Source organism: Lysinibacillus sp. IITD104 (assembly GCF_036698265.2).
Lineage (GTDB): Bacteria > Bacillota > Bacilli > Bacillales_A > Planococcaceae > Lysinibacillus > Lysinibacillus boronitolerans.
Genome location: NZ_JBAHYH020000001.1, coordinates 1,324,658 through 1,440,000 on the forward strand (window position 1 = coordinate 1,324,658; position 115,343 = coordinate 1,440,000).

The 115,343-nt window shown below is 37.5% G+C and carries 110 protein-coding genes, 1 tRNA gene, 1 pseudogene, 1 riboswitch and 2 other annotated features (2 of these 115 running past the window's edge); of the genes and pseudogenes, 87 read left to right on the forward strand and 25 right to left on the reverse strand.

What is annotated here, in order from left to right; translation table 11 throughout:
* The 4 genes from infC to V1L66_RS06725 all read left to right on the forward strand — a co-directional run.
* Window positions 1-151, forward strand: partial view of a translation initiation factor IF-3 gene (gene infC / locus V1L66_RS06710; protein ID WP_016994853.1) — the final stretch only. The gene continues 353 nt to the left of window position 1, outside the view; the window shows 151 of its 504 coding nt (coding positions 354-504); its start codon lies off the left edge, out of view; its stop codon occupies window positions 149-151.
* 31 nt (window positions 152-182) lie between these two features.
* Window positions 183-383, forward strand: coding sequence for a 50S ribosomal protein L35 (gene rpmI, locus V1L66_RS06715; RefSeq protein WP_004226312.1), 201 nt, complete (start codon window positions 183-185; stop codon window positions 381-383).
* A gap of 57 nt (window positions 384-440) precedes the next feature.
* On the forward strand, window positions 441-800 hold the full coding sequence (gene rplT / locus V1L66_RS06720; RefSeq protein WP_004226314.1) for a 50S ribosomal protein L20: 360 nt from the start codon (window positions 441-443) through the stop codon (window positions 798-800).
* Between the two features lie 145 nt (window positions 801-945).
* Window positions 946-1,209, forward strand: coding sequence for a DUF1294 domain-containing protein (locus tag V1L66_RS06725; RefSeq protein WP_016994854.1), 264 nt, complete (start codon window positions 946-948; stop codon window positions 1,207-1,209).
* A 24-nt stretch (window positions 1,210-1,233) separates the two neighbouring features.
* Here the strand turns inward: V1L66_RS06725 and V1L66_RS06730 are convergent, their stop codons facing one another.
* Window positions 1,234-1,629: a hypothetical protein gene (locus V1L66_RS06730; protein WP_016994855.1), complete on the reverse strand. Its 396-nt coding sequence runs from the start codon at window positions 1,627-1,629 to the stop codon at window positions 1,234-1,236.
* 105 nt (window positions 1,630-1,734) lie between these two features.
* On the opposite strand from V1L66_RS06730, the gene V1L66_RS06735 reads away from it, so the two are divergent.
* The 11 genes from V1L66_RS06735 to V1L66_RS06785 all read left to right on the forward strand — a co-directional run bounded on the left by V1L66_RS06735 (window position 1,735) and on the right by V1L66_RS06785 (window position 11,490).
* Window positions 1,735-2,220: a dUTP diphosphatase gene (locus V1L66_RS06735; protein WP_054549960.1), complete on the forward strand. Its 486-nt coding sequence runs from the start codon at window positions 1,735-1,737 to the stop codon at window positions 2,218-2,220.
* 94 nt (window positions 2,221-2,314) lie between these two features.
* Window positions 2,315-3,403 (forward strand): M42 family metallopeptidase, encoded by a 1,089-nt coding sequence (locus V1L66_RS06740; protein ID WP_016994857.1) that lies wholly within the window; start codon window positions 2,315-2,317, stop codon window positions 3,401-3,403.
* Between the two features lie 278 nt (window positions 3,404-3,681).
* Complete coding sequence (gene argF, locus V1L66_RS06745) at window positions 3,682-4,647, forward strand: ornithine carbamoyltransferase (protein WP_333005086.1); 966 nt, start codon at window positions 3,682-3,684, stop codon at window positions 4,645-4,647.
* 298 nt (window positions 4,648-4,945) lie between these two features.
* Entirely contained in the window at window positions 4,946-5,842 is an 897-nt protein-coding gene (locus V1L66_RS06750) for a LysR family transcriptional regulator (RefSeq protein WP_333005087.1), read from the forward strand.
* A gap of 143 nt (window positions 5,843-5,985) precedes the next feature.
* Entirely contained in the window at window positions 5,986-7,314 is a 1,329-nt protein-coding gene (locus tag V1L66_RS06755) for an LLM class flavin-dependent oxidoreductase (RefSeq protein ID WP_312123712.1), read from the forward strand.
* Window positions 7,315-7,359: 45 nt separating this feature from the next.
* Window positions 7,360-8,373, forward strand: coding sequence for an LLM class flavin-dependent oxidoreductase (locus tag V1L66_RS06760; RefSeq protein WP_333005088.1), 1,014 nt, complete (start codon window positions 7,360-7,362; stop codon window positions 8,371-8,373).
* A 12-nt stretch (window positions 8,374-8,385) separates the two neighbouring features.
* Complete coding sequence (locus V1L66_RS06765) at window positions 8,386-8,664, forward strand: glutaredoxin family protein (protein WP_004226351.1); 279 nt, start codon at window positions 8,386-8,388, stop codon at window positions 8,662-8,664.
* An 18-nt stretch (window positions 8,665-8,682) separates the two neighbouring features.
* Complete coding sequence (locus tag V1L66_RS06770; protein WP_333005090.1) at window positions 8,683-9,507, forward strand: transporter substrate-binding domain-containing protein; 825 nt, start codon at window positions 8,683-8,685, stop codon at window positions 9,505-9,507.
* Window positions 9,508-9,531: 24 nt separating this feature from the next.
* Window positions 9,532-10,236 (forward strand): amino acid ABC transporter permease, encoded by a 705-nt coding sequence (locus V1L66_RS06775; RefSeq protein WP_258859378.1) that lies wholly within the window; start codon window positions 9,532-9,534, stop codon window positions 10,234-10,236.
* Between the two features lie 12 nt (window positions 10,237-10,248).
* On the forward strand, window positions 10,249-10,962 hold the full coding sequence (locus tag V1L66_RS06780; protein ID WP_333005091.1) for an amino acid ABC transporter permease: 714 nt from the start codon (window positions 10,249-10,251) through the stop codon (window positions 10,960-10,962).
* A gap of 15 nt (window positions 10,963-10,977) precedes the next feature.
* Window positions 10,978-11,490 carry a GNAT family N-acetyltransferase gene (locus V1L66_RS06785; protein ID WP_258859380.1) on the forward strand — a complete coding sequence of 171 codons (513 nt, stop codon included), beginning with the start codon at window positions 10,978-10,980 and terminating at the stop codon, window positions 11,488-11,490.
* Between the two features lie 46 nt (window positions 11,491-11,536).
* Here V1L66_RS06785 and V1L66_RS06790 read toward each other — a convergent pair whose 3' ends face one another.
* Both V1L66_RS06790 and sspI read right to left on the reverse strand, forming a co-directional pair.
* Complete coding sequence (locus tag V1L66_RS06790) at window positions 11,537-12,916, reverse strand: FAD-linked oxidase C-terminal domain-containing protein (protein WP_333005093.1); 1,380 nt, start codon at window positions 12,914-12,916, stop codon at window positions 11,537-11,539.
* A 78-nt stretch (window positions 12,917-12,994) separates the two neighbouring features.
* Window positions 12,995-13,204, reverse strand: a complete 210-nt coding sequence (sspI, locus tag V1L66_RS06795; RefSeq protein WP_004226361.1) for a small acid-soluble spore protein SspI — start codon at window positions 13,202-13,204, stop codon at window positions 12,995-12,997.
* Between the two features lie 237 nt (window positions 13,205-13,441).
* Between sspI and V1L66_RS06800 the strand changes: the two genes are divergently transcribed.
* Both V1L66_RS06800 and V1L66_RS06805 read left to right on the forward strand, forming a co-directional pair.
* Window positions 13,442-13,969 carry a sigma-70 family RNA polymerase sigma factor gene (locus V1L66_RS06800; protein ID WP_333005095.1) on the forward strand — a complete coding sequence of 176 codons (528 nt, stop codon included), beginning with the start codon at window positions 13,442-13,444 and terminating at the stop codon, window positions 13,967-13,969.
* 198 nt (window positions 13,970-14,167) lie between these two features.
* A complete protein-coding gene (locus tag V1L66_RS06805; protein ID WP_244905039.1) occupies window positions 14,168-16,312 on the forward strand; it encodes an EAL domain-containing protein in 2,145 nt (714 codons plus the stop codon).
* Between the two features lie 44 nt (window positions 16,313-16,356).
* Here V1L66_RS06805 and V1L66_RS06810 read toward each other — a convergent pair whose 3' ends face one another.
* The 3 genes from V1L66_RS06810 to V1L66_RS06820 form a co-directional block, all read right to left on the reverse strand.
* Window positions 16,357-16,548 (reverse strand): H-type small acid-soluble spore protein, encoded by a 192-nt coding sequence (locus V1L66_RS06810; protein ID WP_016994871.1) that lies wholly within the window; start codon window positions 16,546-16,548, stop codon window positions 16,357-16,359.
* Between the two features lie 12 nt (window positions 16,549-16,560).
* Entirely contained in the window at window positions 16,561-16,725 is a 165-nt protein-coding gene (locus V1L66_RS06815) for a YfhD family protein (protein WP_004226371.1), read from the reverse strand.
* A 130-nt stretch (window positions 16,726-16,855) separates the two neighbouring features.
* Entirely contained in the window at window positions 16,856-18,265 is a 1,410-nt protein-coding gene (locus V1L66_RS06820) for a LysM peptidoglycan-binding domain-containing protein (RefSeq protein ID WP_333005101.1), read from the reverse strand.
* A gap of 152 nt (window positions 18,266-18,417) precedes the next feature.
* Here V1L66_RS06820 and V1L66_RS06825 point away from each other — a divergent pair, with 152 nt between their 5' ends.
* From V1L66_RS06825 to V1L66_RS06835, 3 genes are all read left to right on the forward strand, one after another.
* Window positions 18,418-19,767 (forward strand): FAD-binding oxidoreductase, encoded by a 1,350-nt coding sequence (locus V1L66_RS06825; RefSeq protein ID WP_036078304.1) that lies wholly within the window; start codon window positions 18,418-18,420, stop codon window positions 19,765-19,767.
* A gap of 125 nt (window positions 19,768-19,892) precedes the next feature.
* Window positions 19,893-20,684 (forward strand): alpha/beta fold hydrolase, encoded by a 792-nt coding sequence (locus V1L66_RS06830; RefSeq protein WP_016994873.1) that lies wholly within the window; start codon window positions 19,893-19,895, stop codon window positions 20,682-20,684.
* A gap of 24 nt (window positions 20,685-20,708) precedes the next feature.
* Window positions 20,709-21,686 carry a diguanylate cyclase gene (locus V1L66_RS06835; protein WP_333005103.1) on the forward strand — a complete coding sequence of 326 codons (978 nt, stop codon included), beginning with the start codon at window positions 20,709-20,711 and terminating at the stop codon, window positions 21,684-21,686.
* Window positions 21,687-21,693: 7 nt separating this feature from the next.
* Here the strand turns inward: V1L66_RS06835 and V1L66_RS06840 are convergent, their stop codons facing one another.
* The gene (locus V1L66_RS06840; RefSeq protein WP_258859387.1) at window positions 21,694-22,089 is read right to left on the reverse strand and encodes a (deoxy)nucleoside triphosphate pyrophosphohydrolase; all 396 of its coding nucleotides are present in this window, start codon (window positions 22,087-22,089) and stop codon (window positions 21,694-21,696) included.
* A gap of 172 nt (window positions 22,090-22,261) precedes the next feature.
* On the opposite strand from V1L66_RS06840, the gene V1L66_RS06845 reads away from it, so the two are divergent.
* The 5 genes from V1L66_RS06845 to V1L66_RS06865 all read left to right on the forward strand — a co-directional run bounded on the left by V1L66_RS06845 (window position 22,262) and on the right by V1L66_RS06865 (window position 28,163).
* Complete coding sequence (locus V1L66_RS06845; protein WP_333005106.1) at window positions 22,262-23,026, forward strand: RNA methyltransferase; 765 nt, start codon at window positions 22,262-22,264, stop codon at window positions 23,024-23,026.
* Window positions 23,027-23,416: 390 nt separating this feature from the next.
* Entirely contained in the window at window positions 23,417-24,454 is a 1,038-nt protein-coding gene (gene pheS / locus V1L66_RS06850) for a phenylalanine--tRNA ligase subunit alpha (protein WP_004226385.1), read from the forward strand.
* A gap of 12 nt (window positions 24,455-24,466) precedes the next feature.
* Window positions 24,467-26,884, forward strand: coding sequence for a phenylalanine--tRNA ligase subunit beta (pheT, locus tag V1L66_RS06855; protein ID WP_333005108.1), 2,418 nt, complete (start codon window positions 24,467-24,469; stop codon window positions 26,882-26,884).
* A 341-nt stretch (window positions 26,885-27,225) separates the two neighbouring features.
* Window positions 27,226-27,525: a nuclease-related domain-containing protein gene (locus V1L66_RS06860; RefSeq protein WP_333005110.1), complete on the forward strand. Its 300-nt coding sequence runs from the start codon at window positions 27,226-27,228 to the stop codon at window positions 27,523-27,525.
* Between the two features lie 23 nt (window positions 27,526-27,548).
* Window positions 27,549-28,163, forward strand: coding sequence for a hypothetical protein (locus tag V1L66_RS06865; protein ID WP_333005112.1), 615 nt, complete (start codon window positions 27,549-27,551; stop codon window positions 28,161-28,163).
* A 330-nt stretch (window positions 28,164-28,493) separates the two neighbouring features.
* Here the strand turns inward: V1L66_RS06865 and rnhC are convergent, their stop codons facing one another.
* Window positions 28,494-29,417: a ribonuclease HIII gene (gene rnhC, locus V1L66_RS06870; protein WP_036078288.1), complete on the reverse strand. Its 924-nt coding sequence runs from the start codon at window positions 29,415-29,417 to the stop codon at window positions 28,494-28,496.
* 135 nt (window positions 29,418-29,552) lie between these two features.
* On the opposite strand from rnhC, the gene zapA reads away from it, so the two are divergent.
* The 14 genes from zapA (at window position 29,553) to V1L66_RS06940 (ending at window position 46,267) form a co-directional block, all read left to right on the forward strand.
* On the forward strand, window positions 29,553-29,813 hold the full coding sequence (zapA, locus tag V1L66_RS06875; protein WP_016991554.1) for a cell division protein ZapA: 261 nt from the start codon (window positions 29,553-29,555) through the stop codon (window positions 29,811-29,813).
* Window positions 29,814-29,818: 5 nt separating this feature from the next.
* A complete protein-coding gene (locus V1L66_RS06880; protein WP_016991553.1) occupies window positions 29,819-30,358 on the forward strand; it encodes a CvpA family protein in 540 nt (179 codons plus the stop codon).
* Window positions 30,359-30,416: 58 nt separating this feature from the next.
* Window positions 30,417-32,126 carry a DNA polymerase/3'-5' exonuclease PolX gene (polX, locus tag V1L66_RS06885; protein ID WP_333005115.1) on the forward strand — a complete coding sequence of 570 codons (1,710 nt, stop codon included), beginning with the start codon at window positions 30,417-30,419 and terminating at the stop codon, window positions 32,124-32,126.
* 18 nt (window positions 32,127-32,144) lie between these two features.
* Complete coding sequence (locus tag V1L66_RS06890) at window positions 32,145-34,511, forward strand: endonuclease MutS2 (RefSeq protein WP_036078285.1); 2,367 nt, start codon at window positions 32,145-32,147, stop codon at window positions 34,509-34,511.
* 22 nt (window positions 34,512-34,533) lie between these two features.
* Window positions 34,534-34,947: a DUF350 domain-containing protein gene (locus V1L66_RS06895; RefSeq protein WP_008179180.1), complete on the forward strand. Its 414-nt coding sequence runs from the start codon at window positions 34,534-34,536 to the stop codon at window positions 34,945-34,947.
* Between the two features lie 445 nt (window positions 34,948-35,392).
* Complete coding sequence (locus V1L66_RS06900; protein ID WP_333005120.1) at window positions 35,393-37,087, forward strand: AMP-binding protein; 1,695 nt, start codon at window positions 35,393-35,395, stop codon at window positions 37,085-37,087.
* A gap of 54 nt (window positions 37,088-37,141) precedes the next feature.
* Window positions 37,142-37,807, forward strand: a complete 666-nt coding sequence (locus V1L66_RS06905) for a TetR/AcrR family transcriptional regulator (RefSeq protein ID WP_374116308.1) — start codon at window positions 37,142-37,144, stop codon at window positions 37,805-37,807.
* A gap of 14 nt (window positions 37,808-37,821) precedes the next feature.
* Window positions 37,822-38,595, forward strand: coding sequence for an enoyl-CoA hydratase (locus V1L66_RS06910; RefSeq protein ID WP_016991550.1), 774 nt, complete (start codon window positions 37,822-37,824; stop codon window positions 38,593-38,595).
* A gap of 114 nt (window positions 38,596-38,709) precedes the next feature.
* Complete coding sequence (locus V1L66_RS06915) at window positions 38,710-39,483, forward strand: electron transfer flavoprotein subunit beta/FixA family protein (protein WP_333005121.1); 774 nt, start codon at window positions 38,710-38,712, stop codon at window positions 39,481-39,483.
* Window positions 39,484-39,530: 47 nt separating this feature from the next.
* On the forward strand, window positions 39,531-40,508 hold the full coding sequence (locus V1L66_RS06920) for an electron transfer flavoprotein subunit alpha/FixB family protein (protein ID WP_016991548.1): 978 nt from the start codon (window positions 39,531-39,533) through the stop codon (window positions 40,506-40,508).
* 138 nt (window positions 40,509-40,646) lie between these two features.
* Window positions 40,647-40,878 (forward strand) — a binding site (T-box leader).
* Between the two features lie 23 nt (window positions 40,879-40,901).
* Entirely contained in the window at window positions 40,902-42,287 is a 1,386-nt protein-coding gene (locus tag V1L66_RS06925) for an amino acid permease (RefSeq protein WP_409072245.1), read from the forward strand.
* A 121-nt stretch (window positions 42,288-42,408) separates the two neighbouring features.
* The gene (trxA, locus tag V1L66_RS06930; RefSeq protein WP_004226420.1) at window positions 42,409-42,720 is read left to right on the forward strand and encodes a thioredoxin; all 312 of its coding nucleotides are present in this window, start codon (window positions 42,409-42,411) and stop codon (window positions 42,718-42,720) included.
* Between the two features lie 122 nt (window positions 42,721-42,842).
* Window positions 42,843-44,633: an excinuclease ABC subunit UvrC gene (uvrC, locus tag V1L66_RS06935; RefSeq protein ID WP_016991547.1), complete on the forward strand. Its 1,791-nt coding sequence runs from the start codon at window positions 42,843-42,845 to the stop codon at window positions 44,631-44,633.
* A 107-nt stretch (window positions 44,634-44,740) separates the two neighbouring features.
* Window positions 44,741-44,918, forward strand: a riboswitch (Lysine riboswitch).
* A 122-nt stretch (window positions 44,919-45,040) separates the two neighbouring features.
* Window positions 45,041-46,267, forward strand: coding sequence for an aspartate kinase (locus tag V1L66_RS06940; RefSeq protein WP_333005128.1), 1,227 nt, complete (start codon window positions 45,041-45,043; stop codon window positions 46,265-46,267).
* Between the two features lie 98 nt (window positions 46,268-46,365).
* Here V1L66_RS06940 and V1L66_RS06945 read toward each other — a convergent pair whose 3' ends face one another.
* Window positions 46,366-46,800, reverse strand: coding sequence for a YslB family protein (locus V1L66_RS06945; RefSeq protein ID WP_016991545.1), 435 nt, complete (start codon window positions 46,798-46,800; stop codon window positions 46,366-46,368).
* Window positions 46,801-47,072: 272 nt separating this feature from the next.
* On the opposite strand from V1L66_RS06945, the gene V1L66_RS06950 reads away from it, so the two are divergent.
* The 13 genes from V1L66_RS06950 (at window position 47,073) to V1L66_RS07010 (ending at window position 57,299) form a co-directional block, all read left to right on the forward strand.
* The gene (locus V1L66_RS06950) at window positions 47,073-47,681 is read left to right on the forward strand and encodes a succinate dehydrogenase cytochrome b558 subunit (protein WP_004226428.1); all 609 of its coding nucleotides are present in this window, start codon (window positions 47,073-47,075) and stop codon (window positions 47,679-47,681) included.
* Window positions 47,682-47,747: 66 nt separating this feature from the next.
* A complete protein-coding gene (gene sdhA / locus V1L66_RS06955; protein WP_004226429.1) occupies window positions 47,748-49,502 on the forward strand; it encodes a succinate dehydrogenase flavoprotein subunit in 1,755 nt (584 codons plus the stop codon).
* 5 nt (window positions 49,503-49,507) lie between these two features.
* On the forward strand, window positions 49,508-50,287 hold the full coding sequence (sdhB, locus tag V1L66_RS06960; RefSeq protein WP_004226431.1) for a succinate dehydrogenase iron-sulfur subunit: 780 nt from the start codon (window positions 49,508-49,510) through the stop codon (window positions 50,285-50,287).
* 193 nt (window positions 50,288-50,480) lie between these two features.
* Window positions 50,481-50,945 carry a thioesterase family protein gene (locus V1L66_RS06965; RefSeq protein WP_333005134.1) on the forward strand — a complete coding sequence of 155 codons (465 nt, stop codon included), beginning with the start codon at window positions 50,481-50,483 and terminating at the stop codon, window positions 50,943-50,945.
* Between the two features lie 187 nt (window positions 50,946-51,132).
* Window positions 51,133-51,354: a LuxR C-terminal-related transcriptional regulator gene (locus V1L66_RS06970; RefSeq protein WP_004226437.1), complete on the forward strand. Its 222-nt coding sequence runs from the start codon at window positions 51,133-51,135 to the stop codon at window positions 51,352-51,354.
* 74 nt (window positions 51,355-51,428) lie between these two features.
* Window positions 51,429-51,881, forward strand: coding sequence for a MarR family winged helix-turn-helix transcriptional regulator (locus tag V1L66_RS06975; protein WP_016991542.1), 453 nt, complete (start codon window positions 51,429-51,431; stop codon window positions 51,879-51,881).
* A gap of 10 nt (window positions 51,882-51,891) precedes the next feature.
* Window positions 51,892-52,689, forward strand: a complete 798-nt coding sequence (racE, locus tag V1L66_RS06980) for a glutamate racemase (protein WP_036078269.1) — start codon at window positions 51,892-51,894, stop codon at window positions 52,687-52,689.
* 135 nt (window positions 52,690-52,824) lie between these two features.
* Complete coding sequence (gene rph / locus V1L66_RS06985; RefSeq protein ID WP_333005141.1) at window positions 52,825-53,574, forward strand: ribonuclease PH; 750 nt, start codon at window positions 52,825-52,827, stop codon at window positions 53,572-53,574.
* 1 nt (window position 53,575) lies between these two features.
* Window positions 53,576-54,169: an XTP/dITP diphosphatase gene (locus V1L66_RS06990; protein ID WP_016991540.1), complete on the forward strand. Its 594-nt coding sequence runs from the start codon at window positions 53,576-53,578 to the stop codon at window positions 54,167-54,169.
* A 12-nt stretch (window positions 54,170-54,181) separates the two neighbouring features.
* Window positions 54,182-54,685: a metallophosphoesterase gene (locus V1L66_RS06995; protein ID WP_016991539.1), complete on the forward strand. Its 504-nt coding sequence runs from the start codon at window positions 54,182-54,184 to the stop codon at window positions 54,683-54,685.
* Window positions 54,686-54,813: 128 nt separating this feature from the next.
* Window positions 54,814-56,271 (forward strand): YdiU family protein, encoded by a 1,458-nt coding sequence (locus V1L66_RS07000; RefSeq protein ID WP_103118616.1) that lies wholly within the window; start codon window positions 54,814-54,816, stop codon window positions 56,269-56,271.
* 108 nt (window positions 56,272-56,379) lie between these two features.
* On the forward strand, window positions 56,380-56,541 hold the full coding sequence (locus tag V1L66_RS07005) for a DUF2639 domain-containing protein (RefSeq protein WP_103118615.1): 162 nt from the start codon (window positions 56,380-56,382) through the stop codon (window positions 56,539-56,541).
* 59 nt (window positions 56,542-56,600) lie between these two features.
* Window positions 56,601-57,299, forward strand: coding sequence for a DUF2071 domain-containing protein (locus V1L66_RS07010; RefSeq protein ID WP_326140722.1), 699 nt, complete (start codon window positions 56,601-56,603; stop codon window positions 57,297-57,299).
* Here V1L66_RS07010 and V1L66_RS07015 read toward each other — a convergent pair.
* Window positions 57,296-57,946 (reverse strand): hypothetical protein, encoded by a 651-nt coding sequence (locus tag V1L66_RS07015; protein WP_048393689.1) that lies wholly within the window; start codon window positions 57,944-57,946, stop codon window positions 57,296-57,298. The two genes, V1L66_RS07010 and V1L66_RS07015, sit on opposite strands and share 4 nt — an antisense overlap.
* Before the next feature lie 93 nt (window positions 57,947-58,039).
* On the reverse strand, window positions 58,040-58,786 hold the full coding sequence (locus V1L66_RS07020; RefSeq protein WP_258859400.1) for an SDR family NAD(P)-dependent oxidoreductase: 747 nt from the start codon (window positions 58,784-58,786) through the stop codon (window positions 58,040-58,042).
* 221 nt (window positions 58,787-59,007) lie between these two features.
* Between V1L66_RS07020 and V1L66_RS07025 the strand changes: the two genes are divergently transcribed.
* A tRNA-Arg gene (locus V1L66_RS07025) sits at window positions 59,008-59,081 on the forward strand.
* 633 nt (window positions 59,082-59,714) lie between these two features.
* Here the strand turns inward: V1L66_RS07025 and V1L66_RS07030 are convergent.
* Entirely contained in the window at window positions 59,715-59,885 is a 171-nt protein-coding gene (locus V1L66_RS07030) for a hypothetical protein (RefSeq protein ID WP_333005153.1), read from the reverse strand.
* Between the two features lie 613 nt (window positions 59,886-60,498).
* On the opposite strand from V1L66_RS07030, the gene V1L66_RS07035 reads away from it, so the two are divergent.
* From V1L66_RS07035 to V1L66_RS07045, 3 genes are all read left to right on the forward strand, one after another.
* Window positions 60,499-61,017 carry a DinB family protein gene (locus tag V1L66_RS07035; RefSeq protein WP_333005154.1) on the forward strand — a complete coding sequence of 173 codons (519 nt, stop codon included), beginning with the start codon at window positions 60,499-60,501 and terminating at the stop codon, window positions 61,015-61,017.
* 373 nt (window positions 61,018-61,390) lie between these two features.
* Window positions 61,391-63,343: an LTA synthase family protein gene (locus V1L66_RS07040; protein ID WP_333005155.1), complete on the forward strand. Its 1,953-nt coding sequence runs from the start codon at window positions 61,391-61,393 to the stop codon at window positions 63,341-63,343.
* Between the two features lie 774 nt (window positions 63,344-64,117).
* On the forward strand, window positions 64,118-64,756 hold the full coding sequence (locus tag V1L66_RS07045) for an NAD(P)H-binding protein (RefSeq protein ID WP_257960595.1): 639 nt from the start codon (window positions 64,118-64,120) through the stop codon (window positions 64,754-64,756).
* Window positions 64,757-65,416: 660 nt separating this feature from the next.
* Here the strand turns inward: V1L66_RS07045 and V1L66_RS07050 are convergent.
* Window positions 65,417-65,614 (reverse strand): YjcZ family sporulation protein, encoded by a 198-nt coding sequence (locus tag V1L66_RS07050; RefSeq protein ID WP_048395072.1) that lies wholly within the window; start codon window positions 65,612-65,614, stop codon window positions 65,417-65,419.
* Window positions 65,615-66,001: 387 nt separating this feature from the next.
* Between V1L66_RS07050 and V1L66_RS07055 the strand changes: the two genes are divergently transcribed.
* Both V1L66_RS07055 and V1L66_RS07060 read left to right on the forward strand, forming a co-directional pair.
* Entirely contained in the window at window positions 66,002-66,532 is a 531-nt protein-coding gene (locus V1L66_RS07055; protein WP_048395075.1) for a sigma-70 family RNA polymerase sigma factor, read from the forward strand.
* Entirely contained in the window at window positions 66,533-67,528 is a 996-nt protein-coding gene (locus V1L66_RS07060) for a DUF4179 domain-containing protein (protein ID WP_333005157.1), read from the forward strand.
* Between the two features lie 82 nt (window positions 67,529-67,610).
* On the opposite strand, the gene V1L66_RS07065 is transcribed toward V1L66_RS07060, so the two are convergent.
* From V1L66_RS07065 to V1L66_RS07075, 3 genes are all read right to left on the reverse strand, one after another.
* Window positions 67,611-69,101, reverse strand: coding sequence for a serine hydrolase domain-containing protein (locus V1L66_RS07065; RefSeq protein WP_409072215.1), 1,491 nt, complete (start codon window positions 69,099-69,101; stop codon window positions 67,611-67,613).
* Between the two features lie 173 nt (window positions 69,102-69,274).
* Window positions 69,275-70,399: a hypothetical protein gene (locus V1L66_RS07070; protein WP_333004881.1), complete on the reverse strand. Its 1,125-nt coding sequence runs from the start codon at window positions 70,397-70,399 to the stop codon at window positions 69,275-69,277.
* Between the two features lie 381 nt (window positions 70,400-70,780).
* Complete coding sequence (locus V1L66_RS07075; RefSeq protein ID WP_333004880.1) at window positions 70,781-71,785, reverse strand: hypothetical protein; 1,005 nt, start codon at window positions 71,783-71,785, stop codon at window positions 70,781-70,783.
* Window positions 71,786-72,145: 360 nt separating this feature from the next.
* On the opposite strand from V1L66_RS07075, the pseudogene V1L66_RS07080 reads away from it, so the two are divergent.
* The 4 genes and pseudogenes from V1L66_RS07080 to V1L66_RS07095 all read left to right on the forward strand — a co-directional run bounded on the left by V1L66_RS07080 (window position 72,146) and on the right by V1L66_RS07095 (window position 76,484).
* Window positions 72,146-73,625 (forward strand): annotated as a pseudogene (locus V1L66_RS07080) (spore germination protein).
* A gap of 21 nt (window positions 73,626-73,646) precedes the next feature.
* The gene (locus V1L66_RS07085; protein WP_016991848.1) at window positions 73,647-74,744 is read left to right on the forward strand and encodes a spore germination protein; all 1,098 of its coding nucleotides are present in this window, start codon (window positions 73,647-73,649) and stop codon (window positions 74,742-74,744) included.
* The gene (locus V1L66_RS07090; RefSeq protein WP_333004879.1) at window positions 74,741-75,931 is read left to right on the forward strand and encodes a Ger(x)C family spore germination protein; all 1,191 of its coding nucleotides are present in this window, start codon (window positions 74,741-74,743) and stop codon (window positions 75,929-75,931) included. The genes V1L66_RS07085 and V1L66_RS07090 overlap by 4 nt, the downstream gene beginning before the upstream one ends.
* A gap of 91 nt (window positions 75,932-76,022) precedes the next feature.
* A complete protein-coding gene (locus V1L66_RS07095) occupies window positions 76,023-76,484 on the forward strand; it encodes an SAM-dependent methyltransferase (RefSeq protein ID WP_016991850.1) in 462 nt (153 codons plus the stop codon).
* A 67-nt stretch (window positions 76,485-76,551) separates the two neighbouring features.
* On the opposite strand, the gene V1L66_RS07100 is transcribed toward V1L66_RS07095, so the two are convergent.
* A complete protein-coding gene (locus tag V1L66_RS07100; protein WP_036075641.1) occupies window positions 76,552-77,247 on the reverse strand; it encodes a response regulator transcription factor in 696 nt (231 codons plus the stop codon).
* Window positions 77,248-77,373: 126 nt separating this feature from the next.
* On the opposite strand from V1L66_RS07100, the gene V1L66_RS07105 reads away from it, so the two are divergent.
* The 7 genes from V1L66_RS07105 (at window position 77,374) to V1L66_RS07135 (ending at window position 83,147) form a co-directional block, all read left to right on the forward strand.
* Window positions 77,374-78,999: an NAD(P)/FAD-dependent oxidoreductase gene (locus tag V1L66_RS07105; protein ID WP_333004877.1), complete on the forward strand. Its 1,626-nt coding sequence runs from the start codon at window positions 77,374-77,376 to the stop codon at window positions 78,997-78,999.
* A gap of 20 nt (window positions 79,000-79,019) precedes the next feature.
* Window positions 79,020-79,754 carry an SDR family oxidoreductase gene (locus V1L66_RS07110; RefSeq protein WP_333004891.1) on the forward strand — a complete coding sequence of 245 codons (735 nt, stop codon included), beginning with the start codon at window positions 79,020-79,022 and terminating at the stop codon, window positions 79,752-79,754.
* 73 nt (window positions 79,755-79,827) lie between these two features.
* Complete coding sequence (locus V1L66_RS07115) at window positions 79,828-80,688, forward strand: alpha/beta hydrolase (protein WP_409072216.1); 861 nt, start codon at window positions 79,828-79,830, stop codon at window positions 80,686-80,688.
* Between the two features lie 138 nt (window positions 80,689-80,826).
* Window positions 80,827-81,243 carry a YugN family protein gene (locus V1L66_RS07120; RefSeq protein ID WP_048395101.1) on the forward strand — a complete coding sequence of 139 codons (417 nt, stop codon included), beginning with the start codon at window positions 80,827-80,829 and terminating at the stop codon, window positions 81,241-81,243.
* A gap of 151 nt (window positions 81,244-81,394) precedes the next feature.
* Complete coding sequence (locus V1L66_RS07125) at window positions 81,395-81,556, forward strand: hypothetical protein (protein WP_167444838.1); 162 nt, start codon at window positions 81,395-81,397, stop codon at window positions 81,554-81,556.
* Window positions 81,557-81,600: 44 nt separating this feature from the next.
* Entirely contained in the window at window positions 81,601-82,677 is a 1,077-nt protein-coding gene (locus tag V1L66_RS07130; protein WP_333004873.1) for a PQQ-dependent sugar dehydrogenase, read from the forward strand.
* 50 nt (window positions 82,678-82,727) lie between these two features.
* Entirely contained in the window at window positions 82,728-83,147 is a 420-nt protein-coding gene (locus V1L66_RS07135) for a universal stress protein (protein ID WP_036075648.1), read from the forward strand.
* Window positions 83,148-83,207: 60 nt separating this feature from the next.
* Here the strand turns inward: V1L66_RS07135 and V1L66_RS07140 are convergent, their stop codons facing one another.
* The 7 genes from V1L66_RS07140 to V1L66_RS07170 form a co-directional block, all read right to left on the reverse strand.
* Window positions 83,208-84,065, reverse strand: a complete 858-nt coding sequence (locus tag V1L66_RS07140) for a DUF6612 family protein (protein ID WP_036075649.1) — start codon at window positions 84,063-84,065, stop codon at window positions 83,208-83,210.
* A 247-nt stretch (window positions 84,066-84,312) separates the two neighbouring features.
* Window positions 84,313-84,597 (reverse strand): cytochrome aa3 quinol oxidase subunit IV, encoded by a 285-nt coding sequence (gene qoxD / locus V1L66_RS07145; protein WP_004226585.1) that lies wholly within the window; start codon window positions 84,595-84,597, stop codon window positions 84,313-84,315.
* The gene (qoxC, locus tag V1L66_RS07150; RefSeq protein ID WP_016991860.1) at window positions 84,597-85,196 is read right to left on the reverse strand and encodes a cytochrome aa3 quinol oxidase subunit III; all 600 of its coding nucleotides are present in this window, start codon (window positions 85,194-85,196) and stop codon (window positions 84,597-84,599) included. Before qoxC ends, qoxD begins: the two co-directional genes overlap by 1 nt.
* Window position 85,197: 1 nt before the next feature.
* Window positions 85,198-87,141, reverse strand: coding sequence for a cytochrome aa3 quinol oxidase subunit I (qoxB, locus tag V1L66_RS07155; RefSeq protein ID WP_016991861.1), 1,944 nt, complete (start codon window positions 87,139-87,141; stop codon window positions 85,198-85,200).
* Window positions 87,142-87,202: 61 nt separating this feature from the next.
* Window positions 87,203-88,108: a cytochrome aa3 quinol oxidase subunit II gene (gene qoxA, locus V1L66_RS07160; RefSeq protein WP_048395109.1), complete on the reverse strand. Its 906-nt coding sequence runs from the start codon at window positions 88,106-88,108 to the stop codon at window positions 87,203-87,205.
* 827 nt (window positions 88,109-88,935) lie between these two features.
* Entirely contained in the window at window positions 88,936-89,778 is an 843-nt protein-coding gene (locus tag V1L66_RS07165; RefSeq protein WP_333004869.1) for a DUF2785 domain-containing protein, read from the reverse strand.
* Between the two features lie 231 nt (window positions 89,779-90,009).
* The gene (locus tag V1L66_RS07170) at window positions 90,010-90,474 is read right to left on the reverse strand and encodes a hypothetical protein (RefSeq protein ID WP_016991863.1); all 465 of its coding nucleotides are present in this window, start codon (window positions 90,472-90,474) and stop codon (window positions 90,010-90,012) included.
* Window positions 90,475-90,688: 214 nt separating this feature from the next.
* Here V1L66_RS07170 and V1L66_RS07175 point away from each other — a divergent pair, with 214 nt between their 5' ends.
* The 17 genes from V1L66_RS07175 (at window position 90,689) to V1L66_RS07255 (ending at window position 112,985) form a co-directional block, all read left to right on the forward strand.
* A complete protein-coding gene (locus tag V1L66_RS07175) occupies window positions 90,689-91,672 on the forward strand; it encodes a hypothetical protein (protein WP_036075654.1) in 984 nt (327 codons plus the stop codon).
* Window positions 91,673-91,790: 118 nt separating this feature from the next.
* Complete coding sequence (gene tig, locus V1L66_RS07180; protein ID WP_016991866.1) at window positions 91,791-93,080, forward strand: trigger factor; 1,290 nt, start codon at window positions 91,791-91,793, stop codon at window positions 93,078-93,080.
* Window positions 93,081-93,757: 677 nt separating this feature from the next.
* Window positions 93,758-95,029, forward strand: a complete 1,272-nt coding sequence (gene clpX / locus V1L66_RS07185; protein WP_036075657.1) for an ATP-dependent protease ATP-binding subunit ClpX — start codon at window positions 93,758-93,760, stop codon at window positions 95,027-95,029.
* A 230-nt stretch (window positions 95,030-95,259) separates the two neighbouring features.
* Complete coding sequence (gene lon, locus V1L66_RS07190; RefSeq protein WP_016991868.1) at window positions 95,260-97,584, forward strand: endopeptidase La; 2,325 nt, start codon at window positions 95,260-95,262, stop codon at window positions 97,582-97,584.
* A gap of 4 nt (window positions 97,585-97,588) precedes the next feature.
* A complete protein-coding gene (gene yihA, locus V1L66_RS07195) occupies window positions 97,589-98,170 on the forward strand; it encodes a ribosome biogenesis GTP-binding protein YihA/YsxC (protein ID WP_016991869.1) in 582 nt (193 codons plus the stop codon).
* Between the two features lie 131 nt (window positions 98,171-98,301).
* Window positions 98,302-98,475, forward strand: coding sequence for a YjfB family protein (locus V1L66_RS07200; RefSeq protein WP_016991870.1), 174 nt, complete (start codon window positions 98,302-98,304; stop codon window positions 98,473-98,475).
* Between the two features lie 144 nt (window positions 98,476-98,619).
* Window positions 98,620-100,281, forward strand: coding sequence for a hypothetical protein (locus V1L66_RS07205; RefSeq protein WP_333004866.1), 1,662 nt, complete (start codon window positions 98,620-98,622; stop codon window positions 100,279-100,281).
* 169 nt (window positions 100,282-100,450) lie between these two features.
* A complete protein-coding gene (locus V1L66_RS07210; RefSeq protein ID WP_258859788.1) occupies window positions 100,451-101,899 on the forward strand; it encodes an S-layer homology domain-containing protein in 1,449 nt (482 codons plus the stop codon).
* A gap of 18 nt (window positions 101,900-101,917) precedes the next feature.
* A complete protein-coding gene (locus V1L66_RS07215) occupies window positions 101,918-104,845 on the forward strand; it encodes a VWA domain-containing protein (protein ID WP_333004865.1) in 2,928 nt (975 codons plus the stop codon).
* Between the two features lie 196 nt (window positions 104,846-105,041).
* The gene (hemA, locus tag V1L66_RS07220; protein ID WP_036075782.1) at window positions 105,042-106,406 is read left to right on the forward strand and encodes a glutamyl-tRNA reductase; all 1,365 of its coding nucleotides are present in this window, start codon (window positions 105,042-105,044) and stop codon (window positions 106,404-106,406) included.
* A gap of 183 nt (window positions 106,407-106,589) precedes the next feature.
* Complete coding sequence (locus V1L66_RS07225; protein ID WP_016991874.1) at window positions 106,590-107,417, forward strand: inner membrane protein YpjD; 828 nt, start codon at window positions 106,590-106,592, stop codon at window positions 107,415-107,417.
* 18 nt (window positions 107,418-107,435) lie between these two features.
* Window positions 107,436-108,368, forward strand: coding sequence for a hydroxymethylbilane synthase (gene hemC / locus V1L66_RS07230; protein ID WP_016991875.1), 933 nt, complete (start codon window positions 107,436-107,438; stop codon window positions 108,366-108,368).
* Window positions 108,358-109,119 carry a uroporphyrinogen-III synthase gene (locus tag V1L66_RS07235; RefSeq protein ID WP_333004864.1) on the forward strand — a complete coding sequence of 254 codons (762 nt, stop codon included), beginning with the start codon at window positions 108,358-108,360 and terminating at the stop codon, window positions 109,117-109,119. Before hemC ends, V1L66_RS07235 begins: the two co-directional genes overlap by 11 nt.
* Window positions 109,116-110,096, forward strand: coding sequence for a porphobilinogen synthase (hemB, locus tag V1L66_RS07240; protein WP_016991877.1), 981 nt, complete (start codon window positions 109,116-109,118; stop codon window positions 110,094-110,096). Before V1L66_RS07235 ends, hemB begins: the two co-directional genes overlap by 4 nt.
* Window positions 110,097-111,389: a glutamate-1-semialdehyde 2,1-aminomutase gene (gene hemL / locus V1L66_RS07245; RefSeq protein ID WP_333004863.1), complete on the forward strand. Its 1,293-nt coding sequence runs from the start codon at window positions 110,097-110,099 to the stop codon at window positions 111,387-111,389.
* Between the two features lie 304 nt (window positions 111,390-111,693).
* A complete protein-coding gene (locus tag V1L66_RS07250; protein ID WP_333004862.1) occupies window positions 111,694-112,140 on the forward strand; it encodes an SRPBCC family protein in 447 nt (148 codons plus the stop codon).
* A gap of 170 nt (window positions 112,141-112,310) precedes the next feature.
* The gene (locus V1L66_RS07255) at window positions 112,311-112,985 is read left to right on the forward strand and encodes a valyl-tRNA synthetase (protein ID WP_409072217.1); all 675 of its coding nucleotides are present in this window, start codon (window positions 112,311-112,313) and stop codon (window positions 112,983-112,985) included.
* Here V1L66_RS07255 and V1L66_RS07260 read toward each other — a convergent pair.
* Window positions 112,962-113,156: a hypothetical protein gene (locus tag V1L66_RS07260; RefSeq protein WP_081977448.1), complete on the reverse strand. Its 195-nt coding sequence runs from the start codon at window positions 113,154-113,156 to the stop codon at window positions 112,962-112,964. The two genes, V1L66_RS07255 and V1L66_RS07260, sit on opposite strands and share 24 nt — an antisense overlap.
* Window positions 113,157-113,258: 102 nt before the next feature.
* Window positions 113,259-113,517, forward strand: a binding site (T-box leader).
* An 80-nt stretch (window positions 113,518-113,597) separates the two neighbouring features.
* On the opposite strand from V1L66_RS07260, the gene V1L66_RS07265 reads away from it, so the two are divergent.
* Window positions 113,598-115,343: the 5' portion of a valine--tRNA ligase gene (locus tag V1L66_RS07265; RefSeq protein ID WP_333004861.1), read on the forward strand. Its footprint extends 894 nt past the window's final position; the window shows 1,746 of its 2,640 coding nt (coding positions 1-1,746); the start codon lies at window positions 113,598-113,600; the stop codon falls past the right edge of the window.

Genomic DNA, 115,343 nt, shown 5'->3' on the forward strand with positions numbered 1-115,343 from the left:
CAAAGGTCGTGCGATCACACACAAAGAGATTGGTCAACGTGTGTTAGATCGTTTTGCTGAAGCTTGTGCTGAAGTATCAACGGTAGAACAAAAACCGAAGATGGAAGGCCGAAGCATGTTCTTAGTTCTTCAACCAAAGAACGAGAAATAATATTAGACGAACAGTTTAGGAGGAATTCGACATGCCAAAAATGAAAACTCACCGTGGAGCTGCGAAACGTTTCAAAAAAACGGGTTCAGGTAAATTAAAATACGACCGTGCTTATGGAAGCCACTTATTCGCAAACAAATCTACGAAACAAAAACGTCACCTACGTAAAGCGAACATCGTATCATCTGGTGACTTCAAACGCATCAAATCTTTACTTGTTTACATGAAATAATTGACTACAAAAAAATACTAACATTCATTTTTTAATGAAAAGCAGGAGGTAATTCATATGCCACGCGTAAAAGGCGGAACAGTGACGCGCAAACGTCGTAAAAAAGTATTGAAATTAGCTAAAGGTTACTATGGTTCAAAACATACATTATACAAAGTTGCTAACCAAGCAGTAATGAAATCAGGTCAATATGCATACCGTGACCGTCGTCAGAAAAAACGTGATTTCCGTAAATTATGGATCACTCGTATCAACGCAGCTGCTCGTATGAACGGTCTTTCTTACAGCCGTTTAATGCACGGTTTAAAAGTTGCAGGTATCGAAGTTAACCGTAAAATGTTAGCTGACCTTGCAGTAACTGATGCTGCAGCATTCACTCAATTAGCAGACGCTGCTAAAAAAGCAGTAGCTAAATAATAGCTGACAACATCAACTATTATTTCTGCACCAAAAGCATAGCGACAGGTGTAAAATATCACAAGTGCAATAAAAGACTGATGGGTTTTTCCATCAGTCTTTTTTGTGTTAGATTAATAGTATCACGGTTTTAAAGGAGTAAGGAATGGGACAAGCATTATTAGCATATATGGGCATTGTATCAATTGTGTTGCTCATTTTAATGGGGATGGATAAATCGCGTGCAAAGAATCATGAGTGGCGTATAGCAGAGCGTACATTATTTACACTAGCCATAGCAGGAGGGGCAGCTGGTGGTGTATTGGGTATGTATTTATTCCGCCACAAAACACGTCATAATCGTTTTGCATTTGGTTTTCCCCTACTAGCAGCTATACAAATTTTTATCATTGTACAGTTGTGGACATAAATGAGAATAATTAAAAACACATCCTCATGATGAGGATGTGTTTCGCATAAGCTGTTCAATAGGCTGCTTCCAATTGATTTTAGCGCTTGGATAGTTCAATAATATTTCTTGCTGTAAATATTCAAAGTCGCTTTTGCTGAAGCCTTGTAATGTTGCAGCATCGCGCGCGCCGACGAAAATGGTTACAACCTCAAATGCATCCTCTGTTGTGCCTAGGTATTTTTCCCCTTCAAAAAGAGCACCCTTATAGGAAATAAAGAAATTTTTTCGGACATTTTTAACGTCATCATAGAAATAATACTGGCCTTTTTCATAGGCTTCATCAAGTTTGCGTTTAGGATCGGTTATATAACGAATCGCTTTGTAAAATACATAGATAATAAGCGCTATTACAGCAAGTCGAATTAGTAACGGCAACATGTTTAAATTTCCCCCTTGAAGAAAGGTTATTCTTTCCTATACGATTAGAAGGGTCAAATAGTTTCACTTTTTATAAAATATTTTTTTGAAATTTAGGAGAAGAAAATGAATTTACAACAATTGTTTACTATGCAAAAAGAGCTGGATGATTTTATCGAGCAAACACAAAATATTCAGCAAGATGTGTTTCAGGAAAAGGGCTTAGCCTTACTAGTGGAGCTAGCTGAGCTTGCTAATGAAACGCGTTGCTTTAAATTTTGGAGCACAAAGGGACCATCAGCACGTGAGGTCATTCTAGAAGAATATGTGGATTCGATTCATTTTATCTTATCTCTTGGCTTATTAAAGGGCTATACATCGATTGAAATGTGGCCTTTCGTAGAAGAAAACAAAGATTTAACGGCTACTTTTTTAGAAACACAAAGTGTTATTTTAGCATTTATTCATCAACCTACAGAGGAGCGTTATTTAGCTATTTGGCAATACTATGGATTACTAGCGTATAATCTCGGTTTTACATTTGAGGATGTGGTTGGTGCTTATCTTGAAAAAAATCAAGAAAATTATCATCGGCAGCGATCAGGTTATTAAATTAAGAAATACACCAATTTTCAGACGATTAAGCTAGGAATATTTCGGTAAACGAAGTATAATAAAATAGATACAAGAAGTAGGAGGAAAAAGGATGACACAACTAGATCCAACATTACAAATGTTTAAAGATTTGACAGATGCGAATGGTATCGCAGGTAATGAACGTGCACCGCGTGAGGTCATGAAAAAATACATTGCACCATATGCAGACACAGTAGAAACAGATAACTTAGGTAGTGTCATTGCTAAAAAAGTTGGCGATGAAAACGGTCCTAAAATTGTCGTAGCAGGACATTTAGATGAAGTAGGCTTCATGGTTACACAAATTGATGACAAAGGCTTTATCAAATTCCAAACAGTAGGTGGCTGGTGGAGCCAAGTTATGCTTGCACAGCGAGTAACGATTACTACACGTAAGGGCGATGAAGTGATTGGGGTTATTGGTTCAAAGCCACCTCATATTTTACCTGCTGATGTACGTAATAAGGTAGTAGACATTAAAGATATGTTTATCGATATTGGTGCAGCTTCTAAAGATGAAGTACTTGAGTGGGGCGTACGTCCTGGCGATATGGTAACACCGTACTTTGAATTTAATGTAATGAAAAATGATAAGTATCTATTAGCTAAAGCTTGGGATAACCGTATCGGCTGTGCAATCGCGATTGATGTTATGAAAGCGTTACAAAATGAAAAGCACCCTAATATTCTTTATTCTGTAGGGAATGTACAAGAAGAAGTTGGACTTCGTGGTGCAAAAACGGCTACACATAAAATTCAACCAGATATTGGATTTGCAGTGGACGTAGGTGTAGCAGGAGATACTCCTGGAGTTACCGCAAAAGAATCAACAAGTAAGATGGGTGCAGGCCCTCAAATCGTTGTGTATGATGCATCGATGGTTTCACACCGTGGCTTACGTGAATTCGTACTAGATGTAGCAGATGAGCACAATATTCCATATCAATTTGAAGCGATGGCTGGCGGTGGTACAGATGCTGGCTCCATCCACGTAACAGCAAATGGCGTACCAGCACTATCTATCGGTATTGCAACACGCTACATCCATTCACATGCAGGTATCCTACATCGTGATGATTATGATAATGCTGTTAAATTAATGGTAGAAGTCATTAAAAAATTAGACCGTGATGCGGTCAATAAAATTACTTTTGATTAAGTAGAAGAAATGGACTTGCCCTCTAACAAATTTGTTAGGGGGCTTTTCGTTGTTTTCAGTATTAAAATTTCTTCCTCTAATACTAATGGTGACAATACTATCCCTAAATAGCGGGTATTCTAAAATGGTCATTTATGCATAAATATTCGTTTAGACGAATTTTTGTCACATTTTATAACAAACGAATAATAATTAAGATTAATTATAAAAATTCAGTTGATTTTATATTTATGCATGTTATACTAATTTCAACAGCAACGATATAAGGAGCGAAGGCTATGAAATTACTCGAAGAAGTACAGTTAAAGTTAGTGTCTAGTTTAAAAGGAAAAGATCTACTAACTTTGCTAGACTATACAAGTCAAGAGGTTCAAGATCTTATAGAATTGGCAACACAGCTTAAAATGATTACAAAAGATGGGAAATGTCCAAGATTACTAGAAGGTAAAACGCTTGGTATGATTTTTGAGAAACATTCAACTCGTACACGTATTTCATTTGAAGTTGGTATGAATCAATTAGGTGGAAAAGGTATGTTTATGCATGCTCGCGATTTACAAATTGGTCGTGGTGAATCGATTTATGATACAGCCCATGTATTATCGGGCTATTTAGATGGTATTATGATTCGTGCAAACTCTCATGAGATGGTGAAGGAGCTTGCAGAGCATGCAGTAATTCCTGTCATCAATGGATTAACGGATATTTATCATCCTTGCCAGGCATTAGCTGATTTAGAGACGATTGCAGAAAATAAAGGCATGTTAAAAGGGCTTAAAATTGCCTATGTAGGAGATGGCAACAATGTAGCACACTCACTCGTAGTAGCTTCAGCACACGTTGGCATGAATGTAGCCGTTGCGACTCCTGTAGGTTATGAATGTGATGGGGAAGTCATCGCAAAAGCACAGGCGATTGCAGCAGCAAATGGCAGTACGATTATGATCACAAATGATCCTGTTGAAGCCGTATTAAATGCAGATGTTGTCTATGCAGACGTTTGGACATCTATGGGTCAAGAGGAAGAGGCAGCAAAACGCTTACAAGACTTTGCTGGCTATCAAATTAATGATGAGCTAGTAGCCTATGCAAAACCAAATTATATGTTCTTGCATTGCTTACCAGCACATCGTGAGGAAGAGGTTGCGACTTCTGTTATTGACGGACCTAATTCTTACATCTTTGAGCAAGCCGAAAATAGATTGCATGCACAAAAGGCAGTATTAGCATCGATTTTAGCTTAAATTTAGACATATGCTTTCTCGAGTTGAGAAGTACGATAGATAGAGTTTACATGGACAACAGAGGGTGTTCATGTGAATAACATACAAGTGGTAGGCAGACAGAGGGATGTTCACCACGTGCGATGTTTGTTGTCAAGATGGATGGCTACATCGCTACATAGCAAAGTAACCTGGGAGACGCTGGGTTGCTTTTTTTCTTTGTCAAAAAATATAAAACATAGTTTTCTTATAAGTTATAGAGAATATAAGAAATTATTTATATAATAGGTTAAATAAGTAATGAAGGGGTGAACTCCTCGTGAATATAGACCATATCGAGGCATTTTTATATGTTGTCCATTACAAAAGTATCCATAAAGCAGCCAATGCATTATTTCTTTCACAGCCAACTGTAACTGCACGTATTAAGTCATTAGAACGAGAACTAGGTGTTGAGTTATTTTACCGAGATAGAAGAAGTGTGAGCGTATCAGAGAAAGGGAAAGATTTTTTACCATTTGCTACACAAATTGTGCAAACATTTCAGCAAGGAAAGAAGCAATTAGAAGAAACGCAGGAGACTGATGAGGTATGTATTGGTGCAAACGGTGTAACAGCTCAGTATTTCTTAGCCTATGCATTGCCTAAATGGAAAGAGCAATTCCCTTATTTGCGTTTTCAATTATTTACAGGTTCCACAGCAAACATTTTAGAAAAGCTACAAAGCCACCAAATTCATCTAGGCTTTATTCAATATGTACATGGGGATGACATTGAGAACGAGCTTTTATTGAACAATACAGTGAAACTTGTTAAACATCGTGATCACCCTTTACAACTACATGAACTCATTCAAGCAAAAGAATTAGCTCAACAGAAAATGGTGTTTTTTGAATGTGGAGCGTTTGATTGGAATTATGTGCATAAAATGTTCGAGGTAGAGGGAGTAGCAGCCAATATTGAAGTACGAACAGATCATTTAGAAGTTGCCAAAGAATTTATCCGGACAAAAGACTATCTAAGCTTTTTACCACATCTTTGTGTCAAAAAGGAACTGGAAAGCGGTGAATTTGTGGAGATAGACGTCAAGCATTTGCTGGATATGAATCAACATATATTTTTAACCTATAAAGAGAAAGAGACGTTGCCATCAGCCTTTTGGCAGACAATTTGTGAAACAGCTAAGCAATTTGAAGGCATGGAAGACACGTATTGATAAAAAATTTTATCACCACATAAAATTTTTTCTATTACTGTACCTATTGCATATCGTCTTAAGGAACGGTAAGATCATTCTCAATCCAACAAAACATACTTAACCACTATGTTTAGTAAAGTAAAAATTGAGGAGGAATTGACATGGCTAGACAGGATAAAATTCGATTTGGAGCAATTATTCATGGGGTAGGAGGAAATATTTCTGGTTGGCGTCATCCAAAGGTGGCGAGCAATCAAAGTGTAAGTTTGCCTTTCTATATTCAACAGGCTCAGAAAGCAGAGCAGGGGAAATTTGATGTAGCATTTATTGCGGATGGTTTATTTATTAACGAAAAATCCATTCCTCATTTTTTAAATCGATTTGAACCGATTACAATCTTATCGGCTTTAGCAGTAGCGACGAAAAACATTGGGTTAGTTGGAACAGTGTCAACCTCCTATAGCGAACCATTTACAGTAGCAAGACAATTCGCTTCATTAGATCATATTAGTGCTGGCCGTGCTGGATGGAATGTTGTAACGACACCATTAGAAAGTACTGCTTTGAACTATAACAAAACAATTGACGAACATCCTAGCCATGCAGAGCGCTATCAAATTGCGGAAGAATACTTAGAGGTTGTCAAAGGCTTATGGGACTCGTGGGATGATGATGCGTTTATTGCAGATGTCAACAAAGATCAATTTTTTGATCCAGAAAAATTACACACATTACATCATAAAGGGCGATATTTTTCAGTCCAAGGACCACTCAATATTGGTCGAACAAAGCAAGGTCAGCCCGTTATTTTCCAGGCTGGGTCGTCTGATGCAGGCATTCGATTAGCTGCAAAAGATGCAGATGCCATTTTCACACATGGGGCATCTATTGAAGAGGCACGGAAATTTTACTCAAGAGTAAAAAAAGAGGTGGCAGCATTTGGACGAAATCCCGAAGAAGTAAAGATTTTTCCAGGTATATCACCAATTATTGGCGATACAGTGGAGGAAGCAGAGGCGAAATATCAAGAAATTGTTGAGTTAGTTTCCATAGACCGTGCTCTTGCTTATCTTGGGCGTTACTTTGACCATCATGATTTTACACAATACGATGTGGATGCACCGTTCCCTGAGCTAGGAGATATTGGAGCCAATAGCTTTAGAAGCACAACCGATTATATTAAACGATATGCTAAGCAAGAGGGTCTGACATTACGTCAAGTCGCTTTACGTGAGGCGACACCAAAAACAGCTTTTTTTGGGACAGCTGAGCAAGTAGCAGATCTTGTACAAGAATGGTTTGAAAAGGAAGCGGCAGATGGCTTTATTATTGGTGTGACAGTTCCTGGTGCTCTCGAAGATTTTGTTGATAAAGTAGTGCCAATTTTGCAAGCAAGGGAGCTTTATCGTAAAGACTATGAGGCGGATACTTTACGCGGGAATTTAGGTTTACCATTCAAGGAAAGTCGCTATGTTAAACAATCTGTCTAAAAACCTAGTAAATTTATTTGAATAAAAGAAATTAGGAGGGGTTGTATGAGTTATACATTAGGCATATTAGATCAAAGCCCTATTATTGAAGGAGCAAGCAATGAACAAACATTACAAAAAACGGTGGCCTTAGCACAACGAGCTGAGCAGTTAGGCTATTCACGTTTTTGGGTATCGGAGCATCATGATACAAAGTCATTAGCAGGCTCTTCTCCAGAAGTATTAGTTTCTTATTTACTTGCCAAAACCAAATCCATTCAAATTGGATCAGGAGGGGTTATGCTACAGCATTATAGCCCCTATAAAGTTGCAGAAAATTTCCACGTACTAGCCTCATTGGAGCCAGGACGTGTAGATTTGGGCATCGGTAAAGCCCCTGGCGGCTTACCACTTTCAACAAAGGCTCTACAATACGGCACACTCAATCAGGGGGAAGATTTTGAAGAGAGATTAACATTCTTACAGCAATTAATTGAGCAATCCATACCAAAAGAGCACGAATTATATGGCATACAAGCAACGCCGATTCCAAAGGCAAAGCCGACATTATTTTTGCTTGGCGCTAGCCCTGAAAGTGCTGCTCTTGCAGGAAAACTAGGCATTGCATTTGTCTTTGCTCGATTTATTAATAGTGATAATGATGTTTTGGCGCAAGCGGCTAGAATCTATCGCAGTCATCATCCAAACGGCACTTTTGCGATTTCCATTGCTGCACTTGCTGCTCCAAGTAAAGAGGAAGCGAAAGAACTAATAGGAGATCAAAAAATTACAAAGGTGCATTTAGCAAGTGGGAGAAGCCTGACGCTACAATCAGTAGAGCAAGCAGAGAAATTTGGTCAGGAATCTGGAGAGGAATATACAGTGGAACAGTATGAGGCTGATATTTTATACGGTACAGCAGAAGACATTAGAGCCAATTTAGATGATTACCATGTACGATTCCAAATTAATGAATTTATTTTGCATACGCCCATCTTGAAGGAATTTGAACGTCAACGTTCGTTTGAGCTTTTAAGTCCTGTCCATTTGCAGTTACAGCAAAAGGTGAAGGTAATCTAAGGAGGTCATGATATGACAAAAAGTTTAGATATAATCATTTGGTCGAAGCAAGGTTGTAGTTATTGCGAGGAAATAAAAGCATATCTACAAGAACGACATATTTCCTACAAAACAGTTGATGTCACGTCTAATGATAATTTTAGAGACATCCTTGATATAAAGTATGGTGTTCGACATGTACCCGTTGTAGAAATTGGTTCAAGTGAAACAGGTATCTATAGAGCCGTAACAGCAATTGGTTTAGAGCATCTACAGAAGGCACTTGCTGTGAATCTACCCTCATATGCATAACAGAAGGAGAGGAATTTTATGAAAAAAATATCATTTTATTTGCTACTTGTGCTAGCAGCACTATTAACAGCATGTGCAAACTCAGAAAAAACAGTTGGTGACGCAAGTGCTCAAAAAACAGCACAGAGCGGCAAGGATGTTCAAAAAATTATTGTTGGTACAGGAACACAGTTTCCAAACATCTGTTTTTTAGACGACAAGGGAAATTTAACTGGTTATGATGTGGAGCTTGTTCGTGCAATTGATGAGAAGCTACCCGAGTATAAGTTTGAATTTAAGACAATGGAATTCTCCAATTTATTACTAAGTTTAGAAACAAGAAAAATAGATTTTATTGCCCATCAAATGGAAGTTAATAGTGAGCGTGAAGAGAAGTTTTTATTTAATAAAGAGCCGTATAATGTTTTCCCATTAAAGGTGACAGTCAACGAGAAAAATAATGCAATTCAATCCATTGAGGATTTAAAAGGGAAAAATGTGAGTGTCTCGCCAACAAGTAACTCAGCTGTCTTTATTGAAAAATATAATAAAGAGCACAATTTAGGAGCAAATATCGTTTATTCTTCTGGCTCAGTTGATGTTAACAATCAACTTGCAACGGGACGAATTGATGCCATTATTACCACACCGTTTGCTGTAAGATACTATAACGAAAGCAATGAGGCACAGCAAAAGGTTGTAGGTGATGCATTATTAAATTCAAAGGTCTATTTTCTACTCAATAAAGATGAAGTGAAGTTACAGCAGCGCTTAGATGAAGCCATCGTTGAATTAAAGAATGAGGGGATAGTGAGTGAGCTTAGTAAAAAGTGGTTGGGTGATGATTATACAGTAGACTTCTAATGAACAGGAAAGGAAGATGGCAGTATGGAAAATAACTTTGATGTCGTGCTAATTGCGAAGGTCATTCCAACATTGCTTCAGTATTTACCCATAACTTTCGAGATTCTAGTATTCTCCATACTTTTTGGTATGATGCTTGGGATTGTGCTAGCCATACCAAAGCTACTTCACATACCGATATTGAAGCAAATTATTACAATCTATATATCCTTTATTCGTGGCACACCCATCTTAGTGCAGTTGTTCTTAGTATTTTACGGTATACCCGCATTGTTAAAGCTCATTCATATTGATGTGACACGAATGGATGCAATGTATTTTGTTATTATTACGTACACATTCAGCAATGCGGCAGCCTTTGCCGAAATATTTCGTGCAGCCATTTTAACCGTTGATCGAGGTCAAATGGAGGCGGCCTATTCAGTAGGCTTAAAAGGATCACAGGCTTTTATGCGAATTGTTTTTCCCCAGGCAATACGTGTTGCTTTTCCAAATATAGCGAATACAATGATTAGTTCATTAAAAGATACATCGTTAGCATTCTCCATCGGTGTAATGGATATGGTGGGGCGGGGAGAAACCTTGATTGCTTCTACAACACGAGCGTTTGAAATCTATGTAGCTTTGTCAATTGTTTACTATGTCATCGTGATTATCCTTGAAAAAGTATTTAAATTTAATGAACGCTATTTTAATCGCTATATGCCAAAGGAGCTTGCTTCACAATAGGGGGAATATGCCATGACCATTGATATCGCTTTTATAGTAGAAGCATTACGAGAAATTAGTAAAGTAATACCGTTAACCTTATTCATGACCATGACACCTATTTTATTAGGGATTGTTATTGGCATCATTGTAGCTTTCGTGCGCATTCAACAAATAAAAATAGTCTCATCTGTACTTAATTTTTATGTTTCCTTTTTTAGAGGAACACCTATCATTATGCATATCATGCTCGTTTATTTTGGCTTGCCAATTCTAGTCGATATTGTAGCTAATCTGCTTCAATTAAAGATACAATCAAACGCTATTCCTATTTTATTTTTTGTCATACTTGCCTTAACACTAAGTGCAGGGGCTTATGCCTCAGAAATTATTCGCTCAGGGATATTAGCTGTACCTAAAGGACAATTAGAAGCAGCTTATGCAATTGGTTTAACATTTCCACAAGCAATGCGACGTTATATTTTACCTCAAGCATTTGGGCAATCTATTCCCAACTTGACGAATGTCTTTATCGGTTTTTTACATGCCACATCATTAGCATTTTTCCTATCCATTAAAGAATTGACGGGTGTAGCAAATATTATTGCTTCCATGAACTTAAAGTTTTTAGAGTCATTTATTGCTGTTGGTATTATTTATTGGGGAATTTCAATCATAGTAGAATGGGTTTCACACCGTATTGAAAAAAGAGTAACAGCCTATAGTAAGGGCGGTTTTTCATCATAGAAAGGGGAAATTAGAATGACAGTAGCGGACATTGTGATTGAACATTTACAAGAGGAAGATTATGCAAGCTATCTTAAAGTTTTAGTTGAGAGCTATGCGCAATATGAAAAGGACTATAAGGACCCAGAGCACTGGCAATCATATTTAAGTGATATCCGTGCTTCGGTTGGTAATCCGAATGCAGAAACAATTCTGATTGCAAAACGCGGTGATGACATATTAGGTGGATTACAACTATTTACTGATGCAGGGAAAGCGTATGGCTTGCCAGAGCTCAATATTCAATCGACGATTGTGCGCTTATTAGGTGTGCATCCAAAAGGAAGAGGGCAAGGGGTTGCTAAGAAATTATTGCATGAAAGTTTTGCCTTTGCTAGAAAGAGACAGGATCAGGCACTTTATTTACATTCAGGTGATATGATGCAGGCTGCCATTAATCTTTACTTATCATTAGGTTTTGTGCGAGATGAGTCGAAGGAATTTTACAAGGGAGATATTTTAGTCAAGAGCTTCCGTTATGATTTATAATGATAAACCCGCTGATGCTCTAGTCAATCAGCGGGTTTAATGTTAATTATAGAGTGAAAATCTTTCCTGGATTCATAATGTTAAGTGGATCAAGTGCTGCTTTTATGCTTTTCATGACGACTAAAGAGCTACCGTGCTCAGTGGCTTGGTATTTCATTTTGCCAATGCCAACACCATGCTCGCCCGTACATGTGCCACCTCGAAGTAAGGCATATTGCACGATTTGTTCATTGAAGCGATCCGCTTTTGCCTGCTCCTCGGTGTCATTTGGATTTAACATTAAAAGTGCATGGAAGTTTCCATCGCCCACGTGGCCAACAAGCCCACCTGCGAGTCCAACATGATCAAGCTGTTCTCGTGCATATAAAATGGTTTCGGCAAGTACAGAGATTGGTACACAGACATCCGTTGACATGAGCTTCTTACCTGGATAAGCATGAATATATGCATAAGCTAAAGAATGTCGTGCTTCCCAAAGCTTATTACGAGCAGCATTATCTTGTTCGAATTCGACGGATAGACAGCTGTAGTCCTCAAAAATTTCTGTAGCAAATGCGATGTCCGCATGCATACCCGCTTCGTTTCCGTGGAATTCTAAAAACAATGTTGGTTTTTCGCTAAAGGATGTATCGTTATAGACATTAGCTTGCTTCATAGAGGATTCATCGACCAATTCCACTCGACCAATTGAAATACCAGCCTGTAATAAGGCTGTAACAGCACTAACAGCATCTCCAACTGTGTCAAAAACAGCTCGCCCCGCTGTCACAAATTCGGGTATACCATATACTTTTAACGTTAACTCCGTAAAGCAGCCAAGTGTTCCTTCTGAGCCGACAAATAGACCATTTAAATGATAACCAGAAGAGGATTTCGCGGCTAAATTACCTGTATGGATGACAGAGCCATCTGCAAGGACAACCTCTAAATCACGAACCTGATCACGCATAACACCGTAACGCACAGCAGTTGTACCACTAGCATTCGTCGCAGCCATCCCACCTAGTGTTGCATCTGCACCTGGATCTACTGTGAATTGTAGTCCGTGTTTTTTTAACTCCTTATTCAGTTGAGAGCGTGTGACGCCAGGCTGAACTTTTACAAGAAGATCGTCAGGGCGAACTTCTAAAATCGTATTCATTTCAGAGAAATCGATAGAAATACCATGTGCAATGGGTATCGAGTTTCCTTCTAGGCTGGAGCCAACACCGAATGGTACAACTGGTACACGTTGTGCATGTGCAATTTTTAAGATGGCACTGACATCAGCTGTGGAACGGGGAAAGACTACGATATCAGGTAAGCTCATCATATGATGAGATTCATCCTTTCCATGTAGCTGTCGTACCGTTTCGTTTGTTGACACTTGTTCTTCTAATAAAACCTGTTTGAGTTGATTGACAAGTAATTCTACTGCAACAGTCATTCCAATCCCTCCAAATTTTCTGATAAATAAAACTTTATCACGCATTTATTGGAAATGGAATGCACTGTTCATTAAAAATCAGTTAGCAAATACTTTTTCTAGTTTTTGAACAAATTCATCTTGTTCAGATGGACTGGATTGTTTCCACCATTTTTCAAAAAACACCCCAAGCCCTGGCAGTAAATGCTCTTCTCCACGATTAATAGCATCTTCCACAATATCTTTGAATTCTGCGGCAGATTGACCATGTACATTCGCTGTGATTGCGTCTCTTATTTGAAAATTCATCTATATCGCCTCCTTAGTAGTAATTTGTCCAACTATCATTTAAATATGTATGAAATACCAAAGAAAATAGATAATTTTTGCAATAACTTGCGGGAATTATGACTAAATATGACAAGCATTTTATTCATTATGCACGAGGAAATGATGAGAATGGGCATTAGCTCTCAAGCAACATGACGGACTAAGATTATGTTACCTAGGAATATTGAACTGTGCACAGTTGATAGGAAGAGTAGCATGTCCATTCAGAACAATCAAAAGCTTTCATTCACACAATCTTTTGAAGAAATTTTAGAGGCAGTGCAACCAATGATTACAGCCATTCTTACGCAGCTTCATATTTACAAGGATTTTGATTACTATCGTCATATTGCTTCCATTGCTGTATGGAGAGCATGGCTAAAAGCAGATTCAGCAAAAGGACAATTTTCTGCTTATCTATATTCTTCGATAAAAGGAGAGATTTTAAATGAGTTATCAAAAGTAAAAAACTATAGAGAACGAATGACTGTTGTGGATGATGAAACAATGAATTATATACTTAGTGAGCAGGAGGAAAGAGACAATCAAAAAAATTCTAACTCTCTTGAAATGATGTTAGCCGAGTTAAAGCAGATAGAAAGGAAAATATTACTGCTTTATTATGTAGAAGGTTACAGTGATCTAGAAATAGCCAATGCACTAGATCTATCTGTTGTTGCTATCAAAAAAAGAAGGGCCAGAATCATCCAAAGGCTGAAACATCAACTTTTCAGAGTGGAATAAAGAACTAAAAATATCAAAAGTATGCTAATATTGAAATAAAATGAATATTAGCATACTTCACATAGGTGCATACAAATTCCGATAAAAGTGTTATGATTTGTAAGAAGTCAAAGAAATATACAATTCAAATTTAAATAATCGAAATAGATAGATAAAATTTCCTAGTGAATGTTTATATAGTAGTATGGAGGGTTTGGAGTGGAGAGATGGTTTAATCAGATAGAGAAAAAAGAGATTTGGTACATGGTATTACCCTTATTACTTGTCATACCATTACTGAGCTTTAGCAATCAAATATACGGTGTTTTCCAAGGTGACATGTATCAAGATATAAAATTGGTGATACAAATATTAATCATTGTTTTTACAATGGCAATTGCGATCCAATCCTATTTAGTATTTTCACACTTATTATCCAATCAAACTTTATACATAGGAAACATGTTTTTCATTATTGCCTTATTAGAATTAGTTAGCTTGTTTTTTAGCCAATCTAGAGAATGGAACTTTATGAACGAGCCCCTACATATATTAATGCGTTTATACTTAGCCATTGGATTTATACTTATTATTTTAAATCCTAAAAAGCGATTAACCATGAATCATCGGATACTGACATATGGTTGTTCGATGCTTTTCGTTCTAGGAAGCGTTTTTCTGGCTTATAATTCAACCAAAATATTGCCTAAAAATTGGTTAGATACGATTGATACTATGGTACACCTAATTGCTATTATTCTTCAAATTTTAACCATTGCTATTGTTAGTACATATGTAAAAAAATTACCGAAGCGTTCCATGTGGTTAATCAGCGCAGCTATTTCCCTTATTGTGAGTGATGTCTTCTTTATCGTTAGTCATGATCAAAGTGCAATATGGGATTTCTCGGCATTAATCTATCAGTTTTTAGCATTCTATTTTTTCCTAAAAGCGATTTATTATACATCTGTGGAAAAACCATTTCAGCAACTGTTGAAAATTAAGAAGGATCTTGAACAATCACAACAGGAGCTTCGATTTCAAGCTTATCATGATGACATTACATTGTTGCCAAATGAACATTTATTACTAAAGACGTTAAAAGAAAATTTACATAATAATAAAGAGCAAAAGGCTATCATTGCCATAGAAATTGATCGCTTTGCGGCGATTCGTTCGTCCATTGGGATAAGTAACTCTAATAAAATGATGAAACTTGTAGCAGAGCGTATTCAAGCGATTGTACCACCTCATTATTTTGCAACTAAACTTCGTGAGGGACAATTTGTTATTTATATTGACCATGTAAAGACCATTGAAGAACTACTACAATTTTGCTTAAATCTCAAAAGTGCCATGACCGATCCTTTACAGGTTCAGTTATTTTCATTGAACGGCAATCTAAATATAGGTATAGCCCTCTACGAGGATCAATGGACAGGTGAAGAGCTATTAATGCATGCACAGTTAGCAATGCGAGAGGCTAGACAAATACCTCAAAGATTTCTTTTTTATAAACCGTATATGTCTAAAGGCATTGCAGATCGAATATTGTTAGAGCAAGACTTACATAATGCGTTAGCCAATAATGAATTTTATTTAGACTATCAACCACAGGTCAACTTAAAAACAGGCACCATTGAATCGGTCGAAGCTTTGGTACGCTGGCGTCATCCAACTCGGGGCTTTGTTCCACCTGATGTCTTTATTCCTATTGCTGAGGAATGTGGCCTTATTATCCCGCTAGGTAAATGGATTTTAGAAACCGCATGCACTCAAGCAAAAATATGGGAGAAACAAGGCTTACCTCCGATGAAAGTGGCAGTGAATTTATCACTTGGCCAGTTATTTCAGCAGGATTTAGTAGAAATGGTACAAGATATTTTACAACGTACCAAATTAGATCCGACATTTTTACAATTAGAAATTACAGAAAGCATGACGATGAACATTGATCAAATGACACAGCTATTACATGAGTTAAAGGCATTAGGCATTCAGATTGCTGTAGATGATTTTGGAACAGGCTATTCTTCTCTATCCTATTTAAAGGAATTTCCAATTGATTGTTTAAAAATTGACCGAACATTTGTAAGAAACGTGCCACATAATCCAAATGATGAAGCACTTGTTTCCATGATTATTTCGATGGCAAAACATTTACGGTTGAAGGTTGTGGCAGAGGGCATTGAAGAAGTGGATCAGTTATCATTTCTAATAGATGGTGGCTGTGATTATATTCAAGGCTATCTATTTAGTAAGCCAATCTCTCCACAGCAAATCACGGATACCTATAAAGATTTACACCATCATGTAGATGAAGTATTAACACAACTTCAATATATTGAGGATTATATTATATAAAAAAGAACCTGCTTATTCCTTTTGAGTAAGCAGGTTCTTGCTGTTTAATGAATGAGATATTCTTCTTTTAATTCGGATATAGCTACTTCAGATCGCTCTTCTAAAGAACGGCGTAGATGAACTGTCGCTGTTTTTTCATCATCGTGGAGCTGATCGATCCAGATGGAAACACCATTATAGCTCACTTCAAATTCTAAAGGTGAGGCGACAATTTCTTGTGCACGCTGAAAATCCAACTGAAGCCCCCCTTATTTTTTCTGCTTATTTTTATTTTGCGTGACTGTATTAATTAGCTCCATAAACTCTTGAGAAAATTCCTCACTCACCTTGTTTGGTGCAATCTTTTGGTTTTTTGGCGTTTGAGGTAACGAGCCTTTATTATTGCTTTGACCTTGTTTATTGTCTCTTCCCATGTGAGTTGCTCCTTTCCTGTTGATATAAATTAATATGGCTTTGAAATGAACTTTTTATCCCGCATCACAGATAGCACTTCACAAGGAAAAATTCGCATAGCTCTTTGTTTATTGCGAACAATAATGAGTATTAAGATTTTTTAACAGAAAAATTATCATTTAATAAAACCCAATTTTGAGGAAACGGGAATCCTAATGCCCAATAACTAATGCCACGTAAATTGTAATGTTTAGTCATGTCGAATTTGGCTTGTGCGCTTCTCGCATCTTCAAACCATACCTCATGCTGCCTTCCTTGCTCATCAACATATCGATAAAAGGGAGATTGTGCAGTTGGATCATATTGGATTGTTGCCCCGTACTTGATGGCCCTATTGAGTGCTTCCTGAGGGCTAAACGTTTCGGCTTCTTGGCCTTTGACATGAGGTAAGAGCCAATCACGCGCATACAGCTCAAAACCCAATAGGATTTTATCAGCTGGTATTTCAGTTAAAGCATACTCCACGACTCTGCGCATTTCATTAATGGGGGAAATAGCTTGTGGGGGGCCGAGACGATAGCCCCATTCATATGTCATTAATACAACAAAATCTGCTATTCTCCCATGTGCTTCGTAATCATGTGCCTCATATAATGTCCCTTTTTGTGAAGAACTTGTTTTAGGTGCGAGCGCTGTTGAAACCAAATAGCCCTTTGGATGAAGTGTATCCACAGCCAATTGAATAAAGGCATTGAAATTTTCGCGATCAGCAGGTAAAACATTTTCAAAATCAATATTTAATACTTGATAACCTTTATCTTGCATCACCTGTAACACATTATTCATGACCTTTTTACGTAACTCTGCATTGGACAAGACGACATGTGCTAAATTAGAGCCTTCTTCTGTAGAAGTAAAATTAGTGAGCGTTAACATAGGGATGATATGTTTAGCCTTTGCTGCCGCTATCATATTTTCATCATTAATGGGCTGTAATGTCCCATCTTCCTTCATTTTATAAGCAAAAGGGCTAAAATAAGTCAGTAGATGACCAATAGCATTAATGGAGTCTACAGCTTCTTCTGTAGGTTGGTAGGAATAAGCATTGACTTCAATCATTGGTAATTTTCTTGGGATCATCAATTGGGAACCGACATAAAGCATATCGGGATTGTTTATTTTATTTTCTACAGCAATGGCTTGAACGGTCGTACCATAGCGCTGTGCTATTTGCCATAAAGTTTCTCCGGGCTGCACGATATGAACAATGGGAGGAATAATTAATTTCGTTCCTGGTGTTAATTGATCGGGATTTGTTAGATGATTTTCTAATATGATAGATTGCAAGGGAACGCTAAATTTCTGTGCGATGGACCATAACGTATCTCCTTTTTGAACCGTATAAATTGTATAAGGAGAAGGGATAACCAGTGATTGTCCGATGGCTAATTGATCAGGAGTAGCTAATGCATTTAATTGACTAATAGATTGAACGGGTACAGCATAACGATTAGCGATTTGCCACAGTGTTTCGCCAGCACTTACCACGTGGATAAGCATAGAACACCTCCATCACGATCTTATTAGTGCATCATATGTTTCAAGTGTGAAAAAGAGTATTTTAGTATGTGTCCAGTAAAATAGTTGAAATGTCAAATTCTTTCTCAATGAGTTGCATAGGATAAGTATCATTGTGAGAAAGGGGCTTGATGTTGAAAAAGGCGAAGCTCACAGGAAGAATCGTCACGCCTGAAGATTTGGATTATGAACAAGCGAGAACGAATAATAATTTAAATAATCCCAAATATCCGAGTGTCATTGTGTTTTGTCAAGAAACGAAAGATGTGGTTAATGCCTTAAAATGGGCTAGAGAAAACAATGAACCTTTCAGAATTCGAAGCGGTCGTCATAGCTATGAAAATTTTTCTTTAGTAAATAAAGGACTTGTCATTGATGTAAGTGATATGAACGATATTTCGGTAAATCTCTCAGAAATGACGGCTAGGATTGATGCTGGAGCGAATATGGGAAATGTATACCGTACATTATGGGCGCATGGTGTTACCATTCCTGCTGGTACAGAAAGTAGTGTTGGAGTGGTCGGTTTGACACTTGGTGGGGGGATTGGAATGCTATCACGACCGTTTGGGTTAACTTGTGACAATCTTATAGAAATCGAAACGGTGGTTGCGAGTGAACATAAGGGTGCTCAGGTAATCAGAGCCAATAAGCAACAACATCATGATCTGTTTTGGGCAAGTCGTGGTGGAGGTGGGGGCAATTTTGGTATAGTCACTTCTTTGACATTCAAGCTTCATGCGATTAATGAGGTATCACTTTTCTCTATAACATGGGGATGGGATGATTTTGAAGTGGCCTTTGATGCATGGCAAAAATGGGCTCCCTATACAGATAAGCGTCTAACCTCACAGATTGAACTAAAAACAAAGGAAGTAGGTGAAATAGTCGCACAAGGTGAGTTCATAGGAACAGCAGCTGAATTAAAGAAATTGCTTCGCCCTCTTAGGAAAACAGGCATGCCAACAAGTATTTGGATAAAGGAAGTGCCATATATCAAGGCAGTAGAATTTTTTGATTTACCAAGTGGCAATCAGCCTGCTCTTCGAAAAAGATCTGGCTCATTTTTGGAGAGACCGTTTCCATATAAGGCGATTCAACGAATGAAAGAATTTTTAGCCCATGCACCTAATTTAAATACAACGATCTGGCAACAGTCTTTAAGAGGAGCGGTCGGTGAAATTGCTCCCCAGCATACTGCCTATTACTATCGCAATGCGATAATAGCCCAAGAATATAATACTTCCTGGAAAAACCCGAAAGAGGAAGAACAAAATATTAGGTGGGTAGAAAATTTACGTCGAGCATTATCACCTTATACGGCTGGTGATTATGTCAATTTTCCGGATCGATTTATTCAGGACTGGCATACAGCCTATTACGGACGTAATTTTAGAAGGCTTCGTGAAGTGAAAACAAAATATGATCCGTATAACGTATTTCAATTTCCGCAGAGTATCCCACCTATTAGAAAGTGGCTGTAGCTGGAGAAGGGGGCAGGTGAAGAGCCACTCCTGCTCCTTTTTGATTTTCACGTTTTAGCTTGATAAATACTGTTTAAGGGGTCACAATAAAACTATTACATATATTTCTAAAAGGATTGATTGGGATGGAAAATATTGTTGTTCGTAATAATGTAACAATACTCGGACAAGGAGATCAACCGCTTATTTTTGCACATGGATTTGGTTGTGATCAAAATATGTGGCGTTTCATTACGCCTGCTTTTATGGACAAATATCAGATTATATTATTCGATTATGTAGGCTCAGGTAACTCAGATATAAATGCCTATTCATCAGAAAAATATCAATCGTTACAGGGCTATGTACAAGATATATTGGACATTATTGAAACGCTATCATTACAAAATAGTATTTTTGTAGGGCATTCCATTAGTGCCATGATAGGACTGCTCGCATCTATCCAGCACCCTGACTATTTTAAGAAATTGATTATGATTGGTCCTTCTCCGTGTTATTTAAATGATGATGGTTATCGAGGGGGATTTGAGCGAAGTGATATAGCGGAGTTATTAGAAATGATGGAAATGAACTTTACAGGTTGGGCTAGCTATATGGCACCTATTGCTATGAGTAATCCTGAACAGCCAGCATTAACACAGGAACTGAAGCAAACCTTTATAGCAGCAGACCCTATCATTGCAAAAGAATTTGCTGAGGTTACTTTTTTATCTGATCATCGAAGTGAATTACCAAAGGTCTCAATTCCTTCGTTAATTATCCAATGCTCGGAAGATAGTATTGTGCCAATTGGTGTGGGAGACTATTTGCATCAGCATCTCAAAAATAGCACGTTACAATTACTGGAAGCAAAGGGTCATTACCCACATATTAGTCACCCAAATGAAACGATACAATGTATCGCCGATTTTTTGTAGGGAAAAATGAAAGGATTTTCAACAATGGAAAAACGACTCAACAATGCACCATGTGGATTTCTTTCCATCACACATGAAGGGCTTATTTCAGAAATCAATCAAACCCTTGTAGATTGGATCGGCTATGAGCAAGAGGAATTATTACATAGGCATCTAGAAATTCTTCTATCTACGCCCAATAAGATGATTTTTCATTCTTATTTTTATCCTATGATTAATCTAGAGGGGCGAGTAGAGGAATTATTCATTCATCTCAAACAGAAGGACGGAATGTCGCTTCCGTTTTTAATGAATGCTAAATTGTACAAAGAGGATATGGTAGAGCGCATTGATTGTATTTTAGTAAAGATGAAAAAGCGCATAGATTATGAACAGGAATTACGATCAGCCAAAAAACTACTTGAGGCTGCCTACCAAGAAAAGGATCATGCATTAGCTAATTTGGAGCAAATTCATGTAGAAATAGAACATCAGCAGGCGAAATTATTGGAAATGAATGCTGCTTTAGTAGAATTATCAATGACTGATAAACTGACTGGCTTGAAAAACAGGAGATTTTTTCAGGAACAACTCGAACATCATTTTAATCGTTTTCATGAGACTGCAGAGCCTTTTTCGTTATGTATTTTAGATATCGATCATTTCAAAAAGGTTAATGATACATATGGTCATCAAGTTGGAGACGATGTTCTCGTTCAATTGGCACAACTATTACAAAGCCAAGTACGTCTAGAAGATATCGTCGCTCGTTATGGTGGGGAGGAGTTTATTATCCTCTTACCAGAAACCGAAATACATGTGGCAAAAAAAATCGGCGAAAAAATTAGACACACCGTGGAGCAGGATGGTTGGCCAACAGGTCGTCTTACGATCAGTATGGGAATTGCCACTGTAACTTCAGAAGATACAGAGACGACATTGATAAAAAAAGCAGATGAAGCATTGTATGGATCGAAAGAGCATGGACGAAACAAAGTCACTCATTTTCATGAGATAAAGTGAATCGTTTTTACAATTCGTCTACTAATTTTTGGATAGAAGGAAGATCTGCTGGAGCAAATGGAAGGTTAAGCAATTGGTTGCGGGGAACCCATCTTGCTTCAGCATGTTCTAGTATTTGAGGTGTGCCGTTTATAATAGTAGCTTTGTATGTTTCTAAGTGAACGAAAAATTGTTCGTATTCATGGAGTGTTACGGCCACTTGCTTACCTACTTGAATCATACAGTTAAACTCCTCAAGGATTTCTCGATAAAGTGCCTGTTCTGGTGTTTCGCCCTGCTCTATTTTACCGCCAGGGAATTCCCAATAATTTGCTAATATCATTTGGGGATTTCTTAAAGCACAGAAAATTTCTTGTTGTTCATTTTCAATAATAGCCCCTACTACATGTATTGTTTTTTTCATTTAGATTCCTCACTTTGTGTCTTCATTAGATATGTATAATTATAGCATGTTTAAGTTGTACGCCACTTGCCACCACAGGAAAATAACAGTTTTCTTACTTAGCTATGAAATTTGCCATTTCGTAGGGTATAATAGTGGTCAATATATAGGAAAAAGGCGGTAAGAGGTAGCGATGAAGAGAATTGAATCTACGCAAAATGCGTTAGTGAAATATTGGAAAAAGTTAGCGACAACAAGAAAAGAGCGTGAACGTTCGGGTGAATTCCTAGTAGAGGGCTTTCATCTTGTTGAAGAAGCATTAAAAAATAAAAACCAAGTATTACAAATTATAGTGCGTGAAGGTATCGATTTGCCAATGTTATGGCCAATTGATGATGTAGCTATTGTAGAGGTATCGACTGCGGTAGCAAAGGAATTTGCAGAGACAGAAACCTCTCAAGGTGTTTTTGCTGTATGTAAACAGCCCATCTTAGAGGATAATGTGATGACCACTTGGCGAAAAGTGTTATTAATTGATGCTGTCCAAGATCCTGGAAACATCGGAACAATGATTCGTACAGCGGATGCAGCAGGTTTAGATGCTGTAATTTTAGGAAAAGGAAGTGCGGATATTTATAATCCTAAAACACTACGTGCTGCTCAAGGCTCACATTTCCATATTCCAGTAGTGCGTGGAGATTTAGCAGAATGGATTGATTTACTACAGGATCAAGGTGTACCAGTATTTGGTACTGCATTGGATGAGGAGGCGGTGCCGTATAGCGATATTCAGCATACAGGTGCATTTGCGATTATCATGGGGAATGAAGGAAGTGGCATTCAGCCTCAGTTATTAGCAATGACAGATCAAAATATGATCATTCCTCTTTTTGGACAGGCTGAATCATTAAATGTAGCAGTAGCAACAGGTATTGTTTTATATGGCTTTGCTAAGTAATTGACAGATCGTTATGGGATTGAGGCAGTTGTCTCTTGATTTGCCACAGTCCATTATTGTATAATTTATTCTAAAATGTATGTTTAAATAATAAATGCTTTGACCGAGAAGTAGTAAAGATTGTGAATGGACAACAGGGAGCGTCGGCCACAGATTGAGAGCCAGCGCCGTACCAATGCAGTTTTGAATTCAGCTCGCGAGCAGCTACCGGGACCAGTGTGATGCTGTAAAGGTAAGCCGGCTTTATCAAGTCGTTATGTTAATGAAGTGATTGTAAGGATTTGTCTTGCAATAACTAGGGTGGTACCGCGAAAATGTCCTCGTCCCTTTTTAGGGGCGAGTTTTTTTATGCCTAAAATGCAGGCATTTATTTTCTAAGGAGGTTTTAACATGGAAGAGCAATTAAAACAATTAGAGCAAGAAGCACTTGCTAAAATTGAAGCAGCTGCAAATTTAAAAGAATTGAATGAAGTACGTGTTGCGTACTTAGGAAAAAAAGGACCTATCACAGATTTACTAAAAGGGATGGGGAAATTATCAGCTGAAGAACGTCCGAAAATGGGTGCTTTAGTGAATAATGTTCGTGAAAACGTAACGGCGGTATTAGAAACAAAGATAACGGTTTTAGAAGAAGCGGCTATTGCTGAAAAATTAGCAAGTGAGTCGATTGATGTCACTTTACCAGGTCGTGAAATTAAAGTGGGGAACCGTCACCCTTTAACTCGTGTCATTGAAGAAATTGAAGATTTATTTATCGGAATGGGCTATGAAATTGCTGAAGGCCCAGAAGTTGAGAAGGATTACTATAATTTTGAAGCACTAAATTTACCAAAAGGACATCCAGCTCGTGATATGCAAGATTCGTTCTATATTTCCGAGGAAATATTATTACGTACGCATACTTCACCAGTGCAGGCTCGTACTATGGAAGCCAAAAAAGGCGAATCGATTCGCATAATTTGTCCTGGTAAAGTATTCCGTCGTGATAATGATGATGCAACACATTCACATCAGTTTATGCAAATTGAAGGTTTAGTCATTGGCGAAAACATTCGCATGAGTGACCTCAAAGGAACATTAGATACTTTAGCGAAAAAAATGTTTGGTGCAGACCGCGAAATTCGACTGCGTCCGAGCTTCTTCCCATTTACTGAGCCATCAGTAGAAATGGATATCTCTTGTTTCAAGTGTGGTGGAGCAGGCTGTAACGTATGTAAGGGCACAGGCTGGATTGAGATTCTAGGAGCAGGTATGGTGCATCCAAACGTATTAGAAATGGCTGGCTATGATCCAAAGAAAGTTTCTGGATTTGCATTTGGTATTGGTGCAGAACGTATTGCGATGTTGAAATATGGTGTTGACGATATTCGTCATTTCTATACAAGTGACACTCGCTTCTTATCACAATTCGAGCGAACAGAAGCGTAAGGGGGATAAAACATGTTAGTATCATTAGAATGGTTAAAAGATTATATCAATACACAGGACTTAGCACCTGAGCTATTAGCAGAAAAAATTACACGCTCTGGGATCGAAGTAGATGCAGTAATTGATCGTGCTAATGCTATGGATAAAGTTGTGGTTGGTTATGTAGTCTCTAAGGAGAAACATCCAGAGGCCGATAAGTTAAATATTTGCCAAGTTGACGTTGGCGAAGCAGAGCCTCAACAAATTATTTGTGGTGCACCAAATGTTGATGCTGGCCAAAAAGTCATTGTTGCTCGACCAGGTGCACATTTACCAGGTGGCATTAAAATTAAAAAAGCAAAACTTCGCGGCCATGAATCGAACGGAATGATTTGTTCCTTACAAGAGCTTGGAATCGAAGGAAAGCTTGTGCCTAAGGCATACTCAGAAGGTATTTTCGTCCTACCAGCAGATGCAGAAGTAGGCTCAGATGCACTGGCTATATTGGGCTTACGTGATACCGTATTGGAGTTAGGTTTAACACCAAACCGCTCAGATGCCCTTTCAATGCTTGGTGTAGCCTATGAAGTAGGTGCCATTCTTTCAGAGGAAATCCAATATCCAGAAATTGTATATCAAACTACTAGTGAAAAAGCACAGGATTACCTAAAGCTTCATGTAGAAGATTTACAAGCAAATCCTATGTATGTGGCAAAAGTAGTGAAAAACGTAAAAATCGGTGAATCACCAATGTGGCTTCAAAATCGTTTAATGGCTGCAGGAGTCCGTCCACACAATAATGTGGTGGATGTAACGAACTATGTATTAATGGAATATGGTCAACCTCTACATGCTTTTGACTATGATAGCCTAGCAACAGGTGAAATCGTTGTTCGTAAAGCAACAGAAGGTGAAAAAATTACAACATTAGATGACCAAGAACGTACATTAAAAGCTTCAGATTTAGTCATTACAAATGGCAAAGAGCCAGTAGCAATTGCTGGTGTAATGGGTGGTGCTAATTCAGAGGTAACAGATTCAACAACGACTGTTGTCATTGAGTCAGCCTATTTTGATGGTTTAACAGTGCGTCAAACGTCTCGTCATCTTGGCCTACGTTCAGATGCATCGGCTCGTTTCGAAAAAGGGGTAGACCCAAACCGTGTCTTACCAGCTGCTGAACGTGCTGCCGCTCTACTTGCCGAATTAGCAGGCGGTGAAGTATTAGAAGGTACATGTTTAGTAGATGAGTTAGATAAAACACCAGCGCGAGTAGTCGTTTCCCCAGATTTTATTAATGAGCGCTTAGGTATGAAGATTGCATTAGAAGATATGCTTTCTATTTTAGAGCGTTTAAAATTTGGTGTAGAGGCAGCAAATGGTTTATTAATCATCGATGCACCAACACGCCGTCAAGATATTAAAATTGAAGAGGATATCGTGGAGGAAATTGCACGTCTTTACGGTTATGATGAAATCCCAATGACATTACCAGAAGGTGCAACACAAGTAGGTAATTTATCACCTTACCAAGCAAATCGCCGTGTTGTTCGTCAATACATGGAAGGTGCTGGTTTGTATCAAGCAGTGACATATTCATTAACATCAGATGCATTGTCACAACGTTTTGCCTTAAAAGCAGAGCCAGTAACTCGTTTACTTATGCCAATGAGTGAGGAGCGTTCTACATTACGTCAAAGCCTTATTCCTCATTTAATCGAAGCAGCCGCATATAATGTTGCTCGTCAAGCTGAAGGCGTGGCTTTATATGAAATTGGTTCCGTATTCCTTGGTCAATCAGATGAGGGGCAACCATATGAGGAAGAGCATGTGGCAGCTGTACTAACTGGCAAATGGCTAGACCATGCTTGGCAAGGCGAGAAAAAAGCCGTAGATTTCTTTGTGCTAAAAGGTATCGTCGAAGGTGTCATTGGCAAACTTGGCTTAGAAAATCGCATGACATTTGTGAAATCACAAGTGGATGGCTTACATCCAGGACGTACGGCTAGCATTTTATTAGATGGCGAGCAAGTCGGCATTATCGGTGGACTTCACCCTGCTGAACAAAAAGCATGGGGTGTAAAAGATACGTATGTGATGGAAATGAATTTAGTGGCGCTATTAAATGCAACGGCACAAGAAGCACCACTTGCTTACACACCAGTACCTCGTTTCCCAGCTATGTCTCGTGATATCGCACTTATTATGGACCGTACTACAACAGCGGGCGAAGTAATGGAAGCTATCGATACAGCGGGTGTGAAATTATTAAAAGATATCCGCGTATTCGATGTTTACGAAGGGGAGAAAATGGAACCAGGTAAAAAATCGGTTGCCTTCTCTCTCACATACTTTGATCCAGAACGTACTTTAACGGACGAAGAAGTAGTGGCTGCACATAACAAAGTGTTAAAAGCCATTGCTACGATTGCAGGCACAGAAGTACGCTAATATATGAAAAAAGACTGTCTAATGAGGCAGTCTTTTTTTGTTTGAGAATGGTGAAGATGATGATCTAAAAGGTGAAGAATCTGCTCAAAAGAAAGTGTGGAGTGAGCCAAAAAGTTAGGAAAGTGCTCATATGGGGAACTACAAAAAGGAATAATACAGTCATAGAGATTAGACAATTCTACCAGAATCGAATCTACTAAAAATATAGACTGAAAGATATTCACAAAAATTATTAAAAAACTAAATTTAGTGCAGCAAAGTTGATCAAAAAATTAGTTTCGTAAATAGTCTAGGAATGGATAATTTTCCTTGCTATAGTCATTTGAAAAAGGAGTGATGAAATGTTTATTAAACCATATGAGGAAGCGAAAATGACATTAGGTTTGCGAGCTTTAGTGAGAAGACTCATACCAACTCATCCATCTCTTGATCAAATGAAGAGGGAGTTATTACAGGCGGAAGCAGGCGAATACGGTGAAAAATTTATTATGAAACAACTGGAGAAATTAACTTTTACGAAGAATTTCCAAATTTTACATAATATCACTTTTCAGCATCCATACTCATTACAGTTAGATGTTGTGGTGATAACACAATATGAAGTAATAATTATTGAAAGTAAGAATATTGAGGAGAAGTAGAATTAAAAAATCGACCACGTCAAATGATTCGGACTCTTGAAACAGGTGAACAGCGTGTATTTCATCATCCTGAAGTGCAGCTCGAGGAATATGTATATAATTTAAAGGGATTTTTCAAGCAACATCAAATTGAAGTACCTGTCAACGGTATCATTGTTTTTCCTTTTAATAATGCACGAATCAATTATGAAGATGGATTATTTCCAGTATTGATGGCAAGAGAGTTAACGAGCTTTTTGCAACAACGTCCAATGAAGACAAAAACTATAGATTGTCAATATATTAGTGCATTACTTGTGCAACACAACAAACCATATGAGAGGTTTCCTCTAAGTCGATACTATGGGATAGAGGTTGATGCGATTCAAACAGGCGTGATCTGTCCAAAATGCGAATTTGGACAGATGCATTGGCTTAAGATGAATTGGACCTGTTCCAGCTGTCATTATACGAGTAAAAAGGCACATTTATCTGCTCTGCAAGATTATGGGATGCTCATCAATAAAAAGATTACGAATGCACAAGCCCAGCATTTTTTACAGTTAAACAATCGCCATACAATAAAAAGAATGCTAATGGCTAGTTGTTATCGGGAATCGGAATTAAAAAGATCAAGAGATTATCAAATTTTTTTATGACCTTTATAAGAATACTAGAAGCGGTTTATCTAATTGGAGATCTGCTCCCAAAGGTGCCAGAAGCGCTCATCCCAAATAGGAAACCGCTCCAAAAGGTGCCAGAAGCGCTCATCCCAAATAGGAAACCGCTCCCAAAGGTGCCAGAAGCGCTCATCCCAAGTAGGAAAGCGCTCCAAAAGGTGTTAGAAGCGCTCATCCCAAATAGGAAAGCGCTCCAAAAGGTGCCAGAAGCGCTCCCCCAAATATAAAACCGCTTAAAAAGGTTCCTAAAGCGCGCTCACGCTCCTTAGGAACCCCAAAAAATCTTTTTTAAGCAACCAGTATTACGATTTACTTCATCTTGCGTGCTTTATCAGTGTTGGCGAAATGCCATTTTGTAATGGAGCGTAGAAATTCTTCTCCTTGATTACGCCAGATTCGGGCTGCTTGCACATCTACCTTGTTAGAGGCGCCCTTCATTAATGTAAGCCCTGCAATATCACTCAAACGGTCCATTTCCTTTAAAAAGGCAGCACGAGCTAAAATAGATGCTGTAGCCACAGCTACATGTAATTGTTCTGCTTTAGTAGAAAAGTAGACATTTTCTTGTACTAGTTCACGTTCACTTTTTAAATAATTATAATAGACACCACGTTCTGCAAACTGGTCAATTAAAATAAATTCAGGTTTTTCAGGTGCCATTTTAGACAGGGTGTTTTGTAGGGCCTTATTATGCATCATGGCTTTCATTTTACCTTGAGAATAGCCCTTCGCTTGTAAGTTGTTATATTTCTCGTTGCGTAAGACGAGAACACTATGAACACAGGCTGCACGTAAATCAGGCGCAATTTTTCGCATATAATCATCTGTTAGCATTTTTGAATCTTTTACGCCAAGCTCATTTATGAGTTCAATTTTGGAGGTAGGCACATATACTGCCGCTACTGTTATTGGACCGAAATAATCACCTGTGCCTGTTTCATCTGAGCCTAAGACAGACATTGTTGCGAAATTGTTAGGCAGTACATCCCCTTTTGCCCCGATAGAGGAGGGTGGAGTAGCAGCTTTTTCAATAGTTCCCCAGCGCGCCGCCTCGCGTTCAGCACCGCCCCCCTGGAACATTAATTTTCCTGATTTATACATAGTTATGGCTGTATCTGGTAGTTTTGCCGCAAAAATGACTCCTGGAGCCTTTCGTTCTATAAAGTGCGGTCCATAGTAAGCCATCACCTCTTTTTGAATATTTGTTGAAATGGAAAGCACAATATTTGCCATTTAATCGTTCCTTTCTGTCCTCATTGTTCACAATTTTATACCTTTCATGGTATGATAATAAATAGCTTTTTTGTGTGATGGTGCTCACAAGCCTCTAAAATCATGTGTGCATCGAATTTATAGGAGGGTGCGACTATGGAAAAACAAGAAAAGAATAAAATTTCTGTTGAAATATATGGTCATACATACAAAATGGTCGGCTCTGAATCCATTGGCCATATGCGACTTGTTGCTTCGATTGTTGATGACCGTATGCGCGAGATGAACGTACATAATCCCTCACTTGATAGCACAAAACTTGCTGTTCTGACAGCAGTAAATACAGTTCATGATTATTTACTATTAAAAGAACGAATGGAGCAATTAGAAGAAGAATTGAAAAAGTTAAAGGGTTGAAGAGAATGTTAGATTTAATCATATTAGTGGTACTGTTAGCTGGTATAGGCGTCGGTGCAAAACGAGGTTTTATTGTACAGATGATGCATATTGTCAGCTTTGTAGTAGCCCTAATTGTTGCGTATATTTATTATAAGCCATTAGCACAAAAATTTGTATTTTGGGTTCCATATCCAGGCGTCACTGACACAGGTAGCCTTGGCGTTGTCATTGATAGTCTAGATTTAGACCGTACCTTTTATCGGGTAATTGCCTTTGCTGTTATTTTCTTTGCAGTAAAAATAACGTTGCAAATCGTGGCATCGATATTTGATTTTATCGCTTATTTGCCTGTACTAAATACAGTGAATCGTTGGCTTGGGGCGTTACTTGGCATGATTGAAAACTATTTAATTATGTTTATTTTGCTATATGTGTGCGCCTTATTACCAATAGATGCCATACAAAATTTAATGTCGAAGTCATTGTTAAGTGGTCTGATGTTGGAGCATACACCGATTATTACAAAGATGTTCCAAAACTGGTGGTATATTTATATGCAATAGTAACTGTGCACTTCTCTCTGTCTTGAGGGAAGTGTTTTTACGATAGGAGGAATTACCAATGAATAAAAAAACAATTATTCGCACACTCGAAAAAATTGCTTTATATATGGAACTACAGGGAGAAAATCCATTCAAGGTATCAGCCTTTCGAAAGGCAGCGGCAGCACTAGAGGGGGACGAGCGTTCATTAAGCGAAATGGATGATGTAACAAAACTCAAAGGGATTGGCAAGGGTACTGCGGCTGTAATAGAGGACTTAATGGCAACAGGTGAATCGAGTTTGTTAAAGGAGCTAGAAGAGATTGTACCTAAAGGGTTACTGCCATTGCTAAAATTACCTGGTTTGGGAGGAAAAAAAATTGCGAAACTACACCAAGAGCTTGGTATTGACTCTGCCGAAAGCTTGAAGGCTGCTTGTGAGGCAGGGAAAGTACGTGAATTAGCTGGGTTTGCTGTAAAAACGGAGGAGAAGATTTTAAAGGAGCTAGCCAATTTAGCAAATCGTTCAGAACGACTACCAATTTGGCAGCTTGAGCCTGTGGTTTTACAAATTGAGGCGCTTCTAGGTAGTATGAAGGAAGTAGACCGGTTTTCAGTTGCTGGGAGTTTCCGTCGAGCGTTAGAAACTAGCAAAGATATTGATTTTATTGTTGTGACAGAAGCAGTTGAGGAAGTACGAGAAAAGTTGTTAAATAGCTTGGCCATTCAAGAAATAGTGGCGGCGGGGGATACAAAAATTTCGGTGATTTTAGACTTAGATGAACCAGTTAGCGTTGATTTTCGTTTAGTGAAGGACAATGAATATGCGACTGCGTTGCATCATTTCACAGGTTCAAAAGATCATAATGTTCGTATGCGGCAAATTGCCAAAGCCCGTGGTGAAAAAATAAGTGAATATGGTGTGGAACAAGAAGATGGTACTGTTTTAACGTTTCAAGATGAAGCGGCATTTTTTGCTCATTTTAATCTACCTTGGATTCCACCAAGCTTACGTACTGGAACAACAGAATTTGATAAAACAAATATAATTCAAAAATTAGTTCGACTAGAGGATATTAAAGCTGATTTGCATATGCATACGACTTGGTCGGATGGTGCATACTCTGTTGCAGAAATGGGCGAGGCGTTACTAGCACGGGGCTATCAATATAGCGTTATTACAGACCATTCGCAATTCCTAAAAGTAGCAAATGGATTAACGCCAGAGCGCTTAGAAAAGCAGCGTGGAGAAATTGAGGCGTTTAATGCGGCACATCCAGATTTTCATTTGTTTAAAGGGACGGAGATGGATATTTTACCAGACGGTTCCCTTGATTTCGAAGATCAGGTGTTAAAAGAGCTCGATTTTGTTATTGCTTCCATTCATTCTAGTTTTACACAATCACAAGATAAAATTATGGCACGTTTACTAACAGCAATGCAAAATCCCTATGTTCATATGATTGCCCATCCGACTGGTCGAATTATTGAAGACCGTGATGGTTATAATCCTGATATGAAACAGTTAATTGCCTGGGCCAAGGAATATGGTAAAATTTTAGAGTTAAATGCAAATCCGTATCGTCTCGATTTATGTGTAGAACATTTAGAAATGGCCTGCGCTGCAGGTGTGCCGGTAGCCATCAACACAGATGCTCATGATATTACGCATTTACGTTTTATGGATATTGGTGTTCGCTATGCAAATAGAGCATGGTTACCGAAAGATATGATTGTGAATACATGGACGCGTGAACAGTTTGAAGCGTTCATACGACGAAATAAATAGGCTGAGGAGGTGTTCTCAGTGATAGCAGATCGCGCATTGAAAACACTAGAATACGATAAAGTTAGGCAACAAGTGGCTTCCTATTGTACTTCCTCTATTGGTAAATCTGCCATTGAGGAGCTTGTGCCACAAACAGATTTTGATAAAGTAGTACAATTATTAGAGGAAATGGATGAAGGATTATCCATTTTGCGTGTGAAGGGTAATGTACCAATGGGAGGCATTTTCGATGTCCGTCCCTCTGCCAGACGTGCTCAAATAGGAGGCATGTTAGCAGCAGTAGAACTAATGGAAATTTCGAGCACGATTCGAGCAAGCCGAATTTTGCGCAATTTTATTGAAGATTTAGAAGCCGAAGAAGTGATTGCTATTCCTCATTTCATCTCCAAAAAGGAAGCAATGCCTGTCTTAACAGGGCTGCAACATGAAATCAATAACTGTATTGACGACAATGGAGCTGTCTTAGATTCTGCTAGTCAAACATTGCGCTCTATTCGCCAATCTTTGCGTGCTGAAGAAGGGAAAGTTCGCTCTAAGCTGGAAAGTCTAATTCGTGGAAGTAATGCAGCAAAAATGCTTTCGGATACACTTGTGACAATTCGTAATGATCGCTTTGTTATTCCTGTAAAGCAAGAATACCGTCACCATTATGGCGGGATTGTCCATGACCAATCTTCTTCTGGTCAAACCTTATTCATTGAGCCAGATTCTGTTGTCCAAGCAAACAATGAAATTCATCGTTTGAAAATGAAGGAGCAGGCAGAAATTGAACGTATTTTACTAGCATTAAGTGCAATGGTGCAAGAAGTAGCATCAGATTTATTTAACTTAGTGAAGGTATTAGGTGATATCGATGTCATTTTAGCAAAGGGTAAATATGGCCAAGCCAATAAATGTACAATGCCTAAAATGAATCAGAATGGCTATATCCGACTAATACGAGCGCGTCATCCACTGTTACCTATAGAATCAGCTATTCCCAATGATATTGAATTTGGTAAAGATATTACAGCTATTGTCATTACAGGTCCGAATACAGGTGGTAAAACGGTGACATTAAAAACGGTTGGCTTGTGTACATTAATGGCGCAAGCAGGATTACCAGTGCCAGCATTAGATGGCTCAGAACTTGCTGTATTTGAGCAATTATTTGCCGATATTGGTGATGAGCAATCAATTGAGCAGTCACTTTCTACGTTTTCGTCCCATATGGTCAATATTGTAGACATCCTACAAAAATTTGATCACGAATCACTTGTTCTTTTTGATGAGTTAGGGGCAGGTACTGATCCACAGGAAGGGGCAGCCTTAGCCATCTCAATCTTAGACGAAGTACATGGGCGCGGTGCTCGTGTAATGGCTACAACACACTATCCTGAGCTAAAAGCTTATGGCTATAATCGACCAGGTGTAGCCAATGCCAGTGTAGAATTTGATATTGAAACGTTGAGCCCGACCTACCGTCTACTTATCGGTGTGCCTGGGCGCTCAAATGCATTTGAAATTTCCAGTCGTCTCGGTTTACCTGAATCCATTATTGATCGTGCTAAAGGCTTTACTGGAACCGATCGACATGAGGTTGAATCGATGATTGCCTCATTGGAAGAAACACGTCGCCAATCCGAAGATGATGCAGAGCGTTCGCATGCATTACTATTAGAATCAGAGACATTGCGTAAAGAGCTTCAAGATAAATTGCAAGCCTATGAGGAGCGCAAAGAGGCGCTTGATAAGAAGGCGAAGGAAAAGGCGCGTAAAATTGTTGATGAAGCGAAACGTGAAGCAGAAGCGATTATTGCGGAGCTTCGAGAAATGCGTAAAAATGCGGATCAAGTTGTCAAGGAGCATGAATTGATTGAAGCACGTAAACGCTTGGAAGAAGCAACACCACTTGAAGACAATAAAGTGCTAAAAAAGGCGGCACAAGTTAAAGCTCGTGCACAAAACTTAGTTGTCGGAGACGAGGTAAAGGTGTTAAGCTATGGTCAACGAGGTACTTTGTTAGAAAAGGTGTCGAATACCGAATGGGTTGTCCAAATGGGGATTTTAAAAATGAAAATCTCAGATAGTGATTTGGAGTATATTAAACCTGAAAAAGAGCCTGTATTACGAACAGCTGGTGTGAAAAATAGAAATAGTCATGTGAAATTAGAATTAGATTTACGTGGTGAACGCTATGAGGATGCAATCGTAAGAACAGAGAAATATATTGATGATGCATTACTCTCTAATTATGGTCGTGTATCCATTATTCATGGAGTTGGTACAGGGGCGTTACGTCAAGGTATTCAAAGCTATTTGAAAAAGCATAAGCGCGTAAAATCCTTCCGTTTTGGTGAAGCCGGTGAAGGGGGCTTAGGCGTCACAGTTGTTGAATTGAAATAAGCTATAAAGGGGACGGAGAAAAATGCTGAATTCTGGCTTTTGGCGATATCCAATTATCGAAACGGCAGGATATTTTAGTGTTGTAGTATTATGTTTAGTCGTCTCGATGGCATTGTTCGAAGTCGTTACGAAATATAAAAATTGGGAAGAAATTAAAAAAGGTAATGTCGCTGTGGCACTTGCAACGGGGGGGAAAATACTAGGGATTTGTAATATCTTCCGCTTTTCCATTGCACGTCATAGCACATTAAGTGAAATGATCGGCTGGGGCCTTTTTGGCTTTACATTATTAATTGTAGCGTATTTCTTATTTGAATTTATGACACCTCGTTTTAACGTTGATCAAGAGATTGCCAATGATAATCGCTCAGTTGGTTTCATTTCCTTTACCATTTCAGTCGGTCTTTCGTTTGTAATTGGGGCAAGTATTGCATAGGAGTGTCATGACATGGAAAAATTAGCAAAAGTACTAATCGTTGTCTGTATTGCATTTTTGGCAGTAGGTGTCTACTATATGTTAACGGTTTAAAAAAACGCATTCTCTTTATGAGAATGCGTTTTTTATTTATTAAACATTACATAAAATTCTACTACAACCTATTAATTTTCTCTCATATAACGCTATTAAAGGGTAGAACAAATTATTTTTATAATATAGGAATATGGTGATTATTTTTTTATGGAGTAAGTCAAGAATGAATGAGTATTCATAAGGTCTATTCAAACAAATCCCGATAAATACCAATCATATTAATGTTGTAAATTGCATAATAATTAATCGAAAATGCATTTATTTTCTATTTTCTGTTTGAAACTGTATTTCTTTTTCATTATAATAAATATAAGAATTGACAAAGTTTGGGACAAAGGGGAGAGGACGTATGACAGCAAAACCATGGCTAGCAAATTATCCTGAAGAAGTACCATCGTCTTTAACGTTTGAGGAAATTCCAGTGCAAGAGTTTTTGACACGTGCCTATAAAAAGAATCCATCCAAAGTAGCGATTCATTTTATGGGAAAGGATTTGACGTACACCGAGCTATATGAGTCAGCTTTAAGGTTCGCAAACTATTTACAAGCACTAGGTGTGGAAAAGGGAGATCGAGTAGCCATTATGCTGCCAAACACGCCACAAAGTGTAATCGCTTACTATGGTGCCATGTATGCAGGTGCTGTTGTAGTACAAACAAATCCACTTTATACTGAACGTGAGCTTCAATATCAAATGGGTGATTCAGGAGCAAAGGTTATTCTCGTAATGGATATTTTATATCCAAGAGTCATGAAAATTATGAAAGAGACAGCACTTGAAAATGTCATTGTGACAGCTATTAAAGATTATTTACCATTCCCAAAAAATTTAGTCTATCCATTTATTCAAAAAAAGCAGTATGGCTTTAGTGTCAAGGTTGAACATAGCGGTCAAAATCACTTGTTTACAGAAATAATGCGCTCAGCACCGATTAAGCTAATTGACAATATGCCATTTGATTTTGAAGAAGACCTAGCACTCCTTCAATATACGGGTGGGACAACAGGTTTCCCAAAAGGCGTTATGCTGACACATAAAAATTTAATTGCCAATACAACAATGTGTGATGCTTGGATGTATAAATGTGTTCATGGTGAAGAAACCATTATGGGCATTCTACCATTCTTCCACGTTTATGGAATGACTACTGTTATGCTTTTATCTGTATTCACTCAAAATAGAATGGTGCTTTTACCGAAGTTTGATGCAGAGACTGCTTTAAAAACGATTGATAAACAGAAACCAACACTGTTCCCCGGCGCACCAACCTTATACATTGGCCTTTTAAATCACCCAGACATTGCGAATTATGATTTATCATCTATTAAGGCATGCCTAAGTGGCTCTGCTTCATTACCGATTGAAGTGCAAGAGAAGTTCGAGGCCGTTACTGGTGGAAAGCTAGTAGAAGGATATGGATTAACTGAAACCTCTCCTGTAACACATGCTACGCCAATTTGGGGTAAGCGGGTGATTGGCTCGATTGGTTTACCATGGCCAAATACAGAAGCAGTTATTTTACGTACAGGGGATACAGAAGAGCTACCTATTGGTGAGGTGGGTGAAATTGCTGTTAAAGGACCACAAGTAATGAAGGGCTACTGGAACCGTCCAGAGGATACAGCTGCGACATTTGCTGACGGTTGGTTTTTAACAGGTGATCTTGGTTATATGGATGAGCAAGGCTTCTTCTATGTAGTAGATCGTAAAAAGGATTTAATAATAGCTGGTGGCTTTAATATTTATCCTCGTGAAGTGGAAGAAGTGTTGTATGAACGTGAAGAGATCCAAGAGTGCGTAGTGGCAGGCATACCTGATCCGTATCGTGGTGAAACAGTAAAAGCTTATATTGTGTTAAAAGAAGGATATTCGATTACTGAGGACGAATTAAATAAATATTGTCGTCAGCATCTAGCGGCTTTTAAAGTTCCGCGTTATTATGAATTTAGAGAAGAGCTGCCAAAAACAGCTGTAGGAAAAATTTTACGTCGTACGTTAGTTGAAGAAGAAAAAACAAAATTAGCGAATAAAGAAGCGAAATAAATACGTGTGAAAGTATTGACAAGCAATGCTGTAAAATATAATATGAAAATATGAATGAATGACCATTCATATTTTCATATTTTTTTAGGTTCACACGTCATATCGACGTGCGCATGTTTTTTAGGTGGTGATATAAAAGTGAAACGAGATAAGCCAAAATATAAACAAATTATTGATGCAGCTGTCATCGTTATTGCGGAGAATGGGTATCACCAAGCGCAAGTATCGAAAATCGCCAAACAGGCAGGGGTGGCCGATGGAACAATCTATTTATATTTTAAAAATAAAGAAGATATATTAATTTCTGTCTTTAATGAAAAAATGGCTGTTTTTGTAGAGTCATTACAAGATATAATAGAAAATGGGAGTACGTCTAAAGACAAACTTTCACGAATGATAGAAAATCATTTTAATGTTCTAGCGACAGATCGATACCTAGCAACTGTCACACAATTAGAGCTTCGCCAGTCAAACAAAGACTTACGATTAAAAATTAATTCAGTATTGCGTGAGTATTTACAGCTACTTGATCAAATTTTAATCGAGGGTATGCTTACAGGTGAGTTCAATCAGACGATGGATGTACGCTTGGCACGACAAATGGTTTTTGGAACAATTGATGAAACTATTACGTCGTGGGTTATGAATGACTATCGATATGATTTGATGGAACAGGTTCCAAAGGTTCAGGCGTTAATCCTGAACGGCATTAAAGCTTAAAAGGATGTGGAGAAATGGAATTTCTAAGTTGGAAAGTAGAAGATGGAGTAGCGATTATTACAATTGCACGTCCACCAGCAAATGCATTATCTCGCGGTATTATTGCAGAAGTTAACGCTGTACTAGATGCTGTAGAACACGATGATGCTGTAAGAGTCCTTGTACTTCATGGTGAAGGCCGTTTCTTCTCTGCAGGGGCAGATATTAAAGAATTTATTGGGGTAGAATCTGGAGAGGAATTTACAAAGCTAGCTAGCAACGGGCAACAGGTTTTTGAGCGTGTTGAATCGTTTTCTAAGCCTGTCATTGCAGCTATCCATGGTGCGGCATTAGGCGGAGGCCTAGAGTTAGCGATGAGCTGTCATATGCGATATGTCACTGAATCTGCAAAACTTGGTTTACCTGAATTACAACTAGGGCTTATTCCTGGTTTTGGTGGTACACAGCGTTTACCACGCTATGTTGGTGTAGCAAAGGCTGCTGAAATGATGTTTACAAGTGAACCAATCTCTGGTACCGAAGCTGTTCAGTGGGGCTTAGCGAACCGTGCATTCTCAGATGAAGCACTGCTAGAAGAAACGTTAAAAATCGCTAAGGGCATTGCTAAGAAAAGTCCAATCGCTTTAAAAGCGGCTATTCAAACATTGCAATATGCAAAACATGCATCATTCTATGAAGGCATTGAAGCAGAGGCGAAATCGTTTGGAACAGTATTTGTTACAGAAGATGCCAAAGAGGGAATTCAAGCATTCATTGAAAAGCGTGAGCCTGTGTTTACTGGCAAATAATTTTCCAAATGTCGATAGCAACCTTCAGTATGTTATCGGCGTTATCGAAACTGAAAATATATAATATTTATAAGTTTACTTAGAATTATAAAACGTTCCAGGAGGTATGGATATATGAACATTTTTGCATTAATTAAACGTACGTTTGATACAGAAGAAAAAATCGTTGTGTCGGGTGGTAAAATCCAAGAGGACGGCGCAGAATTCATTATCAACCCTTACGATGAATATGCCATTGAAGAGGCGATCCAAGTTCGCGATGCTGCTGGTGGGAAAGTAACAGTAGTGACAATTGGTGGCGAGGATGCAGAGAAGCAATTACGTACAGCACTTGCTATGGGAGCAGACGAAGCAGTGCTTATTAATACAGAAGATGATTTAGATGAGCTGGACCAACATGCAGCAGCTTATCTACTAGCAGAATACTTAAAAGATAAAGATGCAGATTTAATTTTAACAGGAAATGTTGCGATTGATGGTGGTTCAGGGCAAGTTGGTCCACGTGTTGCTGATTTATTGGATATAAATTATGTAACAACGATTACGAAACTTGAAATTGACGGAACAACTGCGAAAATTGTTCGTGATATTGAAGGAGATTCAGAGGTAATTGAAACTTCTTTACCGTTATTAGTAACTGCTCAGCAAGGTTTAAATGAGCCTCGTTACCCATCTCTACCAGGTATTATGAAAGCGAAAAAGAAACCGCTTGCAGAGCTTGAGTTAGATGATTTAGATATCGATGAAGATGATGTAGAAGTGAAGATTGAAACAGTTGACATCTTCTTACCAGCTCAAAAAGCAGCAGGTCGTATTTTAGAGGGTGACCTATCTGCACAAGCAAAAGAACTGGTAAATCTACTTCACACAGAAGCAAAAGTTGTTTAATTATTGGATGTCAATCGAATCTTAAAGGGTAACGGAGGGAATATGCTATGTCAAAAAAAGTATTAGTATTAAGTGAAGTTCGTGAAGGAAGCTTACGTAATGTTTCTTTCGAAGCAATTGCAGCTGCAAAACAAATCGCTGATGGTGGCGAAGTTGTTGGGGTACTGTTAGGGGATGCTGTAGCAGGTTTAACAGGTCCATTATTTGAATATGGTGCTGATCGAGTAGTAACAGTGGAACACCCACATTTAAAACAATATACATCTGATGGCTATAGTCAAGCACTATTGGCTGTTATCGAGCAAGAGCAACCAGCTGGTATTGTCTTTGGTCATACAGCAAATGGGAAAGATTTATCGCCAAAAATTGCAAGTAAACTGCAAGCAGGTTTAGTATCTGATGTCACTGCTATTGAAGGTGCAGGCGATGATGTGGTATTCATCCGACCAATTTACTCTGGTAAAGCTTTTGAAAAAGTAAAAGTGAAAGAAGGCATTGTTTTAGCTTCTATTCGTCCAAATAACATTACACCTTTAGAGAAAGCAGAAGGTAAAACAGGGGATGTGTCTGCAGTCGCTGTAGAGATTACAAACCTGCGCACAATTATTAAAGAAGTTGTTCGTAAGTCTTCAGAAGGTGTAGATCTTTCAGAAGCAAAAGTAGTTGTTGCTGGTGGTCGTGGCGTGAAGTCAGAAGAAGGCTTCGAGCCATTAAAAGAGCTAGCAGATTTACTAGGCGGTGCAGTTGGTGCATCACGCGGTGCATGTGACGCTGAATATTGTGATTACTCGCTTCAAATCGGACAAACAGGTAAGGTTGTAACACCAGATCTTTATATTGCAGCAGGTATTTCAGGCGCAATTCAACATTTAGCTGGAATGTCCAATTCAAAAGTCATTGTTGCCATTAATAAAGATCCAGAAGCAAATATTTTCAAAGTAGCGGATTATGGTATCGTTGGAGATTTATTTGAAGTTATTCCGCTTCTAATTGAAGAATTTAAAGCATTAAAAGTGAACGCATAATGCAGATGCAGGAAGGGATACCCTTCCTGCTTTTTTATATTGGTTTCCTTTTCAAGAAGCACTATTTGAAAATTATCGCAAAATAAAATATTGACATAATTAACGATAGACATTATAGTGATGGATACATTAATGATTTGAAACGCAAAGATTAGGAGTAGTAAAAGCTCATTATTCGGTGAAGAGAGCTGCGGGTTGGTGCAACGCAGACCAATAAGACTTTGAACTTGCCTAGGAGTGGTAACACAAATGTAATTATCAGATTATTCCATTTGTTTGACGATTAACCTTCGTTACAAGGTTTTAAGCTGGGTTCTCATGAACCAATTAGAGTGGTACCGCGGTTTGCTGATAGCATATCGTCTCTTCTTTCATTTGATGATGAAGGAAGAGATGGTATGCTTTTTTGATTTTTTAGGAGGTAAGAAAGTGGAAAAAAACAAGCAACAATTGACAAGAACAATGACCTCGCGTCATATCACGATGATGGCGTTAGGTGGTGCCATTGGCGCGGGATTATTTAAAGGAAGTAGTGCAGCCATTGATATGGCAGGACCATCTGTGCTGATTGCGTATTTAATCGGAGGCATTATTTTATTATTTGTCATGCAAGGCTTAGCAGAAATGGCTGTACGTAATAAAGAAGCAAGAACCTTTAGAGATTTAGTGCAATCAGTGTTAGGCAAATACCCCGCTTATTTCCTGGATTGGATTTATTGGAAAATGTGGGTTTTAAATATTGCGGCAGAATCTGTCGTTGCAGCTATCTTTATTCAATATTGGCTACCAGATTATCCAATTTGGATACTCGCACTTTCTGTTTCAGTGTTAGTAACAGCCATTAATTTACTATCCGTAAAAATATTTGCAGAAACAGAATATTGGCTAGCATTAATCAAAATTACCGTTATTATTGTCTTTATCATTGCAGGACTTATTTTATTGCTTGTTACGTTTGGAAATCATAATGCTGTTGGTTTTGCTAACTTAACAGAGCATGGTGGGTTTTTCCCTAATGGCTCGACGGGATTAATTGCAGCTATGCTTGTAGTTATCTACTCTTATGGCGGGACAGAAATCATCGGGATTACATTAGCTGAAACGAAAAATCCTGAAAAAGTAGTGCCAAAAGCTGTTCGCAGTACATTAGTACGTATTGTTACTTTTTATTTACTGCCATTCTTTATTATCGTAAGCTTGATTCCTTGGAATGAAGTAAATGGGGTTCCTGAAAGCCCATTTGTCATGGTTTTTAAAATGGTGGGTATTCCAGGGGCAGACCATATTATGAACGCTGTTGTTTTACTTGCCATTATTTCATCAATGAATTCTGGACTGTATGGTTCATCACGCGTACTCTATACACAGGCTGTAGATGGACGGGTGCCTAAAATATTTGCTTATTTATCGAAACGAAAAGTACCAGTATATGCAATTTTAATGTGTACTTTAGCGATGTATCTAGGGGTCATTTTATCTTTATATGCGGGAAGCAAGACCTTTGATTTTCTAATGGGATCACTTGGTTATACTGTGTTATTTATTTGGTTAATTATTGCGATTGCACATTTAAAATCACGTAAAAAACAAGCAAAGCACACAAGTGCCTATGAAGTAAAATGGTTCCCTTATACAACTTGGGTAGCTATACTAGCGTTAAGTGCGATTCTCATCGGGATTATTTTTACCACATCAATTATTGTGACAGGCATTACGTTAGCTATTTACCTTTTTATTACGTTAACCTATGTATTGAAAGGTCGTTATCAAGACAATTAATGGCTGTGATTTGATTTTTCGATATAGATTTGCATAAAAAATACATTGTAGGCAGATTGTTCGCTCAAGTGAATTTATCCATGCTATACTACAGTCATAGTAAGTTTAAGGAGGATTTCAAATGGCAATTGTACATGCAACAGATGCTACGTTCCAGGACGATATTAAAGAAGGGTTAGTACTAGTAGACTTTTGGGCTGCTTGGTGCGGACCATGTAAAATGATTGGGCCAGTTCTTGAAGAAATGGACGCTGCGGGTAGTGCGGCTAAAATTGTAAAAGTTGACGTTGACAATAACCAAGGTACTGCAGCTCAGTATCAAATTATGTCAATCCCATCTTTACTATTATTTAAAGATGGAGAATTAGTTGACAAAACAGTAGGCTTCCAACCAAAAGAAGCTTTAGAAGCATTTATCGCAAAACATGCGTAATGAATGAAGTTCACAAAGCCGAGCCATCAATAGATGTGTTCGGCTTTTTTTCGTTATATAATAAAGAAAATAACTAACATTATTCTAATGAGGGGAATTTTTACTTAGGGGGCAGGTAGGTAATGAATGATTTAATCAAACGAAAACTGGATATTTTACCAGATCAGCCTGGCTGCTATTTGATGAAGGATCGACAAGGGACAATCATTTATGTCGGTAAAGCAAAAGTTCTGAAAAACCGTGTCCGCTCTTATTTTACTGGAACACATGAAGGGAAAACGCAAAGGCTTGTAGGTGAAATAGAAGATTTTGAGTATATTGTGACGTCATCCAATATTGAAGCACTTATTTTAGAGCTGAATCTCATCAAATTACATGATCCAAAATATAATGTCATGTTAACGGATGATAAGACCTATCCATATTTAAAAATTACGAATGAAAAACATCCTCGTCTAATTACGACACGGAAGGTAAAAAAGGATAAGGCTAAATATTTTGGTCCTTATCCAAATGCCTATGCAGCAAGTGAAACAAAAAAGCTATTGGATCGATTGTATCCGCTGCGTAAATGTGTACAATTACCATCGAAGGTTTGCCTGTATTATCATATGGGTCAATGCTTAGCACCATGTGTGAAGGAAATTAATGGTCAGGTTTATCAAGATATGATTGAGGATATGACGAAGTTTCTAAATGGTGGTGTGGAGGCAGTCAAAAAAGAGCTTGAAGCTAAAATGCTAGCAGCTGCAGAAAATCTGGAATTTGAGCGAGCGAAGGAATTCCGAGACCAAATTGCCCATATTGATACGGTTATGCAGAAACAAAAAATAGTTTCAAGTGATACAACAAATCGAGATGTATTTGGCTATGCAGTGGAAAAAGGATGGATGTGTGTTCAGGTTTTCTTTGTGCGCCAAGGTAAGCTGATAGAGCGTGATGTCTCGATTTTCCCGATCTATCAAGATGCAGAGGATGAATTTTTAACTTTTGTTGGACGCTTTTATGAAAAACCAGAGCATATTAAGCCAAAAGAAATCTTTATTCCACAAGCCATTGATGCAGCTATCTTAACTGAATTATTAGAGATCAAAGTGCTTACACCGAAAAGAGGTCAAAAGAAGGAATTGGTTGAATTAGCAACCAAAAATGCCGAAATTGCTGTGGCAGCTAAATTCCAGCTAATAGAACGCCAGGAGGAACGTACCATTGGTGCTTGTGAGGCACTTGGTGAAGCAATGGGTATTAGTACACCTTTACGAATTGAAGCTTTTGATAATAGTCATATGCATGGAACGGATGCAGTATCTGCCATGGTAGTGTTCATTGATGGGAAGCCTGCGAAAAAGGAATACCGAAAATATAAAACACGTACAGCAGCCAAGCATGATGATTACGGTGCAATGCAGGAGGTTATACGTCGTCGCTATATACGTGTTTTAAAGGAAGGTCTCCCATTACCAGATTTAGTCTTAATTGATGGTGGTAAGGGGCAAATGGAAGTAGCCCGTGAAGTACTAGAAGATGAGCTAGGTCTTGTCATACCGATTGCTGGTTTAGCAAAGGATGATAAGCATAATACATCTCAGCTATTGTTTGGTGATCCACCAGAAGTGATTAGCTTGAAACGTACAAGTGATGGCTTTTATTTATTACAACGAATTCAAGACGAAGTTCACCGCTTTGCTATTACATTCTTGCGTCAACAGCATGAGAAGCATGCCATTCAATCTGTATTAGATCATATTGAAGGGGTAGGACCAAAACGAAAGCAACAGTTGCTAAAACATTTCGGTTCAGTCAAAAAAATTCGAGAGGCGAGCGAGCTAGCATTACAGGAGGCTGGGATGCCCGCTAATTTAGCAAGCCAAATTTTTAGCTATTTTCAGCAACAATCATTGTCAAAGGAATAGGCATGTGCTATGGTTATAAATAACATTGTTTTCAATGTTATGGAGAGCCAACTGCGTGACTAGTTTGTTTACGCTAAAGCTTAATGAATTGAATACATTCACTTTAAAGTGATGATAGAGGTGCAAGGTTCAAGAGTAACACGATGGAGGATGGACAAATCCAAAGATATTGTGTGAAAGGGGAGCTTGCCGAAGTACAGTATTGTTGTTCCATTGCTGTACTGGTTTTGCATTTAAGAAATGTAAGACTGTCGATTCTAAACGTTTCGGAGAGCTATCACACATGCGCAAGTTACGATTATTGTACATGTTATAGGCAGCTTTCACGTTATGTGGAGGCTGCCTTTTAGTTTTTCTAGAAACCCATAATTAGGTGAAATACATGAACTGGAAGGGAGAACGAAAGAATGGCTAAAATCGTGATGAAGTTTGGAGGAGCTGCATTAGGTTCCACTGAACAAATCCAAGAGGCTGCTCGGAAAGCGATTGCTGAAAAGGACAAAGGTTTTGATGTAGTGGTGGTCGTTGCAGCGATGGGACTCACTTTGAAAGAGATGAAAATGATGGTACATCAACTAACAGACGATGTATCGAAACGAGAATTAGATGCAGTTTTGTCAACAGGCTCTCAATTATCTAGTGCTTTATTAGCCATCGCCTTACAGGAAGCAGGCTATAATGCTGTGTCTCTAACTGGATGGCAAGCTGGTATACATACGGACGGTATGTATCGACATGCACGAATCGACTATATAGATGTTAGTCGAATGGAAGAACACTTTACACAGGGACAAATTGTAGTCATTGCAGGAGAACAGGGGATTGACGAAGAGCACAATATTACCATGCTTGGGAAAGGTGGAGCTGAAACAGCAGCTGTAGCACTTGCTGTATCATTGGAAGCGGAGAGAGTTGATATGTATACAAATGTGGACGGTGTTTATACAGCAGATCCACGTTATGTTACAAATGCCCAAAAGCTACAGGAAATATCCTATGATGAAATGTTGGAATTATCTAACTTAGGATCTCATATCATACATCCACGTGCGGTGGAGTTAGCGAAGAAATTTCAAATGCCTGTTATTATACGCTCAAGTTTAGTTGAATCAGTAGGCACTTTATTGAAGGAGGAAGTAGAAATGGAAAAAAATTTAGTCGTTCGTGGTGTGGCATTTGAATCGGATATTATTCGTTTAACAGTAGGGTATGATGCTTTTTCCAATGCTTCATTAGCAGACATATTTACGGTTCTTGCAGAGAACCGTATTAATGTAGATATAATTGTCCAAGCCATTATTGATGGGTTGAAGCCAACTGTATCGTTTTCCATTTTAAAAGAGGAATTTGCGGAAGCATTACGTGTGTTAGAGGAAAGTAAATTATCACTCGGATTTAGTTTTGCTGACTTCGAAATTGGGCTAGCAAAAGTTTCTATCATAGGTTCAGGCATGGCTTCTAATCCAGGCGTTGCTGCTCGTATGTTTGATCGGTTACGTCGTGAAAATATCCCTGTAAAAATGGTAAGTACCTCTGAAATAAAAGTGTCCGTTGTTGTCCCACAGGATGATATGATCAAAGCAGCTAATGCTCTCCATGATGAGTTTAATTTAGAGCAAGCACTTTACATATAATAATAGAAGAAACAGCATTTTATGTAATTGACCGAAATAAAAGGAAGAAAAAAGAAGGATTGTCCTCCCATTCTTTAATGGGAGACAATCCTTTTTAATTATTCTAAGGGAATGGTATTCATAATACGTTCTTTAACATCCCATTTGACTGTAAACATGACGTATTGTTGCTTTTCCCGTTTTTCATTATAGCATTCTGTCAGGTAGCCTTTCGCTAGTTGAATTTGCTCTGCTATAAATCCTGCTTCAAGTTTAAAGCTACGTTGCTTAATTTGCAGAATTTCAGGGTCATTTGTCAACTGGAAAATGCGTCCATCTTTTGATTCCTTTATGAGTTCTAATGTACCCCAGCAGGCATCTGCGAAAAATGCGATAAGTTCATCTTGACTTTTACATGGGAACTTGCGAGCAAGCTCCTTACCTGCCCAATAAAGGACATCATCTTCATGTTTACCGAGTATAGAAGATAGAATATGATCACGAATGATCTCATAGCCAAATGATGAGATTGTAGGAGATGGAGTGTTTAACATTGTTATCCTTCTTTCTTAGAATTTTCTTAAAATTTAACGGTAATAAAGTAATGATAGATTTTTCGAGAAAAAACGACGCATCATGTACTAGATTAGTTCTTTAATAAGCTCTATGAAAAACTCCGAGTTGCCTTGACGCTCGTAGCTCTTGAGAGTACAATAAACATGTCATAATATTGTACCATGATGAAATACACAGTCAATGAAGTATCATTTACAAAATGATGACTTCTTTTGTTGTGCTATTTTAAGTACTAAGGGGGGTAACAGTCTTGTCGAAAGATCGAGAGTTTTTATGGCGTCGCTTACATTCTCTACTTGGGATCATTCCAGTAGGTCTGTTTTTAACGATGCACCTGTTCATTAACTTTACAGCAACAGGCGGGGCAGAAAGTTACAACGATGCTACCGCAGTAATGGAAAAGATTCCATTCCTTATCCTAGTTGAATGGATTGTCATCTATATTCCATTAATGTTCCACGCATTCTATGGTGTCTACATTGCATTCACTGCTACACCAAACACAGGACGTTTCAGCACGTACCGTAACTGGATGTTCTCTTTACAACGTTTTACTGGTGTATTCTTAGTGATATTCATTGCATGGCATATTTTCCAAACTCGTATTCAAAAAGCACTTGGCACACACGTTGATTACGACATGATGGCGAATATCGTTGCTAATCCATTCATGCTTGGATTCTACATTGTTGGTATTTTATCAGCAACTTTCCACTTATCTAACGGTTTATGGGCATTCCTAGTAAGCTGGGGTATTACACAATCTCCTCAGTCTCAAAAGATCGCTACTTACGTAACAAACATTCTTTTCGTAATTCTAAGTGTAGTTGGTGTGGCTGCTATTTTAGCTTTCGTATAATTCAATAGAAGCTACGATAGAGCACATGCAATCATTGCAATTTTTTAAGAGGAGTGAGAAATAATCATGGCGAAAAGCAAAATAATTGTTGTCGGCGGTGGTCTTGCCGGTCTGATGGCAACGATTAAAGCAGCTGAAGTTGGTACTGAAGTTGATTTATTCTCATTAGTTCCTGTAAAACGCTCACACTCTGTTTGTGCGCAAGGCGGAATTAATGGTGCGGTAAATACTAAAGGTGAAGGGGATTCTCCATGGATCCACTTTGATGATACAGTATATGGTGGGGACTTCCTAGCGAACCAACCACCAGTAAAAGGTATGTGTGATGCAGCACCTGGCATTATTCACTTAATGGACCGTATGGGTGTTATGTTCAACCGTACACCAGAAGGACTTTTAGATTTCCGTCGTTTTGGTGGTACTTTAATGCACCGTACAGCTTTCTCTGGTGCAACAACTGGTCAACAATTACTATATGCGCTAGATGAGCAAGTTCGTTCTCATGAAGTAGCTGGTTTAGTAAATAAATATGAACACTGGGAATTCCTTGGTGTTATTATCGATGAAGACGGCGTTTGTCGTGGTATCGTAGCGCAAGATATGCGTACAGAAGAAATTAAATCATTCCGTGCAGACGCTGTTATTATGGCGACTGGTGGCCCTGGTATTATCTTCGGTAAAACAACAAACTCTGTTATTAACACAGGTTCTGCTGCTTCTATCGTTTATCAACAAGGTGCTTCATATGCGAATGGTGAATTCATTCAAATTCACCCAACAGCGATTCCTGGAGATGACAAAAACCGACTAATGTCAGAATCAGCTCGTGGTGAAGGCGGTCGTATTTGGACTTATAAAGACGGTAAACCTTGGTACTTCTTAGAAGAGAAATACCCAGCTTATGGTAACTTAGTACCACGTGATATTGCAACACGTGAAATTTTCGACGTTTGTGTAAACCAAAAACTTGGTATCAATGGCGAAAACATGGTATACCTAGATCTTTCTCATAAAGATCCACATGAATTGGACGTTAAACTTGGTGGTATCATCGAGATTTACGAAAAATTCGTAGGTGATGACCCACGTAAATTACCAATGAAAATTTTCCCAGCAGTTCACTATTCAATGGGTGGATTATGGGTTGACTACAATCAAATGACTGAAATTCCTGGTCTATTTGCAGCAGGTGAATGTGATTACTCTCAACATGGTGCAAACCGTCTTGGTGCAAACTCACTATTATCTGCTATCTACGGTGGTATGGTTGCAGGACCAAACGCAGTAGATTATGTAAAACATCTTAAAAAGCATGCTGAAGATCTTCCACAAGAGATTTACGATGCACGTGTAAAAGAGGAACAAGCGAAATGGGATGCTATCATGAAAATGGAAGGCACAGAAAACGCTTACTTACTGCATAAAGAGCTTGGTGAAATGATGACTGCTACAATGACTGTAGTACGTTACAATGATCAGCTTGAAGATACATTGAAAAAACTTGATGAGCTTACTGAGCGTTGGAATAATATCAACATCAATGATACGCAAAAATGGAGCAACCAAGGCGCACACTTTACACGTCAGCTTAAAAATATGTTAGTGCTTGCAAAAGTAATGACAAAAGGTGCACTATTACGAAATGAATCTCGTGGTGCACACTATAAACCTGATTTCCCTAACCGTGATGATGAGAACTTCTTAAAAACAACAATGGCGAAGTTTGACCCAGCTACTGGTAATCCAATCATCACGTACCAAGAAGTCGACGTTTCATTAATCCCACCACGTAAACGCGACTACTCTGCGAAAGGAGACTAAAAGTTATGCAAATCGCAGCTAATACTGGAAGAATGGTCAAAGTGGAAATCTTACGTCAAGATACACAAGGCGGCAATAGCTACTGGCAAAAATTCCAAGTGCCTTACCGTCATGGTATGAACGTAATTTCAATTTTAATGGAAATTCAAAAAAATCCTGTTACTGAAGATGGTGTAAACACATCACCAGTATCATGGGATATGAACTGTTTAGAAGAAGTTTGTGGTGCATGTTCAATGGTAATCAATGGCCGTCCACGTCAATCATGTTCTACACTAGTAGACCAATTGACAGAGCCGATTAAATTGGAGCCAATGAAAACATTCCCTGTTATTCGTGACTTACAAGTTGACCGTGAACGTATGTTCAATGCACTTAAAAAAGTGAAAGCATGGGTACCAATCGATGGTACGTATGATTTAGGTGAAGGTCCACGTATGCCAGAAGGTAAACGTCAATGGGCTTATGAATTATCTAAATGTATGACTTGTGGTGTATGTATGGAAGCATGTCCAAACGTGTCTGAAAAAGCTTCATTCATCGGACCAGCTCCATTATCACAAGTACGTCTTTTCAACACTCACCCAACAGGTGCAATGATTAAAGATGAACGTTTAAATGCGATTATGGGTGATGGCGGCCTTGCAAACTGTGGTAACTCTCAAAACTGTGTTGCTGCATGTCCAAAAGGTATTCCTTTAACAACATCTATCGCTTCATTAAACCGTGCAACTACTGTGCAAATGTTCCGTAACTTCTTCGGTTCTGACCACTATGTAGACTAATATACGGACAAGAACTCCCTTACACTTCGTGTGAGGGAGTTTTTTATAGTTATAGAAATGAATAGTTATCAAATTGAATATTCGCGTTTTTTCTATGATAATATAGCATTTTCTTTTATAATGAATATGTATTCATTTTGTTTGCCGTCGATTGATAAAAGACGGGCAATTACATGACAGGGGATGGTATATCATGAAGGCAAATTATATCGATAATTTTCAAGAGTGGGAAAAGGGTTTTTCATTTTTTAGTGAGGTACGAGTACGATTTTCAGAAACAGACATGTATGGTCATATGAACAATACGATTAGCTTTACATATTTTGAGCAAGCAAGAATTGATTATTTCCGTCATTTAGGAATTTTAATGCCCTCAGTTGGAGAAGAGGATGTGAAATCTATACCAATCGTAGCCGATTTACAATGTGATTATGTAAAGCAGGTTTTCTTTGATGACGTTCTACGAATTTATACAAAAATCGCGCAAGTTGGGAATTCATCGATGGACATTCATTATCTAGCAAAAAATCAAAAGGACGAAATTTGTTTCACTGGTCGTGGAACGATTGTGCAAATGGATCCTCGCACAGGCAAAAGTGTACCGATTTCAGAGGAAGAAAAAACGAAATTAAATCAGTTGGCTATGCTATCTCACTAGCTCAATATGTAACTGTATGTAAATTTATTAAAATAGTAGGAATTGCATTTTACGTAAAATTTACGAATGTATCAATATAATTTTCGAAATTTTTAAGGAAACATGGAATAATCATGCAAATAGCCGTCACCGCTTCCTGCCCCTTAACATAAGTTACAATACGTGCGGGGGAGGAGGGTGTAACTGAATGAATGGCTCTCATCATCGTTCTCTTTTAACAAACCGAGAACGTGAAATATTTGCGCTTTTATTAGCTGAAAAAACAACGAGAGATATTGCAGAGCAGCTTGGTATTAGTGAAAAAACAGTGCGAAATCACATTTCCAATACAATTCAAAAGCTAGGTGTAACGAATCGATCTCAGGCGTTAATTGAGCTGTTACGCTTGGAAGAATTTAAATTAGACTAATGGACACTTGCTATTTCGTGAAAAAAACGACAAAATAGAACTATTCAACGTATTTTTAGGAGTGAAATAGTTATATGTCGGATGAAGTAACAAAGCACTCACCTGAAACCGTTGCAACGGTTGAAAAGGAATTACGCTATATAGCGGCCATCGTGAAGCAAAAGGGAAGAGAAATTGTTTCCGATTATGCGATTACGCCGCCACAATTTGTTGCATTACAGTGGTTAGAAGAGCTTGGTGATATTACAATTGGCGAATTATCAAACCGTTTATATTTAGCTTTTAGCACAACAACAGATTTAGTGGACCGAATGGAGAAAAATGAATTAGTCAAGCGTGTGCGTGATGAAAATGATCGCCGTGTCGTTGTCGTTCATCTTCTCGAAAAGGGCGAACGTATTATTCAAGAAGTTATTGAAAAAAGACAGCAATACTTGCAAGAGATGCTTGTTGGTTTTAATGAACAAGAAGTCGCGCAATTATCAAGCTACTTAGAAAAACTACATGTACACATGAAACAGGATTGAGGCGGAAAGTATGAATGCCCCGATAGGCGTTATTGACTCAGGAGTAGGCGGTTTAACCGTAGCAAAAGAAATCATGAAGCGATTGCCAAACGAAACGATTTATTATATTGGCGATACAGCAAGGTGTCCGTATGGTCCAAGAAGTCGTCAGGAAGTACGGAATTTTACTTGGCAAATGGCAAAAGCACTCGAAAAAATGAATGTTAAGATGCTCGTTATAGCTTGTAATACAGCGACTGCAGTAGCACTCGAAAGTTTACAAAGAAATATGCCTTTTCCAGTACTAGGTGTTATCAATGCTGGCGCACGTGCAGCTGTAAAAAAAACGAAGCGACATGAAGTCGTTGTGCTTGCAACAGAAGGAACAATTAAAAGTGGGGCTTATGAAGAAGCCTTATTGTCACTCAATACGTCAACACATATTATTCCACTAGCTTGTCCAACATTCGTACCACTTGTAGAAAGTGGCGAATATAAAGGTGACTTTGCAAATAATTTAATAGCAGAAGGCTTAAAGCCGTTGAAAAATCGACAATTTGATACGGTTATTTTAGGGTGTACACATTATCCTATTTTACAAAAACAAATTGAAGCTGTTGTCGGAGAAGATGTAAACGTACTATCTTCTGCGGAGGAAACAGCAAAGGATGTTCAGGAAATGCTAGCGTATAATGGCACTTTAGCGAATGTAAATGCGGTGCCTGCTCATAAATTTTTTGCAACTGGTTCTGTACCAATTTTCCGTTCGATTGCTGAGAATTGGTTAGAGCAAGGTACTCTTGACATAAAACGTATCACATTAAAATAAAAAATCAGCTTAGCAACAGGCTAGGCTGATTTTTGCCGTTTTTAGCATGGTACATAAACTGCTATCGAGTACTTTTTCGATGACATAAATTATGTTAAGATGAGGGCGCGAAAGTTTTTAGGAGGAACGAATTATATGACAAGATTTGATGGTAGAAATGCAGATGAGCTAAGACCTGTGAAAATAGATAGTGAGTATCTATTACATCCAGAAGGCTCTGTGTTAATTCAAGTAGGTAATACAAAAGTAATTTGTACAGCAACGATGGAAGACAAGGTACCTGGCTTTTTACGTGGGCAAGGGAAAGGGTGGATTACAGCCGAGTATTCCATGTTGCCTCGTGCAACCGCTCAACGTACACCACGTGAATCCTCTCGTGGGAAAGTCAATGGTCGTACAATGGAGATTCAGCGCTTGATTGGGCGTGCATTGCGTGCTGTAGTCGATTTAGAAGCGCTAGGCGAACGTACTGTATGGATTGACTGTGATGTCATTCAAGCGGATGGGGGTACACGTACAGCATCCATTACGGGAGCATTTGTTGCCATGACACAGGCTATTGCTAAATTTGCTGAAGAAAAACCATTCGAAAAATTCCCGGTAACAGACTTTTTGGCAGCAACAAGTGTTGGGATCGTAGTGGAACAAGGTGCTATTCTTGATTTAAATTATGTAGAAGATGTGGCTGCAGCTGTTGATATGAACATTGTGATGACAGGTGCAGGACGATTTGTCGAACTACAAGGTACTGGAGAGGAAGCTACCTTTTCTCGAGAAGAACTAAATGAATTGTTAGCATTAGGTGAAAAAGGCATACAACAATTAGTTGAACTTCAAAAAATAACGCTTGGTGAACTGGCAAACAAGATTGGAGGGAATCAATAATATGAAACAAGTAGTCATCGCCACAAAAAATAAAGGGAAAGCAAAAGACTTTGAAGCATTATTTGGACCACTTGGTTATGAAGTCGTGACAATGTTTGAAGTGGCCCCAGATATGGAAATAGAAGAAACAGGAACAACATTCGAAGAAAATGCCATCCTAAAAGCAGAAGCATTAGCGAAGGAGCTTGGAACCATTGTTATTGCAGATGATAGTGGTTTAGCAGTAGATGCATTAAATGGTGAGCCAGGTGTGTACTCCGCTCGCTATGCTGGTGACCATGACGATGAAGCAAATATGATTAAACTATTAGAAAATTTACAAGGTGTCGAAGATGACAAACGTACAGCACGTTTTTGCTGCTGTATTGCAATTGCAGGACCTGATTTTGCAACAACAACAGTATTTGGTACATGTGAAGGCGTTATTGCCCATGAAAAGCGTGGAACGAACGGCTTTGGCTATGATCCAATCTTTTTCGTGCCAAGCTTAAATCGAATGATGGCTGAGCTTTCACCAGAGGAAAAAGGCTCAATTTCTCACCGAGGCAATGCCATCCGCAAGTTAAAGGAGCAATTACCGAATCTTATCAAATAAGAGGTGATATCCATGAAAATGCTTGTTATGAGCGATACACATGGTGATAGCCATGTCATCGAAAAGGTTAAAGGTTTTTATCCTGAAATAGATGTTGTGGTTCATTGTGGAGATAGTGAACTTCCCTATTCACATGAGGCATTAGAAGGATTGAAAAAAGTACGTGGAAACTGTGATCGTGAAAAAGCTTTCCCTGAAGAAGAAATTTTCACTGTCCAGGATGTGAAAGTTTATGTAACACATGGTCATTTATTCAATGTGAAAAATTCCATCTTATCATTGTCCTATCGTGCAAAAGAAGTAGGTGCACAGATCGTTTGTTTCGGTCATTCTCATATACTCGGTGCCGAAATGATGGATGGCATCTTATTTTTAAATCCGGGCAGCTTATTAAAACCACGAGGCCGTAAAGAGAAAAGCTTTGCTGTTGTGGAAATCAATGCAACATCTTTTAAAGTTGATTGCATGACAGATGACAATCAATGTATGGCTACATATACATTTGAGCGACAATAATAGGGGAAATCCGCATGACTTCAAAGTATGCGGATTTTTATTTGGGCTGCTGATAATGGTAAAATTGCCTATGAATGATTAATGCTGAAATAGCAAAAATAAATCGTAAAGGCAATAAAGGAGAAAACATGAAAAAAACAATTGGTTGGCATTTTGATAATAGTTACGTTCAACTACCAAGTATTTTTTATTCCGACATATCGTTAAATCCTGTTCGTTCACCAAAATTGATCTTATTAAATGAATCAGTTGCAGCCTCACTTGGGTTAGACATTCAGGCTTTAAAGAGTGAGGAAGCATTAGCCGTTTTAGCTGGTAATACAATTCCAGAAGGTGGCGAACCGATTGCACAGGCTTACGCAGGGCATCAATTTGGTCATTTTAATATGCTAGGTGATGGTAGGGCTCTATTATATGGGGAGCAAATCACACCTCAAAAGGAACGGTATGATATTGCTTTAAAAGGATCAGGTAGAACACCTTATTCTCGCGGTGGAGACGGGCGAGCCGCATTAGGTCCAATGCTAAGGGAGTATATTATTAGTGAAGCGATGTTTGCACTAGGGATCCCAACTTCACGTAGTCTAGCAGTAGTCACTACAGGTGAAATGATTATTCGAGAAACAGAACTACCAGGCGCTATTGTCACAAGAGTTGCAAGTAGTCATTTGCGGGTAGGGACATTTCAATATGCTGCGCAATGGGGGACAGATGAGGAGCTACAGCTTTTAGCTGATTATGCAATAGAACGACATTACTCAGCTAATATTGGCAATCAAAATCGTTATCTTTATTTGTTAAATGAAGTCATAAAGAAACAAGCCTCCCTTATAGCAAAGTGGCAGTTAGTGGGCTTTATCCATGGCGTCATGAACACCGATAATATGACCATTAGCGGTGAAACCATTGATTATGGTCCTTGTGCATTCATGGACATCTATGATCCTGCGACTGTGTTTAGCTCGATTGATCACCAAGGACGCTATGCTTATGGAAATCAGCCCAATATCGGTGGCTGGAATTTAACGCGCTTAGCAGAGTCCTTACTACCTTTAATTGATGATGATCAAGAAAAGGCCATTCAACTGGCACAAGAAACGCTACAACAGTATCCAAAATTATATGTAGAAAATTGGTTGGAAGGAATGCGTGCAAAGCTAGGCATTTTTAATGAGGAGCAAGAGGACATCAAGCTTGTTGAAGAGCTTCTTCAGCTTATGCAGCAATACCAAGCTGATTATACGAATACATTTATCGCCTTAACGTTTGAGCAATTGGAGGATTCGCTATTTAACGCATCAGCTTTTAAGGACTGGCATCACAAATGGCAAGCTCGATTAGCGAGACAGCCGCAAACAAAAGACATGTCACAGCAATTAATGCGTCAACATAATCCAGCTGTTATTCCGCGTAACCACAGGGTAGAAGAAGCTTTGGAAGCGGCTGTAGAACGAGGCGATTATAGTGTGATGAACAACCTACTAAAAGTCCTAGCTCAGCCTTATGCCCATAATAAAGAGCAACAAGAATACGCTTCATTACCTGAACCGACGAATCAACCATATCGTACGTTTTGTGGCACATAAGTAAAAACGAGAGTTATTTATTCTCTCGTTTTTTATTTGTATAAAGGCACTCTACCGTATTCAAACGCATATTCTATGTATGAATAAAGATAAAGGAGAATAGGGTCGGTGCATAAATATTCAAAGGGTTGGTTTGTCAAAGTATTGCGTGCTCATGGAATAATGGTTCATCCTCAATTTAAAAGTCATTTAGGCTTATATAAGGAATCTGAATTACGAAATTTATATTATCGTTATGTCGAAATAAAGTCTGCTGAGCAAAATCAATAGACCGTTTGTTTGAATAACTCCTTTCTAGGAAAAACTAGTGATTAGAAAGGAGTTTTACGATGTGGATGATGACTCAAACATGGCAAGATGTTCTATTTTTACATTGGCCGATAGACCCTCAAGAACTCGAAAAACATGTACCTAAAGAACTGAAGCTTGATCTCTTTGAACAAAATGCCTGGCTTAGTGCTGTCCTTTTTAAAGTTTATCGACATCGGCTACGCTTTCTACCACCTCTTCCGGGGATGAATACCTATTTACAATTGAATGTCCGAACATATGTGGAGTATAACGGCATGAAAGGCATCTATTTTTTTCATTTAGATGTGACGAATAATTTCTTATCAAAAATTACGGCAATAGGTAGCTTGCCATATCGCCATTCCAACATCCTAGTAAAACAAAGAGGGAATCACTATTCATACACAAGCCATTACAAAGCATGTGACGAAAGATTGAGGGTTATTTATACAATAGGAGACAAGACCAATACTAATTTTGACCGATGGATTGTAGAGCGCTACCATTCATGGGCGAAATGGAAGGATACACTTTTTCGCATTGATATTCACCACTCCCCATGGGAATTAAAAAGAGCCAACGTAACGATTGAAAGCAATACATTAGCCTCTTTTATGAAGGGGAAACTTCAGGGCATGCAGCCTCGTGCTCATTATGCTAAAAACAAAACAGCGAGAGTTTTTCCTCCAGCAGTTGAGCATAAAATGATCATAAATCCATCAAGATTTTTGCATTAAAAGAGGTAACAAAATTGCATAACGATGGCGCTGGCTATCATATCTGACATCGCAAGTGCCTCTGCTTCAATTTCATCAAATACCTCTACATCAGCCTGATAATCTTTTTGTATCATCGTGACAGCTTCATTTTTCGTTAAAGCTAAATGCGTATAAAACATTTTTTGTACGGCCTCTCTAGTTAGGTATGGATTGATTGTATGCAAAAAGAAAGCAATATCATCTGCATTACGATACCATTCCCTCTCTTTAGCTTCCGCTGTGGTAGCGTCACCTTTCGCAGCAGCTGTCACTAATTGAGCCGCAATTACCAGATGCTCTTTAATTAAAGCTGCATAACGATCCGCCACGGAGTCACCATAAAAGGGGCGTAAACAATTCCCTAAATCGGTTGCATTGCGTAGCAAACGCTGCTGCACAAAGGGTAAATCAGGCAAATTAAACACAATGCTTATAATAGTCATCCGTGTCCAATTCACATGCTCCATCCAAAGTAAGCGGTTCATAGCCATAAAGTCTGCTTCGCCTTTACTAATACAGCGTCGGTAATCATTTGACTGTAAAAAGTGACGAATCGGAGCCGTATACTGCGTATAGGGGGCATGATACAGCTGGCTTAATGAAAAACCATTTGAATAGGGGTACAAGGCTTCACTCCTTCTTGTTCTATCTCCTACAGTAGCATACTCCAAGGAATCTTAGAGTATGAAGAACAAGAAAGAAAAGAACAGACGACAAAATTACGCTTCATACATCATTTTCTTCGTCATGCCACCATCAACTGTAAGATTAATACCTGTTACAAAGTTATTCATCGGGTTTGTTAAATAGAGACAAGCCTGTGCAATATCTTCAGGCAGACCAACCCTTCCTGACAAATGCTGCGCATGATCGATTGGCCGTAGTGCCTCGTAATCACCTGTTTCAATCCACCCAGGTGAAATACAATTCACCGTAATTTGATCTGGCCCTAAAGATCGCGCTAAAGCATGTGTTAACGCTATGATACCACCCTTTGTAGCCGCATAAGCTTCTGTATGAGGCTCCGACATTTCAGCACGCGTAGAGGCCAGCGAAACAATAGAACCACCCTTTGCATTATGCCGCATCACTTTTGCAGCCTCTCTGGCACAGAAAAAGGTACCCGTTAAATTCGTCTGCAACAAATCCTGCCACTCATCAAACGTCACCTCATAGGGAGATTGATGCTGAAACTTCCCAGCATTATTAATTAATATATGAATGGTCCCATATTGCTCAACAGCTCGCTGCATCAAATGAATGATATCCTGTTCCTTTGTCACATCCGTTGGAACAAATAATGCAGAGTAGCCTTGAGCAAGCATATCCTGTTCTAACTGTTGACCTAAGCCTGCATTCAAATCAGCAATCACCACTTTTGCGCCTTGTTGTGCATATGCGAGTGTAATGCCCTTTCCAATCCCTTGTGCACCACCAGTGACAATAACGACTAAATCTTTAAACATCCTCATACCTCCTACTTTTTTATCGCCAATAGTGTAGCAAATATTTTGCTATCCGTCCTGCTAAGTGGGTGAGGAAATGGTATAATGGATGCTGTAGCAACATATGATAAAAAATATGAGGCAAACCTTGCCTGCATAGTAAAATTAATGTTGACATTATGCTATAAAGTACATATAATAAATATTGTCCTTCCTATGGAATACATAAGAAACGACATCATGTCTCAGTAGCTCAGCTGGATAGAGCAACGGCCTTCTAAGCCGTCGGTCGGGGGTTCGAATCCCTCCTGGGACGTCAATAACAAATCAAAGGTTAATTTTTAACAAAATTAAAAAGCGCTTGAAACCTTATCAATATTGGGTTTTAAGCGTTTTTTGTTTATATAGATAATTTTAATAACCGCATAGAATAACATATAAAAAATAAATTTGGTAAACAAAATTGTAAACATGGTGAGCAAAAAAATTAAGAAGAATAAACATTAATCGCTATTTCTCCATCTCGTTCTTTCACTTATTTTAATAAGTGAGAATAGTGATCAAGTGTTGTTTGAATATCCGAATGTCCTAATCGTTTAGAAACAGGATGAATATGATATCCCTTTATAGATTAAGAAACAGGCATGTGTATGTAGTAGAATAATCAGTTGTTTGAGGTATTGAAATATGTTTCCAAAAGTTGGTACTAGATAAAGTGTGAGCTAATGAAGCAAAGATGGATGTTATTGCGGTAGCGTAACAATAAGCTGATGTGCTTTTCTTTTACCACCTGATTAAACTATTAAACGAATTTATGACGAAGAAATAAGGTTAATCAAAAAAAGAATTTCTATATTACGAAGGTTATGGTATGTATTTGAATAGGAAGAATAATTGTAAAAAAAGACCATCTCTAATAGAGTGGTCAAAAATACTAACTTGTCTTACATTATAATGAAGTTGACTTCCCTTTTTTCTCATCCATAATAAGGTCTTCTTCACGTTGTGGGCGAGGGGCTTCCGTACGCCCATTAGGTTTTTTTGGGTCTGCTCCACTAGCAAATGATTGTTTTGTTGGCTCGTCTGTTGCAAACTCTGTATTTTTTTTGTCTCGTTTCATGTCGACACCTCCTAAAGATATTATTTATCTTATCCAATAAAATATCCCTTGTTTATTTCTACTCCCTATTTAAATATTTCAGATCATCCCAAGACTATGTAAGGAAAATTTGGTAGGAAATTTCTGATGTTTGGATTTTACATAAAATAATTGATTATTTAGAAAAAATAAATTTTTATGTTAAAATAAACCAAAGAAAACATTTTAGAAAAGTATCGGCGCTTTGATTGGAGGTTGAACAGGTGGATGAGAAGAAGAAGGGGAAATTACAAATCCTCGTAATAATTTTAATGATATTACTTTTGGTTGCAACGTTTGTTTTATTTTTCATAGGTAAATATATGTTGGCATTTATTTTATTTGGAATTTTTATGCTAATACTAAATTTTATTAGTAGCTGGAAAAACCTAGATAATGCAGATTACGTTTATAGAAAAATTCATAAGAGTAACCAGAAGTGGTAATTACTAAACATTTAGCTTAGGAATGTTGTTATACTTATGTTACTTGTAGTGCTTATTTGGATAGCTGAAAAGAGCAAAGAAGGGATCCACACTTTATATGAAGAAATAGTGAGTTATAATATTTTTTCAACAACTATGGAGGTGCTTTTTTGCAAACATTTTTTAAATATAATTGGCTAGTTAGGGAAGACTGGTTTCGTTGGTGTGAAGAGTTGACTGAAGAAGAACTTTTGCAAAAACGAACTGGAGGAATGGGCAGTATATTACACACACTTTTCCATATCATTGATGTTGAATGGAGTTGGATTCGTCTATTACAAGGGAAAACTGATTTTCAGGAGAGCTTTGATGAATATAATAGCTTGGAAAAGGTTCGTAAATTGGAAGCAGCATTTCATTTAGAAGTCGAAAGCTTTGTAAATCAATGGGACGACAGTATGGAAGAGCGTATACTTCATAATTCATTAGCCGATGGTAGCATTGAGACGCATACATGGGGTGAGATCATTCGTCATACCATTGCACATGAAATTCACCATATAGGACAATTATCAATTTGGGCAAGGGAGATGGGGAGAGCGCCTGTTTCAGCGAATCTAATCAGACGAGGTCTTTCTTCATCATTGAAAAATTCAAGTAGGTGCTCAAATAAATATAGAAACGTCTAAATAGTGTTCCAGAAAATCTTCCAATTCATTTGAAATGGAAGATTTTTTGATGCCCAAATAAGAGAAATTGCGAGGTAAATTTCATATAGATATTTAAAGAACCAACCATCTCTATTATGGCGTAAAATACCCAGTAAATATTAGTTAAAAGCTAATGTTTACTGGGTATTTTTTGGACAATATTTAGGTTAATTAGAAATATTTATATGAAGAATAGCTAACAACTTGACAGAAGTTTAAATGGGGAGTACTATACATTGGTCGCGAAAAAAACTATTGTAACGTAACATTTTTTAAAGTGCAATACAGTACTTATCAGTTAAGTTCATATATATCTAGATTTTAATTTAATCAGTAAAAGGTAGGTGCAGAAATGAAAAATCTAGTAAATAAAAAAGATAACCTATTACAAAACTTTTTAGGAATTTATATAGTAGCAGTATTAATGTTATGGAGTAAAACATACATCTCTCAACTATCACAATTTGACTTAGGTGTAGAAGGAGTCATGCAACAATTCCTTTTACTAATAAATCCACTAGGCTCAGCAATGCTATTTCTAGGATTTTCATTTTTATTTAAAGGAAAAAGAAAATACACATCACTCGTTGTAATTTATACTTTGATGTCTATTCTTTTATATGCCAATATTGTTTATTACCGATTCTTTAGTGATTTCATTACATTACCTACACTTTCTCAAACACAGAATTTCGGTGATTTAGGTGGTAGTGTTCTTTCTTTACTAAAGCCTTATGATATTTTGTTCTTTGTAGATGTTCTTGTTATGTTTTATCTACGATTCTCTAAAAAAATTCAAAAAGATACGAAACGTTATGGCTATAAAAAAGGAATGGCAATCATTGCTATTGCATTAGCAGTATCCGTCCTTAATTTAGGATTAGCTGAAACTAATCGTCCTCAACTATTAACACGAGGTTTTGATAGAAACTATATTGTGAAATATCTAGGAATGTATAACTATACGATTTATGACTCAGTTGAAACGATGAAAGCATCGTCTCAGAGAGCTTTGGCGGATAGTAGTGATATTACTGAAGTAATTAACTATACAAAATCAAATTATGCCAAACCGAATGCCCAATATTTTGGTGCAGCAAAGGGAATGAACGTTATCTATTTACATTTAGAATCATTCCAAAACTTTTTAATCGACTATAAATTAAACGGTGAAGAAGTAACACCATTTTTAAATTCATTAGCAAAAGATAAGAATACCTTGTATTTTGATAATTTCTTCCATCAAACAGGTCAAGGGAAAACGTCTGATGCAGAATTTATGCTTGAAAACTCTTTATTTGGATTACCACAAGGATCTGCTTATATTACAAAAGCACAAAATACGTATCAGGCAGCTCCTAGTATTTTAAAAGATTATGGTTATACATCCGCTGTATTCCATGGTAATAACGGAAGCTTCTGGAATAGAAATGTGATTTATAAATCATTTGGATTCGATAAATTCTTTGATGCTAGCTACTATAACACAGGTACTTCAGAGGACATGGCTGAATATGGTTTATTAGATAAACCATTCTTTGCACAATCTCAAAATCTTTTAAGCTCCTTACCACAACCTTTTTATACAAAATTAATTACGGTAGGGAATCACTATCCATATAAAATGAATCAAGATTTAGTGACAATTGATAAAGCCAATACGGGAGATGCAAGCGTTGATAATTATTTCCAAACAGCTCGTTATGCAGACGAAGCAATTCAACAGGTCTTCCAGCAATTAAAAGAATCAGGTTTATATGATCATTCAATGATTGTTCTTTATGGTGACCATTATGGTATTTCAGATAATCATAACGCTGCAATGAGCCAAGTAATAGGAAAAGATATTACACCATATGAAAGTGCTAATTTACAACGCGTTCCATTATTTATACATGTTCCGGGTATGGAGGGTGGTACTAACCATACGTATGGTGGGCAAACAGACCTTCTTCCAACATTATTACATTTACTTGGAATTGATTCACAGCAATTTGTTCAATTTGGTTCAGACTTATTATCAGAAGAGCATGATGAAATTGTTCCATTTAGAAATGGCGATTTTGTCAGCCCTACTATTTATTCAATTAATGAAAAATATTATGATAATAAAACAGGCTTACCATTAGACGAGAGTCAATTAGAGGAAGCAAAAACGATTAAAAATGAAGTAGATCATAAATTGGCGTTATCTGATAGAGTCGTAAATGGTGACTTATTGAGATTCTATACGCCAACAGGTTATACGCCAGTTGATCCTTCTCAATATAATTACTCTCCTGATGAAAATGTAGAGTCTAAATAATTTAAGGCAGTTCAAGGAATTGTGTACGATATCAAAGTCTATAGGATATCATACCATTACCTTGAATTGCTTTTTTATTGGTCATTTTTGAATAAGTATGGCAATACCAAGGTTTTATATTCCCCTTAAGGTTCAAATAGAAACTTGGACTAACGGAAAAAGCGATTCAAATCCTTTAATAGTAAGGGTTTGAATCGCTTTTATTAGTAAGGAGAGGAAAGAACAAACATGGTGGCACTCATCATCCTTACTTATTTCTTTTTAAAGAATAATTTAGATGAAAAAAGGAAAGAAATAGGTGTAAATTTGAGGAGTTGATCGGGATGGAGTTTTATAAAGACATAGTCATTTACTGTTATAGTTGTCGTAAAAAGACTGTGTTTACATGTCAAGATACACATGAAAAAAAGGGTGTAGATAGTCACTGCAGTGAATGTACAGGTATTTGGTTTGAATGGCAAAACCGAGCTGTCGAGAGAGAAATGGAGAAGTGGATTGCATATAATAAAGACTTAGTAAATATAAACCACTGATCTAGTTAAGCTGAATACACCTAAAAAGTGTAATTATCAAGTAAGTACGATGAGGCGTTGAAGTGCCATTTTCTTTTAAGAGAGTGGTTCTTTTTCTTTTGCTTAGACAAAAGCTCTAGCTAGAACAAACAAAATTACTATTTCTTTATCTCATTTGATAAAGAGAGGTGAATAATAGAATTATTGAATCTAAACTATGATTTGTCCGTATACATATTATTATGATAATTAGGGGGGCATCATGGACGTTTATAAAAAAATAGCAATTATCGGGGGAACAGGTAAAGCGGGGCGATACATTGCTTCTAAAGCATTAGAGAAAGGGTATCACGTACGGATGCTTGTTAGAAACCCAGAAAAGTTAGTTTTCAGAGACAGTAGGATTGAGGTAATAGAAGGGAATGTACAAAATATCGAGGATCTTCAAAAGCTATTAAAAGATTGTCAAATCGTTATCAATACTTTTGGTCAACCAATGAAAGAAAAACAAATTTATAGTAAATTAACGGAAAATATATTGGGAGTCATGTCTGATTTACATATGGATCGTTATATTGGGGTAACGGGTGGATCGCTAACCATTGCTGGAGATACAAAGAGTATTATAAATAGAATGGGTGCAAAGATATTTGAAATTATTTATTCAAAAATGATGATGGATAAGAAAAAAGAATGGCATCTCCTTAGCCATAATCAAGTTATCAAATGGACACTAATTCGGCTTCCATTTATCGTAGAGGGAAATGAAGTAGGGTTCATAAAGGAAAATCTTAGAGATATGCCAGGTACAAAAATAACAAATCGGGATATAGCTACATTCATCATTAACCAAATAGAAAATCAAAAGTATGTACAAAAAGCACCGTTTATCTCCAATTAATCTAATTTAAAGGAGAGGGATAGGGTCAGCGCCTCAACTAAATGACTTTATCCCTTTTGAATGCCCAACAAAATTTTCCTTTGCCTCAATCGTATTGGTACAAAAAATCAAATGATATCCTTTTGAGCAGTTTTTTAATTAAAACCTTCTCCAATAAACCTTCCAACGCCTCTCAACAACCAATAAATGATTCTAAATGGGAGGAAAAGTAATTCTGGTATCCAAATTAGTACGTCAAGAAATAAGTCAATTAATGAATATTGATCTTTACGTCTCTTATCTCTTCTCTTTTTGTTTTTCCTTCCTTGCAACCATTCCCTCACATTACTCGACCCCTTTTACAAAAAAAGTGCTGGCTTTTCTTAAGTAAGTATACGATTCATTGCTTTAGGTGGTTTCATTTTTAAAAAACTTTATGATGTAAAAGCGGATATGGGGCGTAAATGGGAGTAAAAATGTTGGCTTATTATATTTCTTTAGCGATGTGTATTACCGCAAATGTGAGAAATGGAGAATTTAAAATTAAATAAGGTGAAAGACAAGCAGGTTTAAAAAAGGGTCACATAGGCTGGAAGTGACCCTCTTTGCTGTGGATGTATCGACATTAATGTGAGCTGCTATTAATGAAGATCATCCCTTTTTCATGTTTATCAATAAATATTAATATTCTTTTTGCACGAATGTTGCTCCGACAATAATCAGAAGAATGAATAGCACAACGATTAAAACGAATGTTGAACTATTGTTTTTGCCGCCATAGTCCATGCCACAACAACCCATACTATAACCGCCGCTATAGTCATTACCATAGCCTCCATAACAACAATTGAAATTACCCATGTTTCCAAAGTATCCCATCAAGATCTCTCCTTTCTTCAGTTTATTGTATGAATGCCGTTGAAAGAGAAAAGGGTATTCGTCTAATGAATCGTATTTAGGTAATTTTAAAGAGAATCTTGGGTGAAGGATGAGTATCACTAAACACTTGATAGGATGAAACTCAAAGGCGCTTGTTACAGCCTGATGATTAGTTGTCAATCCAGTCCATAAGATAAAAAATCATTTTTTGATGCATGATGATGGAGCGGGTTTGAAACAGTAAGTCTATGTTTTTCCGTTTCTATTTTTAGCTACAATGTGTTGCGGAAGGAATCATTTGTTTTTTTATTTAAATAATGTGAGAGTTTTCTTTCATTTGCTCGTTATTACTTGTAGAGAAGAAAGGAAAGGAGGTTTTCTAACTTCGTGTATTCATTAATTAATCAGCTACAAAAAAAGGATGAACAAGCTTTAAGAGAAGTGATTAACAAATATGGAGGTTATGTTAAAGCCATTGTAGTGAAAGTGTTACAGCCCAATCAAACAGCTATTGAAGAATGTATCAACGATGTATTTCTAACCATTTGGCAAAAGAGTATTCAATTTACTGGCGATGAGATTGATTTTAAAAAATGGATTGGCGTTATTGCAAAATATAAAGCGATTGATACATATAGAAGCCTTCAAAATAAGCCTAAAACAGTCGAGTTACTTTCATCAATTTCAAATAGCAAGGATCTACCAGAAAGAATCGTCGAACAAAAAGTACAAAAAGAGCAACTATTTATCAGTATTTTAAATTTAAGTAAAAACGATCAGGAAATTTTTCTCTTGAAATACTACTTAGGATATTCCAACGGAGAAATCGCTGAGATATTTGGTCTATCTAAATCAGCTGTAGAAAATCGTTTATATCGAGGTAAGTTAAAGTTAACAGAAGAGCTGGGAGGTATCTAAATGAACGAAAAGGACTTCATCGAAATAGATATTGAAGAGATTGAACCAATTGAATTATCTGATTGGGAAAAGATTAATATTGAAAAAAGTGTTTTACGGTCATCTTCAACCAAGAAGTATGTATTTAAAAAATGGAAGTGGGTTAGTATTGTCGCCATGCTCACATTTATTTTTACTAGTAGTAGCATTTGGCTACCTGTAGTGGCTAATCGAGTACCAATTGTACAGCAACTATTAAATAACAATGATAATCCCCAATTACAAGTATTTAGTGATAATGCATCAATCATCAATCAAATAGACGAAAGTAACGGAACCTCCATTGAATTAGCTGAGGCTTTTTTCGATGGAACGATTGTATCGGTTAGTTATGAAATGAAACACGAACAATCGATAGATGAACCCCCTCTATTTTGGAAGGGCGATTTAGAAGTCAACGGAAACAAGTTAGACGTACTTAGTCATCAAATCGTTAAAAAGAATGAGGCTACTTGGATTGGTATGTTTACAGCGAGAATTTCAGACAAAGTAATGGATGAAAAGGTAAATGTTCAATGGCGTCCTCAAGATTTTATAGGTATGGAAAATACGACTCTTGTAGAAGGAGCTTGGGATTTTCAGTTAGAACTTACACCAACCCGAGCCTATTCAAGAAAAGTAAATATACCATTTGGTAATGATCAATACCAGTTATTTTATAATCAAATAACAGAGGGAAAATATATAACCACTCTTTATTTTGAGGGAAATCTTGATTGGGAGACAGAATTTTTAATGGTAGACATAAAAGATAATCTTGGAAATGTATATGAAAATGTAGGAACAACAACTATTAAAAGCGGTTCTGGGCGAGTAAATGGTTATGTTGAGGTTTTTATACCTGATTCTACTATTCGAACGCTAATCATTACGCCAACTATAAGAATTGTTGATGAAAAAACATTAGAGCGGAAAGAGCTTGTTCCGCTCCCAAGTTTTACTATTTCTTTAAAATGATATGGTCTTTGTTCCTCCAACTAATTCTTACTTTCAAAGATTGATGTAGAGTATTCAATCTAGATATAGTTACTCAATTTCTTTAAATATTCTTTTTAGTACCAATAATCATAAAACCTAATAATAAATAGAGAAAACTGGCCGAAATGGAGCTATACAACAGGAATGTGATAGAAGTTGGTGCCCAGACTTTAATAAATCTCCAATTTAAGCCACCAAGTACGATGTTAGGCGTGATAAATATCGCTGTTAGCATTGTAGCCACAAGTACAGTATGAGCAGATATTAACAATATTCTTTTGTAATTTAGCTTTGCCATACCACGTTGTTTGTTATAGAGGCTACGTACATTCTTCACTAGTAGATAACAGAAAATAATACTGATTACGTTGATGATGGCACATATGATTGTGACAATTTTATCTAGCTTTTGATAGCTGCTGATATGTTGCATGTCAATCGTTTTGCCCTCCCATAAATTCATGACACCTTGTCCAATCGCTGTTGTAGAGCTAGTATTCATATTGGCTAATATAGCCACACCGATTTGTTCGTCAGGTTGCATAATGAAATACGAGGAAAAGGTTGGATTTTCACCAGCATGGTAGATATATGACCTTTTGTCCTTTTCCATAACTGCCCAACCATTTGCATAATAGGTATTCGTATCAAAAGGCTCCACTGTTAAATCTGGAGTATGGGATTCTTGAATTGAATTGTTACTGATTGAATAAATGTTACTGTTTCCTAACTGTAATTTTAACCATCTGGCTATATCATTGGCATTACTGATGATATAGCCAGCAGGGATATTGCCACGATAGATTGGTGGTATGTATGGCTGTGCTTTCAAAAGACCTATTTTATAGCCAGAAGCCATATGTGTGGAATGTACTTGGTGAATTCCTACAAAAGATTGATGCATACCAACAGGTTGTAAAATTTTCTGTTGAATATACTGATCGAATGGCTGTTTTGCAACTTGTTCAATGACGAGGCCTAAGACATCATAGTTGATGGTTGCATATTCAAAAGAACTCCCTGGTTGACGATTTAGTGATTGATCCAGCAGTGTTTTAACTGTTAATTCAAGGGCATTATCTGCTGTGCTTTCTGGAATTCGAGTAATGGAATTTGAGGGAATTCCGCTAGTATGAGACAATAGCTGCTGTATTGTCACAGCTTGATCCTCGCCATTATAGGATAATGTTAACCAAGGGATATACTTTCGGACATCATCTGATCGTTTTAACAAACCTTGTTTTTCTAATTGTAAAATAGCGAGTCCTGTAAATGCCTTAGACGTGGAGCCCAACTCAAAAAGAGTATCAGAGGTAACAGGCGTTTTTGTTTTCGTATCTGCAAAGCCAAAGCCCCGTTGATAGACGGTTTTCCCTTTATCAACAATAATTACTGAAATTCCTGGGATTTTACTAATGGTTTGCTGCTCCTTAATAAACTGATCAATTTTACTAATTGTATCATTTGATGCTGCGTGTCCAAATCCGGGTGTGAACGTAAAAAATAGTAACATTACTGTCATCATCACCGATTTCTTCATGAATAATGTCATGTTGTTTTTCTCCTTAGAACGTAATGTGCTTGTGACAACATGGTTTACTGTAACAAGAAAAATAAGGGTAAACCATCGATTAACATGACTATTTCCGGGATAACATGACAAAATTGTCACTTCAAAAAGGGCCACTCCTAAAAAAACCAATAGGAGGGCCCTTAAAATTTTATTTAATTTGTTTCTGGCTCTGGCGTAAAATCTTGACCGTTAAATGTTAATTTAGATGGTGAGATAAGAATTTCTCTGTTCGCTTCGTAGTAAGGGTCTAAAACTTTATAAAAGGCTTCCCATTGCTCGCCAGCTTTTTCATCTTCACCCTTTTGTTCAAGGGCAACTGCTTCTTCATAGTGTTGTTTTAATTTTGCGTAATCCGCATTACTAATGCTGAATTCGATATCTGCCATATATTCCTCGAAGGGAACTGGTTTAAAGTGTGGGCGAAGTATTTCATAGAATTCATCCCATTTCTTCATAGCCAATTCTTCGTCTTTATCTTTTTCAGCTTTTTGTGCCTCTTCATAGATTGTTTTAAGTTTTGCAAGTTCCTCTTTTGTTAAATCGACGTTCATATCCGCCATATACTCTTCAAAAGTTAAAGGTGGATATAATTCTTGGTAATAAGGTTCAAGAATAGTGAAAATTTTATCAATGTTTTCTGATGCCTCATCCGTTTTATTTTCTTTTACATACTTAATCCAGTTACTATAAAGTGTTTTTAGCTGTTCTTTATCTTGTGCTTTGATAACAATATTTTTTTCAGCGAATGCGGCTTCATTAATAAATTCTTCAAAAGGCTCAGGTTGCCAATTTGCTAATTCGTAAGGTCTTGTGATGTTATCCATCGCCTCATAGATTCGTTCCATTTCCTCATAATTCTCTTCTTTTTCAGCCTTTTTCATGTCAGAAAAGAGTTTCTCTAGTTGGACTAATTCTTCTTTTGTTACTTCTTTAGGTAAGCTTTTTTTATAGACGGCAAAGGTAAAGAAATCTGAGTAATCTTTCACAATACTACCCTCAACTAAAATTTCCTGACCCTCTGCTAGCTTTAACTGCTCAATTTGTTTATCTGAGAAATTGTGTAAACCGATGTAGTAGTTTTTTCCATCTGTTCCTTTAAGGGTAATGCTGCTACCATCAAAATATTTAATGGTACCTGTTATTTTTTGTTCTATTTGAATCGTTACATTATTTGTTGTATCAATAGCTGTTGCACCAGCTTGAAGCGGTGTTAATACAGCCATCCCAAGTGTTAATGCTGAAGCTAATAGCCATGTTTTTTTAGCAGGTTTTTTCATATTTATCAATTCTCCTTTAGGTTAACTTCTGTTACCAATTATTAGACGTTTTACCAATTGAAAAAGTTTTAACTTTTTGAAAAAAATTTTAAGAAATTAAAGAGTGGAGGATTCATGATAAGACTCACTGTTTTAGTATCTGTAGTCTTTGAAAAATAGCTATTATTTACAGCACAGACCATGCAAAGGGTTGATTATCGAAGCAAAGATTTTCAAGGATTAGTGCGCTTCCAGAGAAAATTCATGGGCACGAACTAAGGCATTATTGCAGCTGATACTGTTTTAAGCTCTTTTTCTCCTTATTGAAGATTTTAGGAGAGACGCTGTCATTCTAATGCTTAATCTCATAAGATAACTTGCATCCGTTTAATCCAAGCTCTTCTACTGTTCATCCTGAAAATAGATTTTATAGAATTTGCGATTCGTTGCCTCATCATAGCCTACTTCAATTAATTCATCTATTTGGTCGATATGTTGAATATTTACTTGAATTTCAATATTGGAATCGAGTTTGATTTTACGTTTGTATTTCTTTTCAGCCTTCTCTAGCGCACTATCAGAAATAATAGTCTCATAGGGTTTAACCGAGTTAATGATGACATCTTTTTGGGTAGTGTCCGCTTGCTCAAAAACAGTTTCAATATAATGATTTACCTGAAACTCCTCTTCATTTCTAAAGTAATCCAGTGTTTTGTTCAAAAGCCCAAGTTTTTCTGTGCTAGTATAATTTTCTTCCTTTAAAATGAATTTTTTGCATTCTGTTAGTGCTAAATTGGTTTTATAATAATGCTCATCCGCTGCTTGTATTTTTAAAAATCGTTCTTGCCAATAAACGATATCTTCTTTACGCTTTGTTTTAATATACACGGCAGGAGATTGATCTGGTCCCATATCAACAATAATAGCCATATTATTAATCTTCTTCACGTTAATGCCATCCACACCGTTCACGATCATTTGATTGTGTTCATTTTTCACATCTAAAAACATTTCCTTTTCATCAATTTTGACAATAGCGAGGATTTTTTTAGCCTCATTCAATAGTAAACAATTTTCAAATAGGCCAATAAAGAGTTCTCCGCTTTTGATGTTTGGATGCTGTGACACACTATGTAAGTGCTTGGCTATATTTTGTGATTGTTCTAGGAAGTTATTTTCCTGCTCGAAAATCGCTCTTGAATACGTAAAAACTTCATTGAGTGCAATATTGCTTTCATGGAAAAATTCATATTGCTGTTCCATGTCAATTTTATTAAAAGCAAGCTGTGTAAAGGCTGCTTCTAACATGACCTCAGGTTGTGTAAAAACTTCTTCTCCTAAAATAAGCGTCTCGCTCAAAAAATGCAGACTATAGTGTGCTAATTTACTTTCACTGACTTCTAGCATAAATCTCACCTTCTAATTTTTCATAGTAGCTAGTATACCATAACTTAAAGATCGCTTTTATAAGCACCAGTACTCATTGGAGGCAGATTTTTATAACCACCGAATGTTAGTGTTTTGTTATGAAAGAATGTTGAGGGTTGGAAGTTTAAAATACTGTTGCTTAGATAAAGATAAAAACATGTAGGGATACTCTGTACAAGTGTACTAAAGAGGGTGATCAATATGTGGGAAAAGGTTATTTCCTACATGCCACATTGGCAAGTTTTTTTACAAGGCTTTTTAGCATTTTTTATTCCATATTTAATTTATAAATTATTTCATGTTTTTTTATTTGTTAATAAGAGCAATGGCAAAATTGAGATGATAGAAAATAGTGAACAAGGTGAGATGATACACATACCTGTTCAAAAAACGTTAGAGCAATTTACAGGCGATTATAATAAAGATCTTTTACAAATGAGGAAAGAACTTGGCCATAATTGGGATATTCATTTTAGAGAATTTCAAATAGGGAATACGGATACTCGTGCAGCGATCGTTTTTCTTAAAGGATTATGCGATAAAGAATTGATTGACAAACATATTTTGAAATCATTAATGAATGGACATACAGAAAAGTCATCAGTTTTAAGAGGGCATGAACTACAGCAATCGATTATTAATGAAATGCTACCAGTGAGTGATCTGTTAGAGGAAAAGAAAGTTATGAAAGCTGTTGGGAAAGTACTAACGGGTTCCACTGTATTAATTGTGGATGGCATACAGCATGTATTGATCATTGGTACGTCACATGGCAAAACTCGTAATCTTGAGGAGCCTGTTTCTGAGGCATTAGTACGTGGGCCTAGAGTGGGCTTCACGGAAAAATTAAGTGTAAATACCTCTTTATTAAGACAGCATGGTGAGAATCGAAATTTATCGATTATTGAGATGGAAGTGGGCGAGCGTACAAAAAAAGAGTTGGTTTTAGCCTATATAGATGAGATTGTGGAGCCTAATCTCGTCAAAGAGGTGAAAACACGAATTGAAACAATCCATTTGGATGATGTAGCTGAATCGGGCTATATTGAGCAATTGATTGAGGATAATTATCTTAGCCCCTTTTCGCAAGTGCAGAGTACCGAGCGTCCTGATCGTGTTGTTGCAGCTTTACAGGAGGGACGAGTGGCAATTCTTTTAGATGGAACTCCCTTTGCATTAATTGTGCCAGTTACGTTTAATATGCTTCTACAATCACCAGAGGATTATTATGAACGTTGGTTATCGAGCTCTCTTATTCGCTTGCTTCGCTATTTTGCTGCAGGCATCTCTTTATTTGGCCCGTCGCTGTACATTGCTTTTGTATCATTCCATCAAGGGTTAATTCCCACGAAACTAGCGCTGTCCATGATGGCCACAAGGCAGGGGGTACCGTTTCCAGCATTGATTGAAGCCCTCATTATGGAGGTCGCTATTGAGATATTACGAGAAGCAGGACTTCGCCTACCGAAGCCGATTGGTCCGACAATGGGGATCGTTGGAGGGCTTGTTATTGGAGAAGCCGCCGTACAGGCAGGAATTGTTAGTCCAATCATGGTCATTGTGGTTGCATTAACAGCAATTTCCTCTTTTGCTATCCCTCAATATAATGCTGGTATCACGCTTCGAATGCTACGTTTTGTCGCGATTCCTTTGCAGTCATTTAGTGAAGCTAAAGAGCTTTGGTGTATCATATGTGAGCCCAACTGTTCCGTATCGAGCAGGTGATTGGAAAGATTTTATGGTTCGCATGCCGTTAAAGATGATGAAGCATCGCCCAAGATTGTTAAAGCCAAAAGATTCTGTCCGCAAAGGGGAATAAGGGAAAGGGAGCAATGCAGCCATGAACAGCACTTTAAAAGATAAAATAACACCTTCACAAGCAGTTGTTATTATCATTAACTATATTCTCGCAACTGGGATTCTTACCTTACCTCGTGCCTCTGTAGAAAAAGTAAAAACGCCAGATGTTTGGATTAGTGTATTTTTAGGTGGAGTCGTTGCAATGATTGCAGGTGTAATCATTGTGAAGCTAAGCCAACAATACCCTGACAAAACATTTTATCAATATAATCAAGATATCATAGGGAAGTGGTTAGGCTGGTTTATAAGTGCGTGTGTAATCGCCTACTTTTTTACCATTTCTGCCTTTGAAGTTCGCATCATGGCTGAAGTAACTTCTCTCTTCTTATTGGAAGGAACCCCCACTTGGGCAATTATTTTGCCTTTTTTATGGGTTGGACTTTACTTAATAAGCGGTGGCATCAACACAATCGCTCGCTTATTTGAAATCATTTTTCCTATTACCTTTGTTATTTTTTTACTTGTTGCCTTTTTAAGTTTAGGGATTTTTGAAATCGATAATTTGAGACCAGTACTCGGTCTGGGCGTTGTTCCGATGTTAAAGGGAATAAAAACAGCGACACTAGCCTTTTTAGGGCCTGAAATTATGTTGCTACTTGTGGCATTTATGTATCCATCAGATAAATCAAAAGCTGTAAAGGTTGTACTGGCGGGTATAGCCATACCCTTGCTCTTTTATGTCATTACGGTTGTGATGGTCATTGGTGCTCTATCCATTGAGGGTGTTTTGACAAGGACTTGGCCAACGATTGAACTGATGCGAAGTTTCGAAATTCCTGGATTAATTTTTGAACGCTTTGAGTCATTTCTTCTTGTAATTTGGATTATGCAAATATTTGCTACCTTTACGATTACTTATTATGCTGCTTCTTTAGGATTAGCACAACTTTTTAAGAAAAATATGCATCCTTTCTTATATGGATTGTTGCCAATTATCTACATTATTGCGATGACACCTAAAAATATTAACGATCTTTTTACATTTGGCGATAAGATTGGACATGCTGCATTAATTTTATTTGGTGTAGTACCGATAACCTTACTCCTTATTTCGAAATTGAAAGGAAAGAAAGCATGAAGCGAATACATTGTTGTGTACGTTTACTTCTAGTTGCGACGGTAACCTTACTTCTTACTGGCTGTTGGAGTAGTAAAGAGATTGAAGATTTAGGCCTTATTGTAGGTACATCATTGGATTTAGAAACGGGTGATGTTTCCTCTGAAGAGCAACAAGATGCTAGGTATGCAAACAGGCAGTTGCTAACTATTACCAATCAATTTGTTACGTCAGAGACAACGGTTTCTGGAACAAAAGAGGGAGCATTGCCAGAAAAAGCGTATAAAAATGTTTCTGAGACAGGTGATGCGGTGTTACCAACTTTACGAAATATGCTGTTAAAGGTTGATAAACGTTCCTTTGCTGAACATTCCAAAGTAATTATTATTGGTGAGGCATTAGCTAGTAATATCAATCTCCAACAAACGTTGGATTTTTTTCTAAGAGAATTAGAAATACGGCCGAGTGGACTACTCTTTATTGCTCAGGATCAGGCAAGTCAGGCACTTGAAACAAATGAACCAACGAAAATTCCTGCCTTTCAATTAGTAGAAATGATGGAGGGACATGAAAGGACGACAAAAATTTTGCCTCCGATGACCGTAGCCAAACTAGAGGGGAAGCTGTATTCAGACTCTAGCTTTTTATTGCAAAATGTGAGTACGGAAAATGGAGAGGTAAAATTTGCAGGCGCTGCTATCATTGAAGGAAAAACCAAAAAGCTACGAGGATTTTTAAATGAGAGTGACCTAGAAGGAATTGCATGGATGTCTGGCGATGCGAAAGGTGGCCTTGTCAAAGGCTACGATGAGAAGTCAGGTACACCCATTGTGTATGAAATTATTTCAGCTAAAAGTAAAATTATTCCTCATGTAAAAGGGGAACAAATCTCCTTTACGATAAAAATTCAATCAGAGGGAAGAATTGCTGAACATTGGGTTCTCTCCGATAAAGCATTTGACAATCAATTTTTGAAAAAAGCAGAGAAAGTATTTGAAAAAGAGATAGAGCGATTGGTGAGGAAAGCATTAGATAAAACGCAGCATGAATTTCAAACAGATGTTTCAGGGTTTGGCAATAAACTAAGAATCGATTACCCGAGAGTATGGCAAAAAAGAAAAAAAGAATGGGATCAAACGTTTAGTGAGGTTCCTATTACATGTGAAGTGAATGTTTCCATTAAGGATTATGGCACGTCAGGTGATTAACATCGTTAATCATCTTTTTTTCTGTCCATTTAAGTATATACTGGAATTAAAGGTAGGATAGTAGATATTCGAAAAGATGGGGGATAAAGGCATGCAATTTACCATTCAATCAATCGCTACAGTTCATAACAATCGACAAATGATACAAGATGATCACTGGGGAGAGATTATTTCAACTATTGAACTTGCTGATCATATCCATGAGGCATCCTTAAAAGGAATAGAAGATTTTTCTCATCTAGAAATTATTTTTTATTTTGATAAGGTTACAGACGATCAAATCCAATATAAGGCTAGACATCCTAGAAATAATCAAGATTATCCTGAGGTAGGCATTTTCGCTCAAAGGGGTAAGAATAGACCCAATAAATTAGGAAGTACAACCGTTGCGTTGTTAGAGGTCAAACCTAGAGCATTAATCGTTCAAGGGCTAGATGCCATAGATGGCACACCTATACTAGATATAAAGCCTGTGATGAAAGAATTTTTACCTAAGAAGGATGTTAAACAGCCCGCATGGTCAGTAGATTTAATGAAGGCTTACTGGGGGTAATAACATTGTTCATACGAAGACAATTGTGGATTTCTTGCGAAGGGGAGTAGCGTGCTCCCCTAATTTTTTAAAGAATGATTCCCTCTTGGTAAAGAATGCTAATGGCATGAGAGCGATTTTTGGCACGCAATTTTTTAATAGCAGATTTTACATATTGTGTAATGGTTAATTCACTTAAATTCATAGCATCTGCTATTTCCTTTGTACTATCTCCCTGCGCTACCTGTCTCATTACCTCTAGCTCACGCTTGCTAAGAAAACCCTCTTTTTTGCTATTTCTAGCTTGCATGATAAGCTGCCCAATCATGTTTCCAAAGGTTGTCATGTCATCTAACAGCTTTTCATTTATATCGATTTCCTCTTCTAATTGAGTACTACAAATATAACCAAAAACATATTGCCCAATGTAAATCGGGACAATTAAAAACGAATTATTTTGCGAGGGAATAGAATATTTAATACTGATATTTTTTAAATAGTCCATACCTGTACAAAATTTAGCCTTTTTATCTTCAATAGCAGCATAAATAATAGGGAAGCTACGAATCTCCTCACGAATTTCACCAATATGACTACCACCCGATTCATTCAAAAAAATGATTCCTTCAGCGACAAAGCCTATTGGAGAATACCTTAATAAATAGGCATCCTTGATAGGAAAAGAATCTAAATATACCTGCAAAATGTGTATCAACAACTCTTCATGGGTGGCATAACTTTGTACCGTGTCGAAACGTTTTTGAATGGTATAAAGATTGGACATGACCTATCCCCTTTTTTAAGTATATACTACGCTTAAAATAAGGAATTTTCAATATTTTCTGTAAGTTGTAGTATTTAAGTTAAGTAAATCCATATTTTCCTATTTTGATGTGAGGAGGAGCAGCAGATGAGTAGTCAAACAATTAAAGAGGTGGATGCAGTTGTTCTAGGTGCTGGGTTCGCAGGTCTGTATATGCTACATCAGTTGAGGAGTAAAGGCTTTTCGACCATTGTATACGAGGCTGGGGATGGTGTAGGAGGTGTTTGGTATTGGAATCGTTATCCTGGTGCAAGATGTGACATTCAAAGTATCTACTATAACTACACCTTTTCAAAAGAATTATATGAAGAATGGACTTGGACATCTAGATTTCCAGAGCAAGCGGAAATATTACGCTATTTAAATTATGTAGCCGATCGTTTTCAATTGCGAACAGATATTCAATTTAACACAAGAGTCACTGCAGCTCATTTTGATGAAGAACGACATAAATGGATGATTTATCTAAACGATGGCCAGTACATTTTAACAAAGTATTTTATTACAGGAATAGGCTGTCTATCTGCAGCAAATGTTCCTAACATCCAAGGATTGCAGCAGTTTAACGGAAAATGGTATCACACGGGGCATTGGCCACATGAAAAGGTTGATTTTACTGGGAAGCGTGTAGGAATTATTGGGACAGGCTCAAGCGGGATTCAGGCAATACCTGTTATTGCAAAAGAAGCAGAGCAGTTAACGGTGTTTCAACGTACTCCCCAATATACGATTCCCGCTCGTAACCATGCATACGATGAGGACTTTATCAAAGAAACCAAGCAAAATTTCGAAGCGATAAAGCATTCCATGAGAAATTCTGTTTCAGGTACACCTTTTGCACAAAATCAGCAATCTGCAATGGAAGATCGTGATGATAGGAGGCAGGAGGTTTTTGAGAAAGCTTGGGCACAAGGTGGCTTTGCCTTCTCAGCTACTTATCATGACTTGTTAACGAATGAACAGTCCAATGAAAAAGCGGCAGAATTTATTCGCTCCAAAATACGACAGATTGTGAAAGACCCTGTGGTAGCAGAGAAATTATGTCCGAAGTATATGTATGGCACGAAAAGACAAGTGTTAGATAGCGATTATTTTGAAACCTATAACAGGGAGAATGTTTTACTGGTTGATGTCAAAGAATCACCCATTCAAAAAATTACAGGAGAAGGTATTCAAACGGCAGATAACCATTTTGATTTAGACATCATCATTTTTGCGACAGGCTATGATGGCATGACAGGGCCATTATTTAAGATTGATATCCAAGGAAGGAATGGCGTGTCATTAAAAGAGAAGTGGAAGGATGGGGCAGCTGTTCAAACCTATCTTGGACTCACAACAGCAGGTTTTCCTAATTTATTTATGATTACGGGACCAGAAAGCCCTTCTGTTCTCGTGAACATGCCGATTGCTATTGAGCAGCATGTCGAATGGATTGCCGAGTGCATGCATTATTTGCGTGAGCATGACATTGATCTTGTGGAACCAACAATAGAAGCAGAGGAAGCTTGGAGCACACATTGTCGAGATGTTGCTAATGCAACACTCTACGTCAAAGGTGATTCCTGGTATACGGGAGCCAATATTGAGGGCAAACCTCGAAGTTTTTTAATCTATCTAGGAGGATTTGATTATTACACAAAACATTGTAATGAGGTGGCTCAAAACAATTATGTAGGCTTTAAGTTAATGAAATTAAAATCAATATCATAGTTTGTGAGAGGGGAGCATATATCAATATGGAGCAACAAGTAGTCATTATTACAGGTGCTGGAAGTGGTATAGGAAGAGAGACTGCAAAATTGCTTGCCACTATGGGCAAAGCATTAGTTTTAGTGGATTTTGATGAAAAAAGTGGACAAGACACACTACATGCTGTTAAGGAATATCACCAACAAGCAATTTTTGTCCAAGCTGATGTTTCACAAAGCAATGATGTCAAAAAATATGTGGACGCTGCAAAAGAAACATTTGGCAGGATTGATGCTTTTATCAATAATGCAGGTGTTTTAAGCCCACCTACACTACTGGGAGATTTAGAAGAGGAAACGTTTGATAGAATAATCTCGGTCAATCTTAAAGGGGCGTTTCTCGGCTTAAAGTATGTATTAAAAGAAATGGAGCAACAGCAATCAGGTGTCATTGTGAATACATCCTCAGCAGCTGGTATACAGGGACAACCCTATCTAGGTGGTTATGCGGCAAGTAAGCATGGTGTAATTGGATTAACTAAAACGGCGGCCATGGAATATGGACCTAAAGGGATTCGAGTGAATGCAATTTGTCCCGGTGGCGTGATGACAAACATGACAAAGGGATTGGCATCGAGTCCAGAAGAAAATGGACCATTACGTAGATTAGCAGACCCTACTGAAATCGCAAATGTAATCGCTTTCTTAATTTCGCAAGAAGCTTCTTATGTGAATGGCGCTATCGTTCCAATCGATGGCGGTCTAACATCGTATTGATTCAGAGCTAAAAGAAACGTTAGCAATTTTTCCACCATTAGATTTGGATAATGTACAAGCTACAAGAGAAGGAATGGCAGCTGTTGCTGTACCAGCTCCAATAGAAGAGCATATCACAATAGAAAATAAAGTAATTCAAGGACCTGACAACCATTCTCTTCGTATTCGAATCTATAAGTCAAAAGAGCAAAAGGAAATTTATCCAGGCCTGCTATGGATTCATGGTGGGGGCTATGTCTTAGGAGCTCCCGAGGGAGATGATGTGCTTTGTCAGCGCTTTGTCAATGACGCGAATTGTGTGGTGGTATCTGTAGACTATCGACTTGCACCTGAACATCCTTATCCAGCTCCGCTTGAAGATTGCTATGCAGCGTTAAAATGGGTCGCGGATCATGCGGATGAATTACGAATTGATCCTACCCGCTTAGGAATTGCTGGAGCTAGTGCTGGAGGTGGACTCACAGCTGCACTTGCATTACTTACACGTGATCGAAATTATCCGAAGCTTAGTTTCCAAATGCCGCTCTATCCAATGATTGATGATCGCAATAATACACCGTCTTCATTAGAAATTACGGGTCATATGATCTGGAACCACTCACTTAATCAGAAGGGCTGGGAAATGTATTTGAATGGAGCAAATGGTAGCGACAATGTGCCACCATATGCCGCAGCAGCTAGAGCGGATGATTTATCAGGTTTACCATTTACTTATACATGTGTTGGTCAACTTGATCCGTTTCGTGATGAGACTTTACAATATGTAACCAAGCTATGTCAGGCTGGAGTAGATGTCGAATTCCACTTATACCCAGGCTGCTATCATGGCTTTGAGAGTATTGTTCCGACAGCCGCAGTCAGTCAAAGAGCTGTCACAGAGTATGTAGAAGCCGCTAAATATGTGTTGCATCGAAAGATTTCAGTGCCTTTATAAAAAAACTTACGAAAATCCCGAAACCATAATTTACTCAGGTTTCGGGATTTTTTTGTTAAGCAAAAAGGATTTTATAGCAAGTTTGTAATAGCGTCTTTTAGGTTAAACTTTTATCGAGTGAAAGGAGGAGAAGATAAAATGCTACAATTTGATTCAAAAATTGTTGGTAAAGAGATAGGTTTTGGCTATTTACGAGATAAAATTGCCGATCGGGGTTTCACGATCGGCGGGAATTGGGAGTACTATAAAGGTAGCTTTGACTCGGTTTTATGGAAAGAGGCAGGAGAAACTATTTATTTACGTGTCCCTTTTATCGTCACATCAGGAGAGCTTGATAATGAAGATGCTCAAATTCGTTTTCAAAAGCCATTTGTCATTAAGCATGTTGAGAATATTGGTCTAGATTATGATGAGGGCTCCTTACTAGATGCAACTGGTGTTAGTCAATTTCAAACTCCGCTTGATAAAGATGGCTACATTCATGATAAAAGTAGATGGATTCAAGCAGGTGAACAAGCTGTGGAAGAAAAAGTACTACCATTTTTCATTCATTAGTTAGATAAATTTAAATAGCTGCTGCAAGAAATTATATGTCTTTTATCCTTATTATTTTGGGAACATATAATCAAAAATATAAATAGAATTGTCGTAAGAATTTTCCAACATTATAATGATATTAGCACGTACTACTATATGAGGTGAGTTTATGGATAAAATAGCTATAGATGATTTTCAGCATTCCTATCAGAAATTGCACCAAGAACGACTCATCCATCGTAAAGAAGCCTTTCTAGAGGTGTTAGAGAAAACAAGAACATTTGGTGAAATAATCCTGTTTGAAAGTATAAAAAGTAAGAGAGGCGTCTAGGTGACGTCTCTTTCTATTTTTCATAAATGAGAGGATGATTAATCATGAGACGATATATGCCTTTATTACTGCTAACAATGATTCTATGTGTTGCTTGCACGTCAACGAAGGATAAAAACAATAAAAGGTTAGAAGGTGAGGAAAATCAAGCTATAGATGCCATGAATGCCTCAATTGAAATAATAGCAGATCAATTGCAGACACCTTGGTCGATTCAAAAAAGTGGAGATGACTTTTATATAGCAGAAAGGCCAGGAAGTATTGTAAAAATTGCGGAAGGGGCTGTTACTAGACAACAGATTACCCTAAAAAAGGAGCTATCATCCGCGCCAGAAGCTGGTTTGTTGGGATTTGTTTTAGCACCTAATTTTCCTACCAGTCAGGTAGCCTATGCATATTATACGTATGTCGAGAAAGAGGAACAATTTAATCGAATTGTTACGTTAACGTTAAGCGATAATAAATGGCTCGAACAGGATCTTATTATTGATCGAATAAAGAGTGGTACATATCATCATGGGGGACGTTTGAAAATAGGTCCTGATGGCAAGCTGTATGCAACGGTAGGAGATGCAACACAACCTTCTTTAGCACAGGATGTGACTGCTTTAGAAGGGAAAATTTTGCGTATCAATTTGGATGGCTCCATACCGAATGATAATCCTTTTCCTCAATCCTATATATACAGCTATGGACATCGAAATCCACAAGGCTTAGCATGGTCTACTGATGGTACGATGTACGCCAGTGAGCATGGCAATGCAGCAAATGATGAAATTAATATCATTGAAAAGGGGAAGAATTATGGCTGGCCTCTTATTGAAGGAACGGAGAAAAAGCACGGGATGATAACACCTCTCTTTACATCGGGTACTTCTACCACATGGGCACCATCAGGCATTGCTATTGTAAATGATCAATTATATGTCGCTGCCCTAAGAGGTACAGCAGTCTTAGCTTTTGATATAAATAAGAACAAACACAATGAATTACTATCAGAATTTGGTAGAATTCGTGATGTCTTTGTGGATGAAAAATTTCTTTATTTTATTAGCAATAATACAGATGGCCGTGGAAATCCGCAACCACAGGATGATAAACTATATCGAATGCCATTGTGATATAATATTTGAGAAAACATGGAATGGTAGGATGAATGGGGAGGACAAACATGGCAAACTATCTTAAGATCGCAGTAGCAATTGATTTCTCAGAACAGTCATTAAAAGCATTGGATAGAGCGAATCAATTAGCAAAGGAACACAATGCTATTTTGCAATTGGTGAATGTCATTGATACAAAATCGTTTGGAGCAGTTTCAGCATATGACTTAAAATATGCCGAGGAATTGAAGAAGGAAAACATTCTTAAAATGGAAAAGCTAGAAAAAGAGGCGTTACAGACAGGAGTCAAAGCTGTTGAATCCATTGTGGAAACAGGGTCACCAAAAGGTATTTTAACACAATTACCTCAGGTTGATTTAATTGTTTGTGGTGCAACTGGATTAAATCGTATGGAGAAAATGATGTTAGGCTCTGTTGCAGAGAAAGTTGTACGACATGCGCATTGTGATGTGTTGATTGTTCGTTAGTTGTTAAAATAGCTGAGAGTAAAAAACCTGCTTGTGCTAGTAGACAAGCAGGTTCTTTTATTATTGGATTGTTTGAGCGTTATCAATAATGCTTTGAGGTATATCGATTGTTTTTAGATGATTAAATTCAGTATACGTTACGACTGATTTTGTATTCATTAACAATTCGTCACCTTCTACGGCCATTTTTAAATCAAAATTCATATCCATTTTGTTCGTATCGAAAGTCTCTTTATCGATGTGTAGCACGTAGTTAATTTTTTCAATTGATAGTTGATCCATTGGATTTTCTTCTAGACCCATTTCTTGCATAGACTTATTAATCTCAGAATCGATTAGCTCTTTGAACTTATCGCCTTTTGCATCTAATGTAAGGACATATTCATCATCCGTTTGTTCAAATGTAAAGTCCTTAATGAATTTTTTCAATTGTTCTAGCTGTTCCTTTGCATCCGCAGAAGCCGCCGTTTGATCTAATATAGCATCAAAGTTCTCATCAGGGAGCTTTAACCAGCTATCTGTCGTCGAATCCTTCATAAATAAGCCTGCATCTTTTTTCATATACATTTCAATCGGCATGTCCATTGTTTTGTCACCTTCATTCATCATATCAGGCATTGTCATAGATCCTGATAAATGCATTGCAAGTGGATCAACGATGATATCCATCTCCATTTTGGAGTCGATTGAAAACTCCATTGCTTCTTCACCAGACCCAACCTTTGTCACCTGTGTCATATCCATTTTAGCACTTGCACTTTGAATATCAGCCTGGCGATCTACTGCTTTGTCATACACTTGTTCTAAAGTGAGCTTGCTTTTATTAGTTGTGTCTTTCGTAGGCGTAGCACTTGAATTACAAGCGGCAAGTGTCAACGCTAGTGTTCCGACTGCTAATACTTTAAAAATTTTCTTCATTACTTTCATCTCCTATTCTTGGTAAAAAACACTATCTACTACTATACGCACTAAAAAAGGAAAAGTTTCATAAATTGTTAGAAAAGAACTAATTTTTTATTAAAAAAATAACATTTTCCCTACTTCTACAAGTTGTAAACGCGAAAATTATCAAATGAATAGGGATAAAACAAAAAAGCTGTCACGAACTTATCATACAAGGACGATAAGCTCAGACAGCTTTTTCTTTACACTGTGGTTTCAGGGATCAATTATAACCCCAGATCATAGCAAATAATGTACCAATGATTGTCACAACACCTACGAATACTGAGTATAAAATTGTTGTATATAATGTTTTTTTATCTTCAGATTCACCGATGTGCATGAATAATACTAATTGTACAGTTGCCTGTGCAAGAGCCGTTACTAGTAAAATTCCAAATGCCATGTTAAGAGACATATCGAATTTAACAACTGCTAAAGCTACGATTGTTAGTAATAGTGAGAAGCCGAAGCCCATCACATGTTGTTTTGGGAATAATTCCTTCATCAGCTAATCAGTCCTTTCAAGTAGACGAAGCTGAAGATGAAAATCCAAACAACGTCTAGGAAATGCCAGTACAGTGAGAAGATAAACGCTTTATTAGCCGTTTGTGGGTTTAAGCCACGTTTCGCTACTTGGATTAAAATAGCTACGCCCCAGAAGAAACCAAATGTTACGTGGGCTCCGTGCGTTCCAAGTAAAGTCATCAAGGACGATAAGAATGCGCTTGTTTGAATCGTCGCACCTTCGTGTACATATGTGACAAATTCATCAATCTCAATGGCTAAGAAGCCAAGACCTAGTAAAAGAGTGATGATAAAGAATGTCATCATCGCTTTTTTACGACCGATACGCATTGCATGAACACCAAGACCAATTGTGAAACTACTTGTTAATAATAAGAATGTTTCCCATAGAACTGGAGTTAATTCGAAAATTTCGGCACCATCTGGTCCACTACCTGTACGTGTATGAAGTGTGAAATACACTGTAAATAATGTGGCAAATAACACGATCTCGGCGCCAAGGAAAATCCAAAAGCCAAAGATCTTTAGACGGTTTTCCTCTGTACTATATTCTAATGGAAGTGAAGAATCGATTTTCATATTATTTATCACCTCTCAAGCTTTTCTCAGTTGCCATTACTTCCTCAACTGAAATGTAACGACCATGATCTTTTTCGAATGAACGATGAATCATGAAGCCAAATACACCAAGCATACTGATGATGGCTGGAATCCATAGATTGAATACAGCGAAGAATGCTGCAAGGAAGAAGAATCCACTCATCCAGAATGGTGTGCCTGTATTATTTGGCATGTGAATTTTTTCGATTGTACCTGCCGTAATATCGCGACCTTCTTTTTTCGCGAACCAATACTCATCTAAGCGAGTAACAGTAGGCACTACGGCAAAGTTATATTCTGGTACTGGAGAATGAGTAGCCCACTCAAGTGTACGACCATCCCAAACATCCGCCTTTTCATTGCGAGGCATATGCTTCCAGCTGTAATAAATATTGTAGACGATTAACGCAAAGCCGACTGCAAGTCCTAGAGCACCCACGAACGATAACATGTTCAATGGACCATAGCCAGTAGACTCAGAATAAGTGTACATACGACGAGCATATCCATCTAAACCTAAAATGAATAGTGGGAAGAACGTTACGTTGAAGCTGATGGCAATGAACCAGAAACCAGCTTTCCCTAATTTTTCATTTAGACGGAAACCGAACATTTTTGGCCACCAGTAGTGGTAACCTGCAAGCACACCAAATACTGTACCTGGAATTAATACATAGTGGAAGTGGGCAACTAAGAACATCGTATTATGATATTGGTAGTCAGCACTTGCCATCGCTAGCATTACCCCTGTAACCCCACCAATTGTGAAGATAGGAATAAAGCCAAGTGCATAAAGCATCGGTGTTGTAAATTGAATTTTCCCGTGCCTCATTGTGAGTAGCCAGTTGAATATTTTAACCCCAGTAGGAACGGCGATTGCCATTGTTGTAATAGAGAAAACACTGTTTACCATTACACCATGACCCATTGTATAGAAGTGGTGGGCCCAAACTACGAATGATAGTAGGGAAATGACCACCATACTCATCACCATTGATTTGTAACCGTATAAGTTTTTACGTGCGAATGTTGCAATGATTTCTGAGAAAATACCGAAAGCAGGTAGGATAACGATATAAACCTCAGGATGTCCCCAAACCCAGAATAGGTTGGCCCAAAGCATATCCATACCACCGTCTTGCATCGCAAAGAATTTTGTGCCGAATTGACGGTCAAACATCATAAGAGCAAGCGCTACAGTTAATACTGGGAACGCGAATACGATAATAATGTTTGTAATTAAAATTGACCAAGAAAACATTGGCATTTTCATTAATGTCATACCAGGAGCACGCATTTTAATGATCGTCGTGATAAAGTTAACACCTGTCATTAAAGTACCAATACCTGATAATTGAAGGGCTAAAGAATAATAGTTATTCCCTACAGTCGGACTAAAATCCGTACTTGCAAGAGGGAAGTAGGCTGTCCAACCAGCGTCTGGTGAACCACCGATAATGAATGATAAGTTTAATAAACCAGCACCTGCTGCAAATAGCCAGAAGCTGACAGCGTTTAGACGTGGGAAAGCAACGTCACGTGCACCGATTTGAAGTGGAATGACAATGTTCATTAAGCCGATAACAAATGGCATCGCCATAAATAGAATCATTAATAAACCGTGTGTTGTGAAAATTTCATTATAGTGTTGTGCATCAAGAAGTCCGTTATCTGGAACGGCTGTTTGTGCACGCATTAATAGTGCATCGATACCACCGCGGAATAGCATTAATAAAGCTACTGCGATATACATAATCCCGATTTTTTTATGGTCAACAGTTGATAGCCAGTTTTTGTAGAAATAGCCCCATTTTTTGAAATAAGTAAGGCCTGCTACGATAACCACTGCACCAACTACGATACTAATAGCTGCCGCTAAAATCATCGGTTCTTGCATTGGATGGAATAATTCTTCCATACTCATTGGATGCGCTCCTTTCAGAATTAAAAATTAATGTCTCGATTCGTTCAACGATAAAATCAAATTAATGACCAGAATGTTCATTATTCATGTCTTCTTCAGACATGTCCCCATGATCCATTTCATCCATATTCATGTGTTTACCATGTTCCATTGGAGCTGGTCTAAAGTCTAAGTGTGTAGATGAGAAGCTTTGGCGCCCAACATGTTCTGCCTCTAAAAGCTCATCAAATTTTTCTTCTGTTAATGGTGCCTCTTTCGATTTAACATCAGCAACCCATTTATCGAAGTCTTCTTGTGTCATAGATTGTGCTTCAAATTCCATTTCTGCAAAGCCACGTCCATTAAAGTTAGAGTTACGTCCCATAAATGAACCAACTTCATCTGCTGCAAGGTGAATTGTTGTTAACATATCACTCATAGCATATTTTTGACCTGCTAATTGAGGAATCCAGAAACTTGTAATTGGACCAAATGAGTAAAGCTTAAATTCGATTGGACGATCCACCGGAATGTTTACATAGTTAACTGTTTCAACACCTTCTTCTGGATAACTAAAGTGCCATTTCCAGTTTGATGATGATGCATAAATCACTAAAGGCTCCTTATCGTCATAACCTGCTGGTTGAGCTTCTACTGTAGATGTTGTTCTTACTGTCACTACAGCTAAAAATGCTACGATAATAATTGGAATTACTGTCCATGTAATTTCAAGCAGATGACTTCCTTCTTCATGAGGAGGCTCATAATCTGCAGCTGCTTTTGATGCACGATATTTTGTAAGCATAAAGGCTAAAAGCACATACACGACTAGCAATATAAAGGCCATTGTAATAATGGATAAGATAATTGTGTTTGATAATGTTTCAGCATTAGGTCCTTTTGGATTGAACACTGTTAATGGTTCACATCCAGCAAGAAGAGCAATCGCACTCAATGCTACTAACATTAAACTTAATTTTTTCTTCATGTTTGACTCCTTTCTATAGAACGGCTATTCATAAAATTCATGTGTTTTTTGTCAGTGTCACATTTACAAATAGTTGATACTGAGGTCACCTCTTTTATCTTGGCGTATCAATCAACAACTTAAGAAATTACAATGGCATGGTTCAATATGAAACATAAAATCTAGTGTTGATTGATCTGATGCAAGCGTTAGCAAAATCAATGATTTGCGCAATCGTTTTAAATACGTACTTGGTTCACTCCGATTGTCACAATCTCTCGTTGTTTGCACATTGGATTATACGCCCTGTTTTTAAGAAAAAACATAATTTTGTTATGAAAATGATAGTATAGCTGTGTTGATTTTGAACATTTCTTGAACAAAAATCGTTATTTTAGTATTGGTATTTATAGGTTTTTATTATTAAACACTGTGGAAACGTTGAAAATACTGCATTCTCAATGTTTACCTAAGTAAATAATTTATATTATGAAAAATGGCATTTCACATTTTGGACGCTGTTTTGTAATAAAATCATTGTCATAACAGACGTAACGGGATTTTTTATTTGCCTTTTATCCGAAAAAGGAGTACATGGAATGACGCTTTATGGAAACAATAGGTTGAATTTTCAATGTAAGGAATGAGTGGAGAGGGAATAAATGGAGTGAATTATTAATTATGTTAACATAATAATTGTTTTTCTTTAATATCCATATTTTTACTTCGTTTGTTTTATCTGAAAAGTAAAAAGCAAACTAAGATAGTACTTAGTTTGCTAGTATTTTAGAAAAAAATTATGTTATGAAGAATTAAGCGGAGTAATTCAGCATTTTTAAGATTACCTGTCAATTACCAAGCTTTAGCCATTTGGCTACTTGTCCATAAATCGTATTTTGTAGCTGTGGAGCTTTATTATTCATTTTCAAAGAAAAATACAGTGTTTTCATAAAGTTTAAGGTACAAGTTCTACCGCTAAAGAAATGTTCATTATAACCTTGTGTCAACAAATGCATTTCAAATTTATCAAAAGCCTGCTCAACAAATTCGATCAAGGCTTCCTCTGAGTAATTTTGAAGCAATAATGCATCCACTATATTAATTAAACGTTCCTCTTCATCGTTAACAAAGACTGTTTCTTTCCAAGTGACAAGTTTTAATGCATGTAAAATGGATGGTGCATACTGTAAATCGAATTTTGGATGTTTTATTGTTGTTGTAGCTAAATCTGCACCATGTGCAATACTGTGTGCCCATCCTTTTCCCTGAACATATCCTCTCGTATCCTGTTCTAATAACAAATAACGGCCAATTTTTTTAAAGAACACTTGTAGGTCTTCATCTCTTAAAACAAGTAATTCAGCGTCCTTTGCAAGAAGACCTGCAACTAGTAAAGCAGAAAACGAACGAGTAAAGACACTATCCTCTGTTTTATCTCCGATATGTAAATATAAAAAATCCTCACCTGTAACTGTATCAAACAAATATTGAATTTGTTGAGAACTCAATAAATTATCACTTAGTAAATCAACAAAGGTGCGATAAATGAGCTGGTCTCGTAATTCGGCATCAACTGAGCCAATACGGGCTAACATCTCCTGTAATAGCCAATCACTATGTTCGAACATAAATGTCTGACGCTCAGACAGTGTCATTGTAGAAAAAGACTGTAATGTTTCTTTAATATCCATGTAAAAAAGCCCCCAACTTATTTTTGTATTTTATATTATAGCGCCATTTCATTTCGAAGGGATAAATTTGAAACCTTCATTTTAAATAAGCACTGTTAGAATGTCCTTATTAAAACATAATATTATTTCCAGAAACTATAAAAAGTTGTTATGATAGAAACGCATTAAAATGGTAAAACTTAAATGTGAACAATAAAAAAGACATACCTATTTAAGTATGTCTTTGTCTAGCTAAATAATGACTGCGGATTTAATGCCGATTGGCCATTCAGTGAGCGTGTGTTGATTTGTCTTTAGCTCGACAAGAATATTGGCATTTTTGATTGCATCAATGAGCCATTCACTATAGTGACGATTTGGTTCAGGATGCTGTAAAATTTGCTGCATATCTTTTTTATCAACATGTAACAGCTTGTAGTTACATTCTATGTTTACTTTTTGAGGAATAATGGAAAGAGACTCATTTTGATGACCAAGTGCAATAGATCCAGGAATACACCCTTGAATTTTTAAAATGTAGGTGCTGGCTTCTTGTGTGTAGACATCAATTTTGGTGCGTGTTAAAAGTTCAAATTCTATCGGCTTATCTTGAAAAACGCCGTCCGTTGTAGAAATTGAAATGACTTTAATCGATAATGCCTCGAATGCAGATGAGATACAATGATCAAATTCAGTAATTGTATCAAGTAATTGCATGGATTCCACTCCTTGTTAAGAACTTGATTTTCTAGGTGCAGACAACAAAAGGGAACGTCTGCGAATTGTGATAAATTTTAGACTATTCTAATTATAATACAATTTATTACAAAATATGAATGCAAAAGCAATAGTTTTTTGTTAAAAACAAGAAAGTTGTGGATTTTTTTAGTAAATAGCAGAAATGAAAAATTAGAACAATGAGGTGAGAAAAATGACAAAAAGAAAGCGTCATGTCATTAAACATGACAATATTGTTGTTTTTCCAGGCGCTGTCCAAACTTTAATACGTGAAGGACATATGTTTGCTGAAAATTTTCAGTATGAAAAAGCGGTGGCAAGTTTTGAAAAGGCATTTGTGTACGAAGCAGGAGATGAATTTGCTCTTAGTGCCTATGCCTTTGCTTTGTATGAATTAAAGGACTATAGCAAGGTTAAGAATGTTTGTGAGCAATTATTTTCGATGGGTACGTCACTTTATGTAGAAATCATGGAATTGTACATTACCGTATGTATGCAGTTAAAAGAATACCATCAAGTAGAGTCATTAATTACAACCCTACTTGAAGAAAATGTTTTGCCTCAGGATCAGATTGAAAAATTTGAACGCTTAAAAAATTTGAATAGTGAAGTGTCTAAGAATCTAGAAAAAAAAGAAAATGCACAACGTTTAATAGAAGAACAGGAATATGAACTTGAGAAATTTTGTGCACTTACTTCAAATGAGCAGTCTATACGCTTGCATCGACTTATGGACACAAATGTAAGACAATTAAAAGAGCCATTAAAAGAGATTATTGAATGTTCAAGCATCCATCCGTTCGTCCAGAGCCTAGCACTCATATTATTAGTGGAACAAGAAGTAGCTATGAAGGTTAGAGTAGCTAAATTTAAACAAACAAAAATCGTAAATCCTGCTGAGTTAGTATTGCCTAACCAGCTACCGCAGTATGGAGAAATAAAAAATATAGTAGAAGTGAAGTTAGAACAAGACCCATCTACGTTGGAAATGGTACAATATTTAATGGCAAAGCATGCCATTGTAACGTATCCATTTGAATGGCACCCGTTCGAAGCAGATGATGTTGCCTATAGTTATATTGATTTTGTCTTAGCGATGCTAGGAAATGTACAAGAAATGGATTATGAAATCATTGACTTTTTACAAATGTTAGAAAAGCTAACAGAACTACATTAGGTATGAAATAAGTTGAAACTATACACATCTATGTTATACTAAAATGGTTGTCAAAATCGTAGTTACGAATGAATTGTCTAACATCTAAACTTGATTATTTATTTGGAGGTATTTATACATGTCAGCAAAATGGGAAAAACAAGAAGGTAATATCGGTACTCTTACAATCGAAGTACCTGCTGCAGAAATCGACGCAGCAATGGACCAAGCGTTCAAAAAAGTTGTAAAACAAATTAACGTACCAGGTTTCCGTAAAGGTAAAATGCCTCGTAAAATGTTTGAACAACGTTTTGGTATCGAATCTCTATACCAAGATGCATTAGAAATCATCGTTCCTGAATCTTATGCAAAAGCAATTGACGAAGCTGGAATTATGCCAGTTGATTACCCAGAAATCGCTGGTACAGAGAACTTTGTACACGGCCAAGATTTCACATTCACTGCACAAGTAACAGTGAAACCAGAACCAAAACTAGGAGACTACAAAGGTCTAGAAGTATCTAAACTTCCAGTAGAAGTAACAGATGAAGAAGTAGATGCTCAAATTCAAGACCAATTAGCTCGCAAAGCAGAGCTTGAAATCAAAGAAGACGAAGCAATCGTAGATGGTGATACAGCTGTAATCGACTTCGAAGGTTTCGTAGGTGAAGAAGCTTTTGAAGGTGGTAAAGGTGAAGACTATCCACTAGAAATCGGTTCAGGTTCATTCATTCCAGGTTTTGAAGAGCAACTTGTGGGTGTTAAAGCTGGCGAATCTAAAGATGTTGTTGTTACATTCCCAGAAGAATACCATGCAGCTGAATTAGCTGGTAAAGAAGCTACTTTCAAAGTAACTGTGAAAGAAGTTAAAACAAAAGTTCTTCCTGAGTTAAATGATGAATTTGCAAAAGAATTAGATCCAGAAGTTGAAAGCGTTGAAGCTTTACGCGCTAAAATTAAAGAACAAACTGCAGCTCAAAAAGTAACAGAATCAGATGCAGCTCTTCGTGACGAGCTTGTAGAAAAAGCTGCTGAAAACGCTGAGTTTGAAGTACCAGCAGGTATGATCAACTCTGAAACTGATCGTATGTTACAAGAATTTGGTCAACGTTTACAAATGCAAGGTATGAACTTAGACCTTTACTACCAATTCTCTGGTCAATCAGAAGAAGACTTACGAGGCCAAATGAAAGAAGAAGCTGAAAGCCGTGTACGTGTATCGTTAACACTTGAAGCGATTGCTGAAGCTGAAAAAATTGAAGCATCTGAAGCAGATATTGAAGCAGAATTAGAAAAAATGGCTGCTCAATTTAACATGACTAAAGATCAAATCACAAGTGCTTTAGGTGGTACAGCAGTACTTGAAAACGACATCAAAATTCAAAAAACAGTTGAATTTTTAGTAGAAAACGCTAAAATTACTGAATAAGATTTTGAGTAATTAGATAGCCCAAAAAAAAACAAGGTACGGCATTCATCCGTGCCTTGTTTTATCACATAAACTCTTAAAAATTAGTCCCCTTAACATTTATTTCACTTTATACTTCACTTATACATAGTATTGTTTTAGTTTTTATCTTCATTCAGCAGATATTTTTTGTAGCCAAAGTATATCGTCAGGTACAAAAAACGCCCATCTCACATAGATGGCGAGCTGTATGCCTTTTAACCTTTTTAGTGTGTGTTTAAACCACGACTGGATGAAGATAGTGCCTACTGGCAAGTGTCAAGGATTTGGATTGAAGTCCAGGCGCTATTTGAGTCAAGGCGAAATTGATACGATGCTATACTTAACTTCATTCAGAAAGGTCCTAATAAATTTTATTTTTTGAGTGATATACCCTTGGTTGAATGTAGTAGATTTATAAATAGAGATCGGTAGTTTGTAGTGTGTCGAAAGTGAATAAATGTAACTTTATAGCAGTATAAGGTGGCGAAGTAAGCAGGTTCCTATAGCATGCTTCGAAAGTTAAATGAAGTAAAGTACATGACGATGCGTTATAATCTAAACATGCATAATTGCTGAGGCGTAAATGATGCAGACAATTTATTTGATAAAGATTCAATAATCTTGTAAGATTGTTGCTTGAATAGGGGTGAAACATATTGTTCAAATTTAATGATGAAAAAGGCAATTTAAAATGCTCATTTTGTGGAAAACCACAAGAACAAGTGCGTAAATTAGTTGCAGGTCCAGGTGTTTATATTTGTGATGAATGTATCGAGCTTTGTTCAGAGATCGTTGTAGAGGAACTAGGTGTAGAGGAGGAAATTGAATTCCAAGATATTCCGAAACCGAAAGAAATCTTAACGATTTTAGATGAGTATGTAATTGGACAAGAGCGTGCTAAAAAAGCATTGGCAGTTGCAGTTTACAATCACTATAAACGTATCAATACGAATAGTAAAATTGATGATATTGAATTAGCAAAATCGAACATTGTGTTAATCGGCCCAACTGGTAGCGGTAAAACTTTATTAGCTCAAACGTTAGCACGTATTTTAAATGTTCCGTTCGCAATCGCGGATGCTACCTCCTTAACTGAAGCAGGTTATGTTGGTGAGGACGTTGAAAATATTTTATTAAAGTTAATCCAATCAGCTGATTATGATATCGAACGCGCTGAAAAAGGGATTATCTATATTGATGAAATTGACAAAGTTGCACGTAAGTCAGAGAATCCATCAATTACACGCGATGTTTCTGGCGAAGGTGTTCAGCAGGCACTCTTAAAAATTCTTGAAGGAACAGTTGCAAGCGTTCCACCACAAGGAGGACGAAAACATCCTCATCAAGAATTCTTACAGATCGATACAACCAATATTCTTTTCATAGTGGGCGGTGCATTTGATGGTATTGAAACAATCATTAAACGACGTCAGGGTGAAAAAGTAATAGGATTCGGTTCAGATCCGAATAAAGTTGATGTAGATGAAGGTTCTATCATGTCCAAGCTGATTCCTGAGGATTTATTGAAGTTTGGTTTAATACCAGAGTTCATTGGTCGATTACCTGTACTTGCAAGTCTGGAGCAATTAAACGAAGCTGCACTAGTACAAATTTTAACAGAGCCGAAAAATGCACTAGCCAAGCAATATCAAAAAATGCTTGAATTAGATGGCGTTGAGCTTGAATTTGATGAAGATGCTCTTGTGGCAATTGCTAAGGAAGCAATTGAACGTAAAACAGGTGCGCGTGGTCTTCGTTCAATTATTGAGTCAACAATGCTTGATGTAATGTACGAATTACCTTCACGTGAAGACGTAAAAAAATGTATCATTACAGCAAAAACAATTACGGATAAAGAAAAACCGAAATTGCTTCTTGAAGATGGCACTGAACTCGATGAAGGTAGCGACACTAAAACTTCAGCATAATGAATAGACGTGGCTGTCTACCGTTGTGAGATAGAGAGTAATTAGCTGACTTCGATTGTGCAATATTCGCACATATCGACAGTCAGCTTTTTATTCATTCCTACATAAAGCCAGCTGTAACTTGAAGAAATTTTTGGCTCGCTTCAATATCTAGTGTGAATCAACTTTTTAAACACATACTAGTAGCGCGGGATGTTAACATGAAAATTTTGACGGAGGTGAATGCCCGCATGGTGACAATACAAAAAACAACAAATGTACCATTATTGCCTTTGCGTGGACTTTTAGTATTCCCATCGATGGTGTTACATATTGATGTGGGTAGAAATCGTTCTGTAGCGGCGCTTGAGCAGGCAATGTTAGAGGACCAAATGATTTTATTGGTAACACAAAAAGAAATGCACGACGAACAGCCTGAAGAGCAAGATCTGTATTCAGTTGGTACAATTGCATATGTCAAACAAATGCTAAAATTACCAAACGGCACGTTACGCATCCTTGTAGAAGGTGTTGCGCGTGCAACGTGGAAAAATTATCGTGCGTTAGAGAAGTATACTGTTGTGGATATTGAGGTTAAAGAGGAGTCAACAGAAAAAGATGTAGAAACACAAGCATTGATGCGGACATTGTTGACGTATTTTGAAAAATACGCCAAATCCTCCAATAAAATTACAACTGAGACGATCAATACTGTAACGGATATTGAAGAGCCTGGCCGTTTAGCAGATATTATTGCTTCTCATTTGCCGTTTAAAATTGCTGACAAGCAAGAAGTATTGGAAATGCTTAGCGTTAAAAAACGACTTGATCATTTAATTATTCGCTTGCATGATGAACAGGAAGTTTTGGATTTAGAAAAGAAAATTAATTCCAAAGTAAAGCAGTCAATGGAGCGTACGCAAAAGGAATATTATTTACGTGAGCAAATGAAAGCTATACAAACGGAGCTGGGAGATCGCGAAGGGAAAACCGGAGAAGTTGCAGAATTACGGAAGCGTATTGACGAAGCTGGTATGCCAGAATCAACAAAAGAAGCAGCACTGAAAGAATTAGATCGCTATGAAAAAATACCAGGAGCTAGTGCAGAGAGTGGTGTTATTCGCAATTACATTGATTGGCTTATTTCCTTACCGTGGACAAATGCTACAGAGGATCGCATGAATATTGCCCATGCTGAAAACATTTTAAACCGAGATCATGATGGATTAGAAAAAGTCAAAGAACGTGTTCTGGAATATTTAGCCGTACGTCAGCTGAAAAATTCACTGCGAGGACCTATTTTATGCTTAGCAGGACCTCCAGGCGTTGGTAAAACATCATTAGCTCGCTCCATTGCGGAAAGTTTAGATCGAAAGTTTATTCGTATTTCTTTAGGTGGTGTTCGGGATGAATCGGAAATTCGTGGACATCGACGTACGTATGTTGGTGCAATGCCAGGACGTATTATTCAAGGAATGAAAAAAGCAGGTACCATTAATCCGGTGTTTTTATTAGATGAAATCGATAAAATGTCGAATGATTTTAGAGGGGACCCTGCAGCAGCGATGCTTGAAGTTTTAGACCCTGCACAAAATAATACATTTAGTGATCATTATATTGAGGAACCATATGATCTCTCTAATGTGTTATTTATTGCAACTGCCAATGATTTAAGTAGCATACCAGGGCCATTATTAGATCGTATGGAAGTAATTTCTATTGCAGGCTATACTGAAATCGAGAAAGCTCAAATTACCAAAAACCATCTCATACCAAAGCAGCTTAAAGAACATGGTTTGAAAAAAACACAGGTAGTAATCAAAGATGAAGCAGTCACTGATATTATACGTTATTATACACGGGAAGCAGGAGTGCGCGGTTTAGAACGACAAATCGCTACGCTTTGCCGTAAAATTGCCAAAGTAATTGTATCTGGTGAGAAAAAACGCGTAACGGTTAGCTCAAAATCATTACAAGATTTACTTGGTAAACATCGTTTCCGCTATGGACAGGCTGAAAAGGAAAATCAAGTGGGTGTCGCAACTGGACTTGCTTATACAACAGTTGGTGGAGATACATTACAAATTGAAGTTTCTTTAACGCCGGGTAAAGGGAAGTTACAACTTACTGGTAAGCTTGGTGAAGTAATGAAGGAATCTGCTCAAACAGCATTATCCTATGTTCGTACAAAAATGGAACACCTAAATGTGGATGCAGAATTTTTTGATACTCATGATATTCATATCCATGTACCAGAGGGCGCTGTACCTAAAGATGGACCATCAGCTGGTATTACAATGGCAACAGCTATCGTTTCGGCTATTCTACATCGCCCGATTCGCCGCGAGGTAGGTATGACAGGTGAGATTACCTTGCGTGGCCGTGTATTGCCAATCGGCGGCTTAAAAGAAAAAACATTAAGCGCTCACCGTGCAGGATTAACGACAATCATATGTCCTAAGGATAATGAACGTGATATAGAGGATATTCCTGATAGTGTACGTGAGCAATTAACATTTAAACTAGTGACATCGGCTGATGAAGTTTTAGCCTATGCGCTGGACGGAGGTTTTTAAAAAAATGAAAGTCCATAATGTCGAAATGGTCATTAGTGCGGTACGACCAGACCAATATCCAGAAGATGGACTGCCAGAATTTGCATTAGCAGGTCGTTCGAATGTAGGAAAGTCTTCCTTCATTAATCGAATGATCGGACGTAAAGCTTTAGCACGTATTTCATCTAAGCCTGGTAAAACACAAACCCTTAATTTTTATAAGATTGAAGAGCAGCTATTTTTTGTAGATGTTCCAGGGTATGGTTATGCAAAGGTTTCTAAAACAGAGCGTGAGGCATGGGGAAAAATGATCGAGCGCTATTTTACAGGACGCCAGGAGTTAAAAGCAGTCGTACAAATTATAGATTTGCGACATCCTCCAACAGCTGATGATCGTATGATGTATGATTTTTTAAAGCATTACAATATTCCTTGCATTGTCATTGCAACCAAGGCAGATAAAATTCCAAAAGGTAAATGGGATAAACATAAGAAAATTGTCAAAGAGACGCTGGAGATGGAAAAAAGTGATCCTCTTATTGTCTTCTCTTCAGAAACAGGTCTTGGCTTTGAGGAAGCTTGGAAAACAATCGAAAACAAAATGTAATAAAAAACATCTATTGTGTCTAAGGCGTTAGGACAATAGATGTTTTTGTATTTTCAATCGTATAGAAAATTAGGGAAAAATACTTGATGATGAAACTATTTGTCCGATAAATTAGATAGGAGGTGGACTAGATGGATATCGCAGCTTTATCGATGGCAAAGAACCAAGCAACACTTATGCAAAATGTATCTTTAGCTGTTACGAAGCAGGCAATGGAAATGCAACAGCAAAATACAGAACAGTTAGTTGAAATGTTAGATGCTCCACATCCAACAGCTGGACATACAATTGATATTCAAGTATGAAGTAGGCAAGGTAGCTTGAGGTTAAAAGCTACCTCAACTTTTATTTTTAGAAAAAAATTCAAGAAGGCCTAAAATGTAACTTTTCGAATAAGAAAAACTACCAATAATACGATATACTAATAATTAGTAAGGAGGCAGGGTTTTTTGAAAAAATATTCATACATACTGATGATTACGTTACTGATGATAGTAGGTTTTTCCTTTAATCAATCTGCTAAAGCTGCCCAATTAGTGACAGGGACCTTTGTCGATGTAACGTTTTCAGAATATACGAAGCCAGATGGCACGATAGAAAAGCAGCTTAGTAAAATAACATTGGAAAATGATCGTGGACGAACAGTGACGTTTAATATTAATAAAAATACTAGATTATATATTAATAATACGTCTACAACGATTGAGGGCTTTAAGATGGGTATGGAAGTCGAGGCTGACATTTCTCTCAGAAGTGTTGTTGAACTTCGCGGTACCTCTAATACACCAACAGAAACAAATGTACCCTCAACAGGAAGCAGTAACGGTAAAACAACGGCTGGTGTCGTAACGAGTATTGATCCAAATGGGTTATTTATTATGGTGAAACCAGATGTTGGTGCAGAAACGACGTACTATTTAAACAAAGAAACCAATTATCAAAAAGGTTCTTCTGCAACGGATATTAGTGCATTATACGTCGGGGATCGAGTTAAATTAAGCTTTAAAAATAAAACTTCCTCGGTCATCTCAAAGGTAGCTATCAGTGAAACAGGTACACTAGTAGAAAATTTATATAAAGGTGAGATACAAGCGGTCAATCCTAATGCCAATAAGCTTACCGTGAAAAATCAACATGCCTTTGTTAACTGGCAATTTGGCTCTCAAACAACAAATGAACTTTCCACTATGCCTTTTACATCCAAAGTACCAATATATGTTGGGAATACGAAAGTCGAGAAAGGTCAGCTAAAAAATTATATAGGTAGCGAAGCATACTATGCGACCGTTAAACAATTTGGTAAGGAAGTAATCGAGAAAATTGTCGTATTGAAAAATAATGAAAGAACATATTACGAACCAATGCTGTCTGTAGATACAGATTACCAACTATTGAAACTGAAAACAGCAGGAACAATGTATTTCCATAATGGGACGATTTTAATTCGAAATGGGCGATTAATCGAACCTACTGGTCTTATGGCATATGGTACTGCTTTTGTCGTGGCTGATGGTGCTACACGCGATCACTATGCTCAAGTAATACAAGTAACAAGTGATAGTTTTATGTCACCTAATCTTGCTGGTCATGAATTATATTATGGACGCTTATCTCAAGCTGATGGATATGTAATTGAAATTGATGATGCGATGAAGATTGAATCAAATGTTTTCAAAAAAGCAGATCGTACTGTATTGTCAGTTAGTAATTCCACAAAAGCTATGGTAGATGACGGCAATAAAACATATAGTGTCATGCCAGATATTGAACTTTACTTATCAGAGGGTGACTATGGTTATTTCTATGTGAAGAATGGCCATGTACAAGCTCTTCATATTTTAGACAATGCTAAACCTGTTGCCCCTCTAATGCTCGCAGGGAAGCTACAGTCTGTGAAATCTACGTATCCTGCTGTTATTAATGTCAAGAGTGTTAGTCAATGGCAAAATGGTCGTTGGTATGAAGCAGGTGAAATGGTTAATATGAATATTGACCAAGCGACACTGATAAAAGCAGGTAAGGTGATTCAAGCTTCTGACTTACAGTCATCTGATCGTTTAGTTGTATTATCAGATCGATTTGTTAAAGCTCATTTTATTTTGGTAGATTAGTATGAATATGAAACTAAAAAAATTTGCGAGTCTTAAGCGAATATATTTCATAAGCTAAAGATGAAAAAGTTACTTTGAATACATTCGCAAGACGAGCAGATTTTTTTAGTGATAGTAGAAACAAGCTTCATTATGCACGCAAATGCACAGTGAAAGAGAGGAAAAGCGAATGCAAAAAAAATTATCTAAAGTAATGCTTCTAGTTCTGACTATTTTTTTGATTGGAACTACTATTCCGTTCAATGCATCAGCTGCTTCATTAGAAACAACGGGTGCTGTAAAAAACGAGTATACATATGAAGAAGCCGTGTTCCTGTCTGGGACACCTGTTATTTTTAAAGGGACAAGTAAAGATATTAAAATTGCACAAAAAGAATCAAAAGGTAAATTAACTGAAACGTATAACATGAAGTTAACTGCAAGCAATGGCGCTACATTGACAAGAAATATTGCCTATGAATCAGATGTAGTGGATTATGCAGTTCTTGGTCAAAAAACATCCAATGGTGAAGTAAAGAAATACACTGAAAAAATTACAATCGGTGCCATTACTTATACGTTAGTCGATTATCAATTTTCACAAGGAACTGTTACTGATAATCGTGCAGCCTCTGATTATTACTCAGGAAATATTATTTCTAGAAAAACCTATGCCTTTGAAACAGGAAAAGGAAAAAATGCTGTTCAAAACACAGTAACAATTGAAACAGATAGCCGACATGCAGGCTATGAGAACTTCTGGGGTGCGACTGAAACTCAAATCACGGAGTCTGTTTATTCCTATAGTGATGGTAAAACAAGTCATGTGAAAAATCGTTTATCTACAAGTAAATCACGTGTTTTAAATTATGAGGAAAATCTCGGTAGCTTAGGAAGTTTTGAAGGTGGATATGCAGTTGTAAGTGAAAAGGATGTTATTTCTGAATATACATACGACCTATCTTCAGGACAAAAAGGTACACTTGATTTAGATACAGAGTACATGCCAACAATTGAACGTCTTATCATTCCTAAATTCAGAGATTTAACAACCCATTACGCGAAAGAAGCAATTGAAAAACTTTATTCTCTAGGTATTTACTCAGATTCAAGTAACTTCTTTTCTCCTAATACACCAATGAAGCGTATTGATTTTACGACGGCTATTGGTAAAGCAGTTGATTTACGTGTGTTTGAAGAAAAGAAATCAAAAAAGACACCTACTACAAGTGTTTTTAAAGACTTGAAGCGTTCTATCAAGGATTACGGCTATATTGAATCAGCGTTAAATAAAGGGATAATTAAAGGTGTATCAGCTGATTACTTTAAGCCAGATAATGCGATTAATCGAGCACAGGCTGCAACTATCTTTGTTCGTGCTTTAGGACTTGAAAATAGAGCACCTGATCCTGGCTACTTAACTAAATTTACAGATGACAATCAGATTCCAAATTATGCGCGAGATGGCATCTATATTGCAAATGAGCTTGGCCTAATGATTGGTGATTCTGCTGGTCGTTTTAATCCAAATAAACCGCTAACGCGTGCGGAGGCGTCAGTTGTTCTAGAGCGATTCTTGAAATATTTAGAAGATGACTTAAAACAAAACTATCGTGATGACATATTGTTCTTTAACTAAAGAAAGGATGGAACAAAAATGACCTATGTAAAAAAAGCATTGCTTGCTATGCTTTGCTTCATGCTTCTACTGATGACAGCGACACCTACTGTCACGCAAGCAGCTACAACAATTAGAGATGTTCCAACAAATAGCAATAATTATAAAGCTATTTCCTGGGCGGTGGATAATGATCTCATGTCCTTAAATAGCGCAAATAATTTTTTACCAAATGATCAAGTGACAGATCGCGATCTTGTACTAATGTTTGCCAAGCTAGATCGTAACTATGCGTTATCTTATGTAGATAGTGTTGCTTATAATTTCTATAGCGATTTTTATTTACCATTTAACGGCACACATGTGAATACGAATCGAACAAAAGCCGTAACGCGCGGCCAATTTGCCCAAATTTATGCTGCTTTTAAAGGCTTAGATTTAGATGAGCCACAGGCAGTACAATATTTATATTCAAATGATTTATCTACAAGTTCTACAGGCAAAAAGACATTTGCTAGCTTCAATCCATCTACAAAATTAACACGTGGTGATGTTGCTGAATTCTTATATCGTGCTGTTCAAAATAGCACTTTTGCAGTACAAGGATTAAAACGTAGTCCAGCGGGTCGTGATAATGATAGCATTACGTTACCTCCAGGTTTTATGGGATCTAGTAGTGCTGATTTTGAAGAACCGAAGGATAATTCAAATGATTTTACTGGACCGAACAATGTCAATAATGCACTGCAAAGTATTGTGGTGGAAAAACCTGATTTAATTGCAAATAATGTGGATACAACACTTGTTACGGTGTCTTTAAAGGCTTGTAATGGTGATCCTATCGCAGATGATAAATCCTATTCATTCCGCGTGAAGGCATCCTACGGAAATATTGTTGATACTTCAGGTGAAGCAGTTGATATTGTCCAATCGGATGGTTCAACTGTGTCCGCTATCGTTGTAGCACCAAAATTAACTAAATCGGTACGTGATACCATCACTTTTGAGCTAATTAATAATACAGACCCAGCAATGAAGTGTCTTGTTGGAGAGAAATTAAATGCAGAAGTGCGTTACGCACCACAGCCTGAATTGCGTATTGATTACCAAGTATACGACCCAGGAAATACGGATGATAATGGCAGCGTGATACCTGAATTTCCAAAAAGTGAAGATATCCCAGAGTTCTTTACGCAAAACCTAATTGATGTGTATAGCCCAGTTCCTTTTGACTTTGATGGGGATAGAAAGCTATTTAGTATTGGACAGCAAACAAATGTAACAGATGTTTTAGGAAATGTGCAAAACATCTATTTACGTTACGGTGGATCTGATCCTAAATATCCAGCATTAGGTTATGAAAATGCTATTCTACAATTTGAAAACTATGATATTTCTGTTCACTTATTTGAGGAACTTTTAAAGACGCGTTTCCAAAACTCTGTTACAACTAAAGATAATACAGCTATAACGGAAATCATGTATATGATTGCTGACGATGGTCGTCCTATTTATCGCGTTCAAGGCATTGATGATGATATTGCCTCACAGGTAGAAAACATTAATCCAGTCGGCGCTATTATTCAACTTATGAAAAAGATGCCAGACGAAAAGGATTTAACATTAGAGCATTATGATAGTGTTATGAAGATTTATACGATCTTCACAAACTTAAGTAACTATGACCGTACAGTATTATTAAAATATCAAGGCGGTAAATTACTTGGGCAAGTAGAGGCCTATAAAAAACGAGTAGAGGCATTAAAGGAAAGTGCCGATGCGGCATCAAGACCATCAGGAAAAGATCGTTATACAAAAGTGATGGTGACTTTAGTGCGCCCAGGTGGAGAGCCTATTACGGATTATCAAGGGACAGTCAAAATTAAGTATGATGGAGTAGAAAAAACAGCTTCATTCATTACGAACACTTCAGATCCATTAAATAACACAGGAAATCCAGGTACTGCCGTAGCCTACTTTGATTCCGTTATTTATGGAAAATCTAAAGTGGAAGCAATACTCGTCAATCCAATAGATCCTCGCTATGCAACATCCTTGAAGGGTTTAAAAGATAAAACAGTGACGAAAGATATTTTTACGAATCCATACTTCAGTAAAAACTCTTGTTCTTTAGCAACAGAAATTGCCTATGTAGTGGATTATTCTTCTTCCATGAAGGCAGTTGATCCAACAAACTATCGTGGTAAGAAAATGATTGAACTAATTAATCAATTAAAGGCTAAAAATAACATAGTCATTGAAACGAATACAAAAGCAACAATACTTGGAGAAGGCACTACAGAAAATGTGTTGAAAAAAGATCTTTATAAAGCATCGAAAGAAAAGGGTGCAACCGATATTTTTGCAGGCATTGATATTGCTTTAACAAAATTCTCGAATGATTCGAAAACATCCAAAGCGATTGTCGTTGTATCTGATGGAAAAACTAGTAAATCAAAAATGACAAAAGTTATAAATGAAGCGAAAAAACAAGGCGTCAAGGTATACACAGTAAGTATGGGCAAGAAATCACAAGTAAATGACGCCACTTTAATGCAATTATCTTCAGAAACAGGCGGAACGTACTTCCATGCGATTGATAATTTACAATTGCATCAAGTCTTCCAGAAGCTAATTGATACAATTTTATGTAAAACGTCCGCTTCAAGCTGTATCAATCCGGAAGATTTATTTGAAGAAACAAGTGTTTCACTACGAAAAGGTTATATTACAATGAGCGCTCGTGTTGATAGTAACTGCCCAAATGTTGCAAAGATGAATGTACGTTTTAATTCCATCAGTGGAGATGTCCAATTTGATTTGCAAAAGCGTAGTGATCAAGTTTATATGTTAACGAAAACTGTTCAAACTATGCAGGACTTTAAAGTCAATGATGAGATTGAGTTTATAGCATACGATAAAGATGGAAATATAATTGCAATAAAGACTGTTACAATAACAAATTAATGAGAAAACTGCCTCCGATTGTGGGGCAGTTTTTTAATTTGAAACAACACGTATAATTTGTTACACTTAGTTTATAATAATTCTAATGTAGATGACGAATTGCAGTTCTTCATGACATGTTCACAAATTATTGATGAACTATTGTCGAACTGTGCTATAATGAGATTTGTGAATTAGAACGTGTGAGGTGTTATTCATGCATACCATCGTAGTAGGCTTGAATTATAAAACAGCGCCTGTTGAAATACGTGAGAAGTTATCATTCATTGAGAGTGAACTGCCACAAGCAATGGAAGCGCTGCAAAAGCAAAAAAGTATATTAGAAAACGTAATTGTTTCGACATGTAATCGTACAGAAATATATGCTGTTGTGGATCAATTGCATACTGGACGTCATTTTGTGAAACAATTTTTAGCCAACTGGTTTGATTTGCCTGTGGAGACATTTTCTTCGTATTTAACGATTCGTGAAGAAGATGAGGCAATCGAACATTTATTTAAAGTGACAGCTGGAATCGATTCAATGGTTCTAGGTGAAACACAAATTTTAGGGCAAGTAAAAAAAAGCTTTTTAAGTGGACAAGAGATTGGCACAACAGGAACGGTATACAATCAGCTATTTAAACAAGCAGTAACATTTGCAAAGCGTGCTCATAATGAAACAGCAATCGGTGAGAATGCGGTATCTGTTTCCTATGCTGCCGTAGAATTAGCAAAGAAAATTTTTGGCTCTTTACAACGCAAGCACGTAGCTATTTTAGGTGCAGGAAAAATGGGGGAACTTGCGATTGAAAACCTTTACGGTAGTGGTGTAGGGAAAGTTACTGTCATTAACCGTACATTTGAAAAAGCAGAAAGCTTAGCGGCTAAATTCCATGGTGAAGCTAAATCAATGAAGGAATTACAATGTTCTTTGCTAGAAGCGGACATTTTAATTACTTCAACAGGTGCAACAGATTATGTTATTGATTACGAGCTAATGCAATTCGTGGAACGTTTACGAAAAGGAAAACCATTATTCATGGTAGATATAGCGGTTCCTCGTGATATTGATCCACGAGTTGGCGACCTATCAAATGTTTTTCTATATGATATCGATGATTTACAAGGTATTGTCGAAGCGAATTTAGCAGAGCGTGAACGTGCTGCTGCTGATATTACTGATATGATTGGCAAAGAAGTTGTGCAATTTAAAGACTGGGTAGCAACGCTTGGGGTAGTGCCAGTCATCTCAGCATTACGTAAAAAAGCAAATCGTATCCAAGAAGAGACAATGACAAGTATCGAAAATAAAATGCCTGATTTAACGGAACGTGAACGTAAAATTTTAAGTAAACATACAAAATCTATTATCAATCAATTGTTAAAAGAGCCAATCTTACAAGCTAAAGAAATGGCTAATTCTCCAAAAGCAAATGAACAGTTACGTTTATTCCAACAAATTTTTGGTATAGAGGATGCTGTGGAAGCTGAAGTTCATGAGATGACAAAGCAAGAGCTTGAGCGCAAAGAACGCTCACAGGTATCTCAGACTTCTACTGAACCAAAGTACTCTTTCTAAATTATCTATTGCGCTCATATAGATAGCCATGGTTGTACAGAGGTATTGTGCGCAATTGGATTTTCTACTGATATTACACGAGGCGTTTTCGTATCTGTATGGTAAACTAAGGATACGAAAACGTTTTTTTTGTTTTCTATATTAGAATAGTTTATTAATTTCACGACAAAGAAGGGATGTCTATTGGCTGATTTGACCATGACGAGGCTCTATGAAGTGATGATCGTCTTGTATGCGATCAGTCTAGTTTTTTACTTTACTGATTATTTTTATAAGCAAGTACGTGCAAGGCGCATTGCTTTTTGGCTTGTTTCATTTGTATGGATGATTCAAAGTGCCATTATCATTTTAACGTTTGTGGAAACGAAGCGTTTTCCGATTTTATCCTTGTCTGAGGGAATACTTTTTTATTCCTGGTTACTCGTGACGTTATCCATTATCCTTCATTGCATAGCAAGGGTGGATTTACCTGTGTTTATTATTAATATACTAGGATTTTTGTTCGCTAGTATATTTACTTTTATGCCGAAACGTCCTACAGGAGCTGTCGGGGATACTTTAATTTCGGAGTTGCTTTTTATTCATATATCATTTGCAATACTGTCTTATGCAGCATTTACTTTAACATTTGTGTTTGCCATTTTGTATCTCGTGCTATATCGTTTGCTGAAAAAGAAAAAATGGTCGCATTTATGGACTAGGTTGCCTTCCTTGCAGCAGACAAGTAGCTGGATGAATATTTCATTTTTTATTGGGATTCCGATGTTATTTATAAGTTTAATATTAGGCTTTGAATGGGCACTATTAACATTAGAGAGTCTTTCGATTTTCGATGCGAAAATCATAGGGTCCTTCATTATTTTAATTTTGTATTGTTTTATCTTATATGTGAATCGCAAAAGCAAGCTGACAGGTACAACTTATGCATGGGTACATATTTATGCCTATCTATTAGTTGTTGTGAACTTCTTCCTAGGAAGTAGTTTATCGCGATTCCATTTATGGTATTAGAAGAAAGGTTGGAGACTGTTGAGAAAAATTATTGTAGGTTCTAGGAGAAGTAAGCTAGCGCTAACGCAAACAAATTGGTTTATTAATGAATTAAAAGCGGCTGGTGTACCATTCGAATTTGAAGTAAAAGAGATTGTAACCAAAGGTGACCAAATTTTAGATGTTCAGCTTTCAAAAGTAGGTGGGAAAGGGTTGTTTGTGAAAGAAATTGAACAAGCCCTTTACGATAAAGAAATTGACTTTGCTGTTCATTCTATGAAAGATATGCCTGCTGTATTGCCAGATGGGCTAGTGATTGGTTGTATTCCACCACGTGAAGATGCGCGTGACGCATTTATTTCGAAAGGGCATGTTAAATTTGCTGACCTTCCTGCAGGAGCAGTCGTTGGCACAAGTTCTTTACGTCGTAGTGCACAGCTTTTAACAGTACGTCCTGACATCGAAATTAAATGGATTCGTGGAAATGTTGACACACGTTTAGCGAAGCTTGAAACAGAAGAATACGATGCTATTATTTTAGCTGCAGCTGGTTTGAAACGCCTTGGTTGGAGTGATGATGTAGTCACTGAATTTTTACCTGTAGAACATTGTCTGCCAGCTGTAGCACAAGGCTCTCTAGGCATCGAATGTCGTGCCGATGATGCGGAGCTTTTAGCCGAATTAGGTAAGCTGACTGATTCATTTACATGGCAAGAAGCACATGCAGAACGTGCATTTTTGGCAGCAATGGATGGTGGTTGTCAAGTACCAATCGCAGGGTATGCTACTTCAAATGGGGAAGAAATTACATTAACAGGCCTTGTTGCTGCTCCAGACGCATCTGTTGTATATAAGGAAACAGTAGTTGGCACAGATGCACAAAAAATTGGAGAAGAGCTAGCTGCAATTTTAACAGAACAAGGTGCTTTCGATTTAATTCAGCGTGTAAAGGCAGAGCAAGATGCCAAGTAATTTACCTCTAAAGGGTAAAACCATACTTTTAACAGGCACATCTAAGACAACAACCATTGTCGAAAACATAACATCTTTAGGTGGACATGCCATCATAGCCCCATTAATTGAAACTTGCGAACGATTAGATAGTAAGGATGCTGAACTATTGAATCACGCGAAGCAATATGATTGGTTGATTTTTACTAGTCAAAATGCTGTCGAAGCTTTTGCTAGTAAAATGCTTCGACATCAATTGAATGCGGATCATTTCCAAGGAAAAATAGCTTCCATTGGCACAAAAACAACGACAGCATTAGAAAATTTAGGATTTCAAGTAAGCTTTATGCCTTCCGTATTTAGTGCTGATATTTTCGTTAAAGAATTTCCAAACGTAGCGGGTAATCATCCGAGATGTCTGTTTATTCGAGGCGAAAAGGCGAAAAGTACGCTGAAGGATGGACTGCCTTTTAAGTTAAAAGAATGGACAGTCTATGAAACAATAGAACGACATGATCAAACACCTGTTATTGTCAATTGCATCCAGCAACATCAAAATGTCACAGTGATTTTTGCTAGTCCTTCAGCAGTTGACGTGTATGCAAGGGATGTTGTGCCACATATCGGCTGGCATGCAGCTCGCATTGCAGCCATCGGCCATATTACGGAAGCGGCTCTTGAACAATACGGTGCTACTGTGGATATTATGCCAAGTGTTTATACAATGCAAGCAGTCATCGAAGAAATTATGAAAGTAGGGGACAAATCATGACAAAACTACAATTTCAAAGACATCGTCGTTTGCGTGCCAATGCAACGATGCGATCAATGGTAAAAGAAACATACTTACATAAAGAGGACCTGATCTATCCTATTTTTGTAATAGAAGGCGAAAATATTAAAAATGAAGTACAGTCAATGCCTGGCGTTTTTCAATTTTCATTGGATAATCTAGAGGCAGAGGTGGATGAGGTTGTAGCTTTAGGTATTCCTGCGGTTATTTTATTTGGCTTGCCAGCTGAAAAGGATGCGGTTGGAACAGGTGCATTTCATGATCATGGTATTGTGCAGGAAGCGACTCGACTCATTAAAACACGTCATCCTGAGTTATTAGTCATCGCGGATACATGCTTATGTGAATTTACGGATCATGGACATTGTGGCTTAATTGAGGGCGATCAAATTTTGAATGATCCTTCATTAGATGTTTTAGCCCGCACGGCGATATCACAAGCAAAAGCTGGCGCTGATATTATTGCTCCTTCTAATATGATGGACGGCTTTGTAACGGCAATTCGTGCTGGTCTAGACGAAGCTGGTTTTGAACATATTCCGATTATGTCCTATGCAGTCAAATATGCATCCAGTTACTATGGACCTTTCCGTGACGCTGCAGATGGCGCTCCACAATTTGGTGATCGTAAATCCTACCAAATGGATCCTGCAAACCGTCTAGAGGCATTCCGTGAGGCAGAGTCAGATATTGAAGAGGGCGCAGATTTCTTAATTGTCAAACCTGCTCTTAGCTATTTAGATATTATTCGAGACATGAAAAATAACTACCCATTACCGCTTGTTGCGTATAATGTGTCAGGTGAATATGCAATGATTAAAGCGGCTGCTATAAATGGTTGGATTGAAGAGAAAAAAGTTGTGCTTGAAACATTATTAGGTATGAAACGTGCAGGCTCTGATTTAATCATTACGTATCATGCAAAAGATGTTGCACGTTGGTTGGAGGAGAAATAAATGACACGTTCTTACGAAAAATCAAAACAAGCCTATGCTGAAGCTGTTCAATTAATGCCGGGGGGTGTAAGTAGCCCAGTACGTGCATTCAAATCAGTAAATATGGACCCGATTTTCATGGAATCTGGTCATGGGGCAATCATTAAAGACATTGATGGCAATGAATATATTGATTATGTATTGTCTTGGGGTCCGCTAATTTTAGGACATACACATCCAGAGGTAGTGAAAGCAATTGCAGATACAGCTGCGAAGGGTTCTTCGTTCGGTGCTCCAAGCTATACAGAAAATCGCTTAGCCCAATTAGTATTAGACCGTCTACCAGGAATGGAAATGATCCGCTTTGTTTCTTCAGGAACAGAGGCTACTATGTCTGCATTACGTGTAGCACGTGGTGTTACAGGGCGTGATAAGATTTTAAAGTTTGAAGGGTCTTATCATGGTCACGGTGACTCCTTATTAATTAAAGCCGGTTCTGGTGTTGCCACATTAGGCCTTCCTGATAGCCCTGGTGTGCCTGCAGATATCGCACGTAATACGTTGACAGTTGCCTATAATGATTTAGAAGGGGCAAAAGTGATTTTCGAGAAATTTGGCGCAGAGTTAGCTGCAGTTATTGTGGAGCCAGTCGCAGGAAATATGGGGGTTGTTCCACCACAGCCCGGTTTCCTAGAAGGCTTACGTGCGCTTACTTCAGAGCACGGTGCATTATTAATCTTTGACGAAGTTATGACAGGTTTCCGCGTAGATTATGGCTGTGCACAAGGGTATTTTGGGATAACACCAGATATGACTACTTTAGGTAAAGTAATCGGAGGGGGTCTCCCTGTAGGTGCGTTCGCTGGGAAAAAAGAAATTATGGAGCAAGTAGCTCCTGCTGGACCAATTTATCAAGCAGGAACATTATCGGGGAATCCATTAGCGATGACAGCCGGTTATGAAACGTTATCACGTTTAGACCATGGTACGTATGATTACTTTAAAAAATTAGGAGATCAGCTTGAGGCTGGTTTCCGTGAAGCAGCAACAAAATATAATATCCCGCACACTGTCAATCGTGCAGGCTCTATGATTGGCTTCTTCTTTACAAATGAAAATGTCATTGATTTTGCTTCTGCTAAAACATCTGATTTACAATTATTCGCTGAATACTTCCGTCTAATGGCAGAGGAAGGTATTTTCTTACCTCCTTCTCAATTTGAAGGACTATTCATCTCAACAGCCCATACGGAAGAGCATATTGCGAAAACAGTGGCTGCATTCCATAAAGTATTTGCGCAATTAGCCAAATAAAATTTGATAGAGCATGCTAGAATTATTTCTAGCATGCTCTCATATTTTTGAAAAACAAAGCCCTTCGCCCGTCAAACTTGCTTTTTCTACCGTTGTACTTTTTTAATGGATCAAGCAGAAAGCATTATAGTGCTAGAGAAATGTAAGGACAAAAAGAGAGAATAGCATATATTTACTAGTAAACAAGATCTTCTATACTGGATGAAGGACCTGCTTTTGTCAAAATTACATCTTTCAGCATAGCCAAATTGTGGGCGATATCGTTTATAATATAGCTATTCATAAAAGAAAGTAGTGAATTGATATGGCAACAGGCACACACACGGTCGAAGTTCCTGTAGGGATTGAGGATGTATGGGATTTCGTTAGTGATATGGAAAAATGGGCAAAGCTTGTCCCAGGTTATAATGCACATGAAATGATTGATGAAAAACACTCCACTTGGACTTTTAAAGGCAATGTTGGCGTTTTGAAAAAAACAGTTGAAGTAGAAATTACAATCTTAGAATGGTTAGCACCATCAAAAGTTACATTCGAATTAAAGGGGCTTTCTGATAACTTCACAGGAAATGGCTATTTCCTCGCAGAAAGTATTGATCCTGAAAATACAAAAATGACAGGATTCTTAGAAGTCGTTGCGGGCGGGTTAGCTGGCCCTGTTTTAAATCCTATTTTTAAACCGATTGTACCAAAAGCAACGCAAATGCTAACAGATCGTGTAGCGAATAAAATTAAATTAGTAAATGTTTAAAGATATGAACATTCATGAAACTGGCATGCTAGAATATTGCTTCTAGCATGCCAGTTTTTTAGTAGTATCTATTTTTAAATGTGTTCAAATGGCAACACCCTAGCATACTCTCCTTTAAATCGTCATATGATGCAAAGGGAGGGATTATTATCGAACACAAAACTTGGAATATGCGCGAAGCATTTTGTTTTCCTGGATATGGCTGCCCAACTGAAATAGCAGCTGTACAAATTAAGCCACAGTGGCAGGCAATGCAATTAGAAGATTCTTTGCGACTTATGGGCATCTATCATATCACCGCACACGTTCGCTTTGATTTTCAAGATATGCAAGCATTTGCAGAAAATGAAGATTTAATTACAATTGATGCTCTAGACATCCAAGGAGATACTGGTTATTTTGAGTATGCTGTACCTTTACATGTGGATTTACCAAAAGAATCCGATGTCAAAGATTTAATGGTCAAGGATATTCGCCCTAGTCTAACAAATCAGATGTGTCAGCTTGAGTGGACCGTTACAAGTGTTTTTAATGAATATGAACCTGTTGATGAAAAAGTTGTGTTAGACAATCCGCACCTATCAACACATGCTTTCGAACAAGAGGAAACAATGGCCGTAATCGAAGAAAGTGTTCAAGTGAAACAACCTGCCGCAGTAGCAGCAGCTTCACGCCAAGAGAATTCTACAACAGTTGACCAAAAAGCTGTATTAAGAGAATCCTCAAGCCATATTGTTGTACGTGAATCCAGTACTTGGCATGAAGTGCCTTCTATGATTTGGGATCTAACAGAAGAATATACACCGCTTAAAGTTCGTGTTTCAAATGATATCTTTCAAAAGTAAATAGCAGAGAAGTAGCAGAAGTAATAAGAAGATTAAATCACCTGATGTTGGCACAATAATGACACGGATAAACTGAAAAGCACAAATCGGCACGATAATGGTTCTACAATAAAAACGAACTTGCCGTAGCCAAGGTGGTAAAAGCCAAGGGTTATACTTGCGTCGTCGCATTTGAATTGTCACTTCCTTTTCTATTTACTTTCCTCTTACTAAAAGATGACTAAATCACTTGAAAAATGACACGATCCTGCGGTACAATTAGGAAAATCAAATACAGATGCTATGATAGGGAAGAGTAAATTTTGTCTACATTTTCAGAGAAGAAACGGTAGCTGTGAAGTTTCTATTTGTACGGAATTGAAGGTAGCCCTTGAGCAGCTTTAGTGAACTAATAGTAGTTAAAGCCGGTTAAACACCGTTACCGAATTGAGAGCCAGTAGGGTAGGCTGAGAAAATATGTCATTGAACATTTATCTTAACCACTGCTGGAATTAAAGGTGGTACCGCGAACTAAAACTCCTTCGTCCTTTTAGACGAGAGGAGTTTTTTTATTGGGTAAAAAATGAACAGCATTTCTTTACCTACAGTTTTCAAACAATAGGAGGAGTCAATATGACAGAAAACATTTCAATGCCAACTAAGTATGACCCACAGTCCATTGAAGCTGGTCGCTATGAATGGTGGTTACAAGGGAAGTTTTTCGAGGCGCAGCCTGAAAGTGGGAAAAAGCCCTATTCAATCGTTATTCCACCACCGAACGTAACAGGTAAACTACACCTTGGCCATGCTTGGGATACAACATTACAAGATATCCTCATCCGTATGAAACGCATGCAAGGCTATGATGCCCTTTGGTTGCCAGGTATGGATCATGCAGGTATTGCAACACAGGCAAAAGTAGAAGCAAAGCTGCGTGAGGATAATATTACACGTTATGATTTAGGACGTGAAAAATTCCTTGAAAAAACATGGGAATGGAAAGAAGAGTATGCTGGACATATTCGTGATCAATGGGCAAAGCTTGGTCTTGGATTAGACTATACGCGTGAACGTTTCACGCTAGATAAAGGTCTTTCAGATGCGGTAAAAACAGTTTTTGTTCAGTTATATGAAAAAGGTTTAATTTATCGTGGTGAACGTATTATCAACTGGGACCCAGCAGCAAAAACAGCATTATCTGATATCGAGGTAATTTATCAGGATGTGCAAGGTGCCTTCTATCATATGAAATATCCATTAGCTGATGGCTCTGGCTATGTAGAAGTTGCTACAACACGTCCCGAAACAATGCTTGGTGACTCTGGGGTAGCTGTTCACCCGAACGATGAGCGTTATCAGCACTTAATTGGTAAAAACGTTATTTTACCGATTGTAGGTCGTGAAATTCCAATTGTTGCTGATGAGTACGTTGATATGGAATTTGGTACTGGGGTTGTAAAAATGACACCAGCCCATGATCCGAACGACTTTGAAGTTGGTAATCGTCATAATCTAGAGCGCATTCTAGTAATGAATGAAGACGGCACAATGAATGATCTTGCTGGCAAATATAAAGGAATGGATCGCTTCGAATGCCGCAAGCAAATTGTTGCTGATTTACAAGAAGCAGGTGTGTTAATTCGCATTGAAGAGCATATGCATTCAGTAGGACACTCTGAACGTTCTGGTGCTGTTGTTGAGCCATATCTTTCAGCACAATGGTTCGTTAAAATGCAACCACTTGCTGATGCTTCCCTAGAGCTGCAAAAGGACGAAGAAGGGAAAGTAAACTTTGTTCCTGCTCGTTTTGAAAACACATATTCCCGCTGGATGGAGAATATACGCGATTGGTGTATTTCTCGTCAATTATGGTGGGGCCATCAAATCCCAGCCTGGTACCATAATGAAACAGGCGAAATATACGTAGGTAAAGAAGCCCCAGCAGATGCAGAAAACTGGACGCAAGATGAAGATGTACTAGATACATGGTTCTCTTCAGCACTATGGCCGTTTTCTACTATGGGTTGGCCAGATGAAGCAAATGAAGAATATAAACGTTATTATCCAACAAATACATTAGTAACAGGCTATGATATTATTTTCTTCTGGGTTTCTCGAATGATTTTCCAAGGTCTTGAGTTTACAGATCAACGTCCATTTAAAGATGTGCTAATTCATGGTTTAGTACGTGATGGTGAAGGGCGTAAAATGAGTAAATCACTTGGCAATGGTGTTGATCCAATGGATGTCATTGAACAATACGGTGCAGATTCATTACGCTACTTCTTAGCTACTGGTTCATCACCTGGTCAAGATTTACGCTATACAACTGAAAAAGTTGAAGCAGTATGGAACTTTGCCAATAAGATTTGGAATGCA

What these genes read in the sequence shown, in the direction of transcription:
- V1L66_RS06735 (WP_054549960.1), top strand. Translation starts at nt 1,735, where the DNA reads ATGAATTTACAACAATTGTTTACTATGCAAAAAGAGCTGGATGATTTT.
- pheS (WP_004226385.1), top strand. Translation starts at nt 23,417, where the DNA reads ATGGAAGAGCAATTAAAACAATTAGAGCAAGAAGCACTTGCTAAAATT.
- V1L66_RS06910 (WP_016991550.1), top strand. Translation starts at nt 37,822, where the DNA reads ATGGAATTTCTAAGTTGGAAAGTAGAAGATGGAGTAGCGATTATTACA.
- lon (WP_016991868.1), top strand. Translation starts at nt 95,260, where the DNA reads ATGGTGACAATACAAAAAACAACAAATGTACCATTATTGCCTTTGCGT.
- V1L66_RS07105 (WP_333004877.1), top strand. Translation starts at nt 77,374, where the DNA reads ATGAGTAGTCAAACAATTAAAGAGGTGGATGCAGTTGTTCTAGGTGCT.
- racE (WP_036078269.1), top strand. Translation starts at nt 51,892, where the DNA reads ATGAATGCCCCGATAGGCGTTATTGACTCAGGAGTAGGCGGTTTAACC.
- V1L66_RS07010 (WP_326140722.1), top strand. Translation starts at nt 56,601, where the DNA reads ATGTGGATGATGACTCAAACATGGCAAGATGTTCTATTTTTACATTGG.
- V1L66_RS07100 (WP_036075641.1), bottom strand. Translation starts at nt 77,247, where the DNA reads ATGTCCAATCTTTATACCATTCAAAAACGTTTCGACACGGTACAAAGT.
- V1L66_RS07020 (WP_258859400.1), bottom strand. Translation starts at nt 58,786, where the DNA reads ATGTTTAAAGATTTAGTCGTTATTGTCACTGGTGGTGCACAAGGGATT.
- V1L66_RS06820 (WP_333005101.1), bottom strand. Translation starts at nt 18,265, where the DNA reads ATGCTTATCCACGTGGTAAGTGCTGGCGAAACACTGTGGCAAATCGCT.
- V1L66_RS06835 (WP_333005103.1), top strand. Translation starts at nt 20,709, where the DNA reads ATGGAAAAACGACTCAACAATGCACCATGTGGATTTCTTTCCATCACA.
- V1L66_RS07215 (WP_333004865.1), top strand. Translation starts at nt 101,918, where the DNA reads ATGACCTATGTAAAAAAAGCATTGCTTGCTATGCTTTGCTTCATGCTT.
- V1L66_RS07210 (WP_258859788.1), top strand. Translation starts at nt 100,451, where the DNA reads ATGCAAAAAAAATTATCTAAAGTAATGCTTCTAGTTCTGACTATTTTT.
- V1L66_RS06760 (WP_333005088.1), top strand. Translation starts at nt 7,360, where the DNA reads ATGAGTTATACATTAGGCATATTAGATCAAAGCCCTATTATTGAAGGA.
- V1L66_RS07235 (WP_333004864.1), top strand. Translation starts at nt 108,358, where the DNA reads ATGCCAAGTAATTTACCTCTAAAGGGTAAAACCATACTTTTAACAGGC.
- polX (WP_333005115.1), top strand. Translation starts at nt 30,417, where the DNA reads ATGAATAAAAAAACAATTATTCGCACACTCGAAAAAATTGCTTTATAT.
- sdhB (WP_004226431.1), top strand. Translation starts at nt 49,508, where the DNA reads ATGCAAATCGCAGCTAATACTGGAAGAATGGTCAAAGTGGAAATCTTA.
- V1L66_RS06740 (WP_016994857.1), top strand. Translation starts at nt 2,315, where the DNA reads ATGACACAACTAGATCCAACATTACAAATGTTTAAAGATTTGACAGAT.
- V1L66_RS07090 (WP_333004879.1), top strand. Translation starts at nt 74,741, where the DNA reads ATGAAGCGAATACATTGTTGTGTACGTTTACTTCTAGTTGCGACGGTA.
- yihA (WP_016991869.1), top strand. Translation starts at nt 97,589, where the DNA reads ATGAAAGTCCATAATGTCGAAATGGTCATTAGTGCGGTACGACCAGAC.
- V1L66_RS07095 (WP_016991850.1), top strand. Translation starts at nt 76,023, where the DNA reads ATGCAATTTACCATTCAATCAATCGCTACAGTTCATAACAATCGACAA.
- V1L66_RS06895 (WP_008179180.1), top strand. Translation starts at nt 34,534, where the DNA reads ATGCTGAATTCTGGCTTTTGGCGATATCCAATTATCGAAACGGCAGGA.
- V1L66_RS06945 (WP_016991545.1), bottom strand. Translation starts at nt 46,800, where the DNA reads ATGTTAAACACTCCATCTCCTACAATCTCATCATTTGGCTATGAGATC.
- V1L66_RS06830 (WP_016994873.1), top strand. Translation starts at nt 19,893, where the DNA reads ATGGAAAATATTGTTGTTCGTAATAATGTAACAATACTCGGACAAGGA.
- V1L66_RS06770 (WP_333005090.1), top strand. Translation starts at nt 8,683, where the DNA reads ATGAAAAAAATATCATTTTATTTGCTACTTGTGCTAGCAGCACTATTA.
- hemA (WP_036075782.1), top strand. Translation starts at nt 105,042, where the DNA reads ATGCATACCATCGTAGTAGGCTTGAATTATAAAACAGCGCCTGTTGAA.
- V1L66_RS06730 (WP_016994855.1), bottom strand. Translation starts at nt 1,629, where the DNA reads ATGTTGCCGTTACTAATTCGACTTGCTGTAATAGCGCTTATTATCTAT.
- V1L66_RS07255 (WP_409072217.1), top strand. Translation starts at nt 112,311, where the DNA reads ATGCGCGAAGCATTTTGTTTTCCTGGATATGGCTGCCCAACTGAAATA.
- V1L66_RS07165 (WP_333004869.1), bottom strand. Translation starts at nt 89,778, where the DNA reads ATGGATATTAAAGAAACATTACAGTCTTTTTCTACAATGACACTGTCT.
- V1L66_RS07000 (WP_103118616.1), top strand. Translation starts at nt 54,814, where the DNA reads ATGAAAAAAACAATTGGTTGGCATTTTGATAATAGTTACGTTCAACTA.
- V1L66_RS07075 (WP_333004880.1), bottom strand. Translation starts at nt 71,785, where the DNA reads ATGCTAGAAGTCAGTGAAAGTAAATTAGCACACTATAGTCTGCATTTT.
- V1L66_RS06755 (WP_312123712.1), top strand. Translation starts at nt 5,986, where the DNA reads ATGGCTAGACAGGATAAAATTCGATTTGGAGCAATTATTCATGGGGTA.
- pheT (WP_333005108.1), top strand. Translation starts at nt 24,467, where the DNA reads ATGTTAGTATCATTAGAATGGTTAAAAGATTATATCAATACACAGGAC.
- V1L66_RS06995 (WP_016991539.1), top strand. Translation starts at nt 54,182, where the DNA reads ATGAAAATGCTTGTTATGAGCGATACACATGGTGATAGCCATGTCATC.
- V1L66_RS06725 (WP_016994854.1), top strand. Translation starts at nt 946, where the DNA reads ATGGGACAAGCATTATTAGCATATATGGGCATTGTATCAATTGTGTTG.
- V1L66_RS06860 (WP_333005110.1), top strand. Translation starts at nt 27,226, where the DNA reads ATGTTTATTAAACCATATGAGGAAGCGAAAATGACATTAGGTTTGCGA.
- qoxA (WP_048395109.1), bottom strand. Translation starts at nt 88,108, where the DNA reads ATGAAGAAAAAATTAAGTTTAATGTTAGTAGCATTGAGTGCGATTGCT.
- V1L66_RS06800 (WP_333005095.1), top strand. Translation starts at nt 13,442, where the DNA reads ATGTCCATTCAGAACAATCAAAAGCTTTCATTCACACAATCTTTTGAA.
- V1L66_RS06815 (WP_004226371.1), bottom strand. Translation starts at nt 16,725, where the DNA reads ATGGGAAGAGACAATAAACAAGGTCAAAGCAATAATAAAGGCTCGTTA.
- V1L66_RS07135 (WP_036075648.1), top strand. Translation starts at nt 82,728, where the DNA reads ATGGCAAACTATCTTAAGATCGCAGTAGCAATTGATTTCTCAGAACAG.
- V1L66_RS07045 (WP_257960595.1), top strand. Translation starts at nt 64,118, where the DNA reads ATGGACGTTTATAAAAAAATAGCAATTATCGGGGGAACAGGTAAAGCG.
- V1L66_RS06840 (WP_258859387.1), bottom strand. Translation starts at nt 22,089, where the DNA reads ATGAAAAAAACAATACATGTAGTAGGGGCTATTATTGAAAATGAACAA.
- V1L66_RS06970 (WP_004226437.1), top strand. Translation starts at nt 51,133, where the DNA reads ATGAATGGCTCTCATCATCGTTCTCTTTTAACAAACCGAGAACGTGAA.
- V1L66_RS07175 (WP_036075654.1), top strand. Translation starts at nt 90,689, where the DNA reads ATGACAAAAAGAAAGCGTCATGTCATTAAACATGACAATATTGTTGTT.
- uvrC (WP_016991547.1), top strand. Translation starts at nt 42,843, where the DNA reads ATGAATGATTTAATCAAACGAAAACTGGATATTTTACCAGATCAGCCT.
- V1L66_RS06785 (WP_258859380.1), top strand. Translation starts at nt 10,978, where the DNA reads ATGACAGTAGCGGACATTGTGATTGAACATTTACAAGAGGAAGATTAT.
- V1L66_RS07050 (WP_048395072.1), bottom strand. Translation starts at nt 65,614, where the DNA reads ATGGGATACTTTGGAAACATGGGTAATTTCAATTGTTGTTATGGAGGC.
- V1L66_RS06905 (WP_374116308.1), top strand. Translation starts at nt 37,142, where the DNA reads ATGAATGACCATTCATATTTTCATATTTTTTTAGGTTCACACGTCATA.
- V1L66_RS07200 (WP_016991870.1), top strand. Translation starts at nt 98,302, where the DNA reads ATGGATATCGCAGCTTTATCGATGGCAAAGAACCAAGCAACACTTATG.
- V1L66_RS06900 (WP_333005120.1), top strand. Translation starts at nt 35,393, where the DNA reads ATGACAGCAAAACCATGGCTAGCAAATTATCCTGAAGAAGTACCATCG.
- V1L66_RS06790 (WP_333005093.1), bottom strand. Translation starts at nt 12,916, where the DNA reads ATGACTGTTGCAGTAGAATTACTTGTCAATCAACTCAAACAGGTTTTA.
- sspI (WP_004226361.1), bottom strand. Translation starts at nt 13,204, where the DNA reads ATGAATTTTCAAATAAGAGACGCAATCACAGCGAATGTACATGGTCAA.
- V1L66_RS07170 (WP_016991863.1), bottom strand. Translation starts at nt 90,474, where the DNA reads ATGCAATTACTTGATACAATTACTGAATTTGATCATTGTATCTCATCT.
- qoxD (WP_004226585.1), bottom strand. Translation starts at nt 84,597, where the DNA reads ATGAAGGAATTATTCCCAAAACAACATGTGATGGGCTTCGGCTTCTCA.
- sdhA (WP_004226429.1), top strand. Translation starts at nt 47,748, where the DNA reads ATGGCGAAAAGCAAAATAATTGTTGTCGGCGGTGGTCTTGCCGGTCTG.
- V1L66_RS06775 (WP_258859378.1), top strand. Translation starts at nt 9,532, where the DNA reads ATGGAAAATAACTTTGATGTCGTGCTAATTGCGAAGGTCATTCCAACA.
- V1L66_RS06845 (WP_333005106.1), top strand. Translation starts at nt 22,262, where the DNA reads ATGAAGAGAATTGAATCTACGCAAAATGCGTTAGTGAAATATTGGAAA.
- V1L66_RS06915 (WP_333005121.1), top strand. Translation starts at nt 38,710, where the DNA reads ATGAACATTTTTGCATTAATTAAACGTACGTTTGATACAGAAGAAAAA.
- V1L66_RS07065 (WP_409072215.1), bottom strand. Translation starts at nt 69,101, where the DNA reads ATGACATTATTCATGAAGAAATCGGTGATGATGACAGTAATGTTACTA.
- rplT (WP_004226314.1), top strand. Translation starts at nt 441, where the DNA reads ATGCCACGCGTAAAAGGCGGAACAGTGACGCGCAAACGTCGTAAAAAA.
- tig (WP_016991866.1), top strand. Translation starts at nt 91,791, where the DNA reads ATGTCAGCAAAATGGGAAAAACAAGAAGGTAATATCGGTACTCTTACA.
- V1L66_RS06965 (WP_333005134.1), top strand. Translation starts at nt 50,481, where the DNA reads ATGAAGGCAAATTATATCGATAATTTTCAAGAGTGGGAAAAGGGTTTT.
- argF (WP_333005086.1), top strand. Translation starts at nt 3,682, where the DNA reads ATGAAATTACTCGAAGAAGTACAGTTAAAGTTAGTGTCTAGTTTAAAA.
- rnhC (WP_036078288.1), bottom strand. Translation starts at nt 29,417, where the DNA reads ATGGCAAATATTGTGCTTTCCATTTCAACAAATATTCAAAAAGAGGTG.
- V1L66_RS06940 (WP_333005128.1), top strand. Translation starts at nt 45,041, where the DNA reads ATGGCTAAAATCGTGATGAAGTTTGGAGGAGCTGCATTAGGTTCCACT.
- V1L66_RS06925 (WP_409072245.1), top strand. Translation starts at nt 40,902, where the DNA reads ATGGTATGCTTTTTTGATTTTTTAGGAGGTAAGAAAGTGGAAAAAAAC.
- V1L66_RS06780 (WP_333005091.1), top strand. Translation starts at nt 10,249, where the DNA reads ATGACCATTGATATCGCTTTTATAGTAGAAGCATTACGAGAAATTAGT.
- V1L66_RS07060 (WP_333005157.1), top strand. Translation starts at nt 66,533, where the DNA reads ATGAACGAAAAGGACTTCATCGAAATAGATATTGAAGAGATTGAACCA.
- qoxB (WP_016991861.1), bottom strand. Translation starts at nt 87,141, where the DNA reads ATGAGTATGGAAGAATTATTCCATCCAATGCAAGAACCGATGATTTTA.
- V1L66_RS07030 (WP_333005153.1), bottom strand. Translation starts at nt 59,885, where the DNA reads ATGAAACGAGACAAAAAAAATACAGAGTTTGCAACAGACGAGCCAACA.
- V1L66_RS07140 (WP_036075649.1), bottom strand. Translation starts at nt 84,065, where the DNA reads ATGAAGAAAATTTTTAAAGTATTAGCAGTCGGAACACTAGCGTTGACA.
- V1L66_RS06865 (WP_333005112.1), top strand. Translation starts at nt 27,549, where the DNA reads ATGATTCGGACTCTTGAAACAGGTGAACAGCGTGTATTTCATCATCCT.
- V1L66_RS06880 (WP_016991553.1), top strand. Translation starts at nt 29,819, where the DNA reads ATGTTAGATTTAATCATATTAGTGGTACTGTTAGCTGGTATAGGCGTC.
- V1L66_RS06975 (WP_016991542.1), top strand. Translation starts at nt 51,429, where the DNA reads ATGTCGGATGAAGTAACAAAGCACTCACCTGAAACCGTTGCAACGGTT.
- V1L66_RS07070 (WP_333004881.1), bottom strand. Translation starts at nt 70,399, where the DNA reads ATGAAAAAACCTGCTAAAAAAACATGGCTATTAGCTTCAGCATTAACA.
- rph (WP_333005141.1), top strand. Translation starts at nt 52,825, where the DNA reads ATGACAAGATTTGATGGTAGAAATGCAGATGAGCTAAGACCTGTGAAA.
- V1L66_RS07115 (WP_409072216.1), top strand. Translation starts at nt 79,828, where the DNA reads ATGGCAGCTGTTGCTGTACCAGCTCCAATAGAAGAGCATATCACAATA.
- zapA (WP_016991554.1), top strand. Translation starts at nt 29,553, where the DNA reads ATGGAAAAACAAGAAAAGAATAAAATTTCTGTTGAAATATATGGTCAT.
- V1L66_RS06990 (WP_016991540.1), top strand. Translation starts at nt 53,576, where the DNA reads ATGAAACAAGTAGTCATCGCCACAAAAAATAAAGGGAAAGCAAAAGAC.
- V1L66_RS07040 (WP_333005155.1), top strand. Translation starts at nt 61,391, where the DNA reads ATGAAAAATCTAGTAAATAAAAAAGATAACCTATTACAAAACTTTTTA.
- V1L66_RS06920 (WP_016991548.1), top strand. Translation starts at nt 39,531, where the DNA reads ATGTCAAAAAAAGTATTAGTATTAAGTGAAGTTCGTGAAGGAAGCTTA.
- V1L66_RS07120 (WP_048395101.1), top strand. Translation starts at nt 80,827, where the DNA reads ATGCTACAATTTGATTCAAAAATTGTTGGTAAAGAGATAGGTTTTGGC.
- V1L66_RS07250 (WP_333004862.1), top strand. Translation starts at nt 111,694, where the DNA reads ATGGCAACAGGCACACACACGGTCGAAGTTCCTGTAGGGATTGAGGAT.
- qoxC (WP_016991860.1), bottom strand. Translation starts at nt 85,196, where the DNA reads ATGAAAATCGATTCTTCACTTCCATTAGAATATAGTACAGAGGAAAAC.
- V1L66_RS07260 (WP_081977448.1), bottom strand. Translation starts at nt 113,156, where the DNA reads ATGCGACGACGCAAGTATAACCCTTGGCTTTTACCACCTTGGCTACGG.
- V1L66_RS07130 (WP_333004873.1), top strand. Translation starts at nt 81,601, where the DNA reads ATGAGACGATATATGCCTTTATTACTGCTAACAATGATTCTATGTGTT.
- trxA (WP_004226420.1), top strand. Translation starts at nt 42,409, where the DNA reads ATGGCAATTGTACATGCAACAGATGCTACGTTCCAGGACGATATTAAA.
- V1L66_RS06765 (WP_004226351.1), top strand. Translation starts at nt 8,386, where the DNA reads ATGACAAAAAGTTTAGATATAATCATTTGGTCGAAGCAAGGTTGTAGT.
- rpmI (WP_004226312.1), top strand. Translation starts at nt 183, where the DNA reads ATGCCAAAAATGAAAACTCACCGTGGAGCTGCGAAACGTTTCAAAAAA.
- hemL (WP_333004863.1), top strand. Translation starts at nt 110,097, where the DNA reads ATGACACGTTCTTACGAAAAATCAAAACAAGCCTATGCTGAAGCTGTT.
- V1L66_RS07125 (WP_167444838.1), top strand. Translation starts at nt 81,395, where the DNA reads ATGGATAAAATAGCTATAGATGATTTTCAGCATTCCTATCAGAAATTG.
- V1L66_RS07085 (WP_016991848.1), top strand. Translation starts at nt 73,647, where the DNA reads ATGAACAGCACTTTAAAAGATAAAATAACACCTTCACAAGCAGTTGTT.
- hemB (WP_016991877.1), top strand. Translation starts at nt 109,116, where the DNA reads ATGACAAAACTACAATTTCAAAGACATCGTCGTTTGCGTGCCAATGCA.